The organism is Buttiauxella gaviniae (genome assembly GCF_040786275.1).
GTDB classification, from domain to species: domain Bacteria; phylum Pseudomonadota; class Gammaproteobacteria; order Enterobacterales; family Enterobacteriaceae; genus Buttiauxella; species Buttiauxella gaviniae_A.
Genome location: NZ_JBFMVT010000002.1, coordinates 3,627,369 through 3,742,711 on the forward strand (window position 1 = coordinate 3,627,369; position 115,343 = coordinate 3,742,711).

Genomic DNA, 115,343 nt, shown 5'->3' on the forward strand with positions numbered 1-115,343 from the left:
GGGCAAATTGCTACATGGCTGCATGACTCCTGCCATGAGCCTACCGTCGAGAGATCCGACATTCGATTGTTCTGGAACTGTGGTTCCTGGTAATTGCCTGTGAAGCCTATTACCTCATGCTTTTTCTTATCTTTAATCAATACCGAACCTGGAGCATACTCGAAAACTGCGAGATCAAGATCGCGATCCATCGTCGACCATTCGTATTCTTCCTGAGAGTTTGGACCTTTTGTTTTACGCAATCCCAAATAAAGGTTGCGTACCCGAGTCGGCATTCCATACATCGGCAGTTTGCCGTGCTCGGCCAGGAAACGAGCTAGCCCCATATCTTCTTCAGGAGCATTAACGTTCAATTCAGCGATTTCTTCAATTATTCTTTCCGCGTTTACTGCGGAATAAAGACGTAGTCTTTGCTCTGGATCGAATGTTGCCGCTTCGATAAAGCGATCATGTATATTCTGAGTTGCTTTCAACGCTCCCAGCAATCGTTCAGCCCAATTCGTTTCATCGCTATGATAATAATCATGCGTAGCAACATATTCTCCATGAATATCAGGCGGAACAAGTTTATCGCCAGGGAAAGTTGTTCCGTTTTTATGATCCTCTTCACGTAAAAGATTAAATGCAGCTCTAAGCCATACTTTCCGCATAAGTCTCAATGGAATAGCGTCGTGATCTACCGCCAGAAAAGGAGGTGGTGGTGGATCTCCGGTGATCGCATGAGGATGAGCGAAATAGTAAGCATCATGAGTACGTCCGCGACAAAATGTGATAACGAAAGAAAACGCTTGGCCGCGTCGCCCAGCTCGACCGACGCGCTGCTGGTAGTTAAACCGCTGAGGCGGCATGTTAGCTTGATAAACCGACTGAAGTGATCCGATATCAATTCCGACTTCCATTGTCGTGGTAACGGCAAGCATGTCTATTTCCGCATCAAGCTTTTCAAGTTCACTCATCTTATCGACGAAAATCCCCTTGAACTTACGCAAACGATCGGAGAAATCATCCGTCTGTCCCGTTAATTCTTCGACGTTCAGCCGGAAACGTTTAACTCCATCTCGCTCTCCACGTACAATGCGCTTACCAAGAAAATTTTCCTCCCATAGATCTTCGACAATTCCACTGGGTTCAAGGTCGAGTGCATTCACGCAACGGGTACAATATTTAAACCCTAAATGTAAGTGAATTCGCCCACATTTTCCGCATTGCCAGTAATGATCGCCTGGTTTACTGATTTTGAGGAACAACTTACCGATATTGATTAGTCCTGCCTTATGCTCAAGCAGAGAAAGTTGATTTAAGATACGCGTTAAACCATCTTGATACCCGCTATCACCGAATAAGACTCTGGCGACGCGCTTAACTTTCTCTTTTTCAACATCTTTCCCAACATACCAGTCACGAGTACGGCTTGCATCGAAATATTTATTCTCCTTAACACGATAGGCGCCGGAAAACACCCTTAGCCAAGCATCAATTTCCGGCATGTCATCTTTATCTGAGATGCATGGGTATGCCAGCCCTGTTTCTTCTAGCGCGAAAAAAGTATTGGCGAAAATAACATCATCTATCAATTCAGATTGATCGTAAGATATTTTCGTTTTTATTTTCATTCGTTCATGAGAAGGAAGCCTTTCACTGAATCCAATAGTTCCCCCTTCTTTAATGAAATTTGTATGCCAAACAGCGCTATCATTCTCATCTGAATTAGAACGATATTTATAGGGTGATATCCCCAACCCGACGAGCTCAGATGTGATTCTTCCGATTGAGTCACCTTCAGACTCCAGTAATTTGTCGATTTTTATCCGTCGATATTTACAAAGTTCAGTAATTCCGATTTGGCTTTTTTGAAGGTCATGCAGTCTGATATACTCATCGTAATCTCCAGATTGTTTCGCTTTGGCTTTCCTGTCTTCAATATCCTCGTCTGAAATGTACCCGCTTTCAGCCTCCTTAATCATCGCTCTGGAAGCGGCGACCAATATTTCCCTGCGTAGATCTCGTAAGTGCAGCCGTTCGATTTCCAGCGCCATTGATGCCGCATCCTGTCGACTGTCTGAGAAAACAATACTCTTTGCTTCCGCGCCGATTGCATGCAGTAATTCAAATAGCTCCGTTGCTACCAGTTGGGATGATTTCGTCACACCAGTTCGAAATGCGCGAATGGGCGTTCTGGAACGATTGCTGGCAGGTCGGCTGGAATAGTCAATGCCGCAGTTAGGGCAGCAGAAAGGCTGAGCAGAAGGGTTCTTCGCCGGCTCGCCTTTTTTAGGTTTAACCGGATTCTGGAAATAGAGATACCCGCGAACCGCGTCAGTATTCGTCGTCGATGTTTCCTGCCCAATGGTCACAATGCCTGTAACAGGATTAAGCGCCGCTTTTTCCCAGACATCCCAACCTTTTTCGCAACCTACAGGAGGCCGACCGGCTATATCTACAGGCCAGAAAACCGCAAACTCCTCCAGCGTCATATCATCGTAATATTCAGCGCCGGGACGTTCGGGAAGATTTTCCAGATTGGTCGCCGAGGGTAATAATTCGATTGTTTTACCGTGATTCTGTCCCTTCTGACCGCCGAGCAGTAAATCGCCGCATGCTTCGCAGTATAGCATTTCAAATAAACGACGACCGCGCTCTCCGCCTGGGGCTGAAGGCGCGTGGGATAGGCCTCGTTCCAGACAAAAATCAGCAAATTTTGCCTTTTGTTCTCCCGGTGATACGGAGGCGAAGAAACCCTCAATATTTCTGACGAATGTATGTACGCGAAAAGCTGGTGTAACGTTGGCGGGTTTCTCGCAATCCATCCCGGATTCCGGCAGTGCGCGCACCAGCATTAACCCGCGTAATGCTAATTCCAATTCATCTTGTTTATCCGTATCTTCCTTCAGAAAAATCTTATCAATGATTAGTCCCGGCGGCATCGCTCGCGGCGACTCGCTGCCTTCTTCTATACAAGCGTTGGTAAGCAGGGCAGCTGCTTTTTCCGCTGCTTGTTTAATGCCTTGCATGCCATTTTGCGCTTTCACGCCCAAAGCCTGGAAGACATTAGACAAAGCCTTACTAAGCGCGTCCGTCATGTTCAGATTGCGAACGACATTTCCCTGCCCCTCAAGAGCAACTCGCATTAATGCGGCGAAAGGCCGCACGGTGATTTTTCCTTCTGGCTTCGACGGTATATAAGGTTTTCCTTGGATGACGCAGTTACGCCAGAAATCAGGCTTATCGCTACCGGGATCCAGAGAATCGCAGCAAGTGCCAAAGGGCGCAAAGAGATCCCGGAGGTATTTCCGTGATTGTTCTCCATCCGCGCCATCCATCGGCAGCGATGCGGAAGACGCCAGCAAACGCAGTTTGTAGCGATGTTTCGGGTCGTCAAGCCCGAGTCTGATAATCAGCGACTTAATCAACATCGCGGTTTCGGTTCCAGCGGAACCACGCATTAAATGCAGCTCGTCGAATACCAGATAGAAGTACGCGTCGTTGTTATTCATCAGCCATTCGCGCGTAGCATCAAAAATACTGTCTTCGACTTCGCGCGAAAGCATTGCCCCAAGCATTGAGGCGTTAGTGACGAGAACGTCAGGCGGGGTTGCCTGCATATCCCAGCGAGACATCATTTCCCCACCATCTGTCGAAGGAAATATATATCGGGTCTTTTCCGACGAGTTTTCTTTTTCGTCGAATGCGCGCGCAGCCTGCTGATTGCTATCAATTCGCTTCAGCGCCTTACGTAATTTTTCAAGATTACGGGCACGGCGACTTTTTTCCGATTTGACTCCGGAGAGACGAGGATGGCTAGCATAGCCAGTAATAGGTGTTGTGCTGGTATATTGCCCGAAGAATATTCGATTTCCGGAGAAGCGATTCCCCATCACCTGCCGCGCGTCATCAGAATCCAACGTTTTACGTAAACGCGCCATTTGATCTTCAACTAGAGCGTTCATTGGGTAAAGCACTAGTGCCCTGACTGCCGCCTGACGTTTTTCTCCTTCGCGACGAGGAACCCAGTTTGTTTTTTCGCCATTCCACCATCGATTTTGCAGATAACCATCGCAAGGCGCGGCCCAGCTGACAGCCTCATTCGATAATGCAGCCAGTATAGGCAACATAAAACTTTCCGTTTTTCCCGAACCTGTTCCCGATGTAACAATGCCGGGGCAGCCGGGGCGAATACCGTGCTCCAGCATTTGAATCTGGTGGCTATATGGCGCATGGACCGAACGACGTGGCCAGACTTCGTCACCAGGTTTCGAATCGAACAGACCGGATAACGCTAATTCGACGAACGCCTTCCGGCCTTTGCTAGACAAGCTATTCAGGGGGCCACCGTCCATCTCGGCCAGAGCTTCCAGCGTTTTATCCGAAGATTCATACCGTAAAACAGGTTCAATGTAGGGCTCCGCGGCAAATTCCCCGCTGCTATTCAAAAGATTGCGCCTTGAGGCCGCGACTGAAGGATCGGCAATTCGAAAGCTGGTTTCTATATATGAAATGAAGAAGTCCTGAATACGGCGAAAACCACCAATAGGATCTAACATGATTTCCTTCTCCTATAATTTATTGGGCGTATATCTCGTTATTCTGTAAATCTGCGTATAAATCGACTAACTGCTTCTGATATATCGCTTTGTTTTCATCATCAAGCGGCGTGACTTCATGCGCCGTTCTCATCGCCCGTAGGGTATTTGCCAGATCCAGACGTCCGGCTGACATTTCATCCGCGATAGCGAGTTTGTCAGGGAGAGCCCCTTGCGATGCCGGGCCGGGATCAAGCTCGCGATGATTTTCTAAAGAAAGATGTAAAGGGGACAGCGCAATCGCATTCCGGATGACGACGTTTTCCATCCGCAGCCGAAGGTGTTGTTCCTTTATTTTCTCCGCTTCTTCACAATCTTCGTTTTCAATGGTGCCGCAAATCAGAAAGCGTCGGGGCAAATCGCTGCCGTGTAATCGGTCTTTCAGCGCTGGCAACCAGAAACGTGCGGCGGAACATTCGACACGTTCAATGACGGCGAGGATAGTTCGGGGACAAGAAGCTTCGCTCAACAATAATCCCTGATAAAGGGGCGTCGCGATATTATTTCCCGCACGAACCCAAAGATCTTCGCAGGAAATCATCGTTGGATCGGCGATCTGTCGGATGGAGCGGCCCGAAGAAATCAGCGATTCGGCAACAGTAAGGAAGTCCTGCGTTTCAGGGCCAGATAACAATGGACATTCTCCTGCCAACATTAACGCCAAAAATTGCGTCATGAGTATCTTTCCGTCAGGTGTCAGCAACTTGTTCTCTCTGACGGTATGACCGAATTCTTCGCAGGATACGACTCTCGCTTGCGCTGGGAGGCGTACTTCAGGGATCGCTGAGTAAGCCATGCGGCGCGCTTTTTCAGCAATAGCTATATCCATTTTTTTGAGTTCAATTTGCGCCTGAGCGGTACGTTCTTCAGCATCCATTAAAGACGCCAAAAGTGCTTCACGCTCGCAGGTTAGGGCTGCCAATATTTGACGTTCGTTTTCGTTCTGAGCGCATAAATCAGCGTTGGCGTCTTTCAGACAGCTAATTTCGCTTTCGAGATACGCTTTTTCCTGTTTGAGTGTTTGTTCTATATCCGTTTTCTTTTCTGCAAAAACAGAATGTAATTTTTCTTCTTCGAGCTGCCGTAATTGTGCGACCTCCTCTTCGATCTCGCTTTTCCTTGTCTTCTCAAAAACGGCCATTTCCGCTTCAATAGATTCTCGACGTCGCAGGCGTTCAGCAGAAAACTCTTTATCGAGCGACTTATGCTGTTCGGCGCGCAACGCGACTCGCTCTTCTTCCGCAATGTTTTGTATTTGATGGTCGAGAAGGCGGGCGATATGCTGGTCCTTCAACATCGCTTCGGTAAACTGACGAGTCAGCGAATCTTCTTCCTCCAGTTTCTTAGCTAGCTCTCCTGCCCGGAGCGTTTGAGCGGCAGCCAGAAGAGCATCGACGCCGGAAGTTAATTTCCCGTTTTGCTCATTTATATGCACCCGAAGCCATGAAGCGATCGCGGCTGTCGAATCAGCGCAGGAAAGGAGTTGAATGACGTTTTCGATATACTGCTTATCCGGCGTCCAGTCATGTATCCGGGTCGGTGACGCATCGACATCGGGCATATAAAACGATTTTCCGCTTTCAGATATGCCGGATACGGAAATCACGCCACCCTCATGGAAATCATATTCATAAACGTTCTGGCTTTTGGATAAGATCAGAGAACCTGATTTCGACTCAGCCAAATTCGCAAGAATCAGACCATCCGGCCCAAAACGGATAGCCCATAATCCCGGTTCGCCATATGTCAATATGCCATCGAAATTTAATTGGCGACGCACTTCTAGCAGCGACTGCTCGGAAGATAAATCATAATAAGGATAAATACGGCGAACATGTTTCGCCTGCGCTCTGTTGCGTATTCCGGGCCCAACATGAAAAGCGGCCCATTCACCCTTACGAAGCGGCAAAGCATCAGCCTCGTTAAACTGAACTTCTCCCGTACGAGGGAACAATTTCTTAGGGTTCTCGATCGTACGCCAACCCTCAGACGTTTCCTGCGCGATGGCTTTAAGGAAAGACTGATAATTTCTGCGATCAAATTGACCAAGGTACCAAGGGATTTTGCTCATTTTCATTTTCCTTATAATCCCGGTGTCAGCGTTAGCCGACCGTTTCGCCATATCGGACGTATTTTCCCACCGGAATGGCGACTAGCGGAAACTAAGCGGTTTGTATCGCCCTCGCCGTCTGGAGAGAGGGAACAGAAACACCCCGGAAGCAGTGATTCCAGCCAGCGGAATGAGACGTCATCGACAGGATAGGTGTAGCCGGAATCCGCCGGACCTCCGTTTCTGAGCGCGTGACGCCGTATTCCCGCGGCCAGCGCATCGGGCAGGCCGCAATCATTGATAAGACATAGCAGATGGTTTTTAGCAACTCGTTCAAACAAGGGCTCACGGTTTTTCGTGCCTGCGACGATAATAGCGGCGGTTCGGGAAAGATAATGCGCCGTTTTTCGCCCGGAAACGACCCGGTAGATATCATGATCTCGCCCGCCTGGATGAATATGAAGCGATAGTAATGCCACGTCTTTATCCGTGGAGCTATGCGGCTGGAATCTTTCTGAACGCCAGTTCCAGACTGCCGCGGGCTCGTATAGTTCAGCGGTGCGTTCCGTCGTGACCAGTGAAAGCGGTGCTGTAGCGGATGACGATGGGGCTTCGATAAGCGGCCATCCCAGACGCTGAGATAACGCAACAGGATTAGCTAGTACGGCCCCAAATACAGGGGGCGACCAGAGGCTTACGCCACGACGACGGAAACTTTCCCCACCCAGCCCGGTGACCGCTTTTTGAAAATTATCAATCAGACTGGCGCAGACAGCGCCTTCCACAATAACCAGAGAATTTTCTCCGTTGCAAATATGAAGCAACGAAGGTTTAACCAGCGTCCATGCCCGACCTTTCCAGCCAGGGCGCAAGCGTGGCTGGATCAGACCCGCATGATGTAAACAACGAATCAAATGCCATACGTTGATGCTGCCAGCCACATGCCTGAGAAGCGCGAATAACTCGATTTCTTCCCAGCCGCTGGCTCCGCTGGCGTAAATCGCCTCCAGAAGATGATCGCAACATGCTTCGCTATCTTCCCACTGTAACAGTTCTTCGAAATTAAACATCGGTGCCTTTAGTGAAGTCGTCGACCAGTCGCAAAGAGGTTCAAACCGGTATCTTGCGCCTTCGCCTAAAGTCGGGTGCGGTAAGGCGCGGGTGAAAAAGCGCGCGCGACGCCGCCACGGCGGCGTTTTTTCTCCTACTTCCAGTATCGGTTCGATGAAGAACTCACCACTAAGCGACACAGAAGAAATCAGACGACCATCTATTATAGAAACGTTGATTCCTGCGCCATCATTCCGGGATGAATATATTTTGTAGCGTCGCGTATCTGACTCAACAGAAGGCAAAAACGCTGGTAATCCCAGCCATCCACCAGGTACCCGTATTCCACCGTATAGCTGAGGCCGCGTAACGTCATCATCCTGAATACCTAAAGAGGATCTTAATGAACGAAATATATCCATCGCTGAAACTTGGTTCAGCGGCTGAGCCGTTAAAATCCAATCGTCCTCTGCAATATAACCGTTGAGGCGCTTGCTCATCTGTACGGAATGTTTACTGGATAAGGCGATATGAAACCGTTGCGAGTATACGTCGGGAGACGGTTTCGCTCTCCAGCGCCCGTGCCCGATCTCATAAAAAAATAGTAAACCGGTCTGCGTCGCCTTCCCCAGATTTTCGCTGCTCCCAGCGTCGCGGGCGTTAAGGGCTTTGGATAACGTAGGATGAAAAACGCTTTCGTCTCTCTCGCCTGCACTACTGAAATAACACCGCGAACCGTCGAAGTCGACATACATATCAATGATGGTCTGATGCTTCGTTATACAAGATGATATCCCGACCGCCCGTTGACGCAGGCGCCAGAAAGGCATATCGAACAGCGCGCGGCGCCCCAACAACCATGCGTCTCTGAATTCGGCAAAAGCCTCCTTCAGAGCATGAGAAACGCCTTGTCTTTGAATAACAATATGAAAGTATTCGATTAACTGGCGTGGGTTATCGGCGGCTTGCGGATAGCTTTCGAGGCATTCGCTCATCAGGCGCAGATCGGCTTTATTCGGGAATGCCAGCCGCAAGGTGTGACCGATCTGAACCCAGCCATCCCGCGGAGGCAGGATAAGGCGCCTGTAGGGCTCGCCTTCCTGAATACGTTGGTTAAGCCATTCGGCTAATGCCTCCCACATCGCGTTGACGCCGGATAAGTTCTGAAAGCTATGCCCGGTTTGCAACCAGTTCTGCAGCTTCAGTCGAAACTCATTACGTTCTTCCTGTGCGTCGAATTGACTGCTAATAAGCAAGGTCATGACAAGATAAGTAAAATATCCGGGCGATCGACGAGTCGACTTTTCCATCATGCCGCCTTCAAGGCGCTGCGGCAGATCCCGTATTTTTGACATACAGGTTCGAAATGCTTCTTCAATTTCATCCGCGCTAACGCCGCTGTCGGCGAATGCCGCGGCAAGCGTCTCCGGCGTAACTTCAAACCAGCGAATATCCTGCGCATCGCCGTCGGTGCCGAACCGGAGAAAATAATCGATCAGTTTACTTTCCCAGCCATCGGGCGTAACGGGCGGCGTCCAGTTCATTCGCGAATATCCTCCATCCGATAGGTATTAATTCGGACGGCCATAGCTAGTGGCTCCAGAATACGCTCCGCCAGAAAACGGACGGAAGGAACGGCGAGGCCGTCGCCAATCACTTTAAACGCCGACTGATACGCCGCAGGGAGGATAAAATCATCCGGCAACCCCATTAACGCCGCCGCTTCTTTGACCGACAACAAGCGGGTTTTCACCTGATTGCCTTTGACAACGATAATACGAGGACGAGAAGCCCCGCCTTTTGGCGTTCTCAGACAACCAAGAACGGTCGAGAACGTAATTTCGGTCCGTTGCCGATTGACACCTTTTTCTTTGCGCATGCGTAAATAAAGGCTGCCTGTTATTGTCTCGCCAGATGTCTGCGCTTTCGCCAAACGCGCTAGATTCGCCGGTGCCATCATACTGATAAGCCGTTGTGTTTCATCGAAAGAATGCCATAGCGCGTTTTCGTCTTCAAAATCGATTAAGTCATCTAACTCCTTCGTTCTGGAGTCTGGCATATTGCCAGGCGACCACCAGATCCAGTCATTACGGGCATCCTTCGCCAGCGCATCGCAGGCACGGAGGAGCGAAGGTGAATGCCATTGCGACAAAGGTTCTTCTGAGACCAAACATTCGGGGACTGAAGCATGGCGACTAATCGCCACAAGAAATACGCGGGGCCTAGACTGTGGAAGAAAGTACTTTGCATCAATGATTATTGCGCCATATCGGTAGCCCGTTTTACTCAACTGATGGCATATCGCGGCGAAATGGCTCCCTTGATCCAGCGTCAGCAACCCAAGAACATTTTCAAGAACAAGAATCGGCGGCTTACGGTTTTCCTCGCCGAGCCTGCTGATTAAATCGAGGAACGGCCATATCGCACCGGAACGCGTGGTTTCATCCGCGCAGGAATCTCTTTCGCCAATTCCCAGGCCATTGCCGGCCAGCGATAAATCCTGGCAAGGAAATGAGGCCCAGCTTAAATCAGCATGGAGTGGCAGTTCATCGGAGGCGACTTCGCGTACATCACGCATGTCGAAATGTTCGTCGCCCCAGTTGTCGATGTATGTCGATGCTTTTATCGGGTCCATATCGTTGGCGAACAGGCATTGCCACTGTTTTCCCAGCCCAGCCCTGGCCATACCGCCGCCCGCAAAAAACTCATAGAAACTGAATCGCGCTTCGTGAGGTTCCATTGAATGATTGTCGCTCGTGACGGCTTTAGTGCTCATGACCTGACCATAAAATAGTATTACTGAATCGGCGCATCGATCAATTTCCTGAAAGGGATATTCTTATCTAGATAGTCTATAAAATCATGAAGATAATATCTATATTGATAAATGTGCTGGCTATGTAGCAAAGGTTATTAACTGACTGAATATGAAGATAATTTTTCCTCCAGCAAGTGAAGCTTTAGAAACGATGAAGAAAAAATGCAAATAGTCAGCACTTGCGCTGTAAAATGTTTGTTATTTAGAAAAATTCACTACTGGAACAGATAGCTAAAATGCCGTTTAACATTCACCCCTGGTCTGAGCTAGCACCACGATACGATGGGACTATTTTGTTGGGCAACGGTGCAAGCATTGCCGTTAGTCCTCGTTTTGCGTATGGATCTCTGCTTGAACACGTCACGCAAAGAGAGAGTCTGGAGGAAGATGTACGCAGACTTTTTGACTTTTTTAAGACTAAAGATTTCGAACTTATTCTGCGTATTGTCTGGCAGGCATCTAACGTCAATAAATCTTTAGAGATTGAGGATGCTCGTACCCATGAGGCCTACCTACGAATCCGTGAATGCCTTATTCAGGCTGTACGAGATGTGCATCCTGAGCATGATGAAGTTGATGAACAACTGCCATATATCTACGCGTTTCTGAAAAGATTCAAAACGGTTATTTCGCTTAACTATGACCTGATTGTTTACTGGACAATGACATATGGTCTGGATATCAACGATCAGCACCGATTTAAGGACTGTTTTCTTGCCAGAGGTCTTTTTGAGCAGGATTGGCAACGGTTAAGAGGAATGCTTGGAAATGAACAATCTAATACGCTTGTTTTTTATCCACATGGCAGCCTTATACTATGCCGAAACCGTGTTGAACAGGAACATAAAATCCATATCCGAGGATCTGGCTTACTTGAATCAATTCTTGAACGTTGGCAAAGCGAGGAAGTTGTTCCGTTATTTGTCAGCGAAGGAACGTATGAGCAGAAGGTTAGCTCTATTCAGAGTAGTTATTATCTTTCAACAGTTTACCGTGAAGTTCTCACCGAACCGCGTGAAAGTCTGGTGATTTTAGGTTGGGGGATGGGTGAACATGACGTACATCTGCTAAAACGCATGGCGAGAACAAGAATACAACGCGTCGCCGTATCTGTTTTTCGGGGTGATCAGGCTTATTGCACCAGAGTTAACCAATTAATCAGAGATAATCTGGGACCACATGTCCTCATCGAGTTTTTCGACAGCGAAAGTCCGAGCTGCTGGAATCAGCTACCAGAAAATCTGATGCAGGGGAGCTAACTGGTAATGGGGGATGGTTGAGGCGGCATGTTACCAGAGCTCAGCGCCGAACAGCTATGCTTCTACAACGGAACTGTGATCAATCGAATCTGGCAGTCAACTCTGCGGCAGATGCGGACATTGCCATACTGTGTTCAGTAATATATTTATTAAATTTTTTATGTTGATACATTGATTTCTCGTTACGAAAATCCCAACGCCGCATGGGAAATAATTTCACCTTTGCTTTCCTCTGAACGATCGCAAAAAGTCGGTCACCATTATATTCAGCATCGTAAGGTCATTAACGGGATGTTTTAGGTACTTGGGTCATGGAAAACTGTTTACATCCTATTCAACCGGTGCCGTAATCGGGAATTATTAAACTTAATTTCAACAAAACGGAATCGTGGATAACCTCCACTTATGAATATCTGAGCAAAATGAACATTTAAGGGGCACTATCTCCCTTTAACAACATTACTGATCGCTATCAGCTATATTCCAACTCAAGTTCAAACCCTTTCACCGCTGCGGTCTAAGGGGCGCTACGCCCGCATATACAGAGGCAGTTTTTTCTCCCGACTGATTTCCGTTCCCATATCTGCTTCCGGTTAATCGTTTCCCAACACAACCCGTCCCGCAAGGATAAATGGCACGCATGCTGCGCCCTTGCAGGGCAGAACGATGCCGGGAAAGCGAACCGTCAGGCGATACGAAGACGAAAATCACACACTGACGGAGAAAAAATCATGGCTATTTCCCTGCATACCACCCGGACAAGCGCCCCTAACACCGCAGCGGCGACCAGCGTATCCCCGCTGGACCCGTCAGGCTCCTCAAAAACGAAATTTTCAAAAAACAGAAAGGATATTTATCAGACCGTTACCGACAACATCATTGCAGCGCTGGAAGCCGATGTTAAACCCTGGTCCTGCCCGTGGCAGCGTGTATCCGGCATGTCTGGATTGCCATCTAATTACGCCACCGGTGTAGCCTACAGTGGCATGAATATCATGCTGTTATGGTGCAGCGCATCAAAACAGGGGTTCAGCGATTCACGCTGGATGACTTACAAACAGTCACAGGCAGCAGGTGGACAGGTTCGCAAGGGCGAACATGGCACAACAGCCATTTTCTATACGACCCTGGAAAAGGAAAACGACGCCGGAGAAGTTGAACATATCCCGATGCTGAAAACCTTCACCGTGTTTAACGTTCAGCAAATCGACGGTCTGGCCCTGACAACGGAAACAGTCAGCCCGGAAGCAACATTTGACCCGTTGCCGCAGGCTGAGAACCTGTTACGGAAGAGTGGCGCAAACATCATCGAGAAAGGACAAAACGCCTTTTTTATCCCGTCAACCGATGAAATTCGCTTACCGGAACGATATCTTTTTGCCGATGCGCCCAATTTTTACGCCACCGGTCTGCATGAGCTGGTTCACTGGAGCGGAGCCAAGAGTCGGCTGAATCGTGAAATGAAAGGGAAGTTTGGCAGTGAGGGTTATGCGTTTGAGGAATTGATCGCCGAGTTGGGAAGCGTGTTCCTGATGGCGGACTTGGGGATTGTCGGAGAGGTTCAGCATGAAAGTTATATTACTTCCTGGCTGAAAGCACTGAAAAACGACAAGCGATATATTTTCAAAGCGGCCAGTGCCGCCTCTAAAGCGCATCGTTACCTGATGGATAAACTCTGAGACCGGAACCATGTAACCGCAAGGGAATGCGGTTACATGGTTTTTAACCGGCAACGCTGCAAGGCGCAGACTGAGGCGGAACGCAGCACAGCGAGTACCGAACAGTCTGTGTCTGGCAGTGGGATAAAAAAATGCCCGGTCTGGCGAGTATCGCCGCCAGGCCGGTGAGGCCATCATGATGGCCTGAGTAAAAGCTTACGTACAACTGCCTAGTGACAGGTATTTCAGTTCATCAAAGGTATAAATGCAAAATACCCGGCGGTGGCGTTCTTCCAGCGGGACGTGCTGATGGTTGATGATGACATGCCTAATGCTGTCAAATAGCAGTTCAAGCGCACGCTTCTTCTGTGGATCGGGCACAATATAAAAAACGTAAATCCACTGCCTGCGGGTACGGGCCAGTAAGTGACTTGCCATAATTGACTGATAACGGGCTCGGGTTTTCAGGCGGCGCTCGGTTTCAATGGCAATAACGTTACCGTCAGGCAGGGTCAGTAACCCGTCCGGGCGATGTTTCACCTGATACTGGCTGAGAAAGGTGGCCCGGTCGCCGTTAATCCATCCCGAAGCGCCTTTCTTCTCCAGAATAAGTCTGGCGGCCTGATTATCAAGATGATGCTCCAGCGTCCAGCCGGTGATTTTTGATGGTTCAAACCGCGCAGGAAAGATTTTATCATCCAGGGTTAACACCACCGCCAGCCCTTCGCTGGTGATCCCCCATAATGAAATCTTCATTGTCCGTGATTCAAGCACATGCTTCTGGATTAATCCCATTCGCTCCGTTTTTGCCAGCAGCGAATAAAGCGGCTTATGATCCCGGAAATCAAATAACAGCATCAGCGTTTTAAAATCGGTATAAGTTTCCTCTTTCAGAAAATTCAGCAATTGTTTTATTTTCTCTCTGTTGCGCGTCTGGCGCTCATGAAAGGACGAAATCAGCATAGCCGCTCCTTAAAAATCCAGCGGGGACAGGTGTTCTTCATCATCAGGTTTCGGCTTTACCGGTTTTACTTCGATTTCGTCGAAGAAAAGAGCCGGGTGCGTTGTCATCACATCCGGCATGGCTGGTTTATCATCTTCGCCAAAATCCAGCATGGTCTTCACCGGTGCTGCCGCTGCGGCAATATCAGGGGAAACCGAAAAGATTTTTAGCTGACACTTTCTGACCTTTATCGGCGAGATCAGTGAAGCAGAAGGTAGCGTTTTTGTCGTAAAGATAAAGCTGACAAAATCGGGCAGGTTCAGGATCATATTGCTGTCAATAAAGAAACGTTCGGCCTGGCGGATTGTGCGCTCACTGTCGATGGTTTCCGTCAGCATATTATCCGTCTTGGCCTTACGGAGTTCATCATCCACCAGAATCGTGCCTGACATTCTCGCCACCCATTCCGCCGTATCCGGGTCCATAACCCGGTAAACCAGTTTGAATTTAGCATTTTCAACGACCGCACCGACAACGGCGTCACCTTTTAAATCTGCCGGGCAGTCTTTTAAATCGGCAATGGACTGGTGATCCATAATAATATGCACGCCTTTATCCCGCGCCGCGCCTAAACCTTCCAGCGCTGGCCTGGATAAATGGTATTTCAGTTCGGAAAGATAAATAGCAATGGGGCGGGGGACGTCTGTTACACGGTCGCGTCTTTCTGCTAACTGGTACAGGCGAACCAGTAACATGCGTTGGGCGGTAATAATTTTGCTGTTGCGCATGGAGCCGATAACATAACAACAGCCGCCTTCATCAAACATTTGTTTAAGTGAAAAGCCTTCCGGTGAATTAATGGCATTTAATAATGCCAGCTCTTCAATCTTACCGAAAAACGCTTTGATTTTTTCGGCAATGCTCTGAGCGTAGTCACCGTTATAAACATCACGGAGAGTTGCCGATGGGTTATCACTGACAAATTGCGCGGCCATACGCGCGGCTTTTCGGTCATCAATACGATAGAAGTCCGATTCCTGTCCTTTTTCCGCCAGACTGAACCCTGCAACAAACAGTTCTTCCAGTTCATCTGGCGTGATGCCTTCAATCAGATTTAACTGGTATTGTTGTTTCCGCAGGTCAATCACGGCAAAAGGTTTTCCTGCATCCTCACAGGCCTTGCGGTAAAGGTGGGGTGCCCATTCATCATCCTTGGGGTCCATCACAAATACGCCTTCACCAGCCAGAATACTTTGATAAAGTAATATCCCGGTGGCAACCCCTTTACCGGCCCCGGTGGTGCCGATAATATCCGCGTGTTGTTTTTGCCAGTCTTTTAACGGCAGATACATCGGCTGAACATCGCGGTCCATGCCGATAAATAACCCTTTGTTCAGGTCGATATAATCCAACGGGTCATAATGCAGTGTTTCCGGCAGCAGTGATTTCACCGTGCGGACATCGGTGCGTAATTCCCGTTCAAGCGTTGTTTTTCTGACGAGGCGTTTCTTTATTTTGTCTACTTCAGGGGTTAATACCCTTCGCAGCAGAATATGCAAAATAAAACCCGCTACCGTAAAGGTAATCAGCACCGGCCATGCCAGAACGGGAACGCTGGCGACTACCCGCCCTTGATAAAGCCACTGGAAAATCCAGATAACAACCGGGGCCATCGTACCAGAAAGAAAACACAGCAGGGAAAAAGCCATAATCAGCTTTTGCCACAACGGGGATTTTTGCCGTTCATCGCTTTTCATCGACATGAAAAACGGCATCGTCAGCCCCGATAACAGCGTCAGCATCAACTGATGATGTTGCATAAAAGCAATGAAGCTCAGCGCGCCATTCACTATCGGCGACAGTGAAACGGCCAGCTTATTCAAAATCACGATGCCTCCTTCGTCAGCAGTTCGCCCCATGACATCGCCCCATCAATTCGCCCCACGGTGTTGGGCGAAAAGGCGGGGCGAACGTCAGGGACGAAGAAGGTGGCCGCTATGCGGCCATGTGCAGGAAAGCATGCTTTCCTGCACCAAACGGCGTGCGCCAGTACATGCGGGCTGGACGCCCTTATGATATGTCACATGGGGGTAATGTCGTGGCTGGACGCCGCGCCAAAACCCCCAACGTCAACGGCGGCACACCGTCGCCCGCTACGCGCGACCCCCCCCTTTAAGACGGTCGCTTTCGCCTTTTTCTTCCCTTTGCTCGTTCCTCGCAGCGGGAATAAAAGGGAAGCTGACCTTTAAAGAGGGGGGTCGCGCCACGCTACCGGCTTTTGGCCGGAGACTTAGCCGCGACGGTGTGCGGGGCGATGCCCCCCAAATAAAGCGCTGTCGTGGGCGACAGCTTTTCGCTCGCTGGGGCGGCGAAATTTATTCGGCTCCCCCCGGCCGGCAAAATCCGCGTAGGCTCGGCTGTTTGCCGGTGAGGCGCGGTGCCTGAACTATTTTCGCTCCCTAACCCGCGAAAATAATTCTGTCCGCTGCCTCATTTTTACGGCCCGGCACATTTCTTCGCTCCTTAATTCGCGAAAAATGTGCCGGGCCGTAAAAACCTGAAAACCGCCACGCCTTAAGCCTGATTCGGCTGAAATTTTTTGGCGCTATAGGAGACCTGCGAATAAAATTAAGGCAGGGAGGTTAATATTGATTCTCGCGGATTTCCCTGGTGATGTCGGAATAACACTGACGACTTTCTTTAATGCTGGTTTCATCGAGAGTAAAGCCACGCCGGTTAGCTTCCTCTGTCAGCGTTATTCTGTCAGTGGCGTTCAGCGTTTGCAGTAATTGCAATAACCGGCAGATAACCCGGTGGTGATAAATTTCATAATAAAGGCCGCATCCGCGCATCGCCTCATTTTCAATGTGCTCGATAACACAGGCTGCGCGCATGGAATCCCCACGCTGATGTGTCCAGGGATGCTGAATAAAACCCGGTTTGGTCATAAAGATAACCTCCGTTAATTAACCACGCATGCGGCCAAATTTACTGATTATCTGGCTGATAATTGCCGGGTCTGCCGCATCACACTCAAGTAAGAACGATTTTCTGGCATCGGCAGTATGGTCCGGCAGAAAACCGTGCTTGTTCTTTTTGACGATATTAAAGAATGCACGTTCAGCCGAATGACATTCATTGCCGCCGCCGTTACCGGTGGCTTTACCGTACATGCATAACACCACTTCACAGGCGTCAGCGGCCATGACGGAAGTTGAATATGACGCCATAGCGCTGAGTAATAATGCGGAGGGTATAACTTTTTTCATTTCGGTCACCTTTGTATTTAAATGAGGATAGCGTATTTGGATATGTTATTTACTGGAGTCCTTTACTGAATACATACCTCATTTCATTGAGATGAAGCGGTTTAAAATAAACATCACTCATCCGGCGTATGTCACCGTGAATATCAATGCTGACGATCACATCAATGCTCTTAAGCACCTTTCGTAACAGCACGTTGAAAGGCATGTTCCGGCAGTCGGGGTTTTCATAGCAGCGGTCAATTAACCCTTCAATACATTCTTCCGGGCTGCCCGCATGCAGGGAGGTTATCAATCCTTCATGCCCTGAACCGACGATTTTCAGTGCATCCCAGGCTTCTTGTCCGCGAATTTCAGCCAGTAATATCCGGTCAGGGTTCATACGATAATTGGCGCGTATCAGTCTGCCGGGCGTAACAATGGCATTACCCCCGGCGTCCGCCGGATAAAAGAGATGGACATAATTAGTGTGGTGATAAAACCGGATTTCGGGATTATCCTCGATGGTGGTCAGCCTGAGATGCCGGGGAATAGAGTGCAGCAGCGTTTTCATATAGGTAGTTTTACCGGAGCCGGTTTCACCGACGATAAAAATCGTCTTGCCGTATTCCACCGCTTTTTCCATAAAGCGGGGCATATCCTCACTCTGATAATAGCGGGTCAGTTCAACATCTTTGCCTTCCGTACGCTCCTGACCGGTCACCCGGTTATAAAATCCCGCATCAATCCATGACTGATGCGTTTTCTGCCCGAATGAGGGCTTGCGCAGCGTAATAGACACGGTATTACGCTCACAGGCCGGGGGAATAATGGCCTGAATGCGCTCGCCTGATTCAAGCGTGGCGGAAAGGATCGGCGAGGTGTCGTCGATATTATCGTCCTGCCAGGACGCCAGCGCTCTGGCAAAGGCGTAACACTGGCGCAGCGTAATCGGGGCTTCATGTCTTCGCCATTTCCCCCGGATTTTGGTATGCAGTTCACCCGGCCGGTTAACGGCAATTTCCGTCAGGCCGTCCTGCGCAATAAAATCACCAAACAGCTGGTTTTTCATAAAATCCAGCGACAGGTTTTCAGTGTTCATACCACCTCTTTTTCAGTCGTAGCTGCCAGACGGATGAGAAATCAATGTCGGTGCCGGTCATGATGCCGATGACATCACCCTGATTCAGGTAGAGGGTGGGCGGGATATTGATGCTGTTGTCCAGCGTCGTTTTCGCCATTTCCGCCGTGGCGGCGCGGGTGTTTTCGGTGTAGTCGGTATTGCGGTCTTTCCCCGGGGCAGCATCTGAAGCCGCCGCTGCCACGTCCTGCACCGTACTGAGCATCAGGGCATTGCCGAAGCGCTCCCAGAAGTGATTGTCTATCCAGCCGGCGATCCCCGCCTCGCCGAGCGGGCCGCTGGCCTGCGTATCAGTTAGCGGGATTTGCAGGCTGCCGGGCTCAGGCGTGCGCAGCTCTGTCCACAGCACAAACATCCGGCTGCGTCCGTGTTGCAGCGCCCCGGTGCGGTAGATGCCACGGGCGACCGTTCCCGCCGGGATCAGCGTCACATGGTTGCTGGCGCTGTAAACATCTTCACTGATCAGGCAGGAAATATGCCCCCCGACATCGGACACGAAGCGCCACATCATCGAACACGGGATATAGCGGTCCACCGGGATATAGAGATCAGGATCGAGACCCAGTCGCCTGACGCCGGTGACACGGGCGACGCCCGGATTGTCGTTGTTACCCGTTTCTGGCGCGCCAGTATCCGGGCAGCGCAGGCCGCCATCCTTCCCCCTGCTCAGGACTGATGAACAGGATGTGTACGTCGTGGATGATGACGGACTGTCGGACGTATCTGCGTTGCTGCGAAGTTGGCCCGGGGACGTGCGTGTATTATCGCCCGGCATTGTTCGGGCGTTGTTCAGCCCGTCAGCCAGCGCGGCTGCCTTGTTCAGGGCGGGTGGGGCTGGTGGCAGGGTGGGTGCGGAGGAGACGGTCTGGCTGACAGGGTCTGTTCCGTCCTGTGTGTGCGGCCCGAACAGGCAAAACGGGTTATTGTCCATCCCCAGATTTTGACGCTCATGCAGCGTCTTCCCGGCGGAGGGCGGCGGCGCGGTGTTGGCTTCTTTCTCATTACCCCCTTTCAATGCACTGAAAAGACGATCGCCGCCGGATGCCAGGGCGATCACCAGAGTCAGACTCAGCAGGCTGACGATCAGCGTGCGGCGACCGGATACCTTACGAAAACGGGTCACTTCCGGCTGGCCGGGGGATGTTCTCTGCTCCGGCTCCTGATACGCCATTGCCGCACGGGCGCGTTCGCGGGCTTCCGCTTCCCGCTCTGCGGTGGTTTTTTCCGGTTCATCCGGGACAGGTTTATCGGTCATTTCGCCTCCAGCGTAACGGACGGTGAGACAGTGTCGCTGCGGGTTATCGGGATGCGCCCGAATCCGTCGTTTTCGATCCCCACCACCGAAGTGCCGTAACGCAACACCAGTTGTGGCGCTGCCGGCACCACCATCACGATGTAATTACCCTGCTTCACTGTCCGGGGCGTGACTGCCTGCTCCTGTCCGTTAACCACCCGGAAAACGGAAGGCAGGGTTCTGATGGGGGAAAAACCGATATAGGCAAAACGACCATCGTCCCAGGCAAAATCCGGTGCGATGGAGGCCGAACCGGCGGCGACCCGTTTGGTGTAACGCCAGTTGCGTGGCGTGCTGGCCTCTCCGAATGCTGCCGCTATCTGTTGCTGCTCCTGTCTTTCCCGCTGCTGCGTCTGACGCGCGGCGCTGGCGGCTGCGGATTGCTGGCGAACCTCTGCCGGATAGTGGTAACGGATAACAAACGCCTGCGCGGGGGAATCGTGGTCCAGCACGTTCAGCTCCAGGCTGTAATCACGCTTTGAGGTCACCACGAAGAGGTTGGTCTTCCAGTCCTTTGCCGTGGGCAGGAACACCTGGCTGACGTTGTTGCCGCTGGCGTCCGTCACCGGCTGGGTGATGGGGTTCGGGCTGACGCCTACCCGGTTATCACTTTTCGTGACCGTCCAGCCTTTCGGAAAACCCGCTTGCGCATCAATCACAGCTTCATCGTCGTCAAACAGCAGCGTGGTGACATAGCCAGGGCGGGTATTGACGACCGTGGCGTTCTGGCTGTTATACGATACGTTCTGCATCCGGCTGTCATAGGCGCTGCCGCGTGGGGTGGCGGCGCTCCATGTCGCGCATGACGCGAGTAAGCCTGTCAGGAGCAGGATGTTTTTCAGCATCATTCGCTCCTCAGTTCTTTATCGTGCTGGTAGCTGGTGACGATAAAGCCCAGCGGGTTCACTTCACGCTGACTGTCCGTCAGTTGTTGATGCGGGACATAACGATAAGTGAGGCGGATATTCCAGAAGTCCGTTTTCACTGAGTTATCAGAAATACGGCGGAGGGTACGTTTAATACGCAGTGTTGCCAGGTTATCCGGCCCGGTGGCAGGCGCATGGACATTAGAAATAATGTCGATATAGACGACATATTCGGCTTTATTAAAAATAACGTCCGGAGCCTGGTCGCCATTAAAACCGTCCAGATAATCCCGGCTCACGCTGTCGCTGTTAAATAACTGTACATCATCATAATCACGCTGGAGGGAGAAATAATTATATCCCTCACGGAGCCTGACATAGTGTGCCGCCAGTGAGTGCGCCAGCGCTTTTTCAGACGCAATATCCCGCTCTTTAATGCGGGTCATATACTCATAACGACCGGTCTGTTTGTCTACCGACCACAATTCAATGTCAGTGGTTTTCAGCGGCAGCAGAATAATCATGGCCGTAATTGCCAGTGCAGCCAGAATCAGCCCGGCAGCAGCCACCCGCCAGGCGGTTTTGCGGGAACGCTCCTCCTTTTCCAGCAGGATGGATTCAAAAGAGCGCGAGACATTAATGATGCGCTGAATATCAGACATGGTGAGTCAGCTCCTGGATTATGGCGGGGGAATTAACCGGCTGGGGATTGCCGGACACCGGCGGGAGGTCGCCGTGATGCTGCGCGCAGCCCGTAAGCGCGCACAGCACCAGAAGCAAGATGCTGAATTTCATGGAAGCCTCTTATCGGATAAATGCAGGAAAGCCGCACGGCTGGCAGAGGCCACGGCGTGACGGGGGGATGAGATTAGCGGTAGGGAGGATTAACGGTGACGCTGCTGATTCTGGCGTTTCATGCTTTCGATGGCGGTGGCACGTTTCTGCCAGGCGCTCACGGCTTTACCCGCCCCAGCGGCAATGAACCTGCCGGTGGTCGCGGCTGCGGCCATGCCACCTTTGGCGGTAAGTCGGCCCCCGGTCTTTATGCCGGGTCCGGCGACGTCTACAGATTTGCTCGCCAGTCCGCTCAGTCCGCTCATGGCTGCACCCTGTAACACGGCCTGTACGGCGGCACCGCTCAGCGCAGTGGCTATTTTCGCTGAAAAATACACCACGACGCCTGCGGCAATCCCGGCCAGCAAACATTGCGCTGCCAGGGTCACCATATTGCTTTCAGCAGACGTTGCTGTGGCGGCATCCAGTATTTTATTCAGGTAGTTGATGGCGATCCGGACAGACAGGGCAGAGAACATGATCGTTAAGATTGCGGTAAATAGTGTTTTCAGCCAGTTATCAAACATGGGTTTAAGAAAACCGTACAGCAGGCAGAAAATAAAGAGTGGGGCGGTGGTGGTCATTAACACAATGGTGATTTCGGCGAGCAGGTTGACAAAGGTTGCAGCCAGTAACAGAACGATTGCTCCGCCCCAGACCAGGACCTCGGCAAAACCGCCATTCACTTTAACGTAGGTGGAGGTATCGAGATTAAACAGCGTTTGCCCCAGCGCTTGTGCCTTTTCCCACACCGTATCGAGCAGCGCCCAGACATTATCATCGCCACTGATGCCGTCCTTAAGCCCTTCAATGGCCGTAATGATGGCATCCAGCCAGCCGTCGCGGTTGAAAACAAAGGTGGTGATCAGCAACATGCGGCCCACATCCCAGACAACATCCTCAACCGGCGTCTGGAGTTTGCCGCCAAGCGTCTGATACCCGCGATACGTAATAAACAGGGTGAAGGAACTGACGATAATCACACTGATTAGGGTGCCGTAGGTAGAAGACTGACCTTCTAACACGGCATTGAGTCCATCCATGATGTTTTTGTCCATACCAACAAAAATACCACCGGACATGGTGCCTCTCATTAGTCAGGAACAGACAGGGGATAAAAACAGGGAGCGATTCCTGTTTTTGTTGGCGGGGATATTACTGAGTGACGGATTTTCTTTTTTGGGCTTCCTGCTGAAACAGTGTCTCGAATTTCTCCCTGATGCCGGGTTTCCCTGTCTGGGCAAACATTAATGCGGCCCGGTGTGCAAACTCGCAGTTGTCGCTTGCCTCGCCATCCTTGAGGCATTGCGTATAGACCTTATAGGTTTCATCGGGATGTTCTTTATACCAGGCTTCTGATTTCGTCTCTTTACAACCGGATAAGACGAGAATGCCTGACATGATGCATAAGGTTAATACGGGTTTTAACATGTTAACCTCCCTATAGAGAGTTCAGATCGGCAACGGGCGCAGTTAATTGCTGTTGCTCAAAGGCTTTCTGTTTTTGCTGTTCCAGCAGCGTTGTTCGCTGTTCAGCCTGTTTGACTGACATCTCCCACTGGCTGGTCAGCGCATTTAATTGTACGCTTTTGGCCGCGATGGCGTTAGCCAGGTCCTGTGACTCTTTCGAATCCTGCGCATTAGCAATGCGGTCTGATAAATCCGATATATCGTCGAGCGTGCCCGTGATCTTGTTTTCAACCTCGGACGTATTTTCTATCGCTACGGCCTGATTCAGGATCATCTGTTTGCAGCTGTCCAGATAGCGTTGTGAAGCGCTGGAAGGGTTACAGGTATCGAACGTTTTATATTTGTTATACAAGCTATTAAGTTCAGACGAATATGACCCGCTTTGGTTGCTCAGCAGGTCATCCAGTGAAATACCGTGCTGACGAAGATTATCAATATCGGTTTTCAGACTTTTGGCCTCGCGGAGAAATGCCTGAACGTCACGCACGCCCGTTGCCGTGGCTAATTGCTGCTTGTAGGCATCAAGTTCACTTCTGTAATGGGTAACGGTTTCCTGCCACTGCTGGAGTTTCTGGATCCACTGATTCATGGATTCGGTATTCTGTACGGCGTCGAATACCGGTATTCCGGCACTTAACGCTCGGGTGGAAATAAACAACGATAATGCCAGTATGAGTTTTCTGAGCCGCATTTTCATTACCTCCGTCATGATTATTACAGGGCTTGTTCAAGGAAGGCGGCTTTCCAGTCATCAGGCTGCATTCCTTCTTGATACAGGGTGTCGAACAGTTTCAGGTTATCTTCGCTCCCGCTCAGCATTTTGGTAAGTTTTCCGAGGCCCGATAAATCCATTTTCGCCATCGCCACAAAAGGCCGGGTTTCACCCGCGCGTAACGGCGTTTTCAGGACCACCATAGATCGCTCACCCGGATCGAGGTTTCTGACGATGTCGTACACGCTTTCCGGCACTTTCATCTTTTCCACGTAATCCGCCCGGCTGGCCTTCGGGTTGGCGAGAAATATCTGCGTGCTGCACTGCTCGATAATCGCCGGGGCAATCGGGTGCTTGACGATTTCGTCAGGCGACTGGGTGGCGGGGACGAAGATGCCGTTCAGTTTGCGGATCACTTTCAGCATATTGAGCGAGAAGCGGGAGAATTCGACATCGGCCAGCCATTTCCAGAACTCGTCCATGAACATCACCAGCCGGCGACCGTCCAGCAGGCTGGTGACGCGGTAAAGCAGATAAAACGTGACGGGGCCGCGAATATCGTCATCATCGAGAAATTCCGTACCGTCGATACCTACGTTATCAATGTTGCTAATGTTGAAGGTGTCCTCCTCATTGTCGAATACCCAGCCGAACTCGCCGCCCTGCGCCCACTGTTTAAGGCGAATACGTAGCCCGTGGATGCGGGCGTCGGGGGGTGGCGGCTCCGGCAGGACTTCCAGCAGCCGGGTGATACCGAACTTGCGGTATTCCGGCGGGTAGTCGAGCATAATGGTATCTACGGCGGCACTGATCCGCTCCTCGTCGCGCGGATCGAGCGGCTTGCCGTTGCGGCGGCATAGCATGCGTACCAGTCGTTTGATAAAGCTGATATTCCGCCGGGTTGGGTCAAGCGAAAACGGGTTAAACCCGGTAGGCGTGCCGGTACGGATACGGAAGTAGCGTCCACCCATCTGGCGTATCGCCATCTCCGCCGCCCGGTCCTTATCAAAATACACCGTGGTGAACCGCTGGATTGTGGCTGAGTCGGAGAACGTCGCCGGATTTCGGTACTTCTGCATCAGTTGCTGCATCATGGTCATCAGCATCGTTTTCCCGGAGCCGGTTTTACCGATAATCGCCGTATTACCCGGCATTTTTTCGTTGAAGTCATCCCGCCCGCTCTGGCTGTCGTGCAGGTTCAGGCAATACCCGCCGCCGCCAGGGGATTTGAGTATCACGATGGCGTCACCCCAGGGATTGCCGCTCCGCTTGTGGGGATGAAAACTGTGCAGGCTCGCCAGGTCGGCAAAGTTCTGGCTGCTGACGGCCACCAGACGGGGACGCAGCGTATACACCCCCGGCAGTTGCGCCAGGTACGCGGCGGGCAGCGACAGCGTGGACAGCGTTGTCATGATGCCGAGGTCGGCGAAAGGCTGCGCCAGCGCGTTGGTATCCTTCACCACCTGCTCTGGGCTGTCTGAAGATACCAGCAGGGAGAAGTGGTATTTCCCGCAGGACACATGCCCGGACTGGAGCAGGTCACGCAGGACAATCAGCTCTTCCCGCTGTGAAATCGCGTCGTCGTCCGCCGAATTCAGGCGCTTTTCCGCCAGACGGATATGCTTCTGCGCCTCGTCGCGGGCCATGCAGGTGAAGGACTGCGTCAGCACATACTCACTTTCGGCATACAGCAGCGCGTCCAGCAGGCCGGTCGCGGTTTCAGGGGAGTAATCTTTGATTTCCAGACTGCGAAAAAAACGTGAGCCGCCGACCGTCTGGCACTCGGCAGTGTCGGCGGTAAAAAAGACATCCGGCGTGCTTAACGTTTCATAAAACGGTGCAGGCGTGACCGCGACCTTTTGCCACTGGCCGGTGAGCAGGCGGTGATAAAAGGACAGCTGGGCGGAATACACCCGCCCGTTGCCTTCATACATCCCCAGTGGCGTCGCCGTATAGCGGGACAGCGCCGAAGCCAGCGCATCCCGGTGTTCCAGCATTACTTTCAGGGCATCATCCAGCACCGCTTTGCGTTTACCGGACGGCTGCGCCTTCATGGCCTTTTTCTCCAGCGGAGAGAAGGGCGCATAGCAGACGGTGAAAAACAGCCGGTGCCGCCAGAACGATTTTTCGCTGATCGGCTGGTAATACCGCCGGGTCACTTCATCAGAAAAGGGAATACCTGAATTTGCATCAAAGGCAGCGTGGTATTTTTCCCGGATACGGTGAAGATAGAAAGTGACCGGCAGGCCTTCATATGCACGAATCACGTTATTGAGATGCGTCGCCATTAACGTCAGGTGATGTTCGTCCTCGCATTCAAAAACGGTGCCCTCCAGCTCCCAGCTGGCAACCAAATCACCCTGGCGGTTTCTTATTACCTGGGGATGGATATGGGAGGAGTAGGGAATATGCTTATCCAGCGTAACGCGCTCGTTTAACTTCATCTTTTCAATAAACTCCGAAACGTCGACAGCGTCATAGCGGTTTGCCAGCAGGGCATTAGCACCAAAATGTTTATTGGTGCCAAACCGGCCACGGGTTTTAAAGGCCAGCCAGAGCAGCCCGAAATAGTGAATATCGGTTCTGGCCTTTGCCTTCATCTCCAGCCAGGCGGGAATAAGCAGTAATATCAGGTAATAGCTGACATAGACCGCCAGCAGGACGATGGCCCCGCTGACCATCACGAACGGCACGAGGGGAATACCGGCTATGGCGGCAGGTCGCGTCAGCGCTTTGTTCAGCGTAGCCATCGTTGCCTCCCTTATGACGCCCAGTAGGCACCGAAACCTGACGCACCGACGATGAGGATGGCGCCAATGATGACGTTGCGCATGTCATGCAGGCTCTTGCCGTCAAACAAGACTTTGTATCCCACCCACATGGTGGCCAGCGTGATGGTGACGGCGGCCAGTCCGAGCAGGCCGGTAGAGGTGTTGCTCAGCGTCTCATTGGCTTTATTAAACCCGCTGTCTGCTGCCAGCACCGGGCTTGCCATTAACAGGCAAGTGAGGACGGGCCAGTCAGTCTGTTTTCGTTTCATCATTCTTCCTCCTGGGGGCCGGGAATGGGTAACGCGCCGCGTATCACGGCATTGGGGTAGCGCAGGGATGCCAGTACTGGCGTGGCGTTATCGGTAAGCTCGCCACGCATGACGGCGGTGGGGTAATGGATTTCCGGCATGAGCTTTTCGGCGGGAGGTCGCTGCCGGTCTTCCTGCGTTGACGGCACGGCGTAGCCGATGCGCTGGATGTAGCTGGTCTGGTTAAATGTGGATTCCGGCTGTTGGCCGGTCGTGAAATTTCCCGAGTAGTAGCAACTGAGCGCACGCTTCAGGGAACCGCCGCGGTGGTAGCAGTCGGTGAGGATCTGCTCAAACACGGACAGGTTGGTACAGGGGTCAAGAAGGTCACGGGCGGTCACGCCGTAATGACGGAAATTGGTGCTGGTGATTTGCATCAGCCCGACCGAATAACGTCGGCCCTGTGCCGCCAGCCGTCCGGTGAGACTGACGGCCTCATCCTTGCTTGTGGGGAAATGTGAAGTCACGCCTTTGCCACCGGGCAGAATTTCAGCGATGGCATACGGATTCAAACCGGATTCGACCCGTGCCACATCGAGTGCCGTAGACGGGTGAACGCTGGCGGCGCACTGCATCGACAGCGTAAGAAAGGCTGTGGTGGATAGCATGGTGGCCTCTTAACAGTCAGCCCGGCGGGTGTATACCAAGCCCATGCCGGAGGAAGGTCAAAAGCGGATTAAGCAGAGGCGGTATCCTGCGAAATGCCGCTATCTTCTCTGGGTTCAAGCAGCACCAGCTTGCCGGAGACAGCAATACCGGGTGTCAGCATGATATTCAGGCCAGACTTACCGTTATGAGCAAACGCCACGCCAACCCTGGTCCAATACGTGTTTATTTCGCCCTGTGCATCGGGTTGACTTTCCTGGGTGACAAATACTTGATAAATGGGTTTTCGCATGAGGCCTCCTCTACTAAAAACAACGATGAGTTAAATAAATGTCACATCCCAATTCTGCATTCCGGTTTTAACGGGTCAGCGAGAACATTCAGCGGCACCCTGAATTGTGGTTTCATGACAGCCCGAACCTTATTTTTAAAGAGCAACGCCTGATTCAGGCGAATTAACGTCAATACGGGTAACTATTATGTAATGACGCTTTCAGGATCAGATATCCGGGGCGGTATATAAACGATAAATTCAAAGTTAAAATGAGAGAGATAAATTAGCGGTGGAAGGGGGACTCTGCGAGATAAAAGGAAGTGAAATAGTTAATAAAGACGACTGTGTGTTTATAGATAATGAAAGAGACATGCAGGGGAAATATTCCTGCATGTCTCTGTGACCATTATTAACGTCTTCGACGTTCAAGTTTTTCCTGGCATTCCGTGCAGGTGGTTATGCCCGGCAGTGCCTGCCGCCGCTTTTCAGGAATGGGCTTACTGCATACACGACAATGGAATAATGATGGTGTAGACCCTGGCTTAAAACGACTCTGTTCAATCATCTCTTCCAGTCGTAGCTCATTAAATTCCTGATCACGGTCGATCTCATCTGGCATGGGCGGCCCTCCGGTCTGACGCCTCCTGTTCGCAAAGTGCGATACGCTTCCAGACGATGGTCAGTGACAACCCTTCGACTTTCGGCAGCAGGGTTTGCGTTACCTGCATCATGGCGGCCAGCGCATCGGTCGATTCCAGGTTGGCCACACGGCATTGTTGCCATTGCCGCCAGATGGCCGCATCCGTCTCTTCGTCCGGCTCTGGCGTCCGGCCATAAGGCACACGGACGCCCAGTAACCGGCGGCGAAGGCAAACTTCGTTAGAGGTGAGGCCAAAATACTTGTTGAGTAGCGCAATTGACCCCCCAAGCCGGATGGCATGATTGATACGCTGTTGCTGCAGAACCTCCTCACGGGATTTAGCCAGAAGCAGGCGTAATGCGTCGTGATGAACCGTCACAGCCAAAAACTGTGCAGACTCTCGACTGATGATAAACAGCTCGTCTAGTGATAATTGGTTGAGGGCATTCATTTCATCGAAAGTGAATCCTAGCGATTCGCAGTGACGAATGTTGCCCTCCTTCAATGCATGTAGGGCATCGGTTAATACGGCGTAATTCAGTGACGGGATAATCATGGTATTTTCTCCCTTCAGCCTATTGAACGGCGGACTAATTTAATATTGATCCATTCATCAATTTCCGATTCGAGCCAGGCGACACTGGCTGGGCCAATCTTGATTGAGCGAGGGAAGGTGCCGTCTTTCATATACAGATAGATTTGAGAGCGCTTCAGGCCCGTTTTTTCTTCAACCTGTTTCAGACGTAATAACTGATGAGATGTCACGGTATTCTCCTGTGGCAGATGTTGCGCTAGCCGGGAGATAACACGACAACACAAAGTCGTGGTACGGAGAAAGTTGATGAACCCGTATTACGGAAAATCCAATCCTTAATACGGGTTTTCATAGCGAAGGGCATCATCTTACTTTTGTGTTGGTAGGGAAGGGGGCGAGCCGCGCTCAAGCGCAGTTTTGAGCGTGTCGCCACTGAATCGATCGGTAATGCCTTCCTCAGATGCCCATTGCTCAAAAATGGATAGCAACTTGTAAGGCTTTCCTATCAACGGGCTGATAGTTTCATTATTTCTACAGGCAAGCCAAAATAGTCTTGATAGAGGGGATGATATGCGTGTGGAAGAATCCGAGGGTGATTTTTTTTCCAGCCAGCCAGTTGAATAGTTTATTTAACTCAGTTTGCCTGATAACAAAACATGCATCCTTCGGTAAGTTATAAATAGGTAAATAGGCATCATTAAAGCTTAAATCTATGCTGTTTAATGAGATTCCATTGCGTAATGAAATTCTATTGTGAACTAGAAAGGTTTCCCCTGATAAGGAAACAGTGATGCCATAGTTATTGTTCCCTCTAAGTACAGGCGATGGTATTTTTAGATTGTGAGCAAGTATGCATTGTATGAGGAAATATTCATATCCAAAAAGACTTGTATCAATGATGCCATGAGCAGTATGAAAATATTTACCTTCAGTGCTGAAGGTTAAGTTACTCTCGCTAAAAAAATCGATTTCATCCAATGTAATTTTGTCGTCCGGTAAGTTATTATCTTTAGGTTTTAGCTTTAATTTATGGTTATAGGATTTTATTTTCCTCAAGGTAATTGGAGACTGAAAGTATATCGAAAGGAGGATTTTTCCCTGCAGAGCATATCGATAGATATCACTTTCTTGTATTTTCCTAATGCCGTTTTTCTTTGATGCTTTAACTGCTTCTTTGATAGTTAACCAGTCTGAGTTTACATTTTTATTCTTAAAAAAAGCGAGTCTGTCTGACATAACATATCTCCTTTTACATATCCGTGCTGATAAATGTAATGCCCTCTCATAAGATGAATAAAGAATGACGGTTGATGAAAGGTTAGATGGTTTTTTAAGTAACACCCGTTCAGATTTATTTGTAATATAAAAATGCCGCAAAGACAACGCGGCATTTTGGTTTCTTACAAATTTGGATTAACATCGGGGTTTTCAAAGTCTGGAACAAAAGAAAGGTATTTCCCACCAATCTTAATAGCCCGTCTGTTTGCTTCGGCATCATGAATATGTAGTGGTGGTATAACGCCCTGTTTTGCTACGATTCCTGTTTCCCTAAAGAACCCTTCGAATCCAGCAGGAGAGAACATCAGTAATATCTTAATAGGTTTAATACTGTTATTTCTAAATTGATGATAAATCCCCTTGGGAACATAAACAAAATCGCCTGGATTGGCATGGAAAATAATTTCTCCGGCTCTTACTGTTAATTGTCCATCTAGTACATAAAAAATCTCATCAGCGTCTTCATGAAGATGCCAAATCGGCCCCCCACCTGGACCCACAAATCCCTGGATAATAGAAATGTTTCCCCCGGTGTTTTCTTTATCCAGCTTTATAGTATAAGTGTCGTTATTTAACCAAAGCGGAACACCTTCATTGTCTCTAATAATAAATGGCTGCATGATCTATACCTCAGAAATAATAATTTAAAGAGAATGGCCACCATCGATAACTATTCGTGAACCCACTAAGTAGTCAGACTGGCCTGAGCAGGACCAAATAATGGCTTCAGCGATCTCTTTAACATCACCAATACGCCCAATGGGGATCAAATCGCGCCATCTTTTGTCACGGTCTGCCGCCGATTCGCCTGGAAGTTGGGTCATTTCGGTGGCCAATGGGCCAGGGTTTATTGAGAAAACCCGCACGCCGTGCGTGATAGCCTCTTTTGCCGAGACGCGGGTCAATGCATCGACGGCAGCCTTTGAAGCGGTGTAGGCCGCCGTGCCCGGAATATTCAGCCCGATAGACATATTTGATGAAATATTAACGATAGTCCCGTCCCGGTTTTCTTTCATCGACTGAAGTTCGCGCTTCAGACTTTCAAACAAACCAATGACATTAGTAGTGAATACGTGATTAAAGTCTTCACTGGAGGTTTCATCGACAAAACCAAAAGAAAATACTCCGGCGTTATTAACGGCAATATCAAGAGTGCCGACTTTATTTTTTATTTCATCAAACAGGTTATCTATTGATTGATTATTATTTACGTCGAAAGGAATAACCCATGATTTGCCAGGAGTCTCGGAGATCGCTTGTGCCGTTTCTTCGAGTTTCTGCGTATTTCGACCTGCAAGAATAACGGTTCCGCCAAGTCGTGAAAATGCCAAGGCTATTTCTCTGCCAAGTCCACTGCCTGCGCCGGTTACAAGAATTTTCTTTTGCGAAAAAATACTACTCATCGGTTCTCTTCCTTATATAAAGTAATCTTCGACTTTGCCACCAAGGAGAATATCGCCGCACACCTGCAGGACTTTTTCCTGCGCGACAGCGTGCTGGCAAATGGTGTTGATATCACGTAATGCGCGGTCAAAAGGTGTTTCATGGGTGTAGATAGAACCCCCACCCTGAAGGTCATACAAGCTTGAAACGATGGTTCGTGCGGTTTGAAAGGCATTTCTTCGACTCAAAGCTGACTGCACGCGCCAATGAGTAATATCGTCATGAGCGGCATCGGCTTCGAGCGCCTGCCATAATGTACTTACGCTGGTGAGCACCGCGTTTCTGGTGATAAATAACTGATTCTCTGCGTTAGCCACCGCCGTCTGTACGCGCTTTGAGTTTCGCCATTTCACATCATTGATTCTGTCTGTGCGGTCGTCGGCGACGTCGTAGATATAGTCCAGACAGGCTCTCGCAAGCCCCAGCGGGATACCGGCCATTTTGCGTAAAATTGCATCCGGCGTTTTGTGCAGTGGCCCTTGACGTTTTGGTGCCGAGAAATTGAACGCGTGTTGTTCGGGAATGAACAATTCTTGCGTGGAGTAGTCCTGACTGCCGCTTCCCCGCAGGCCGGTGGTGAACCAGGTATCGGAAAAAAGGTAGTCGGCAGGACGCGCCAACATGACTCGCCAAAGGGGCTTGCCGTTATCATCCAGTATAAGATTGCCGTTACGGTAGAGGAAGCAACCTGCCGAGATGACATCGCCATGAGGCGATCCGCTGGCAAAACGCCATTTGCCAGTGACGATGTAGCCGCCATCAACTATCTCGGCTTTTCCCTGCGGGTGTATCCAACCCGCCACGGCCAGATTGGCGTGTGGAAAGATCTCTTTGGCGCTTTTTTCTTCCAAGAAACCTGAATAAATACCTGAGTCACAACCGATCATGGCGCACCAGGCGGTAGCCGTATCGCCCCGGGCGAGTTCTTCCAGCACAAGGATTTGCTCAATCGACGTCAGTCCGGCACCGCCCCATGATTGCGGGAAACACATTCCAAATATCCCAATGCCACGCAGCCTTTCAATAATATTGAGTGGTATCCTGCGATGCTCTTCTATTTCACGAGCGGAGTTACGTAATTCGCCGCGTAAATCTCTTAAATTAACTAATATATTGCTAAATGAATTTGCTTCATGAGTTATCATGGACATGCCTCAATAAATGAACCTATATAATTAAATCTTAAAATTACATATTGGTTATTATTAATAACTATATCGCCCGGATGCGAAAATTCCCTTTGGATCTAAAGTTTTTTGCAAACTTCTGATGATTTCACCTTCACGAAGCGTTCTGGCATTACGACTATTGGCGAGAGGATGTTCGACGTCCAAACGATAAGGGTAAAAACCTGAAGCACTAAATTTATCATGAAGAAGTTTAAGAGTCTGATGAGCTTTACTTATTTCCTCTTCCACGCGTTCAAAACGAATGGATACGACGAGATCAATAATTTGATCACTCAGCGTATTAATTGTGGCGCCGCAGCGCACGCCAGTAGACTCGAAGATATCGTCAAAATGTAGATAAGCCTGTTTAATAGCCTGACCGCTAAAAGGAAGCAGAGGCAAGAAAAATATCCAGCCTTTGCCTTCGGCATCTATTTCAGTCGGTGTAGTACCGAGCGTCTTCTCCAGAAGGATATCATGATATTTAGTATCCCCTTGATAGGCAGCGGCTACTAAGTTGGCGACGATATCATCCTGATAAGGATTCGTAGAGCTGTCGCTCCAGACCAAAGAGATGAATTTCTCACCAGCTTATACAAACTCGGTTTCTAGCGCGATGGAAAGTGCCGAAACCACTGAGGCTGCTCCAGAAATGGGCAGGTGAACGAGAAATTCGCCCTTATTTGCCCCATACGTCAGTGTTGAGGTTTCATCATAAATCTTAAGTACTCCGTGAATTAACCCTTGTGCTGACCAGTGCTGGAAAGTATTGATAGCGTACTCTAAGTTTTCGGGGGAAAAGGAAATATAGGCGACGCGAGATTTTTCTGGTCGATTAAGTAGTCGTACAACGCCACCGGTTATAATTCCGAGATTCGATTGGGTGAAAAATTGTACCAGTGAAGGGCCAATCCCATGGGAGTATAGTGCACTTTGTTTTCCCTGTTCCGGCCACCAACCCACTCGGTGTAATGTTCCGTTGGCGAGAACAATCTCTAGGCCGAGAAGGTCTTCTGTACGTTGGTGCCTCAACCCGACGCCCCGGTCAAGAGCATTACCTAAAAAACTCGTTTCTGCAGATGAGGCTGTGACATTAATAAAACGATTAGTATTAAGTAATTTTCGCGATAATGTTCCCTGCGTCACGCCTGGCTCAATGACAGCGTAACCCTCTGCGATATTAATCTCGCGAATTTTATTTAGTCCGTTGAGCTTTAACTGCACGGTGTTATCTGATGGAGGTTTTGTTGAACCTAACCCCCAATTGAATCCAGTTGAGTAGGGATAAAGCGCTGTTTCTCCATCATATTGATCTGCCAGCTGAACAATGCGAATTACTTGTTCAATACTGGAAACATCCACCCGGCCAGAAACAGATGGGGAAGTATATTCGCCAACATCATTCGGTGTATTTACATAGGCGACGACGTTTCTATTATCTAAATGCTTTTCAAGAAATGAGATAAAACTTTCGCTCATTTTTCAATCCCCTATTTTGCGATAGCTAACGTTCGGGTTAAGAAAGAAATAGTGCATTTCATTACTGTATGAACCATCGTGGTTTTTTAATCTCCCCGGACGCACACCCTCAAATTTAAACCCTCCCTTTTGCGCGACTCTTTCTGACGCGATATTGCCTTCTTTGACACCAAGTTCTAAACGGACATAGCCAGCTTCGTTAAAGGCCCATTTTTTCAGAAGATTCAGAGCCCTTACGGCATAGCCCAAACCACGATATTCCGGCAATATCCCGTAACCAACATCACCTACATGAGGTGGTACAACATTGCGGATAACAATTTTTCCTACAGCATTACCAGTTGAGCATTCTATAATAGTTAGTAATATATTAGGGCCTACGGCTGAATTAAGCCCGCAACGCCTAATTTTTTGTTTTATTTCATCAAGTGATGCTGTTTCGAATAAACCCCACTTCGATGATTCAGGATTTGATTGCTCTAACCATATACAAAATGTGTCTTTTGGTTCAGCTAAACGTAGTGCAATTTTTTCATCGCGATAAATATTACTATCCACTGCAGGAAATAATAGGCTTTTTTCCGTATTAGTTTGATTCTTCAATAATGAAAATACTGCAAATTCCTCTAGCTCTGAATTTGAATTAAATTTTTGTGAAATACCTTCAAAAGTGTACCCGCTCAATATAAGGCTATTAATTATTTTATGATGATCAATCAAAATGTGAGTCTCAATTCTCAGTGTCTTATATTTTTCAAATAAAAGAATTGAAAGTTTACGGAATAGTCCGGTTTTTATTTTTTCTCCTAAGGGCGTATGAATGTTAATGTTTAGAATTATGCTGCTATCATCATTTTCTGATGGCCGCAGGAAAATGTCTCCTATATGCTCCGGCTTGCATTTTCGTATAACAAATATTTTATGTGTGAATGATTTTTTATTGGGCGTGTCATCTGATAACCTTGCCTCGCAGCTTTGATCGATAATTTTATCACTCTCGCTGTGGTAAATGATTGGGATCCCATGCTTGTATTTGTTTTCGGGAAATAAATGCGATTCCGGAATAGTTTGAATGTTATTTTCATAGCCTAATGAATTAATTTCACTGTTCATGGTCTATTCCTATTGGTACAGTCAGATATTTGTCTGAGGATTAACAGCAGGCGTATCGTAACGGTTGTTTCTCAAAACAGGGAGTAGGGTGACAATTGCCAATCCAGCTAAAAAAATACCGATGAGAGTTGGTGCACGGTAGCCATAACCTTGGTCGATTGCATAGCCACCGGCCCATGAACCAATAACTACTCCAAGACAAATAACGGAGGTATGCATAGTGTTAATTAATGAAGTATTAGGTGCTGCTTTAAACACGCGTGAGGACATGGCAGGAGTGAGGGTAATACCAGTAAGTCCTAAAATCATTACAGATATCAGCACTAATATTTTATTATCGTAGAAGGTATAAAGCCCACAAAGTGCAAGTACCAGCACGACACTACCGGTGAAAACAACTTTAATCGGAGATTTATCTGCTAGCCTACCCACCAGAAAGTTACCAACTACCGTGAATGCTCCGTAAGCAAAAAGAATAGCTGGGATATATGGAGTATCGAAGCCGACTGTGTTTTCAAAATAGGGAACGAAGTAACTGAATGTAGCGAATGTTGCAGCAATAATAAAGAAGCTTGTAATAAATGCCCCCCATATTGAACTGTTTACAATAGAGCTGAATTCAGCTTTAATGCTGCCCTTAACCTCCGCCTGAAATTTAGGAACTATCAGTATAATACCTATTCCCGCTAAGGCTGTAAGAACAATAATTAATGCGAAGGAAACTCTCCAGCCATAATACTGGTCAAGTAGTGCCGATAATGGTAGCCCCGCCACCGTCGCAATCATCATCCCGCCCAATACGATAGAGGCTGCAATGCCAAAGCGTTCCGGTGGAACCATTTTTGCCGCTGTTAACAGAGCAAAGCCAAAGAAGGCTGCCGAAGATAATCCGGTCGCAAACCTCGCTACTGCTAAAAGATCATAAGTTGCAGAAACGGTTGCGACGACTTGGGCGACAAGAAATATGCCAGTAATAGTCAATAATGCTGCTTTATTGCTGAGTTTAACTAAAAATGTAGCAAGCAAGGGACCACCGAAAACCATACCTAATGAATAAATGGTAATTAAATATCCAACTTTAGGAATGGAAACACCTAAATCAGATGACATGGATGTGATTAATCCTGCGACCATGTATTCAGATGTTGTCATGGCAAATAGAGTAAAACCTAAAATATATATTGCCGCTGGAAGTGGTTTGTTCATAAAAATTTACTCGATGTGATTAACAGTACTGAAATTAATACCCTCGATTATCAGCTTTTGTAAACAGAATATGAATCATAATTGTTATGACATTTATCACCAATATAATCGGGTGGTTTATCGAGTTGTCGTGTTAGGTTAGGAGGTTAAGATATCGAATTATGGTAATTAAATTGTCATCTGCTTATCTTAAAAATAGATAAAGTTATTTATTTAAATGTTATTTAATTGATTTTTCTGAATGTGTAAATATCGAAAAGGAAAATAACAATGAGTGAATACGTGCAAGCAATTGTGAAATCAGATACTGGTGGTTTTAGATTTACCGATGTACAGCGGCCAGTCAGAAGGACGGAAAGTGATATTTTAATCCGAGTTTCCAATATATCACTTAATCGGGGAGAATTAGACTTTCCCTGGGAATCGGATAAGCCTGCCGGATGGGATGCATCTGGTATTGTGATTGAGACCAGCACCGACGGTCAGGGACCAAAAATTGGGGAGCGGGTATTAACATGGAGTTTTTCGGGTGCCTGGAGCCAATATCGCGTTGTCGATCATGCCAATGTCGCTATCGTGCCAGAGAGTGTATCAGCAGCGGTTGCAGCAGCGTTGCCGGTGGCAGGATTAACGGCGCTGCGTTCTCTGCGATCCCTTCATTTGCTGCCGGGCCAGTCTCTGGCCGTTACCGGCGCAACGGGCGGAGTCGGGCATTTGTTGGTTCAGTTGGCAATGCATGCCGGTATTAAAGTTTCGGCGGTGGCGCACAGTCAGCGTGGATTCGATTGGCTGCAAGCCAGCGACGTTAAACCCAACGAGGTACTATTGGCTAAAGAATATCCTTTTGAGGGAACCTTTGATGCACTGGTCGATACCGTCGGTGGCGATTTACTGGCTCATCTATTAGACAATGTTGTCCCTAATGGCACAGTTCTCATTCTGGGCGTTGCCTCGGGACAGGTGGCGAGCATAGACACCACAATTTTGGTATCACGAGGAATCGATCTGATTTCTTATAAGGATTATTCCCCGGCCGGAGAAGATTTAAACACCTTGCTCACTCTCGTTGACGAGAAGATCATTAAAGTATACGCGAATAATATTGGTAGTTGGGATAAAGTCATTAAACAGAATTTCATGCATCTTCTCGCTCCAGGCAAAGTCACGCTCAACGTACCTCAGGACTAAGCTCAATTCGTACATAGTCCTCTATGATGTCGCCACGCAAGGATATTGCAATAATTGTGGCGACATAGCGTTATCTTTTAACTAATAACACATTGATATTTAACTTCTGTCAGGTTTTTTGTATCTTGATACCTCCACGAGGCATAGATGTTCGTGTAAGAGATGTAAGAGAAGACTTATGGATTTAAACGCGCTTAAAATCTTTATCAAGGTAGGGGAAACGCAGAGTTTTACCAAAGCTGCGCAGGCATTGGGCCTCACCCAATCAGGGGTCTCACGTGCAATTACCAGACTTGAGCTCGACCTTCGTGTTACCTTGCTTAACCGCAATACCCACTCTGTAAGTCTGACTACCGATGGCGTTTTTTTATATGAATCCTCAAGAAGCCTGATTCATGAAATGGATGAGGTAGGGCATTCGATTATCGGCAGAACGGCCTTCCCTGAAGGCGAACTAAAAATAACGACACCTTCTGCCTATGGCCGATTGGTAATTATTCCTATGCTCAAAGAGATTCTGGACAGATATCCGGCATTAACTATTGACGCGGTTATGACTGACCGATTGGTTGATTTGGTGGAAGAAGGCTTTGACGCGGCGATTAGAATTGGCAGCGTACAGGACTCACGGCTTATCGCAAGAACCATCAAGCATTTACGTTTTGTCACCGTTGCGTCACCGGAATATTTAAACAGCCACGGAATTCCTAAAGAGCCAGCGGAACTAGTACAGCATAACTGTCTGGCTGTTAAAGCACAGAAAACTGGGCGTAGCACAAAGTGGTTTTATTATATAGCAGGAGAACAGCAGGCGTTTGATATTAAAGGTAATCTGGTCGTCGATACTGCGGATGTACTGTTAGAGGCAGCACTCAGCGGGATGGGAGTTGTTCAAATAATGGACTTTGCGGTCGATAAATATCTGGAAAACGGTAAACTGGTCGAGCTACTACAAGAATACTCCGAGGCGTCGATTCCGCTTTCATTAATTTATGCAAAATCGCGCCATCGTTCGCCTAAAATCAGTACATTGCTGGCGGCGTTAGGAATAAATACTTGACCCCCAACACAGATGCAATTGCGCTTGATTTGTGAGGGACCAAATTCAATATTCTGCTCCATTCTGTGACTAAAAACCAAACTCTGTATCAAGTTGACGGTATTTTAACTCTATATGCGAAGTAATTAGTCTTAAACGGGGCCCATTAGCTGAGCCCTTTTTCAAGCTTATCAATCGGTATATACCGAAGTTCAGACTTTGGACTGCTGATGGCCCCAAATATAGGATGGCACGAATTCCTCTCTGCATCTGTCCAGATAATCTGACCACCACTGCATCATCGCCTTGCGGGCTTCCAGATGCTCCGCCTTGTGGATGTATGCTGCCCGAACGCTATTGCGCTCCTGATGGCTCATCTGACGCTCAACCGCATCCAGTGACCAGAGACCTGATTCAACCAGGGCACTACAGGCCATTGCTCGAAACCCGTGGCCGCATACATCCTCTTTAGTATTATATTCCATCAGCCGCAGCGCCTTATTAACCGTATTTTCACTCATTGGTCTGGATGAATTCCGGATGCTGGGGAACAGCAACTCCTGATCACCGGAGATTTCTCTTATCTGCTTCAGTATGTCGATGGTCTGATGTGACAGCGGCACAATATGTGGCGTACGCATTTTCGTCCCCCTGTCGGAATAGCGAACTCCGGGGATCGGCTCTCGTGTGGCGGGGATAGTCCAGATTTTGTTTCTGAAACTTATTTCCGTCCAGCGGGCAAACCGCAGTTCACTGGAGCGAATAAAGACATGTAGGGTGAGAGAAACAGCCAGCCGGGTTAATTCCCGTCCCTGATGATAACCATCAATTCGGCTCAACAGTTCGGGTAGTCGTTCAAGGGGAAGGGCGGGATAGTGTCGTTTAACCGGTGCTGCGATGGTACCTTCGAGATTCGACGCCGGATTGCTCTCAATCATCCCCTGATGCACGGCATGCCGCATGATGTTGTACATATGTTGCCTAGTACGTGCTGCGACTTCCAGCAGACCTTTTTGCTCAATGCCTTTCAGCAGATCGATAAAGTGACGAGGTTTCAGTTCAGCTACTGGCAAGTGTCCAATCACAGGAAATATATGATTGTTCATGCTGGCAAGAAGACGGGAGGCGTGGTTCTCTGACCATGTTCTGTTGCTTTTATGCCAGCTCAATGCAACGTGCTTAAATGTTTTTTCCGGAGAGCGGGCAGCTTTCTCTGCGATACGTTGCTGTGATGGATTGATATTCTGCGTCAGCAGCTTGCGTATGCCATCACGTTGCTGACGAGCGTAAGCCAGAGAAACATCGGGATAGGCACCTAGGCCGAGGCGGGATTCTTTACCATTGACTCGATATTTCAGATACCAGAGACGTGAACCGCCTGGATTGACTAAAAGGTACAGGCCATGAGAATCGGAAACTTTGAAAGGTTTAGCGGATGGTTTTAAGCTGCGAATTTTTGTGTCGTTAAGAGACATTTGGGGGTCACTCCGTCATCGAACCAACTTGACCCCAAATCTGACCACCAAATTCTCCCGATGCAGAGGGAAAACTAAAAATGCATCGGGAAGATTTTTCACGCTAACTTATTGAATCTAAATCACATAAAGATTCGCAAAGAGGCATGAAAACAAGAATTTGGCTCCTCTGACTGGACTCGAACCAGTGACATACGGATTAACAGTCCGCCGTTCTACCGACTGAACTACAGAGGAATTGTGCAACGGGGCGCATATTAGCGATAAGCGCCGGGCATGTCAAAGGGTTCGCGAAAAAGTTTTTCGCTTGCTCTATTAATGTTCAACTTGTTGAGTATTAAGGCGAATTATTCTGTTTTTTTAGCCAGCCTGAATCACGACCTCTCCGAACCCTTCAACGATCGTTAACCCTTTTTTATATGCGGACTATTTTGGTGCGAATGAGCGCAAAGAGTGACCGCCGCGTAACTTGTGATGTTTATTGTTAACCAGATGTGATCCCCGCTGTAATTTCAGCGTGTTGTGCCAGGCCCTCTACCACCGCGCTCTATACTGACATATGTCGAAATATCGGCACGCGCTTAGTCACGTTGGCAACTATTTTGCTTAATGTTTTAGGCTGCGAAAACGTAGGGAAACCCCGCCACAAGAATTTGTCAGGATGTCATTCGTTTAGTGCATTTTGTTCGCGTTTTTGCTTTTGAAATGGCTCTTAAACCGTTGTGCATAAACCTCTTTGCTTCTTTGCTAAGGAACATAAAAATGTCGCTGAAATTTATCAGAAGTCCTCTTTCTCTGGTGTTGGCAGGTTGTCTGGTGACGGCGTTTTCCGCCCAGGCTGATATTGTAATTGGTGTCGCCGGGCCGTTTACCGGGCCGAATGCGACCTATGGCGATCAGTACTGGCATGGCGCTACGCAAGCGGCTGAAGATATTAATGCCGCAGGCGGTATCAACGGCGAGAAAATCAAACTGGTGCAGGGGGATGATGCCTGCGAACCAAAACAGGCGGTTTCGGTTGCTAACCGTCTGGTTGATCAAGATAAAGTTAAAGCCGTGGTCGGCCATTTCTGTTCGTCTTCCACTATGCCTGCCTCAGAGGTTTATAACGATGCGGGCGTTCTGGCTATTACGCCGGGGTCAACTAACCCGCAGATCACCGAGCGCGGCATGAGCGATATGTTCCGCATGTGCGGGCGTGACGACCAGCAAGGGCAGGTGGCGAGCGATTTCATTATTGATAAGCTGAAAGCCAAACGCGTGGTGATCATTCATGACAAAGACACCTACGGGCAGGGGCTGGCGGATGCTACTAAAGCGGCGCTGGCGAAACGTGGCGTGAATGATGTGATGTACGAAGGTTTGTCGCGCGGTGAAAAAGACTTTAACGCCCTTGTCACCAAAATCAGCGCGCAAAAACCGGATGTGGTGTTCTTCGGCGGCTGTCATCCGGAAGCCGGGCCGCTGGTGCGCCAGATGCGTGAGCAGGGCGTGCAGGCCAAATTCTTCTCCGGCGACTGTATCGTGAACGAAGAGATGGTGACCGCCGCGGGCGGCCCGCAATACACCAACGGCATCTATATGACCTTCGGTAAAGATCCGCGTTTGATCCCAGACGGTAAGGCCGTTATCGACAAATTCCGCGCCAGCAAATTTGAACCAGAAGGCTACACCCTTTACTCCTACGCCTCTATTCAGGCCATCGCCGCCGCCTTCAAAGCGACCGGCGGCTCAGATTCCGCTAAAGCGAGCGCCTGGCTGAAAGCCAACCCGGTAGATACCGTGATGGGCAAAAAATCCTGGGACGATAAAGGCGACCTGAAAGTGTCGGATTATGTGGTTTATCAGTGGGATGACAAAGGTAAGTACACCGAAGTCCAGTAAGATTCTCAGGACAATAATACGTCATCGGGTTTTGTAGGGGGCATAAGCGGCAGCGTCATCCACCATTTACACCGGCTATTGCAGGTGAAAGTGTCGGGTGACGCTTCGCTTACCCGACTTACAAAAGAAGTTTGTCAGCCGCGATAAAAGAGACCGCCTGTCTATGGACGCATTCTTCCTGCAACAGTTGATAAACGGCCTAACGCTGGGTTCCGTTTACGGCCTGATAGCCATCGGCTACACCATGGTTTACGGCATTATTGGCATGATTAACTTTGCTCATGGCGAAGTGTATATGATCTCCGCCTATCTCTGCGCCATAGGGCTTGCGCTGCTGTCGTTCTTTGGTTTGCACTCGTTTCCTTTGCTGATCCTCGGCACGCTGGTGTTTACCATTGTGGTGACGGGCGTGTATGGCTGGACTATCGAGCGCATCGCCTACAAACCGCTGCGTAACTCCACGCGTTTAGCCCCGCTGATCTCTGCCATCGGCATGTCGCTAATCCTGCAAAACTACGCGCAAATCAGCCAGGGGCCGCGTCAGCAGGGGATTCCTACCATGCTCGATGGCGTGTTTCGCTTTCATATTGGTGAAGGCTTTGTGCAAATCACCTACACCAAAGTGTTTATTTTGATTGCCTCGTTTGCCGGGATGCTGCTGCTCACCTGGATTATCGGCAATACCAAACTGGGGCGCATGTGCCGGGGGGTGCAGCAGGACCGCAAAATGGCCTCGATTCTGGGGATTAATACCGACCGGATTATCTCGCTGGTGTTTGTGATTGGCGCGTCGATGGCGGGGCTGGCGGGGGTGTTAATCACCATGAACTACGGCACGTTTGATTTCTACGCCGGTTTTATTATCGGCATTAAAGCCTTTACGGCGGCGGTGCTCGGCGGGATTGGTTCGTTACCCGGTGCGATGCTGGGCGGCCTGATCCTTGGCATTGCCGAGGCGCAATTCTCCGGCATGGTAAATTCCGATTACAAAGATGTGTTCTCGTTTGGATTACTGGTGGTGATCCTCATTTTCCGTCCTCAGGGTCTGCTTGGCCGACCGATCGTCGCCAAAGTGTGAGGGAGCAAAAGATGACATCAGAAACGGTTTTGCATGAAGGCTTTTCCCTCAAGCGCTGCCTGCTGGATGCGGTATTTGCGGGGCTGGTAGCGCTAATCATTTTTGGCCCGATAGTCGGCGTGGTGCTGGATGGTTACAGCTTCAATTTCGATGGGCAGCGGCTGGTGGCGATTATTGCGGCGGTGATGGTCGGGCGTTTTCTGCTGAGTGCTTTTTTAACCACATCCACTGGAGCGCGATTTTTAAGCCGCTTTGAAACGGACAATTCGGGCGTTTATGTGCGCCCGCCCAATTACAAAAGCCGCATGCGCTGGATCATTCCGCTTGTGATTGCCCTGGCGGTTTGCTTTCCCTTTGTAGCAACAAAATACGTCTTGACGGTGGCGATCCTTGGGCTGATTTATGTTCTGCTTGGCCTCGGCCTGAATATTGTGGTGGGGCTCGCTGGTCTGCTGGATTTGGGATACGTCGCCTTTTATGCGATTGGCGCATACGGCCTGGCGTTAGGGTACCAGTATCTCGGGCTGGGATTCTGGTCCATGCTGCCACTGTCGGCATTGATGGCGGCAGCGGCGGGGGCGCTGCTTGGCTTCCCGGTGCTGCGAATGCACGGAGATTATCTGGCGATTGTGACGCTGGGTTTCGGGGAAATTATTCGCCTGGTGCTCAACAACTGGCTGACGTTCACCGGCGGCCCGAATGGCATTTCAGCCCCGCCGCCGACGCTGTTTGGCCTTGAATTTGGCCGCCGTGCCAAAGAAGAGGGGGGCGTGCCGTTCCACGAATTCTTCCATCTCACCTATAACCCGAACCTGAAATTCATTTTCATCTATGCCGTTCTGGTGCTGGTGGTGTTACTGGTTTTGTACATCAAACATCGCCTGACCCACATGCCGATTGGCCGGGCCTGGGAAGCGCTGCGTGAAGATGAAATCGCCTGCCGCTCGATGGGGCTCAACCATGTGCTGGTTAAACTCTCGGCCTTTACGCTCGGCGCTTCTACGGCGGGAATTGCCGGGGTGTTTTTCGCCACTTACCAGGGCTTTGTTAACCCGACTTCGTTTACCTTTTTTGAGTCGGCACTGATCCTCGCGATTGTGGTGTTAGGCGGGATGGGGTCGACGATTGGTGTCGTGCTGGCGGCGTTTGTATTGACGGTGACGCCAGAGCTCTTGCGCAGTTTCGCTGAATATCGCGTTCTGTTGTTTGGCATGCTGATGGTGGTGATGATGATTTGGCGGCCACGCGGCCTGATTCGCATTAACCGCAGCGGCTATGTGGTGCGCAAAGGAGTCGCGCCATGAGCGACATGATCCTAAACGTCGAGCATCTGATGATGCATTTTGGCGGTATTAAAGCGCTTAACGATGTCAATCTTGAGGTGCGGCGCGGCTCGATTACCGCGCTGATAGGCCCCAACGGTGCGGGGAAAACCACGGTGTTTAACTGCCTGACGGGGTTCTATAAAGCTTCCGGCGGCAATATCTTGTTTAACACAAGTGAAAAAACCACCAATGTGATTCAGATTCTCGGGCAGAAATTCCAGCCGGGTGATTGGGTAAACCCGGCGCAGCTTAGCTCCCGCCTGTTCTATAAAATGTTTGGCGGCACGCATCTGGTGAACCGCGCAGGCCTTGCGCGAACGTTTCAAAATATCCGTTTGTTCCGGGATATGTCGGTGGTGGAAAATCTGCTGGTGGCACAGCACATGCAGGTAAACCGCAATTTGTTGGCCGGTGTGCTGAACACGCCTGCCTATCGGCGAGCGGAAAGCCGTGCGCTGGACCGGGCATTTTACTGGCTTGAAGTGGTGGAGCTGGTGGATTGCGCTAATCGCCTGGCGGGTGAGATGTCCTACGGTCAGCAGCGCCGCCTGGAAATTGCCCGCGCCATGTGTACCGCACCGGAGATGATCTGCCTTGATGAACCGGCGGCGGGGCTCAACCCGGTTGAGACGCGCACGCTCAGCAAGATAATCCGCTTCCTGCGTGACCATCACAACATTACCGTTTTGCTGATTGAACATGATATGGGAATGGTGATGGAGATTTCCGACCATATTATTGTGCTCGACCACGGGGATGTGATTGCCCAGGGCAATCCTGAGCAAATTCAGCATGATGAAAAGGTGATTGCCGCCTATCTGGGCACCGACGAAGACGAGGTCCATCTATGAGTGAAGCGATGCTCGAATTTCGTAATGTGGATGTTTTTTATGGTGCGATTCAGGCGTTAAAACAGGTTTCTTTGCAGGTGAACGAAGGGGAAACGGTGGCGCTGATTGGGGCCAACGGCGCAGGGAAATCAACGCTTTTAATGTCGATTTTCGGCCAGCCGCGCATTCGTGGCGGGCAGATTCTGTTTCGTGGGGATGATATCAGCCATAAATCTACGCATTTCGTTGCCGCGAGTGGCATCGCGCAGGCGCCGGAAGGGCGGCGCATTTTCCCGGATATGACCGTCGAAGAAAACCTGCTGATGGGCACGATCCCCATCGGTAACCACTATGCCGCACAAGATTTGCAGACCATGTTCGATTTGTTCCCACGACTAAAAGAGAGGCGTAAACAGCGTGCGATGACCATGTCCGGCGGGGAGCAGCAGATGTTGGCGATAGCCCGGGCGTTGATGAGCCGCCCAAAACTCCTGTTGCTTGATGAGCCGAGCCTCGGGCTCGCGCCGATTGTGGTGAAGCAAATCTTCCAGACGCTGCGCGAGCTGGCGAGAAACGGCATGACGATTTTTCTGGTGGAGCAGAACGCGCACCATGCTCTGAAACTTTCTGACCGTGGTTATGTGATGGCAAACGGGCAAATTCGCCTGAGCGGCAGCGGCGAGGAGTTGTTGGGGAATCAGGAGGTACGCAAAGCGTATTTAGGCGGGGATTATACCCGTCATACTTGAAGCTGCATCTGCGTTGGCTGCACTCACTCACCCCAGTCACTTACTTTAGTAAGCTCCTGGGGATTCCTGAGTTTGCCGCCTTGATGCAACTCCAATTATTTAGGGTATAGCATTTAGAATGCTGTCTTATACCCGTCATACTTGAAGCTGCATCTGCGTTGGCTGCACTCACTCACCCCAGCCACTTACTTTAGTAAGCTCTTGGGGATTCCTGAGTTTGCCGCCTTGATGCAACTCCAATTATTTAGGGTATAGCATTTAGAATGCTGTCTTATACCCGTCATACTTGAAGTTGCATCTGCGTTGGCTGCACTCACTCACCCCAGATTCGTAGGTCGGGTAAGGCGTAAGCCGCCACCCGACGCTATCTTCAATTGTGCTTTATACAAAAAACTCTTTGCAGGATAACGATTTGTAAATCATTATTTGAAATGTGGTTTCACTTTCCCCCCAAGGTCAATCTTGAACTTAAAAGCAGCACTTCATCAGCGCGTGGCAAAAACTCGCTGGTATACCAGACGGAAAAGCGATCGAGTCCTGTTCTGGCGCGAAATTACACCCCTTGCGGTGCCTATCTTTCTGGAAAATACCTGCGTCCTGTTGATGGGCGTTCTGAGCACCTTCCTGGTGAGTTGGCTGGGAAAAGAGGCGATGGCGGGCGTTGGGCTGGCCGATAGTTTCAACATGGTGATCATGGCATTTTTTGCGGCGGTGGATCTCGGGACCACCGTTGTGGTGGCCTTCAGCCTCGGCAAGCGTGACCCAAAACGGGCGCGTGATGCGGCGCGCCAGTCGCTGATCCTGATGACAATTATCGCCATTGGGCTGGCAGCGGGTATTCACCTGGCGGGTGAGCACGTGATTAACGTGATTGCCGGTGCCGCAACGCCGGAAGTTAAAACCCTGGCGCTCTCGTATTTACAAACCACGGTCTGGAGTTACCCAGCGGCGGCGATTGCACTTATCAGCAGCGGCGCGCTTCGCGGGGCAGGGAACACCAAAATCCCGTTACTGATTAACGGCGGGATGAACATCCTCAACATTATTATCAGTAGCTTACTGATTTACGGGGCGCTGGGCTGGAACGGCCTGGGCTTTGTGGGGGCCGGGTTAGGCCTGACGATTTCTCGCTATATTGGCGCTCTCGGTTTTATTTATGTGCTGGTGGTGGGGTTTGCCCCGTCGCTGCGTATTTCACTAAAAAGTTATTTCCGCCCGCTCAAAATCGGCATTTTATGGGAAGTGCTGGGGATTGGTATTCCGGCGAGTATTGAGTCGGTGCTGTTTAATGCCGGGAAATTGCTTACGCAGATGTTTGTCGCCGGAATGGGCACCAACGTGATTGCCGGTAACTTCATTGCATTTTCGATTGCGGCATTGATTAACTTGCCCGGCAACGCCCTCGGTTCGGCCTCCACTATTATCGTGGGTAAGCGTCTGGGCAAAGGGCAAATTGGCCAGGCTGAACGGCAACTGCGCCATGTGTTTTGGCTCTCAACGATTGTGTTGACGCTGATTGCCTGGGGAACCGCGCCTTTTGCCGGATTAATGGCGTCGTTCTATACCCATGAAGATGATGTAAAAGAGGTGGTTAAGGTACTCCTTTGGTTGAATGCGGCATTTATGCCAATTTGGGCTGCATCATGGGTTTTACCCGCCGGTCTGAAAGGCGCTCGCGATGCACGTTTTGCCATGTGGGTTTCGATGATCAGTATGTGGGGCTGCCGCGTGGTAGCGGGCTATGTACTGGGAATTGTGCTGGGGATGGGCGTGATTGGCGTATGGTTCGGCATGTTCTTTGACTGGACGCTGCGCGGGGCGCTGTTCTACTGGCGCTTGGTCAGCGGGCGCTGGCTTAAAAAGTACCCACGCCTCAAAAAAGAACCCATTACGCGCACAGAATAGTGCTGTTTTCGGAACTTATAGGTGTTTTTCAACAATTCCCGGCCTGTTAATGACGCTCGCCGGGAATTTTTTTATTTAAAACCTTGATATTTATCACCCTGCTATGTCTCGTTTTTAATAGTAACGTAAAGTTACTAGCTGTTAATTATTCTAAAATGTTATTAATTGCCACGAGCAATGAGTTTAATGAATGTAACAGTGAGCAGAGGTAGTGATGAGTACAACGACAAGGAACACGGAAGGTCGTCTGATGACAGGGTTTCTCAACGCGGTTGAGAAAGCAGGGAATAAGTTGCCCGAACCCGCTTTGATCTTCTTCTATTTTTTATTAGTGGTAATGGCGCTCTCCGCGGTGCTCTCTTCCGTCGATTTTGATGTGGTCAACCCGGTCACCAATGAAGCGGTAAGAATTAATAACCTGCTGTCACCAGAGGCGCTGACCGTCACGCTTTCTTCGATGGTTACCACCTTCACCGGTTTTGCGCCGTTGGGTATTGTGCTGGTTGCGATGCTGGGTGTGGGCGTGGCGGAAAGCTCTGGCTTTATTAATACCGGCCTGAAGAAAATGCTGCGCGTAACGCCGAAAAAACTGTTAACCCCAATGATTATCTTCGTCGCGATGTTTAGCCACGTGGCGGCAGATGCGGGTTACGTTCTGGTGATTCCATTGGGCGCGATTATCTTTATGTCCGCCGGGCGTCACCCGCTGGCGGGGATTGCGGCGGCGTTTGCCGGGGTATCCGGCGGTTTTGCGGCCAACATGGTGCCAACCGGGAACGACGCGTTATTGCAAGGCTTCACGCAGGCTGCAGCGCAGTTGCTGGATAACACCTATACCGTGAACACACTGTGTAACCTGTTCTTCGGTATCGGTTCAACGGTGATGATTACCCTGGTAGGTTGGTGGGTGACCGAGCGTATTGTTGAGCCGCGCGTGTCGAAGCTGGAAATCGACGGCGATTATCAGCATAACGAGGACATGAGCAGCTACAGCGCTCAGGAAAGCCGTGGTTTTAAAGTCGCGGGCCTGGTGATGATGTTAGGCCTGGCGGGGCTTGCAGCGCTGGCATGGCCGGAAACTTCGTTGCTGCGTAGTGCAACGGATGGCTCTCTGACGAGCTATGGCGCGCCTATCATGAAATCCATCGTGCCGTTGATTTTCCTGATCTTTATTATCCCTGGGATTGTTTACGGTTTTGTCGCGGGCACCTTTAAAAGCGGGAAAGATGTCATCACTGCAATGAATGAATCTATGAGCAAGATGGGTTCCTACATGGTGATGGCCTTCTTCTGCGCCATGTTTATCAAAGCGTTTGGTGATTCCAATATTGGGACGTTGATTGCGCTGGCCGGTGCCGACGTGCTGAAAACCATGGAGCTGCCGGGTGAAGCGACGATCATCGGTATGATTATGCTGACGGCGGTAGTAAACCTGCTGATTGGTTCTGCTTCTGCAAAATGGGCGCTGTTATCGCCAATCATGGTGCCAATGCTGATGGCGGTGGGGATCTCCCCGGAGCTTACCCAGGCGGCTTTCCGTATCGGTGACTCCACCACCAATATTATTACTCCGCTGATGGTGTTCTTCCCGCTGGTGGTGGTGTATTGCCAGCGCTATGTGAAATCAACCGGTGTGGGTACGTTAGTGTCGATGATGATGCCTTACTCGGTGATCTTCTTTATTTGCTGGAGTATCTTCCTGCTGGTGTGGTGGGCGCTGGGGCTGCCGTTGGGGGTTAACGCACCTTATACCTATCCAATTCAGTAAGATACGGTGGATGACGCTGCGCTTATCCACCCTACGATCACGTAGGTCGGGCAAGTGTAAGCGCCACCCGACATAACGAACACTAATTATTCTGGCATCAGGCGCTGTAGAGCATCACAGCGCTGTTTTACCGCCTGATGCAACAGCCGCACCCTGGCTGAAAGCTGTTTGCGATGCGGGCAAATCATATTTAACGGGACGCTGTCGCCTTGGTACTGAGGCAGAAGAATCTTCAGGCGGCCCTCGCTCACATCTTCGCTAACATCCAACCAGGATTTATAGGCAATCCCTTCGCCTGCAACGGCCAGACGGCGAATAACTTCGGCATCGTCACTCATCATCGCGCTTTTAACGGCGACATGGTGCGTGTCGCCCTCCAGGTTTAACGTCCATTTGTCATACACTCGCCCGCGAATCGCATAGGTGAGTGCATCATGCTGCACGAGTTCACTGATGTTTTTCGGTTCTCCGCAGCGTTCAAGGTACGATGGGGCCGCTACGATAACCCGATGATTATGCGGCGCCAGCGGCAGCGCGACATAGGAGGCGTCGTCATTGTTGCCGTAACGAAAAGCCACATCGACCGGATCTTTAAACACATCGGTCACCTGGTCAGAAAAGAGGATTTTCAGATGCAGCGCCGGATGTTCACGGCGAAAGGCCTGAAACACCCCCAGCAACATATTACGCCCGAGGTCGGAAGGCACAGCGATTTGCAGCACGCCTCGCACTTCGTCCGTTGCGGGCTGGATTTGCTCAAAGCCGGTTTGCAAAGATTGCAGGGCGCTGATGGCATACGGCAACCAGGTTTCACCTTCTGGTGTCAATCTCAGGCTGCGAGTGGAGCGGGCAAATAATCGGATATTCAGGGTTTGCTCAAGGCGCTTAATAGCGGTGCTAACCTGCGCGGGCTGCAAGCCTGCCTCACGCGCGGTATCACTAAAACTGTTTAACGCCGCTGCCCTGACAAACAAAGTGAGGTCTTCCAACCTGAGCATTTTAACTCTCCGAGTATAAGTGTTGTTTTCTGTGGCCTGGTTTTCGCCACCATTATTCCTTGTACCATGTGTTTAGTCACTCGATGAACCCTTTACTGTCTGGAGCACCCATGAAAGCTATCGCGATTACTCAAGCCGCTCAGAATGGCACCAACCTGGAATTTCTCAGCGAGATTACCTTACCGACGCCTGTCGCATCAGGCCACGATTTGCTGGTGGAAGTGAAAGCCATTTCTGTTAACCCGGTGGATACCAAAGTCCGCGCCGGTTTTAGCGCCGAGCAGCCGCGCATTTTAGGTTGGGATGCGGTGGGCGTGGTTGTAGCAACCGGCGAAGCCGTCACCCTGTTTAAGCCGGGCGATGAAGTCTGGTACGCCGGTTCGCTGACCCGTCCTGGCAGTAATAGCGAATTTCAACTGGTTGATGAGCGCATTGCCGCGCTGAAACCAAAATCTATCGATAACGCATCTGCCGCAGCGTTGCCTTTGACGGCGATTACCGCCTGGGAAATGCTGTTTGACCGCCTGGGTGTGGAAGAGAATGGCAGTGAAAACGATGTGCTGTTGATTGTGGGTGCGGCGGGTGGCGTGGGTTCTATTCTTACGCAACTGGCACGCAAGCTGACCAACATTACCGTTATCGGTACGGCATCTCGCCCGCAAAGCCAGAAATGGGTGTCCGAATTGGGGGCGCATCACGTTATCGATCACAGCAAACCGCTGGCAGAAGAGCTGGCGCGTGTTGGCGTGAAAAATGTCACGCATGTCGCAAGCCTGAATCATACCGAACAGCACTACAAACAGTTGATTGACGTTCTGGTGCCGCAGGGGAAACTGGCGCTGATTGACGATCCTGACACGCTTGATGCCCGCCCTTTGAAGGTGAAAAGTATCTCGTTGCACTGGGAGTTTATGTTCACGCGTTCGATGTTTGAAACCCGCGATATGATCGAGCAACACCGTTTGTTAACCCGCGTGGCGGATTTGATTGACCAGAATGTGCTTAAAACCACGCTGGGTGAACATTTTGGCACCATTAACGCGGCAAACTTGCGTCGGGCTCATGAATTAATTGAAACCAACCGTGCGGTGGGTAAAATCGTGCTCGAAGGCTTCTAATTCTATAAAAATCATAATGAAATCAGTGAGAGACACCATGGATATTATTCAATCAGCCGCATCACGCTATTCAACGAAAGCGTTTGATCCGAGCAAAAAAATCAGCGAAGAAAACGTTCAAAAAGTGAAGGATTTGCTGCGTCTTAGCCCGTCCAGCACCAACTCGCAGCCGTGGCATTTTATTGTCGCCAGCAGCGATGAAGCGAAGGCGCGTATTGCGAAAGCGACCTCCGGTTTTTATGTGTTCAACGAGCGCAAAGTGCTGGATGCTTCCCATGTTGTGGTGTTCTGCGCGAAAACCGCAATTGATGAAACGCATCTTTCTAAACTGCTGAGCCAGGAAAACAGCGATGGCCGTTTTGCCAGCCACCAGGCGATGGAAGGGCAGCACAAAGGCCGCTCTTATTTCGTGAATATGCACCGCTTTGATTTAAAAGACGCGCAGCACTGGATGGAAAAGCAAGTTTACCTTAACGTCGGGAACTTCCTGCTGGGCGTCTCCACACTCGGTATCGATGCGGTACCCATTGAAGGTTTCGACGCGCGTATTCTGGATGAAGAGTTCGGCCTGCGTGAAAAAGGCTTCACTAGCCTGGTTATCGTGCCTGTTGGCTACCGTAGCGCGGAAGACTTCAACGCGGGTCTGCCAAAGTCGCGCCTTGAGTTCAGCGAAATTCTGACGGAGTGCTAAAAATGTCTGACAATACGCTGTCGATTATCGCGGTGCTGAAAGCTAAAGAAGGCAAACGCGAAGCGCTGAAATCTGCTCTACAGGCGTTGATTTTACCGACTCGCCAGGAAGAGGGATGCCTGGATTACGCCCTGTTCCAGCTTCAGGATTCACAGGATGTGTTTTACATGCGCGAGTCCTGGAAAGGGCAGGAAGCGCTAGATGCACACATCGCGCTGCCACATTTTCAGGCGTTTGTGCAGCAGATGGATGATTTACTGGCAGAACCTTTGCAACTGGTTCGTTTGAATGCGGTAGAACCATAACGGGCTGGCTTTGAGACTGATAACAAACCTCATTGCTGCATGATTCCGTAGGTCGGGTTAGCGTCGCGACACCCGACAACACCGCATTAATTGGTGGATGACACTATCGCTTATCCACCCTACAAACTGCGTCGTACTTTCTGGCGCTGAAAAGCAAAAAAGCCTGCTTAGTTTCCTAAGCAGGCTTTCGAATTTGGCTCCTCTGACTGGACTCGAACCAGTGACATACGGATTAACAGTCCGCCGTTCTACCGACTGAACTACAGAGGAATCGTTTGAACGAGGCAAATAGTAACGTTACGTTCAAAAAGAGTCAATGACAAAAATAACATGTTGATTCAAATGATTAAATTAAAATCAACTTGTTGAATTAATGCACCGTATTTCCCCCGGATGCCGTTATGTTTTCACTCTCGCGCAGGCGTAACAACGGGTCCTGACCATAAAACAGGCAAAAACGTTGATAAAGTGAAGGGAAGCGCGGGGCGAAAAGCTCGGGCGCACTGAAAAAATATTCTGATAACACCGCGAAGCATTCGGCGGGTTCCGTGGCAGCGTAAGCATCAATGCTGGCGGCATTTTCGCCCACCATATCAATTTCTTCCTGAATGTTGCTCATGGCGGCGTGAAGATCGTGCTCCCAGCCCGCGACATCGCGCAAGGCTATCAGCGGAATACCGCTGGCCCGGTCGCCGTTACGCATATCCAGTTTATGAGCCACTTCATGGAAGACGAGATTAAACCCCGACGCATCAAATGAATCCTGCACGTCGAGCCAGTTGAGAATAATCGGGCCTTGCTGCCAGCTTTGACCGGATTGCACCACGCGTTGGTTATGCACCAGGCCAATATCGTCTTCCCATTCGTCGTCGACCACAAAGGGAGCGGGGTAGATAAGGACTTCGTGGAAGCCATCCAGCCACTCAATGCCCAATTCCAGCACCGGCAGGCAGAACAGTAATGCGATACGCGCACTTTTCAGGTCATCAAGTTCGAAACCCTGCAAAGGGACCAGGCGCTTTTGCTGTAAAAAACGATCGGCAAGCCGCACCAGTTTTTCTTGCTCGGCGGGGGTGAGCGTTGCCAGTACCGGAATGGCTAAAGCCTGTTCCCACGGCAATGCCGTGACAGCAGATGAATCACTTGATTTCCAGGGCCACTTAATCATGTTACTCGCTCGCAAAGTCATCTCTTGAACGGAAAACTACTATACCCGAAATAATTCGGGCTGCATCAAAGTGGCGGGTGATTACATCCAGAACGTGAAGCGTGACGGGTAACGAGGGGATTTTAGTGCGATGAAAGCAACAAAGCCCGCAGATGCGGGCTTTAAGATAAGGCATAACAGAGGGGAAAACTTAGAACTGGTAGATCATACCAACGCCAACTACGTCATCGGTAGAGATACCCATGCTTTCATAGAATTCGTCGTCTCCATCCAACAGGTTGATTTTGTAATCAACATAAGTGGAGAAGTTTTTGTTCAGATAGTAGTTCGCGCCAATGGAAACGTATTTAACCAGGTCTTTGTCATTCCAGTCGCTGTTAGGTGCGAAGTCTTGAGTGAGGTCTTTACCTTTAGATTGCAGGTAAGAGATTTCTGGACGCAGACCGAAGTCGAACTGGTATTGGGCGGTTACTTCAAAGTTTTGGGTTTTGTTGGCTACACATGAGCCACAGTTATCGTCACTGCCAACTGAAGTCATGTTGCGTGTTTCTGAATACATGGTTGCCAGATAGATATCGTTAGCATCATATTTCAGACCCACAGTCCAGACATCAGCTTTCTCACCTTTAGCACTACTGCGGGTCTGTTGTTCGTTGGTACGATCAGAAGATGCGTAGGCAGCACCGGCACTAAAGCCCATACCGAAATCGTAAGTTGTAGATGCACCCCAACCGTCGCCATTGTCTTCACGCAAATTGTTGAGTTCGCGATTACCCGTGCCTTCTTGGTCAAACAAACCATTTGAACCTTCGTTAGCACCTTGATACTGGATAGCGAAGTTCAGACCGTCAACCATACCGAAGAAGTTAGTATTACGGTAAGTGGCAACGCCGTTAGCACGGCCAGTCATAAAGTTGTCGGCGCGGGTGTAGGAGTCGCCACCGAACACTGGCAGCATATCCGTCCATGCTTCTACGTCATACACTACGCCATAGTTACGACCGTAATCGAATGAGCCGTAGTCACCGAATTTCATACCCGCGAAGCCCAGACGGGTGGAGCTCTGGTTGCCACTGGTTTCTGTGTCGTCTGCCTGAATGTTGTATTCCCACTGACCAAAACCAGTCAGTTCGGAGTTGATCTGCGTTTCGCCTTTAAAGCCAACACGAACATAAGTCTGATCGCCATCGTCACCTGCGTTATCAGAGAATTGATGACGCGCATCAACTTTACCGTACAGATCCAATTTATTGCCGTCTTTATTATAAATCTCTGCCGCGTGTGCAGAACCCATAGCTAATAAGGCAGGGATTACTAATGCCAATGCTGTTCTTTTCATTTATACATTCCTTGAAATCATAATCATTATGAATAATAAGTTGCATTAAGTCCTCGACAACCGCAGCAATCTTATTACAGGTAGTTCAATTTATTTATCACTAAACGTGTAACTGAATTATTTGAAATAAGACAAATTGTTTCACAGTAAATACCGCTCATCTATTTGATTTTATTGGATTTAATAAAGGTAGGTGCGGATCTTTAATATATTTTATATATGTATATTATTTTTTAGATATAAAAAAATAATCATATTTTGAATATATAAAAGTTGTTATAAGAAAATATCTCCCATCAAAAGTTGCTTGCTGGTTCATGTTTAATTGCTGCTGTATTTAATATTAAAAACTACTTTGTTAATCCAAATCTCGGGCGGCGAATAAATAACCTAATGTAATGGCAATGTTATTATGATGAAAAGACAATAGGGTAGGTAAGTGGTATTAAGAAAATTCCTAACGAAAACGTGGCATTAGGGCTGTTAAGGAAGAGCAAAAATATGATAAAAATCACATTCGCAGATGGATGACCCATCGGAATACACAAGCTAATCGATTGAGAGAGTTATGTCAGACGTTATGGATGCGAAACCGACCCGAACTCCGGGTGGCAAATTGGCGCTGTGGTTGTTCTATGGATTTTGCCTGTACACGGTTTGGGCCGTAGCGCGCTATTTTTGGGTGGTTAGCGATGTCACCGAAGGTGATATGGGAACACTCGGGGGCAAACTGCTCGGCGCCTTAATGGGGCTGCTGGTTCTGGGTTCCGTGGCGGCTTTGTTAGGCTGGCTTGCCTGGTACACGCGTGCCAGGTAAATAAAATCGTGCCAATGTGGGTTATTGCCGGGGGTAAACTTGCTAATTTTGTGATCCTGTACTCATATTAAGTACCGGGTCCAGCTACGAAGTAAGGAGTACGTATGCCGATAGCCCACTGGCAAGCGCGTTTTGAAGAGTATCTGCACCGTCACTGGTTGCAGGACGATAAAGCCCATGATGTGGCGCATTTTCGCCGCGTATGGAAAACATCACAGCAAATCATGGAAACCACGGAGGCTGACCGCCTGGTGGTGCTAACTGCCTGTTATTTCCACGATATTGTCAATTTGCCGAAGAATCACCCCGAGCGCCATCTCGCTTCCACCCAGGCCGCACAAGAGACGCTGCGTATTCTGGATGCACATTTTCCCGATTTCCCACACCCGCTGTACGATGCAGTAGCTCATGCGGTACGTGCCCACAGCTTCAGTGCTGGAATTGCGCCGCAGACCCTTGAGGCGAAAATTGTCCAGGACGCTGACCGGCTGGAATCGTTAGGAGCCATTGGCCTGGCGCGAGTGTTTTACACCTCCGGCGCATTGGGTCGCCCGCTATTTGATAGCGAAGATCCCCTGGCTTCCGGGCGTGAACTGGACGACGCAACCTATGCGCTTGACCATTTCCAGAAAAAATTACTTAAACTCCCTGATACTATGCAAACCGAGGCAGGGCGCGCCCTTGCTCGCCATAATGCCGATTTTTTAGTGAATTACATGGCCAAACTTTGTGCCGAACTAAAAGGCAATTACTGCGATATTGACCATAATGTCGTTCAGCAATTTGCTCCGCAAATACATTCCGCCTGATAATTTCTTTAAAAACAAAAGGGATGCCCGCAACGCTTGCGGGCTGTTCTGATTCTCTCTGGGTCAAATCAGTGATAGAGTCGCACTCTCTTTTCCCCTGAAATGGTTCATGATGAACGACCTCGACGCAATTGCCGAACAACTCTCCCAGCAAGCAATCCTTCAGCAACAACAGCAACTGGAAGATGATTACGCGTTAGTGAAGCGCATTCTGGAAATCTACGACCAGAAAACTGTGGCACATCATCTACGTCAGGTTAGCGGTGACTGGACTCGCGAATCACTTAATCGCTGGTATAACCGTAAATCTTCGCCACGTATTTTGACGGCTGCGGAAAGCAAAATGCTGCAAAATATGCTGCCGCCATTACCCGCGCACCATGGAAAATATGCTTTTAAATTCGTTGATTTATTTGCCGGTATTGGCGGGATCCGCAGCGGGTTTGAAGCAATTGGTGGGCAATGCGTATTTACCAGCGAGTGGAATAAACACGCGGTGCGTACCTATAAAGCCAACTGGTATTGCGGCGCTGAGAGCCATCAGTTCAATCAGGATATTCGCGATGTTACCCTCAGCAACCGCGATGATGTCAGCGATGAGCAGGCCACCGCGCATATTCAGGCTATGTTGCCGGATCACGACGTACTGCTCGCGGGCTTCCCTTGCCAGCCGTTCTCCCTGGCTGGCGTGTCGAAGAAAAATGCGTTAGGCCGCGCGCATGGCTTTGCCTGCGAGACACAGGGCACGCTGTTTTTCGACGTGGCTCGAATTATCGATGCGAAACGCCCGGCAATTTTTGTGCTGGAAAACGTTAAGAATTTAAAAAGCCATGATAAAGGCAATACGTTCCGCATCATTATGGAAACGCTCGACAGCCTGGGGTATGAAGTGGCTGACGCGGCAATAATGGGGGCGGGGGATCCTAAAATTGTTGACGGTAAAAATTTCCTGCCGCAACACCGCGAACGCATTGTGCTGGTGGGTTTCCGTCGCGATCTCAATCTTCATAAAGATTTCACCCTGCGCAAGCTCAGCGAGTTATATCCGCCGCGCCGCCCTTCCTTTGGGGAGTTACTGGAGCCGACGGTGGATGCCAAATATATCCTGACGCCGACGCTGTGGAAGTACCTTTATTACTACGCCAAAAAGCACCAGGCGAAGGGCAACGGTTTTGGTTATGGTCTGGTCTCGCCTGAAGATCCAGCCAGCGTGGCTCGCACGCTGTCTGCGCGTTATTACAAGGATGGCGCTGAAATTCTTGTTGATCGCGGGTGGGATAAATCGCTCGGGGAAGAAGATTTTGATAATGCTGAAAACCAACTGCGTCGTCCGCGTCGTTTAACGCCGCGTGAGTGTGCGCGTTTAATGGGGTTTGAAGCGGTGCAGGGGAATGCGTTCCGTATTCCGGTTTCGGATACGCAGGCTTATCGGCAGTTTGGAAATTCAGTCATCGTGCCGGTTTTTGCCGCCGTGGCGCGTTTACTGGAATCAAGAATTGCTCAGGCAGTTGAAATAAGAAAATCTAAAAAATAAACCACGCGAATTGATATAAAAAAAATCCCCTCCTGAAATACATCAGAAGGGGATGGATAACTTACTTAACGCTTATCAGAACTTCACTTTCAGATTCAGGTTCAGGCCTTTGTCAGACGCGCCGTCTTCTTTCCAGTTGTAGGCATCCATCGCCAGAGACGTATTGCCCTGGCTGTAGCTGACGCCGACCTGAGACAGGCTGTTCACGCCGCCGCCTTTCTGGCCGTCATCCACACTGAAGCGCTGGCCGGCTGCACCCTGCAGGGAGGCAGACCGTGCGCTCTTGCTGTAGGAGAGGTTAGGGCCACCTTCCACGCTGGCCGTCGCTGCCCAGCCGTTCTTACCGGCATAGGTCAGTTCCATTCCGGCGATGGCATCAACCGCGGTTTCGCTGCCTGCATCCATTTTCAGGTTGTAGTCGTTCGCACCGGTTTCGTTCACGCTGCCGTCACGGGTGTGACGCACTTTAGCGCCGACGGACGGTTTGAAGTTCAGCGTGTCGCTCAGGGCAAAGCCTTTGCTGAACTGGCTCTTCAGCTCCATATACTGCTGGGTATTTTTGGAGTCCGCCACTTCGTTCACGCTGCCGTACTGGATAGAGCGGCTGCTGTCGAGCTGATGGTTGTCATAACGCAGGGCGTTATTCCAGCTCATCTCGTCGCCGAGGTCCATGTGATGCTCCAGACCGAAGAACTGGCTGTAGCCGCCGGTCAGGCCGTTGTCGCCTGCGGATTTCACATCGCCGTTACCGTCCAGACGGGCAATACCGTACTGCAGTTTCAGGGTCTGGCTGTCAGTCAGGCTCAGCTTCTGGCTCAGGGCCATCATGTCGTACTGGGTGTTGTTGCCCAGTTCGGCACGTTTGTCGCCTTTCGCCACCACGTTAAAGCCGAGGCCGCTTGAGGTTTCAATGGCGCTGTCAGCCAGCATGGTGAAGCGGTTGCTCAGGACTTTCGCCTCGTTAAACGCGGAGGTCGCCTTGCTGCCGGAAAGCTGCTTCATGGCGTTGGTGACGTCTTTTGCCGTTTTCAGGTTCAGGCTCTGGTAGAGGGCGTTATTGGTGTAACCCGCTTCCAGTGCGCCCGCCACGCTGTTCACGCCAGCGTCGGTGACCACGTCGGTGTAGGCCTTTTTGGTCATGGTGACGTCCACGTTGCCGCTGGCGTCAGTTTTGCCTTCTGCGCTCCAGACCACAGAGTCAGCCTGGATGTTTTCCGCACCCTGGATATCGGTCCCCTGGAAGACGTTATCGAAGGTTTCGGTTTTCGCAGCGCTGCCTTCAGTGAAGCCGGTATCGACGGTGACGCCGGAGACATCTACGTTGCTGCCATAGAATTTACCCGCAGAGCCATCAGCATTGGTACCCACGCTGTAGCCTTTAAGAAGCGCTGGCGCACCCGTCACCTGCGACTGCGGCGTGCTGCCCATATGGACATTACTGTTATCAATGGCGCTGCCCATATAGTTGACGGTGCCTTTGTTAACAATCTGGCTGCCGGATTTGCCGTCGGTATAGAATGCGCGGCCAATATCCGTGTTGATATTAATCACACCGGAGGTGTCGTTGATGGCTTTACCACCATTCATGGCTCCCAAACCAACCAGTTGCGCCTTTGAGCCATCGCTGACGGTAGCCGCATCGGCTGTCAGGGTAATCGTGCCCTGGTTAGTGGCCGTGCCGCCGCTAAGGGCAAGCATACCGAAGCCGGAGTTATTGACGGTAATATTTCCTTTGTTAGTAGCGCTAACATTTGTACTACTACCTGAACGAGTTGAGCCAGCGACCATTCCCGCCCCACGATTGAACGAAATATTATCAGCTACCGTGTAAACAGTTTTATTTATAGCATTTCCATTAACATCTTCTCCAGGGCCGAATCCATCAAGATTAATTGATCCATTATTTAGTGCCTGAGTAGTTGTTTGACTTGCACCAAGTCCATATAACCCCGCGCCTTGCATGACGATGGTTCCGTCATTATTAACACTGGAATTTGAACTAGTAGCGAGAACGCCATACATAGTATTACCGTACGAGCCAACTGGGAACTGATCATCGGCGCCGATAGACTTAGGATTTACATAGTTTTTGAGTTCAATGGTACCCGTGTTAGATGCGGTTGAGTTATTTGTTGCATTAATTTGTGCTCCTTGGGTTGCAATGCCTGTTCCATTACTTGTCCATTTGATGGTGCCGCTGTTTACCACGGAGGCACCGTCAATTGACTGCATTATCATTCCACCGTTAGACGTGCTGGTGAGAAGGCCCGCGTTTTCTATTTTTGTACCAACGCCAGTTGCTTTAATTGCTGACGCCCTTTGATACGCATCACCATCTTGTGTTTCGAATGAAATATCTGTTTTTGAATCTGAAGTAAATAAGACATTCGCTCCTTTTTTGGCATCAACTAAAATACCAAATTGTATCCAGTCGCTATTGTTTATAAGAGACGACTTTCCACTGATCGAGACAGAGTTAGCACCGTCAACGATAAGACCACGTACAGTGGGGGTGTAACCGTTATCTGTTCCCAAGTCATCCACTTCAGCATTGATACCCCCCGTAACATTAACTTCATTTCCCGCCCCGGTTACAGTAAGGCCTGTGAAGGCGCCCGTGCCATAAGCGTTACCAATATTACCAATGGAGCTTACGCCGATAGAACCGCCAACATCAACATTGTTATTAGAGCCGGTGATGGAAACGCCATACGCACTACCATTACGTTGAGCAGTTTTTTCAGTCGAGAAGGCGAGTTCTTCATTCGCCAGAGTAACGTTCCCTTGCAGGTGGACGTTACTATTACTACCGTTGACAAGCACACCATTGCCAAGCTGAAGTTGTCCGCTGCTATTTTTTACAAATGTGACATTCACATTGCCATCAAGGGTAACATCTGCTTTATCACCGCCAATAACTGCGCCGGTGGCATTATTGGTCACATTAATGTCACCGGTGTTTTTAAAGGTGGTTTTCTCATCCGCGCCATCATTGATCGCGGTAATATTAATCCCGATGGAATTTAAATCCTGAACAAAGATTTTCGCTGCTGTATTTACCGTGGCGTTATCACCCGCAACATCCACACCGTGAGCAGCATTTTTGACATAAATATCGCCCGCGATGGTCGCCGTGGCGTTATCGCCGGTAATGGTTGCCAGGGCAGAGCCTGTGCCGTCCACATTTGCGGTTGCGTCTTCAATGGTGATTTTGGCGTCGTTGCCGTTAACGACCACGCCTTTACCGCCGCCGGTCACGTCGATTTTGGCTGGTTCTGTGCCGTCGCCTTTGATGGTGACGGCGGCATTGTTGCCGTCCACTTTGGTGCCCGTTGCGCCATCGGCAACGGTGGTGTCACCCTGGGTATTTACCTGCGCGTTATCGCCGGTGATCACGGTGCCCGCTGAACCTGTCCCGGTTGCGGTGGTGTCGCCCTGGTTATCGACTTTGGCGTCTTTACCATCAATTTTGGTACCGGTGCCGCCGTCGGTCACTTCTGTGTTACCGGTGTTATTGATTACCGCGCTGTCGCCGGTGATGTCGATGACAACGGAGTCTGCGCCTTTAGCGGTGCTGTCGCCTTTGTTGTCAATTTTCGCGTCGTTACCGTCAACTTTCGTGCCGGTGCCGCCGTCGGCCACATCGGTTTTACCGGTGTTGTCGATAACTGCGCCATCACCTGTGATCACGGTACCCGTTGAGCCGCTGCCGCTGGCAGAGGTGTCGCCGGTGTTGATGACGTCAGCACCGTTACCGTCGATCTTAGTGCCGGTACCGCCTTCGGTGATGTCGGTTTTGCCGTTGTTGTTGATGACAGCGTCGTCACCTTTAATTTCTGTGCCAGTGGAGCCACCGCCGGAGATGGTGCTGTCGCCTTTGTTATCGACCTGGGCGTCTTTACCGTCAATTTTGGTGCCGGTACCGCCGTCGGTAATATCTTTTTTACCGGTATTATCCACAACAGCGCCGTCACCGGTGATGTCGGTTACCGTTGAACCGCTGCCGCTGGCAGAGGTGTCGCCGGTGTTGATCACGTCCGCACCGTTACCGTCGATCTTAGTGCCAGTACCGCCTTCGGTGATGTCGGTTTTACCGCCGTTGTTGATGACGGCGTCGTCGCCTTTGATCTCTGTGCCGGTGGAGCCTTCGCCGGAGATGGTGCTGTCGCCTTTGTTATCGACCTGAGCGTCTTTACCGTCAATTTTTGTGCCGGTGCCGCCGTCGGTCACGTCGGTTTTGCCAGTGTTGTCCACGGCTGCGCCGTCGCCGGTGATGTCGGTGCCCGTAGAGCCGCTGCCGCTGGCAGAGGTGTCGCCGGTGTTAATGACGTCTGCGCCGTTACCGTCGATCTTAGTGCCGGTACCGCCTTCGGTAATGTCGGTTTTACCGCCGTTGTTGATGACGGCGTCGTCGCCTTTGATCTCAGTCCCGGTGGAGCCTTCGCCGGAGATAGTGGCGTCGCCCTTGTTATCGACCTGGGCGTCTTTACCGTCAATTTTGGTGCCGGTGCCGCCGTCGGTGACGTCGGTTTTACCGGTGTTGTCCACGGTTGCGCCGTCACCGGTGATGTCGGTGCCCGTTGAGCCGCTGCCGCTGGCAGAGGTGTCGCCGGTGTTGATCACATCCGCGCCGTTACCGTCGATCTTAGTGCCGGTACCGCCTTCGGTGATGTCGGTTTTACCGTCGTTATTGATTTTGGCGTCGTCGCCTTTGATCTCTGTGCCGGTGGAGCCGTCGCCGGAGATGGTGCTGTCGCCCTTGTTATCGACTTGGGCGTCTTTACCGTCAATTTTGGTGCCGGTGCCGCCGTCGGCGATGTCGGTTTTGCCGGTGTTGTCCACGGCTGCGCCGTCGCCGGTGATGTCGGTTACTGTAGAGCCTTCGCCGCTGGCAGAGGTGTCGCCGGTGTTGATCACGTCTGCGCCGTCGCCGTCCACTTTGGTGCCGGTGCCGCCTTCGGTAATGTCGGTTTTACCGTCGTTGTTGATGACGGCGTCGTCGCCTTTGATGTCGGTCCCGGTGGAGCCTTCGCCGGAGATGGTGCTGTCGCCTTTGTTATCGACCTGGGCGTCTTTACCGTCAATTTTGGTGCCGGTGCCGCCGTCGGTGATGGCGCTGTCGCCGCCGTTGATGACTTTGCCGCCGTCGCCGGTGATGTCAGTCCCGGTGGAGCCTTCGCCGCTGGCAGAGGTGTCGCCTTTGTTATCCACGACGGCGTCGTTACCGTCCACTTTGGTGCCGGTGCCGCCGTCGGTCACGTCGGTTTTACCGGTGTTGTCCACGACTGCGCCGTCGCCGGTGATGTCGGTTACTGTAGAGCCTTCGCCGCTGGCAGAGGTGTCGCCGGTGTTGATCACATCCGCGCCGTCGCCGTCCACTTTGGTGCCGGTACCGCCTTCGGTGATGTCGGTTTTACCGTCGTTATTAATGACGGCGTCGTCGCCTTTGATGTCGGTGCCGGTGGAGCCGTCGCCGGAGATGGTGCTGTCGCCTTTGTTATCGACCTGGGCATCTTTACCGTCAATTTTGGTGCCGGTGCCGCCGTCGGTGATGGTGTTGTCCCCGCCGTTGATGACTTTGCCGCCGTCGCCGGTAATTTCGGTGCCGGTGGAGCCTTCGCCGCTGGCGGTGGTGTCACCTGTGTTATCCACGACGGCGTCGTTACCGTCGACTTTGGTGCCGGTGCCGCCGTCTGTTGCGCTGGTGCCGCCGCTGATTTCGGTGGTCGTGCCGTCGCCGTCAACGATTGTGCCTGCGCTGCCCTGGCCGGATGCGCTGGTGCCGGTGTCAATTTTGGTGTTTGTGCCGTCGCCTTCCACCACTTTGGTGTTGGCGTCCGCATGGATAAATTTACCCGCAGCATCGTAGGACCAGTAGAGGCCCGCTGCATCTTTGCCTTTAATCAGTAGATCGTTATTCGCGTCCACAGACCAGTTGGCACTGTTGGTGTACAGCACGGAACCGTCTGGTGCGGTCAGGGCATAGCGATCGCCGTCCAGGGCATAGCCGTAGGTGACGCCGCCGATCTGCAGAGTTTTGGCGGTTTTGTCCAGCAATGCGCCATTGGCATAGGAGACGGTTTCATGCGCCGGGTCCGGAACGGGATCTGGAATTGGGTCTGGATCTGGAACGGGGTCTGGAGCTGGGTCTGGAACCGGATCTGGGTCTGGCGTCGGGTCTGGAGTCGGGTCCGGATGATGGCTGGAGTCATCACCGCCGCCACCGCCGCCACCGCCGCTGGCAATGGCTACAATACCTGCTACCGCGGCGGCTGCGCCACCGGCGATCCATTCCCAGGTTGTCTCTTCTTCAACGGGAAGACATTTCTTAGGCAGTTTTGCTTTCTGCTCTTTCGTTAAAACAGTGCCTTTTGCGGGACAGGTTTTGTCTTCGATTTTTGCTTTATGTTCTACTTCCGGTGCGGCGAAGGCATTATTGCCAAGCGCAAGGGCAATACATAATGAAAGAACTTTCTTTTGCATATTCATGATAATTTCCGTTTTTGCTGAAAAGTCATCGTCTTAAACGGCCTGTTATGAAAGACGGCATTGCCCGACCGGAAAAGGTAAAAGTCGGGAGGGGTGTCATAGGCATAATTAACGCAATTAAATATTAATTAATTACGTTACGAGTATGTCTGGCTTTCATTAAGAGCGATTGCTGTGAGAAGGATTAAATCTCGGGAAGGAGAATATCACGGGGGAAAAAATAAGATTTGCCTTAATCTGTAAGGAGGCTGAATTGATTCTTTAAGTAATTCTAATGCCAATTGTCTTAATTAGTCATTTAGTGAAACTTAATGATGGTGATGCAGACTTAAAGGTTTTATTAATTTACTATTGTTCAGGTAAGCGTATTTTAACTCCCCACCCATATTCATTTAATCAGGTTATTTATGTAATCACTAAATGGATAATTATGTAGCCCAGGAAACAATGAACATTAAATTACTGAAGTTAAGCTCGTATGCTTTGATCCTGGGTGTCTTATCCAGCGGGGGCGTTTCAGCCTCGTCCGTTATGGCCAGCAGCTTCCATTATCTGGACGACCCCTCTTCACATTTAGCAGGGCAACCTGCATCGGATAGCCTGCCCGAAATGGGGACTTCTGCGGGCAGCACGCTGAGTGTGGATCAAGAAATTAAAATGGGCGATTTTTACGTGCGGCAACTGCGGGGCGCGACACCCATTATTGATGACCCGTTGCTGGTTGAATATCTTAATGCTTTAGGGCAAAAGTTAGTTAGCAATGCTAAATCGGTAAAGACGCTATTTCATTTTTATCTTGTGAATAATACCGAGCTTAACGCCTACGCTTTTTTTGGCGGGAATGTTGTTCTGCATTCTGGATTATTTGCCTCGACCGATGATGAATCGCAGCTTGCCTCAGTCATGGCCCACGAAATATCCCACGTTACCCAGCGGCACCTGGCGCGTGCCATGGAAGACCAGAAGAAGAATTCCCCTATGACATGGGCCGGGGCATTCGGTGCAATATTGCTGGCAACCGCCAGCCCGCAGGCCGGCATGGCGGCGCTAACCTCCACGCTTGCCGGTTCCCAGCAGGGGATGATCAGTTTTACCCAGGCTAACGAGCAGGAAGCAGACCGGATGGGTATTCAAGTTCTTCAACATGCAGGCTTTAACCCCCAGGCAATGCCGCTGTTCTTGCAAAAGCTGGCGGATAAATCATCTTTTTCCAGTAAGCCGCCTGAAATGCTGTTAACGCACCCGCTTCCTGAGAGCCGCCTTGCGGATATGCGCAACCGTGCGAACCAAATGCCCACTGTTTCACGTGCTTCTTCTTTAGATTTTATGCTGGCTAAAGCCCGCGTACTGACAATGTACAGCGAAAACCCAACGGCGGCCGACGAGTATTTACGCACCCTGAGTACCGGCAGCGCGAACGAGAAGCTGGCGGCAGACTACGGTTATGCAGTCCAGTACTACCAGGCAAAAAACTATCATGATGCAGAGGCGCTGATTCAGAAACTGTTAGCCGCCGCGCCTCAGAACCCCTGGTTCCTTGACCTCGCCACGGATACAGATATTGCCCAGCAAAAAGCCGAGCGGGCGGTCGAACGTTTAGAAGCCGTTAAGGCTGCCACTAAAAATAACCCGGTACTGATTTTGAATCTTGCCAACGCAGAAATTGAGTCTGGCATGTATATGAAAGCCGGTCCTCTTTTAGATAACTACACCTTCGCGCATCCTGCCGAACCTAACGGCTGGGAAATGCTCAGGAAGGTTGAAGCAATGGAGGGTAACAGAAGCAAAGAACTGGCCGCCTGGGCCGAGAGCCGTGCGCTGAGAGGCGATTTGGACGAAGCGATTAAATTGCTGACTCAGGCCAGCGCTATGGTCACTAAGGGCAGCCTGGAGCAGGAACGATATTCCGCCAGAATGGATCAGTTTAAAGATTTGCAGAAGACATTTAAAAACTACAAATAGAAACTACAAATAGAAACTCATTGATTACGGAAGGTCATAGTGATTCATCTTAAATTAAGTAAGGCAGAGATCGGTAGGATTCGCATTTTCAACACGGTGATGAAAACAAAAAGCATGAGCCAGACCGCGCATGCTTTGAATATTTCTCACTCCAGCGTCTATATGGCAATAAAAAAGCTACGGCTTTTATATAACGACGCGCTGTTCATTCGCGATAAAAAAGAGCTAATACCGACAGAGTTTGCAAGGCGTCTGCATACTGAAACGCTTGGGCTGCTGAAGTCTCAGTCAGAGGCACCGTCTGTCATTGATGAAACCGATCGTCCTCGCTTCATCTTTTCCTGTGCACCGCATATCGCGGCTACCGTTATTCCTTTGACCTATTTGCTGATGGAGGAGTCAGTTCCGTTTCCATTAGAGCATACGGCTCTGCCTGCATCACCTGAGGGCAGGGCAGAATTGTTGTTAAATAATAAGGCAGATGTCATTTTTGATTACGCGCCTATTGAGCATGACGATATTTTCTTTAAACGGTTATTTAAGGAAGATTACGCGATTGTCTGCCGAAAAGATCACCCCCGTCTTTCCGATTCCATTTCACTGAAGGAGTTTTGCCAGGAGCAACAGGCGGCGCTCGGGTCTTCATCCAGGTTTGATAATCTCGTCGAAGAGGAAAATACCGATAATGTGTTTTTCTGTAGCCACTATTATCTCGACCTGCTGGCCATGGTAGAGGTGAGCGAGGTAATTTGCGTCATTCCTATTAACATCTATTTGAAACTGCATGCGTCATTTAATATTAAGTCATTAAATTATAATTTCAGGCTGAACGTTAAAAAGACAAATCTGTATATCAACTATTTGAAAGATCCCACCCGGCGCAAAGACAAGGACCTTTTGCTGAAGAAAATAGAAAAGATGCGTTAATTTTGAAGACAAAGGTAGAGTTTATCAGGCGGAGAACGGAAATAGCCTTTTAAGGCATTCAGGCTATTCTCCTTCCCGTCGCGTGGTTTTAGATCTCTTTATATTTATTGAGTATTTCTAAAAGATCCTGGAAATGAGGGCTTTTTAAAGAGGCTTTATTGTAGGTGATGTACATCGTGACGGGTTCCGGGCAGAAGTTACAGTCCAGAACTTTGATGTTAAAGCTGGAAGCAAACTTTTCAGCAAACCACACCGGCACGAAACTGACTACATCGGAGTTTTCAACTATTGCAGCATTCACAATAATGGAGCTGCTGCTAAAGAAGAAGTTACGTTCACCTAAGAAGTCCATGATACCCGTCTGAGTGCGTTTGATGTTTTCGGAACCTGCATTTAATAAGGTAGAGGTTTCAAGCGCCATCTCTTCAAACGTCAGCGTCGTGTCTAATCGTGGATGATCTTTGCGGCAAATGGGAACGGTGCGCTCAACAAGATAAGGTTCCACTACGGTTGAAAAGTTGTAGTAAGGTTTGGTATCAAAAACGATATCTGCTTTTCGGTAGGTCAGGGCATCTTCGATAGTATCTAATAGCGCATCAGTGCTGATGTGGCTGATTTCGCAGTTAAGTTTTTCATTGAGAATCTCGGCGCTCACTTTTGGCAGAATACGCAGGGCCGCATAGGGCGTGGAATGAATAACAAATTTATTTTTCGTGGCCGTGTCTTTGAAGTAGTCCAGGCTATTAAGTAACTGCCCAAAGCCCGCCCGTAACTGAGTATGCAGATTTTCTGCCACGGTTGTTGCCACTAGCCCTCGACCTTCGCGAACAAATAACGGGTCGGAGAAAAAACTGCGTAACTTAGTCAGCGACTGGCTGACGGCTGAAGGGCTTACGCAAAGCAGTTCCGCTGCCTTAGAAACGCTTTTGTGGACATAAATAGCTTCAAAGTTTAATAGAAGGTTTAAATCAAACCCTCTGACTCTACTGATATTTGCAATAAGCGAGTTTTCTGTCATTTCATTTCCCTGATGAGTGATGTTTAAATCATTGGCTTCACTGCGTAACGCGTTCCAATAATAATAGCATAGGGCATAGCGGAATTATGCCTGTTCCGGATTTTTATTCAGCATTATAAGTTAAAAGTTGTTTATGGTGTTGATTTATCTCTCTGGTTTTTATAAGAAATTTTTTGGCGTAAGTTTGGCTTCACTAGTCATTAAGCCCATTTCACTTTGCTGATAAGAGTAGGGAATATAGTATCCATGGCTTCAGGGCCAATATTATTTAAAAATTGGTTTGTTATTTTTTCTCTCACAAATGTTGGTTATATGAAAAAATTAAACACATGTTTACTGACCATTCTTTGTCTCGCCCCGCTGGCGTCATTCGCGGCTGACGGTGATATTACCTTTTCCGGTAAAGTTACTGCCTCCGCCTGCTCACTGAAGGGTTTTAACGGTGGGGCTTCGACGAGTGCGCTGATGAGTTTACCCAGCGTCACGCCGGAATCGTTTAACGGTGCCGGTGGTTACGCGGGGATGACGGACTTCACCATTAATTTACAGGATTGTTCTACATCTACAATGAAAAACGCTCGCGTGGCATTCAGCGGCACGCCGGATCCTGTCGATAATGAAATCCTGAAAAACACTAACGCCACCACACCAGCCACGGGGGTAGGTATTGCCATTCTGGAAAACGATGGTACGACGTTGGTTGATATCAATGGTGGTTTGGCTTCTAAATCACAGGCTTTAAGTGAAGGTGATACTGAATTGAAATTCAAAGTTGCCTATAAATCTAATACCCCTACGCCTGCCGTGAGTGCGGGTAACGTTACCGGGAAAACGTTTGTCGATATTACTTATAACTAATCAAATAACGCGTTTTTGATTTTAGTTAATTATTTGTAATAACCGGGCAGGCCTATTTTGAAAAAATATCATTATGTTTACGCAATGACAGTTTTCATTTTAGCGTCTGCCTCTTTTTGTTGCCAGGCCGCAGCGCCTGACAGCGCTTTTGATGCTGATTTCCTGCGTAAGGATTCACAGGATATTCCAGAGCAGTTCTATCACCCGGATCAGGTCGAAGCAGGGACGAAAACAGCGGAAATTGTTCTGAACGGCCATCTGCTTTTTAAGACCAAAATTGAGTTTATTACCCTGAAAGAGGGTGAAACCGCCGTGCCTTGCCTGACGCAGGCTTTGCTGCATCAGATGAGGCTGGATAACGATCTGAAAGCGCTGAGTAAAGTAGGGGACGAGGTTTGCTACGACTTCCTGGCTAAATGGCCGGACGCCTCTATTAAGTACGACGACTCGATGCAGCAACTGGTGATGACTACGCCCCAGGCGGCGACGAGTGTTGCCGGGCAGAGTGAAATGATTGACCCGTCCCTGTGGGATAGCGGCGTTAACGCGCTGCGTTTGAGCTATTCGGGCTACGTCTATCACACGGAAAATCATAGTAATAATTCAAGTACAGACAGCAGCGATACGGCGTATATGAGCCTTAATTCCGGAGTGAATCTGGGTAGCTGGCGTTTTTACAGCTTCGATACTTTTAACAAATCGGAGCTGGGTTGGGAGCAGAACCATGACCGCGCCTATGCGGAACGCGACATTGCTGCTCTGGTGTCACGATTTACCGCCGGGGATGTTTACGCCAGCACTTCAAGCGATGTGCTGGGGATTTTACCCCTGCGCGGGGTGACCCTGGAAACCAACGCCCAGATGCTGCCGTCGGATACGTTTAGCTATTCGCCGGTGATCCGCGGCGTGGCCCGCAGCAACGCCCGGGTCGTTATCCGCCAGCGCGGGAACATTATCTACAGTGAAACTGTTTCACCCGGCAGCTTCGCGATTAGCGATCTTAATAACGGGCAGATAGGGGCGGATTTAGACGTCACTGTGGAAGAGAGTGACGGCAGCAAACAGCAGTTTACCGTGCCTTATACCTCGCTCCCCAACATGCTGCGCCCGGGGAGCTGGCGCTACAGCCTGAGTGCGGGCCGCTATAGAGATGACGGCCTCTCTTATCAGCCGATGGTGGCTCAGGGGAGTTTGCAGTACGGCTGGGACAAAATAACCCTTGGCGACCTGGTCGTCGCCGGTGAAGGTTATCAGTCAATGGCGTTAAATGGTGCGCTTAACCTCGGGTTTTTAGGCAGCGTGTCGCTGGACTGGGCGCTTGAACGGCATCAGTCTGACACGGACGAAAATGACAGTGAGAGCGAAAGTATGAGTAATAGCGGTCGCGCTTTACGCCTGCTCTACGCTCGCCGTTTCGACGATACCGATACCTCGCTGCAGGTGATGGGCTTCCGTTATCAGAGCCGGGACTTTCTCGACTTCCCCGAGTACGCGGACTGGCGCTGGGGCGAGGATAACACCCGCAATCATCGCAAAAATGAGTATCAGGCAACCATTAACCAGGGGCTTGGCGATTACGGTAACGGGTATCTGACCCTGCAACGAGATAACTATTACGACTCGGACACAACAGATACGTCACTGACGCTGGGCTACAGCTTTATGGTGAAGTCCGTGAATGTCAGCATGAACTACAGCTATCAGGCAAATAGCGAGGACGAAGGCAATGGCCCCGACCGCCAGTTGTCGCTGAACTTTTCCGTCCCGCTCGATAGCGGCGACAGAAGCAGCCGCAACCTGTCGTTCAGCACCACCAACAGTAACCATTCTGGCAGTTCGCAGATGGCAACGGTAAGCGGGACGGAGCTTGACAACGCGTTGAATTATTCGCTGTCTGCGCAACATGACAGCAGCGGTTATTCGCCATCCGCCTCGGTGGCCTATCGAAACAGCATGGCTAATCTCAACGCCAGTGCGAGTACAAGCCAGGGGAACCGTCAGTACTCTGCGGGGATTTCCGGTGGCGTAGTGGCCTATCGCCACGGCGTGGTGCTTTCGCAGCAGTTGGGCGATACCATCGCAATTATTGAAACGCCGGGCGCTGCGGGAATCAGCGTGGAAGGGCAGCCGGGAGTCTCGACCAATCGTTTTGGCCGGGCGGTCGTCCCTTCCGTCTCGGCCTATCGTGACAATGCGCTGTCTTTGGACACGCGTCACGCAGCGGATGACGTAGAGCTTGTCGATGGCGGGCAAAATGTCATTCCCACCCACGGTGCCGTCGTCGTGCGCCGTTTTCAAACCAAAGTAGGACGCCGCGCTATAGTTATCTTAACGCTGCCAGACGGCAAGCCAGCACCTTTTGGTGCCAGCGCGTGGCAAGAGAAGGAGCAGGTCGGCATGGTCGCCGATAACGGACTGTTGTACCTCAACGGCATTCTGGCCGACGGAAGTGCAACGCTGCATGTGGACCTGGGTAATAACACTCAGTGCCAGTTTACCTTACCGGACGCCAAAGACCCTTCTGAGCCCTGGTACCAACAAGTTAATGCGGTTTGCCGCTAAGCAGAGAACGTTATGAAATTGACTAAAATGGCCTTTCCCGTCGTGATGAGTTTACTGTTACTGAGCACTGCTGCTTCGGCGGCGGTACGTCCGGCACTGACCCGCGTGATCGCCCTGGAAAGTGATAAAGAAACCTCAATCAAATTACTCAATGACGACACCTCGCAAGACTATCTTGTTCAGTCGTGGGTGGAGGACCAACAGGGTAATGATAAAAATTTGCCGCTGCTCCTCACGCCGCCGCTATTTAAAATTGGCGCAGGGCGAGAAGGGAAGCTGCGCATGGTGATCCTGCCTGGGAAATTGCCTCAGGATCGGGAGTCCGTGTACTGGCTGTGGATTCAGGAAGTCCCGCCTGTCAGTAAAGCTAAAGGCAATCAGCTTCAGGTTGCGGTACGCACGCGTATGAAAATCTTCCTGCGCCCGTCGTCGCTTGCGGAAAAACCTGCTGACACAGTGAGCAAATTGCAGTGGCAGGTCAGCCATGAAGGCGGTAAAGCCTGGTTAATCGCCAAAAATCCGACGCCGTATTACGCTAGCTTCTCAGAGCTTTCTGTCACTGCGGGCGGTCAGGCGCAGCCTCTGGCTGATAAAAACACAATGGTGCCTGCCAAAGGTGAAATGCGTTATGCGCTGCCGGCTGGCGTAAGTGGTAAAAGCGGGGCGCTGAACTACTCGGTTATCAATGATTTTGGCGGCGAGTCTGCGGTGCAACATCAGTCGCTGACATTCTAAGGGACAATTCCTGATGAAAATTTGGTGCGCTCTGCTGCTGTGTTGTTTGCCCGTTCTGAGCTGGGCAGGACCGCTGCGCTGCGAGATCGATACGGGCGGAGCGTTGCCGTTCGCGCCATTTACCCGTGAGAATCCTATTGCGGTGGATGAAAACACGCCTGATTACTCCGTAGTGCTCGCGCTGGATTATGCCCAGTTCTTGCCCAACATGCGGCTGAGCTGCACCTCGGACGGGCAGGAATTTGATCCTCCAGCAAACTTCGATGGCACTATCAGCCTGAGTTTAAGCGCCGTAAATGACAACGCGCTGGACTGGGCGGGCGAGGCGCAAACCACCAATAACGGCATCAAAATGAAGATGTACATCAAAGCGGTGTCGCTTAGCGAGGAGACGCCGCCAAGCAGCTACCCTTCGGCAAAAATGGCCATCGGTAAACGACTAGGGGTTGAATACCCGATCATAAACGGAAAGGACGATTCCACGCTGGTGCAGTTTGGCGCGCAATATAACGCGGGAAAAACGCTGTATAAATACGACAATAAATATAATTTTGCCATCGAGTCTATGCGTGTGGAGTTGATTAAATTTGGCTGGGTAGATTATCGCTCAGAGGCGGTGATCCCGCCGGGCGCGCATTTGACATTCTCAGTTGACGGAATGGCAGGCACCGCCACGGTTGATGTCCCCCTGGGTTCAGGTGTGTTCATGGCAGCCCCTTCGTGCTCGCTGGATAATAAACATCAAACGGTGGATTTAGGCGGAATTAATAAAAGCAGCAGCGGAACATTTCCAAAAGAGGGGCCGCTTACCCGTTTTGGCATGGATTTCACCTGCAGCAGTTATACCAATAACGTTGAATTTACCTTCTCGGATCCCTCCTCTGTGATATCCGGGCGAGATACATTACCTGCCGTAAGCGAACAGAACGGGCAGAAACTTAAAGGGCTTGAGGTTGGGATTTATGACAACGAAGGCAAGACGGTGAGAATGGGTGTAAAGCAGAATATTGGTATTGGCCAGAAGGGTAAAAATACCGCCTTTTTCCAGGCGGCCATCGTGCAGACGGCACCAGAAATAACGGATATGGATGATAAGATATTTACCGGGAATTTCACTGCGAAAGCCAATGTGACGATCACTTATTATTAAGATATGGGGTGATTTTCTTTTCAGCACGAATGTCACTATTTTATTTGGCAATAATATTGAGTGTTAATCCTCAGTTGCTTATAAAAATTTTATGGGCAAGTTTTTGTAAACAAGGATTGTTAAGAAATGAAATCAATAAAAAATGAGTATGGTTATTTTCATTCTATGCCGGCTAAGCCGCACGATGTCATGAACAAAATAATGGGAGTATTCAGCGAATTTTCCCAACCACTACTGAGCCGTTATGGTGATGATGAAATTACATTAATGGATGATGAGGCTGGATTGCGGGTTGTTTTTATTCGTGAGGGGTGTATTGATATCTGGCGAAATCACGATCAGTTGCTGGTCGCAACGGCTGTTGGGCCTGCTATTCTTGGCCTTCAGGGATCGGTGTTTCGCTATCAGACACACACGTTTAAACGGCAGAAAAATGTTGATATTCATTTTTTACCGCTTACCACAGCACTGGAAATCATTAAAGAACATGGGCTTGTGGAGGATGTGATGCTCTACCAGTCCTATATAAATGATCAGCAGGCGTACCGTGATTTTCTTATGATAAACAATAGTGCGTACAGCATTATTTGTATGTTATTAACGGAAATTGCAACTTGCCCCTATCATAAAGACGTTAGCGTGGCGCAGTATATTTCGATGCGTACCCGGCTTGCTCGAAGCGGTATAATGAAGATTCTTTCTGATTTGCGCTTTGGGGGGTTTATTGAAATGGAAAAAGGTAAGCTTATCCGTTTGTGTAATCCATTCCCTTTGAAATATTAAAGGCAAGTCCAGTTCTGGAAAAATAATCGTCCTATTTTGGACGGTGTTTTTCGTTAATGGCATATTTACTGGGTAAAATCTAGAGTGCATACTTTAGCCGATTTTATCAAGATGGTTATTTTATTTCTGTTTGATTTTTCCACACAGTGAATAATTTGCAAATATTATATTCTAGCCTAAAAGGAAATTATTATGGCTTTTCGTAACACATTGGCAGGTCTGGCTTTAGTTGTATCCGGTATGAGTTCTTTCGCAATGGCTGCTGACGGTACCGTTCAATTTAATGGTGAGATTGTTGACACCCCTTGCGTCGTTTCCACCGAAAGTGCTAATCAGACCGTTAATATGGGCAAGGTAAAGGCTTCCACATTTGTTGCTGCTAAAGATGTTTCTGCAGACCAGGGCTTCAACATCAAACTTGAAGAGTGTGATGCTTCAGCGAAAAAAAACGCGAACGTTACCTTCTCCGGGACCCAGGACGGCGCTGATAACACTCTGCTTGCTATCGATAGCGTTGCTGGTGCTGCGACCGGCGTTGGGATTGAAATCGTTAGCAACGCCGGTACGGTTATTCCGATGGGTACTGCTAGCGCAGACACCTTATTGGTAAACGGTGAAAATACCCTCGCTTTTAAAGCGCGTTATAAATCCACAGTTACAACAGTAACGCCTGGGCTTGCGAACTCCCATGCTGACTTCCAGGTTAGCTATAAATAATCATCCCGGTGTGGCTGCTGAAACAGCGGCCACACTGTTTATATGACATACAGGCAAACATGAAATTAAAACCGATAATTTCGGCGCTGGCATTGCTATGCGTCTCACATGGCGTTTTCGCTGCTAATGGCATTGCGCTGGGGGCGACGCGCGTTATTTATAATGAGAGTAATAAAGAGGCATCGCTGACAGTAGATAACCACAGCAGCAAACAATATTTTCTGGTGCAGTCCTGGGTTGATGATAAAGACGGTAATAAAAATGTGCCGTTTAGTATTACTCCCCCTTTATTTCGCCTGAACGCCAATAAAGAAAATATGCTCAGAATTATCAAAACCGGTACGGCGTTACCGAACGATCGTGAGTCGGTATTCTGGGTTAACGTTAAAGCTATTCCACCTGCGCCTGAATCTGGCAGCCAGAACGTGCTTCAGCTTGCGATTAAAACGCGGATTAAAATGTTCTACCGCCCGGCAGACCTGCCCGGCACTGCAATGGATTCCCCTCAAGCGCTTGAGTGGTCCGTGCAAGGGAACGAACTGGTTGCTAAAAACCCAACCGCTTATTCCGTCACACTCGATAGCGTAAAACTGAACGGTACAGAAATCAAAGAAGTTAACCTGGTGATGCCGAAAGGTGAAAGCCATTATAAATTACCGGCCGGAACGCACGGTGGGCAGCTTGTTTTTACAACTATCAATGATTATGGCGGAATTACGGCGGCAATTACCCGGCCCGTTAATTAATATAACAATGAAATAATCTTCCCAAATTATTCGCACTTGAGATGATGCCTTACGCCATGGAAAAAAATAACAATAAGGGAACTGCTACGCATATTATTTTTGGCAGTCGCGTTACGCATCGTCATTTTGCTATAAGTACTATCGCTTTACTGATGTATTCAGCTTTAAGTTTCGCGGAAACTGGCGCGGAGCCAGGCTTTAACCCGGCCTTTATTGAACAAAATGGAAAGGACAGTAGCGTTGCCGATCTCTCTGCTTTTAGCAAAAACGCAGGCACCCAGTTACCCGGCAAATATGTGGTTGATATCAGCATCAATGACAACCTCGTCGATCATCAGGAAATAGATTTTTATGCTGATGAAAGCGGTGCAGATAAAAGTGCTACGGGTCTTTTACCTTGCCTCTCACTTGAACAGTTAAAAAAATATGGCATTAAAACCGACGCTGTTCCAGACCTTGCAAAGCAGGAGGCAGCCGACAGCAACGCCTGCGTGAAGTTTTTGCAGATTATTCCATCCTCAACCGTCAATTTTGATTTTAACCAGCAGCGTCTCGAGTTGAGTTTCCCCCAGGCGGTGCTTTCCAATTCCGTGCGTGGATACGTAGATCCCGCGCTTTGGGATAACGGTATTCCTGCACTGTTACTGGATTACAACTTTACCGGCGCGAATACTCAAAATGAATATAGCGGCAGTAACAGCCGGGACGACAGCTATTATTTGAGCCTGCACAACGGTTTTAATCTCGGGGCGTGGCGTTTACGTAACTACGCCACCTGGAATGACAACAATGGTGAAAAAAAGTGGCAAAACGTTAACACCTACCTGCAGCGCAGCCTTATTTCCCTGAAATCTCAGCTTACGCTGGGGGACGGTTATTCCAGCGGCGATGTTTTTGAAAGCGTGCAATATCGCGGCGCGCAGATGGCCTCTGATGACTCCATGCTACCGGACAGTCTACAGGGTTTTGCGCCAGTAGTACGCGGTATCGCTAAATCAAATGCCCAGGTCACCATTTCGCAAAATGGCTACACCATCTATCAGAGCTATGTCTCACCCGGCGCCTTCGAAATTACCGATCTCTACCCGAGTTCCGGTAGCGGTGATTTAACCGTTGAGGTTAAAGAAGAGGACGGCAGCCTCCAGAAATTTGTTCAGCCTTACTCCTCCGTCCCCATTTTGCAGCGAGAAGGGCGCACGAAATACAGCGTGACGGCGGGGCAGTTCCGTAGCGGCTACGGTGGCGATAACCCTGATTTCGGCCAGGTCACGCTGATCCACGGTTTTAATAGCGGTATGACACTCTACGGCGGTTTGCAGGGCAGCGATAAGTACCACTCTTTTGCCATCGGCGTCGGGAAAAATATCGGTGACTGGGGGGCTATCTCTGTAGATGTCACCCAGGCTAAAACGCAGTTGCCTGATGAGAGCGACTCTGGTCAGTCTTACCGTTTTCTCTATGCCAAGTCCTTTGCAGGTTCCGGAACGGATTTCCGCCTGTTGGGTTACCGCTATTCAACCAGCGGATTTTATACCCTGCAGGAGTCGGTGGATTTAAATAGCGCCGATAGCGACGTTGACGATTTTGACTTTAACAGCCACAAACGCAGCCAGATTGAAGGCTCTATCAATCAGTCTTTGCCGGAAGGATGGGGATCGTTTTACTTCTCCGCCAGCGTGCAGGATTACTGGCAGGATTCAGGTAAACAACAGACGCTGCAATGGGGCTATAACAACAACTGGTTGGGCGCCACTTATAGCATCACCTACAGCAATAACTACACGCCCGACGAACCCTCTGACCAGCAGGTGGCTTTCAATATCTCGATCCCTCTGGACCGCTGGGTTAAAGGCGCATGGGCAACCTACAGTGTGAACCACGGCAGCGACGGTCACGTGAGCCAGCAGGCTGGCGTCAACGGCACGCTGGATGACAACAAACTGAACTATAGCGTAAGCCAGGGCAAGGATAACCAGGGCGGCGGCAACAGCGGGAATGCCAACCTGGATTACACGGGCAGCCATGGCAACAGCAATCTGGGCTACAGCTATAGCAAAGATTCGCGCCGTGTGAATTACGGCATTAATGGCGGAATGGTACTTCACAGCGACGGTTTAACGTTGTCGCAGCCGTTAGGGGAAACCATTGTCCTGGTCGCGGCACCCGGTGCCGGGGGAGTCGGCGTGGTTAACACCACGGGTTTAAATACGGATTCAAGTGGTTATGCCGTGGTGCCTTATACCAGCGCATACCGCCGCAACCGCATCGGCCTGGATACCACTACACTCGGCCCAAATGTGGAGATAGAAGAAAGTGCTAAAGATGTGATTCCTACTCGCGGGGCGGTGGTACGCGCGGGGTTTAATACGCACGTAGGCTATCGGGTGATGATGACCTTAACTCGTCAGGATGGTAGCGCCGTTCCGTTTGGCGCCACGGCAAGCCTGAGCGGGAAAGACAACGCGGCACCCGATGCGGGGATCGTTGGCGAAATGGGCGCAACCTATCTGAGCGGCCTGCCAGAAGAAGGGCAACTGGCCGTCCGCTGGGGCAAAGCGCCGGACCAGCAGTGCCACGTCCATTACCACCTCTCTACGCAGGATATGAACGCTAACCTGCCAGTTATTATCGGTAGCTGTTTAGCTATTAAAGGGTAAATTATGTTTCATCGTATTGTGAATTTGAAAAAAATAGCGCTGATATTACTGCTGATGGGGGCGAGTATTGCTGCTTTCCCGACTATGGCCGCTGTGGCTTCACAGAAAATAGTCATCAATGGGACTGTCAATATTAATAAAGATCCCAGTGAGTCCGGTGTGCTTCCTCCTGTCCGTTATCTTTTTGCCGGCACACCAGAGTACTCGAATGGTGAGAGTGCTAATTTAACTTTACATCCGACCGTGCCACCTATTTTAATCAATAATAATTTTCGCACAGCATTTAGTATAGGTAATGGATTTTATATTTCACTGGGCTTTAGGGATGAGCGAGGCGATGCCTGGCCTGAAGTTGATTCCAACGAATATAAAATACATTCCCCAAGCAAAATCATCGCAACGGTATATACGGATGGTGATGGAACCGATTTTACCGGAGCATTTTCAACCGGTAATGTTGAATATGCAGATATTGTCGATTACACCGGTAAGCTAGGATGCAAAAACTCTCTCTGTGCAAAAATATTTGTCAATTTAAACATCAATGTTGCCAACTCTAGCTGCCAGATTATCACCCAGCATAATCTGGCCTATTTCTGGACAAGTATCAGCCCCAGTGAAATCGCAAATGGTTCGGTGCCTTCAAAACTGGCGGAAATCACCATGAGCTGTAGTAACGGTGGGGGCGCAAGCCCGGTAGCAGTTACGTTTACTTCTACTCACGGGAGTTACGATGCGGAAAATGGAATTATAAAAACCGATCACGCAGATCTCGGTATGCAATTGGTGTGGGGGAAAAACGGCCAGCCCATTCCAATGGATAAAGTGATTGAGTTTCCCGCAATTGCCAGCTCGACTGAAGATTTTAGCGTGAGTGCGAAACCGGTGAAGCTAAGGGAGGCTGGCGCTATTGCCGGCGGAGAATTTTCAACCATGGTTACGATGACCATTGAATATCGTTAGGGAATCAGGATGAAAAGGATTACCGCACTCTGGCTTGGCAGCATTTTCCTTTGCCCGCTCTTTGCCCAAGCGACAAGCGACCAAGTGTTTTTAAGCTACAGTGGCACCGTGGTTACTCCACCCTGTCTTATTTCTACGCCGTCGTTAACGGTGGATTTTGGCGATATTCCTGCGGGTGATTTAGCCACGACGGACTCGACAACGGACTGGAAAAATACCCTCGTAGAGCTGTCACAATGTACGAATGTTGCCTCTGTCACCATGACGGTGAATGCCGCTCCTTCAGACGCCAATCCCAAATATATTCGCTCAACGGGAACGGCGGAACACGTCGCGGTTGAGGCCAGGGAAGGGCTTGTGAGCTTCAACGATCTCTATAACGGCGCAACGATAGGCTTCGATACGTTAGGTAATCCAACCAACAGAGTCGATTTACGTTTTCGTATTCGCAATGATGGAACCGGGGCGGCAACGGGCGGAACGGTAATTTCGACAATGACTTTAACGTATAGTTTTAAATAGTATTTAACGGATTATATGATGAACAGAAAATTTTTATTATCAGGAATGATTTTACTGAATCTGGTGATGGCCCCGACGTTTTCCATGGCGGCAGACACCACGGTGATTAATATAAAAGCCAATATTGTGGCATCGTCGTGTGCGGTTGAAACAGATACCCTGAATATTGATTTGGGAGACATTGATGTCAGGGGGTTGTCCAGCGGAGGGGCAACCTCTCCGTGGTCAGATATACAAAATATTAAAATTACTGACTGCCCGGCTGGGGTTAGCACGGTAAAAGCCACTTTTAGTGGAACACCCGGTAACAATTCAGGCAGTTATAAAAATATGGGCACCGCAAAAAATGTGGCCGTTCTACTTGGAGATGATAAATCGGAATATAATGCTATGTGGAACGGTTCGGCCTTAATATTATCTGTCGCGAGTGGAGGCGTCAGTCTTCCAGTTCGTGCACGGCTTTACTCTGAATCGCTGGCAACGGTGGGAACCGTCGAAGCCACCGTAAATGTTGCGTTTGAATATAAATAAAAGGTTGCTCACTATGGCCTGTCACCTCAACGCGGTAAAAAAAGGAAGCCTGCCGGTAATTATCTTTATTACTTTTGCATGGGTGGGGTTTAGCTATGCGGACGAGAGTCACGTCAATATAAACGCAAATATCGTTGCCGCTACCTGCAAAATTGCGGCAACGTCTGTCAACCAAACGGTCGATCTGGGAAAAGGGCGTATTGCTGATTTAACCGAGAAAAATGCGGCTACCCAGTGGCAGGATTTTTCCGTCGAATTGACCGATTGCCCCGCTTCGGTAACAGAGGTTACGGCCACAATATCGGGTACGCCAGATACTTTGGCGGCGGAATATTATCGCAATACCGGCAGCGCTGGCGGAGTTGCCATTGATGTGATGGATATTTTGGGTAACGAGCATCTCAGCAATGGCAAGACGCTAACTACGCCGGTTGATACCAACCAAAATGCGCTCTTGAAAATGAAAGGCAGGATGATTAGCCCTGAGGGGCATACGACTTCAGGCAGCGTTGCGGCGGCAATAGAACTCAATTTTGATTTTCATTAATCGATAAGCGGGTCAGATTATAGCCAAAATGAACTGTGCTTTTAGTTTTAATAGGTATAGATAAACGGTTTAATAACCCTGGTCGTTCGCATGCAATGGCGGTGAAAATTGAGTCAGGAATGATGATGTTCTTTGACCCTAATAAAGGTGAATTTTGTGTTCCTTTTATAAAACAATCGTTCAGGCGGCGACGGTTTCCTGACGGATTTTATTACTCAATACTACACTCGCGTTGAAAGTATTAGTATGGGGACGTTTAGAAAAGGAACCCTTCTCTAATCTATTGCATCCTGGTGAATATGATAGGTAATAGCATTTCGGAATCTTATTAGAAAAAGCCAGAGTGATAACCACTCTGGCTTTTTTTATTTTTTGAACGATAACTGAATCAATCGGCTATTCAGTGCCTCCAGATGCCGGGAGATCACTTCAATCTCAGCCGCGCTGATGGGCTGCTTGTTATCGCGCTTATTTTGCAGATCATCAAGCTGCGCCAATACAGGCTCACCGCCTTGCTGGAGTGTTTGACGCATCTGATAAACCTCGGTTTTTAGTTCCGAAATTGTCATATAGGGTTTACGTTTCTGCTCTGCGGCCAACAGGCGCTGTTCGAGGTTATTTAGCTGGTTATTGACTTGAGCCCAACTGTTGATCGTTGGCAGCCCGGCAGTTTGTTCCGCGAGATGACTTTTCCAGCGTGCGGATAAGGCATTGCCTGGCCAGATTTTGTCTAAATAGCTCGCAGTTGTTGGTCGTTCCAGCCACGTTATCCCGCCCACAGCACATAACGTGAGAGCGATACCGCTCACGCCTCCAGTGAACCATGCCTTCCAGGGGCGTGAAGAGGGCGCCAATGATTGCGTTGAAAAAGGGGGAAGTGCAGTTGCCTCGACGGGGACCGATGGATATTCAGGTATTACAGCCGGTTTTTCCCTTACTGTGCGGTTCTGCAATGATTGCCTGCTCGACTGAAGATAATCAAGCAGGTTACGCAGCGGCGCCTGGCTTTTCGATTGCAGACTCAGCGCATGTTCGAGCAGCAGCGATACTGCACTTTCGAGTTTCGAGAGCGTCTCAACTTCTGCACTGGTCAATGGAAGCCCATATACGCAGGTCGCCGCGTGGGTAGAGTACCATTCGATAATTTGTTGGCGTAGATCGGTGGCAGCAAGGGGAGGCCAGCACTGGCGCTGTTTCTTGCCAAACCCTTCAGCCAGCAGCAATGTGGCATTCGCCATCCCCGACCAGCCGTGGCGCTGACAGCTAATCAGGCAAAACCAGACGCCACTTTGCAGGTCATAACCGTGCCGTTCAAACATTTCCAGACACTGGTTTTCCTGCGTCAGCCACCACGAACGGTCATGTACATGGCCTTTCCAGGTATTAACGCTATTGCTGAGTAGCAAGAATTCCTGATGATGGCGAGGATCATGACAACTGATTTTCACTTCGCCCGGTTTCACGGAAGGGTTAATCTTTGTCATGTGTTTTCCATGTCACGAGCTTGTCTTTGCTAATGCCAATCTTCAGGTTACCTGTGATGGTACTTTTTTCCTGCAACAAGTTGTCTGCTAACAGTGGCAGAATATGCTGGTTCAGTACCTGATCGATATCGCGGGCACCGCTCTGATTTACCTCACACAGCTTCGCGACCCACGCTACTACGCTCTCGCTGTAGCTTAATTGTGCTTCGTCGTTGCTGACGGAATGGTAGCGTTGGCAGATGCGATCCAATTTGAGCCTGATAATTTGCGCGAGCGTTTTCGCTTGCAAAGGCAGGTAAGGGATTAGCTTCACACGACCCATAAATGCCGGGCGAAAAACATGGTCGAACTCAGGACGAATCAGATCGCAGAGCGCCTCAGGTGAAACTTCTCCTTCCATGCAGGCTGAGGTGATCCTGGCGCTAGCCAGATTAGACGTCATGATAATGAGCGTGTTACGAAAGTTAATTAACTGGCCTTCTGCATCTTCAATGATGCCTTTGTCAAAGATCTGATAAAACAGCTCCATCACATCTGGATGCGCTTTTTCCACTTCATCAAGCAGAACGACACTATATGGGTTACGTTTCACCGCTTCGGTCAACACTCCGCCTTGGCCGTAACCAACATAGCCTGGAGGGGAGCCTTTCAGGCCGGATACACTATGCGCCTCCTGATATTCCGACATGTTAATGGTTATCAGACTCTGTTCGCCGCCGTAGAGCAAATCTGCCAGCACCAGCGCCGTTTCGGTTTTTCCGATGCCGGAGGGGCCTGCCAGCATATACACTCCGACAGGTTTCAGGGGATCGTTGAGTTTGGCGCTGCTGATGCGTATTTGGGTAGCAATGGCAGAAAGCGCGTGGCGCTGGCCAATAACGCGCATTTCCAGGCGATGGAGTAGTTCGCTTAACTGCTGATTCTCCTTTTCAACCATGCGTCCGAGAGGAATACCCGTCCAGTTGGATACCACATCAGCGACACAAGTGGCGTCTACGCATTCAAATACCAACGCGTGAGTTTCATGTAATTGCGAGAGTTCGCTACGCCATTGACCGATCGCGCGTTCATCCGTGCTTTCTTGCAACTGTTGTACCAATGCTTTTTGTTGCTCCCACAATGGCTGGAGATGAGCGAGGGAAGCTCTAAGTTCACTTTCACGCAGCGCTAACATGGCCAGACGCTTTTCATGCTGGCCTTCTTTTTGCAATGCGTCGCGCTCAGTATGCAGATTGCACAGTAGCGCATTAATATCCTCAATCTCTTTCGGATGATGCGACTGGGAAACCGCTACGCGGGCGCAGGCTGTATCAAGCAAACTGACTGATTTGTCGGGTAATTGTCTTCCGGCGATGTAGCGACTCGAAAGCGTTACAGCGGCATGAATCGCGTTTTCGAGGATCTGCACCCCATGGTGGCGTGACATGGCAGGGGCGATGGCGCGCAGCATGGCGGTAGCGCTTTCTATACTGGGTTCGGCGACCTGTACTAACTGGAAGCGACGGGTGAGTGCGGCATCTTTTTCGAAGTACTTTTTATATTCTGCCCACGTCGTTGCCGCAACGATACGTATCTCTCCCCGTGCGAGAGCGGGTTTCAGCAGGTTTGCCGCGTCGTTTTGCCCGGCTTGGCCGCCCGCACCAATCAGCGTGTGTGCTTCGTCGATAAACAAGATAATAGGTTGTGGAGCACAGGCGATCTCTTTGAGCAGCGCCTGAAGACGGTTCTCAAATTCACCTTTTACACTTGCCCCCGCCTGAAGGAGCCCAAGATCCAGCGTTAATACTTCCATTGTTTTCAAAACGTCCGGAACGTTCCCGGCGGTAATACGCAGAGCCAGCCCTTCTACCAGCGCAGTTTTTCCCACACCCGGTTCTCCGGTAAGAATGGGGTTGTTCTGACGGCGACGTAGCAGGATGTCGATCATCTGACGAATTTCTGGTTCGCGTCCCAGCACCGGATCCAACTCGCCATTACGGGCTTGCGAACTCAGGTTACGGGTATATTTACCCAGTGCGGTTTGGTTGAGATCTACCGAGGAGACGGTTGCATTTTTACTGCTCTGAAAGGCGGTACAGAGAATTTCCTCAGCGATATCTTGCTTACAGCTCAAGGCGTTACGCACACTATTCGACAACTGCGGCGTGGCATTTTCATCAAGCAAACATGCCAGTAGTGCCGCAGGGGTAAGCTGTGTCTGCTCCCAACTGGCGCTGGCGTGCAGCCAGGCTTTTTCCAGCCACAAGATAAGTCCGGGTGAAAACACTGGAGGGCGGCTGTTACCCGTACGCAATGTGCTGAGCATTTGTTGCGTGACGCTGAGTAGAGTATCAGAAGGCAGCCCTGCTTTGAGTGTAAGCTTTTCCATTAGCGAGCTGTGGCGAATAATAACGGTCAGCAAAAGATGCTCAACTTCAACTTCATGGTGAGTGCGTGAAATCGCCTGACTGACAGCCGCGTCGAGACAACCCCGGCTTTCAGGGGTTAATTTTTCAACGATGCGTTTCAAGTAGCTGCTCATAAATATCCCTTTAAGTAAATTACCGGCAGTCAGCCGCATTTTCCGGAAGCCCAGAGAGCCGTCCGCGCAGGGCGGTTGAGGGTTCCATCTCGGACAATTTCCCTTCCAGCGCCTGCTTCTGTTCTTTAAGAGTGGTGAGTTGTTCATTAAGCGTTAACCAGCTCATCCATGCATTTTGCAGTACCGTTTGGTCGGAAATCTTAAAGCGCAACAGCACATGTTTAATGTTTAACGCCGTCAACATCTCGGTGTTGTCCTCGAAATCCCGTGCGTTAAGCAGGGCTTCACCACGAATAAACTGCTGGAGGAAATCAGGCCACGCACTGTCGCCTGTATAGCTGTAGGTGGCTGTGAAGTCAGGAAATTTCACCTCCACCTTCACGCTCTGGCACTGCCCCGGGCTCCAGTTAAACTGTGCCTGTTCGGCAAAGTTCATGCTGTCGAGCACGTTGACTCCATTCTGGCATTCCAGCGTCAGGCGGGAGCCCGTGGGGATCAGACGGGCACCTTCCGGCACCGTAGCCGGACGGCTGACGATAGTGACGCGGTAAGGTTTCGTCTCCAGCGCTTTTTGCTGTTGGGTCAGTTGTGTGATGCGATCGTTTAGTATCGCCAGTTGGTCTGCGTTTTGAGTATTTTGGCGCAGTGGCACGTCAAGTACGTCTTCAGGATTAAGCAGATGACGGGTGAGGCTCACAAACTCGTCTGTGAGAGGTAACGACTGACCGCGGAATTTGCCAGGCTGCGGCCCCTGGTCATTAACCACTAACAATCCCCTGGCAGGTCCACGGACAAAATCAGCGAGATATTGCCAGGTTAACGCCTGTAAAGCCTCGTAATCCTGTCCATTGGCATTTTTGCGCATTGGCCATAGTACTTTGCTTTGCCACTGTTCATTGATCCAGCAGCCGGAACGAGCCAGCGCATGTGAAAGCAGCATGCTGACATCGCTTTGATAGAGTGCCCAGACCGCCTCCACACCGGGTTCCTGACTGTGCGGTTCCAACGTTTTTCGTAGGTGATCGGTACTGGCGAAGAGCGTGACCAATGGGTTGATGTTTTTGCCCTGTGCTTGCGGCGCGAAAAGCCCATCGGTGAGATCCGGGCTTAATGCTGCCTGATTCAGAGCCAGAGCGGCGGCCGCGTTTAGCGCCTTTTGCCATTGCTGCCATGCCGTGGTCTGCGCAATGCTGTCAGGAGCCGTTGCTGAGAATGTCCCACCCTGCAACCATTTGTTCATCCCGCCTCGCAGTGTTGCGTCAACATGTTTTACTTTTTGGAAGGTTGGATTTTCTCCAGCCTGCATCGAAAGCTTCTGTAACTTTTTCAGCTCGAGCAGCCATGGCTGGGCACTTTGTGTGGGAATACCGTCAAGTTCGAAAGCGATACGCTGAGCGAGTTTCATCCCTGGGCTCTGGCCCTGGCTAAGTGCGATAAGCTGGTTTGGCGACAGGGAGCGAGGCTGCGGATTTTGCAGCCACGGGATGACGGTGAGCAGAAACTCACGCCATGCATTTTGTCGCAGGACCGGTAGAGTCTGCACAAACGGCTGCAGTTCAGTTTTGTTTCCTGCCTGAGCAATCAGATCGACCCATTCAGTGAGCTTCGCCTGGCCTTGCTGTGTCCAGATACCTGACAACGTGGCTGAGGCCGGGAATTGTGGCCAGAAATCGCTGGCCTGAACCGCAGGCAAGGTGTCATCCGGCGCGATGAGCCACGCTAGCGTCCGATCAGCGTTGATCAATCTGGATAATAGCTGACGAGATGCCTGCAGTTGGCTGGCACCGGCGGGTTGCTGCATTGCCTGGCGTTCCAGCGCCAGCCGTGCAACCGGGGATGCTGAGGGATCGATGGTGTTGAGGTGTAGTTCAACCGGGATGACCGGTCGCAGGCTGAGCGCTTGCAGGGTGGCCCCCTCGCGCATGCTTTGCCGGGTAATAATCGTTTGGGCGAGACTGAGCACCATCTGACGCTGAGTCTGGGCAGGGGCGAGCATAAATTGTTGCTGGTAGGTTGCCAACATCAGCTCGAAATTGTGAGACTGCGTGGGCAGCTTCGCCTGGAGACGTTGTTCAATCAACTGATGTTGATGGTTCAGAACCAGCGAAAATGGCAGGTACAGTAACGGCGAATTACGATGAGTTTCGTTTTTCATCAGTAAATCTGCCAGCTCTGTTGATGACATTCTGGCCGTATTATGTTCCATCAAATCAGCACTTCTCAGAGCGCTATATCCCAGGGCACAGACACAACTCAGCAGCAGCACGCGGCTTGCCACGGCACGGAATCTTTTATTGTGCAGCCAGAGAATGTCACGGGTACGGCTGAATTCCTGAAGGTGGTGCCCCAGTAAATCGTGGACAAAATAGGTTGCGCGGCGGCTTTTGTTTTTATCCTGCAGCTCGCTGGCTGTAAACCACACCCCCCCTAATGCGGTGCGAGTGAAATAGGCATTAGGTTCGCAAAGCGATGCCAGGAAAACCAACAGCGGCCTCTCCAGTTGCGCGAAAGACTCCGGAAATGAGAGCAGCTCGGTACGAACCTCTGGCGAAAGGGATTCGCCCCCCATACTGATTCGGGTGAGATCAAACCCATTTTTCAGCGTCGAAAAAAGCGGGAGCAGTGTCGAAGGGTCTTTGCCATCGATGTCCGGTGGCGTCTGCCAGTAATATCCTAAAGCCTGCTGTTGCTGAGCGGGGGAGAGTTGTTTAGTCCAGAGGCTGAAGGCCGGGAACTTGTCACACTGAGTGATAGTAATGTACAGCGGCAACTGGCGCTGAAGCTTGCGCCCCAGGGGTTCGATTTGAGCACGTATTTTGCGCGCTTTATCATGCAGCACGCTAATATCGTCGTTCATTAAGTCGGTCACCGACAAGCCGATCATTATGCCTGCAGGCGCAGGTTCACGGGCTATCCAGTTGACCAGTTTTCCCCATGCCCGCTGGAAAGTGGGGGTACCGTTGAGGAAATTCGCCGAAAGATCGAGCACACAGACGTTGCGGAAAAACCACCAGCGCAGCGTATGGGTTGGCGCCACGGCATTGTCCTGAACATCGTTAGAGAACATCGGCAGGTTTGATCCAGCCAGTAACGATGTTTTTCCGCATCGGTCTCCGAGCAGCAGATACCACGGGATAGGCGGTCGTTTGCGTTGAATGCGCTTGATCACCGCAGCACCGGTTTTCCAGTGCTCAAACAGCACGTATTCCCGACGTGATAAGCGGAATTTTTGAAGAAAACGGTGAGTTTTTTTCTGTTTAAGAGACTGCGTCAGCCAGAGCAGTGCACTCCACGACACCACGCCCGTAATCAGAACGCTCAGCCAGACCAGTAAAATGGTCACAGTGCTCCATTCACGCCAAAAGCCGATGGTGCAGCAGAAAAGAAATACCAGGCATAACAAAAGCAGCCATCCAGTAAAAACGAATAATTTTTTCAGCATACGTTCTTATGAAAAATAGAGAGTCTGAAGAAGTACCAAACTGGCGTAAATCAACCCCAGCCCCAGTACCGAAAATGCAAAGGTGAATTTTGATGACGAGAGCGAACGCTTTCTGTTGTTGACAGGCGTGATCTCCGCATCGTTGGGCCATGATTGCCACTCTGGTGACAGGCATAGCTGGCGCTGCTGTTCGATGAGCGAAGCGAGTGAAGAACGATCTTCCTCCGCGCTGTATTTCCCGTTAAATCCGCTTTGCAAACAAAATAGAAACACACGCCGCGCCTGCTGATGTTCTTCTCTTAGACGGCTTAACTTTACGAAGAACATCTCTCCGCCGATGGATGTCTGGAAATATTTGCGTTGAAGTAAATCTGTGCGCCAGCTTTGTGCAAAGCTTTGCGCTGAGCAAAGCACGGTTTCATCAAGCCAGACGACCACGGCGAAGAACGCCTGATCCCGTTCAAAATCGGAAATTTCATGATGCTCCGCAACCTGTACCGCCTGTTCGAGTTGGGTGATACAAAGTGCGCGAAAAGCGGTGTAGTCCGCATAACGTTCAGGTTGTTGCGTGAATTGTGCAGCCAACGTGAAAACGGGGAGATAGCAATCGAGTAGTTTCATTGCGATGGCACCATGAACACCAGTTGCACCTGCAAATCATCAGGTGCATCGGCCCAGTAGAACGCGACGTTTTTCTGCTGTTCGATGCGCTTCCAGGCATCGTCATGCCGATCAAGCACAAAATACCAGGCGTCTTTGCGGGCAGGAACGCCGCGCGGGGAGGGATTGGCCCAGGTTGCGGTGATGCCTGGCAATGCATGTTGGATCAGGGCGTTGATAGCATCCTGCGGCGCAATTTTAAACTCGCCAGCCACCACAGAGCTGGCAAGCCATGACGTCATTTTTTCTGAGCGCAGTAACAGCAGTACCTGGTTTGCAGAGGGTTGGTTTCCGGGTAATAGCTCGCCGCGGTAAATTTTCTGACCGTCAGATTTCAGCGTGATATAGGTATTGTCTTCCAGCGCCAGCCCATTGAGCAGGGCGAGCAGCGTTTTTCTCACACTATTAAAACAGCCGATCAACTGATAGTGATCGTAAGGTAACAGCGGCGCGTTACCATCAAGCCATTCACCGGTAAAAGAACACATGTCGTTGAAGGATGATATTTCACCCACCAGTTGCACCAGCAGGCCATAAACCTGCCACGGGTGAATCGTTGGGGCTCGGCAGTAATGTTCAAGTAGCGGTAGTGTGCGGTTGAGTGAACGCATTGCCAGCAGTTGCGTGATATCCCCTGCGCTTTTAGCGCTATTGTTAAGCTGATCCGGTCGCTTATATTCTTCAAGTTTGTGTGCTCGGCTGCTGAGTTCGGCGAGCAGGCCTTCCAACAAATTTTTGAGTGCAGGCGATCCTGCCAGCGTCACGGCGGGTGGGCTAAATCGCGGATCGAAAATCACGCGATCGTTGTCATAGCGCAGTTGAAGCAACGGCAGGCATTCACAATCGATAGCGGTGTCTTTTTCTTCTTCGCTCAGGATACGCACGTTGTAGGCGATGCGCGGCACGGCACTTTCGGGACCATTGTGATAAACGTCCTTCATTACCCCGTCATCTGCATGGTTGACCCAGCGGCTGCTGGTACTTGCATTTGTGCTGACGTTTGGGTGGCTGGGGTCGAAGCGGCGCAGTGCGAGCCACAATGTGAAAGGCTTTTCGCGTTGCTTCCAGGCATCGCGAAACTGGCGCGTTTCTATCAGGCAGTTGCCCGGATATTCCAGATAATAGCCAGAAGGAAGTATCAGACGCAGGTGGTCGATTTTTAAAGAAAAATCCACCAGTGTTTCATGGTTGATCTCGCACTGAATAATACCGACGTTCCAGGGCTGCGCAAGCTGACGCTGTTGTGCCAGCATGTAGCTGTGGTGGAGATCCACCGACTGAAAATGTTGAGGTTGCAGATATAAACCGGAATACCAGTAAATCTGCTGCTGTTCAGGATACATACTATTTTTCTCCCTGCGCGAATGCGTCATCAGGCGAGTGTTGAACTGCCCGAGGTTCCGTTGGTGTCTGAACATCTGGTGAAAATGAATTCTTTTTCAACTGCGTAATACTCTGGCTACCGAGCGTAATCGCGATGTTTAGCGGGGCGAGTTCCGCAGACCATTTTTTTGTCCACCAACCGCTACTGGTTACGGTAACGGGGATGCTTACTATCGCCATATGCTGTTTTTTCGGAAACGGGTAATAGCCCGCGACGATGGCGACGACCCGGGTATTTTCACTGCGATCGATATGCAGGGTCGTTTGCTGACCGGGCATTGCGGCGTAGCGGTCGACCTTTAGAATGTCGTCTTCGGTGCCGGCTCCGCTAAACAACACTTTCAACTGCGCCGGGCTGGAGAGGATCTTATTTAGCACGCTGGATTTTTGTGCCTGAATCAGAAGCACAACGCAGCTATTGGCTATCTCATTCCATGCGTTCATGTCGGGTTCGGCTGTGATACTGGCGGTAATCGCCCCTTGAGCAAACGGCGCAATCACCCGATCTATCGCCTGTTGTTCCGTTTCCGCCGTCGTGGTTTGTTCGCTCGAACACCCCGTTAATAGTGCGCTGGTGGCTAAAAGTAATAGCGCGATACGGTGGGATTTCACTCTGGTTGCCCTTTTAGCACGTTATTGATTTCACGAAGGCTTCCGCTGTCGGTCAGCATCTCTTCCAGCCATTCGGTGAGAGACATATTTGCCCAACGTGCGGCCCGTTCCATCAAAAAGGGTACCGGGCTTGATGGCTCGGTCTGCCGGAAAAAGTGGGCGATCGATAACATCTGGCTGATGGCCAGATCACGTGAAAGAGGCTGGTTTCGGATCGGCACGTGATACGGGGCTGCCGTACTAAACCCGGTGGGCTCTCCCATTACATCAGTTAAATTCAGGTTCATCGTTTCAGCCCCACATGGGATTGCACGCTGGGCCAGACGCTGCAGAAAATCAGCAATATCGGTTAGAGTCTGGCGGCTTTGGGCAAACAGGGCATGTGGCTCTTCCTGGCTTAACGAAAAATAGCAGGCCTCGAGTCTATCGAGCTGTTTTTGCAAGCGCTCAAGGTTGTCCGCTATCTGACTGATTTCGATGGAGGAGAATGCAGCGGCACACGCATCGAAAGCCTCCATGGTCAGATCGCCCTCTTTAGCAATCAGTTCGTCACGGGAGTCAGGCCATGTGCAAATTTTGTGCTCAAAGGCTAAGACCTTGTGCCAGTGAGCCAATGTAGACTCTGATTGTCGAAGCAGTGGGCGGGTATAAAGCGCCTGGCTAATATCGCGATCGAGACGGCTGAGCTTACTGTAGCGAAATGTGGCATCGTCACCATCAAGTTTGGGCCAGCACTGAAACCAGAAATGGGTAATAAATTCACTCAGGAAATGGAACCCTGTTTCCGTGCCTTCAATACCATGCAAATGGGTCAGTGCTTCTACAAACCAACAGCCGATCTGTAGATCTTTGCTTTTCTGAGAGAGTGCGGTAACGCTCAGCGATCGCACTTTATGCCAGTCGGCGCGGCGTGGTTCAGCAATCGTCCATTCATCCTGTGGGAGATAGTCCGGATCGCTCTCGCGCGCTTTACGAATATCATCATAAATTTGCTCATATTCAAGATTGATACCGGCCGGATTTTCCGGGCTAACAGGCATCAACAGAGCGGCTATTTCTGGTTGCATCGATGACATGTATTTTATCCAATGAGAACTTTAGGGCAGCCCATGACGATAGTGCCGCCGTGGGCGCAGCTATCACCCATACGGGCGGCCGGTTTTTTGCCGATTAACACCTTGACACTCCCCATGACAATGCTGTCCGGTGGGCCATTGCAGACGGCTATCGAGCCGACAGTGGCGGCAGGCATTCCGCCAATTAAGACCGTGGGTACACCCGGCGGCAGTATGGGGCCGCCTACGTGGGGTATCGGCGGTAAGCCGGGTGTGACCATTGGACAGACGTGCATATCTGAAACTCGGGCTGCGGGTTGCGCCATTACGCTTTCTCCTGATTAAGCCATTGTGTGAGCAAGCGCTGGGTACCCTCTGCTGGGTTGTCAGCATTACGCGTTGCCAGCATCAGCACGACGCACCGGCGCATCTCAGTGCTCAGATGTGGCTCGGGATACACAGGTTCTAACCCTTCCGGACTCATGCTGCCCTGCGACCAAAAAAGCGATAGGGCGAGCGCGCCCGCAGGAGTATCAAAACCCAGAGTTTCAGCGCGGCGGAAGATCTGCCAGCGCAGTTTTTCATCGGGTTGTTCATACCAGCGTTGCATTTCGTCAAGCAGATGCACGTCGTTGTGTTGCCCCATTGCACGTAGATTCCTGAGCAACCAAAGGCTTAATGAACGGGCGTCAGCGTGTTGCACCCATGAGGTAATAACCTCTTCCCACTGACCCTCGATAATTTGCCGCTGCTCATCATTTGGCCTGTTTATCGCCGCGTCGCGCTGGGGATAGCTGTAATCAGACATACTGTTTCCTTAACCAATATTGATGATGCCGCCTTTAATCTGCGTCATACCGCTTCCTTGCACCGTGGTCATCGCGCCTTTAAGCTCGGCAGTACCGGAGCCTTCGATTTTGATCATCGTGCCGCTGATGGTGATACCGCTGGGCGAAATCGCGATTTTGTTGGAGCCGACTTTCAGCTCAATGGACTGCGTGGATTCGATCACACAGGTTTTGTCGGTTTTGATCTTGCCGCTACCACCGGTGGCGACAAGGGAGTAATTACCGTTCTGCAGGCTGGTGGTCACATTGCCGGTAACTTTTTGCTCCATATCTCCTTTTTCGAGAGTGATATGCAGCGAGCCTTTTTTCAGGACTAGCTTGTCGTTACCTTTGGTTATTTCCGTGTCGCGATTTGCGCCAATTTTGCTTTTAACTTCGTGCGTGACATCGCTGGTAACATCGTTCTTCACCGTCAGTAACAGATCTTTTTGCGCGATAATCGTTAACTTCTCTTCGTCTTTCTTGTCGTTAAAACTCAAGCGATGACCGTCTTCCATTCCTCCATTACTGGAGCTGCGCGTTACGAAGCCTGACTCGGTTTTCTCATCCGGTAAGGCGAAAGGCAGTTTGTTCTGGCCGTTGTAAACAGAGCCTGTTACCAGTGGAAAATCCGGGTTGCCTTGAACAAAACTCACTAATACTTCGCTGCCGATGCGGGGAATAAACTGAAAGCCGAATTTACTGCCGGTCCAGGGTTGTGAGATGCGCACCCAGCACGAACTGGTATCGTCATTTTTGCCATCCATGTCCCATGGAAACTGGATTTTGATACGCCCGTATTCGTCGGTGTGAATCTCTTCGGAAGAAGGGCCAACGACTTTGGCAATCAGCACACCGGCAATCTCTGGCGGTGTACGGGTGCAGATCGGACGCCACCTGACATTGTTTTGCAGCGACTGAATTTCACAGTGATAGCCACCCGCGCCGCTTTCGAAATTATTGGTAGCCTCAAAGTTGAGGGCCTGAATGCGGTAGCTGCCACTGTCTGTGGGGTGATCTATCAGGTTGAAAACTTCGCCGCAGCTTAGCCAGTGTGCGTTGACGGTTGCGTCGTACATAGTGGCGTTGGTTTCAAAAGCCTCCATTGTATTTTGGGCTTTGCTGGTGAGCTGTGAGCGTTCGTTGAGTGGGGTAATATCCGTAAACTTCAACGCGTCGATTTTTTGCGTATTAGCGGTTGATGTGATGTGGTCTTCCACGGCAGCCGCTTTTTGCATGTTGTAGCCGGAAAATTCAACTTTAGAAGGGACCAGCAATGAGCTGGAGGACCAACTGTCAATATTGCCGGGCGTCAGGATTTTTCCCTGATGGTGCCAGGGCAGAGAGGGAGCTTTCGCCATCGGGTGCCCGGTTGGCTGATCCGCTAGCACCAGGGTGTGCTGGTTTTCCTGATGCTTGAAGAAGTAATAGATACCTTCTTCTTCCAGCAGACGGCTGATGAAATCGAAGTCAGACTCGCGGTACTGAACGCAGTATTCCCGTTTCTGATAGCTATTACGCAACTGGTAATCCACCTGATTGATATGGTGTTCACCGAGAAGTTTGCCAACCACATCAGGGACGGTGATATTTTGCCAGACACGCATTGAGCGTCCCATGCGGAGCAGCGCTAAAGTGGGCTCCAGTCTGAGAAGGCATATCGTCTGGTTATCAGCATCCCGCCCGCGTTGAATGTGGGTCACTGTGCCATGAAGGTAACGTTGTGGCAGGTTGTGTAAACCGTCACCAATCTGACAGGAAACACTCTGGCCATGTAAAGCCGCAATTCCTTTTTCATTAAGTGCAGTCAGGGAACGTAATTCATAGCAAAAAGGGGAGGAAATCGCCTCATTGCCCTTTACTGAAAGCAGTAATAAGTCGGAGGCGATTGGACCGTTCCAGTGCAGAAAGTGATTTTTCTGCGTCTCTTTTAGCTGTGCTGTTAATAACATTCTCATCTTCCTTTTGAGGCAATCAGTAATTCCATCGTTGTTGCAAAAGCAAGCACTCTACTTATTTATACGGGCAACGGCAGACAGACATTAATCAATGCAGCAGGGTCGGGGTGACCGATACAAATATCCAGCCCCAACCGACCCACCCCTAATGGAACAGGCGAGCTATTGCCACTGCTAATAGTGATGTGGATTGAGAAACCTAGCCCCGGCCCAACGTATTCCCGAATGCGCGTCCAGATCTCTTGATAAAACTTGCCCTGGGGAGTGAAATGCTGCGACCGTTCTTGCTCCATCGGCCCGAAAGTGACATCAAAATGCGACTGAATATCCCAACGTACACGGCCTAGCATGGGGGCCGTTTCCAGACGCTGCGCGGAATTTCCCAGTTGGGAATGTTCAGTTTCATCCACCGTTGCCCAACCTCCGGTGAAAGGGGTGATATGCACTGGAATGCCATAATAGTGGCTGAACCACACTTCCAGATTCACCAAAGACCGCACCGGTGACGAAAACAAATGGGCATAGTTTTCCCCGCAAGAGACCGACGGAGATGCCAATAAACCGGTTAACGCCATCGTCGCCTGCTGCAAGGGCAGTTGGGTTTCAGACTCGGCAAGAGCATAAAGATGGTTTTTTTGCCATGCGAGGTAATCCAGGCAGTAAAGCCGGTGACCAAACATATCCAGAAAGGCTTTCGCGCTGTGGTCACCATAACGACACTGGCGTTCGATCATCCATTCGGTATAAGCCGTGGGAAGTGCGCCTTGGGCACCCGTCAGCCCGTTCTGCCATAACGTGATACGCAATGGATCGTCCGGAGTAGCCTGATCGATACTGGCGATCTGGCCTGCAGGTGTATCAAGGGAAAGGGTGGAAACAAGCTGAAAATGGTTATCCAGCCAGTCTGCCGTGCCGGTTTTGCCGCGACGCAGTTTGTGCATTAACGTGCGAATCTGTTGATAGAAATTAAAGCGGCTGGTGATACGGGTTAAATCCATGACAGTTTTCCTGCCCGCACAGGCCAGATACGGCGGGTATGTTCTTCATTTTCAATCAGCGTTGTCACGCGGGTAAAGCTGTTGACCGGCGCATACAACCCGAGAAAATGATCAAGAAAACAACACAGCAAAAAATATTCAGGTTCGTTCAGCGCGTCGTGAGTAAAAGTCAGCGTCAGGGCCATACCGCGCGCAAGCGTCTGTGGGTCGTTGGCTACTAACCGTGCGGTAATTGGTTTTACCTCAAGATGCAGGATCATATTAATGATACGCGTGATAGCCGGACGATCATGGAAGTTGTATAGCATCAGCGTTTCACGCAGCACCTGCACACCCTGGCTACCGCTTAGCAGCATATGGTTGAGGGACAACTGAGAGATAAGACGCCAGCGTACGGCACTTTTATCCGGCGGTAATATCGTACGCGTAGGGCGGTTAAGCGCACTGATCTTCAGGTTGGCTAACGGTAGATCAGAATCAAAATCGCCATCAGGGTGGCCATTCTTAATCTGACTCGGTATATCCCCATTCGTGCAGGTTAAGCTCAGGGTAACCATGTCGGTTTTCGGTGAAACGGGCTGGCTGTTAAGGTTGGCAAAGGCGATGAACATTTTACGTTCAGCCCCTGTAACGGTCACTGTTTCGCGTAGAAAACTCTGCCAGTAGATACCTGTATCGCCATCAATGCGTGAGTGGTCGATACCAAATAGCGGCTGGACGGGAATTATCGGCCGTTCCACTTCATCTTTCCCCTGAATAAAAACATGGTTGATGGCCCAGACATCAATCTGCTTCTGCCGACGTATATCAGGGATTACCGGGTACTCTGCGATGTTCTCTGTCAGGACGATGGGTTCGGCGCGCTGAGCAAACAGGTTGATAGCAGGGGTACAATTGAGTCTGAAAAAAGAGGCATCAATAACCTTTGCCAGTTTCTCCAACTGGTGATTCAGATGTGTGCGGTTAAATATGATTTCAAAACTGAATTCAGAACTTGCATTCGCATGGAAATTGTCAGGTAACTGAATATCCAGAAAATAGAACTTTTGAGGGAAGAAAAAATAATCCTGTATCAGTGCATGAATGGGGGCCACGCGGGGATCCTGTGCAATAAGCCCCTCTTCATGTTTAAACCCAGCCGGGCTTATTGCCGTGCTGTTTAATGGGTAAAAAGCGTGATCTTGATAAACGCTTAGCTGCTTGATCTCAGAGCATAGCAGTGTGTAAAGGATATTTACCGCATTACTGGGGCCATGCAAAAACAGACGTAGAGTTTCGCCAGCCACCACAGCACCAGACCAAACCTGAAAACTTAAATGCAGATGCCAATTAAAGCTCTGTTCATCAAAACTTAATCGAGCCTGGCCCAGCGACAAGGGTAAAAGGACAACAGGATAGACAGTCTGGAACTGACAGATTGCTTCATCTATATGCCGTGAAAATAGCGAGGCGCCTGCAGCAATACTATTCCTGTCAGTAATACCACTGGTTTGGCGATTTGGCTCAATAGACACAATGCATGTCGATGGCATCACCCGTAAAAACTGTGGGGCGATAGTGGTTAGCAACGCTTCGGTGAGCTCAGGCATATCGTCGTCTAAACGTTGATGTATGCGCGAAGTTAATAATGCAAAAGACTCAATAATTCTTTCAACATGTGGGTCTTCTGACTCCCCCTCGATCATACCCAAACGGCGGGCAATCTTTGGGAAGCGGCTGGCAAATACCTTGCCATGCTGCTTTAAAAAGGCCAGTTCTTTCTGGTAATACGACAGGAGCCTATTCATTGAAATAAAACTTACCCGTGCAGTCATCCCATACCAGCGCAAAATTCACGGGCAATGTTTTATGCAAAGCATTTATTTCAAATATGATGTTAGAAGATTCATTCATTTTAGTGATAATTACAACGTCGGTTAAACGCGGTTCGAAACGCAGCAAGGTGTTTTTTATCCGTTCTTCAATTACAGTTTTCCGTCGGTCTGTATCATGAATTTGTGAAACCGATTCATTGATCCCATAATTTAATACCGAGGCATTTACCAGCGGTAAATTTTCAATCCATGCAAAACGAGCACGTGAAGAAAAAAGCATCTTGAGCTCGTTAAGGAGCCAGGTGCTTTTTTCTTCACTCTGATAATGTTCGTTTTCATCCTGGGGAAAGTTATCACTCAGGCGTAGTAATAACGAAGGCATGTTGAAACCTCATATTAAATAAAGCAGTGCTCGCACACTGCTTCGAAATAAATAGCTTATTTAAGCGCTTTCTCTGGAATGTCGTATTTAATTGGTCCGATTTTATCCAGTCCAGTTTCCAGTGCATTCGGCACATTGAATGTCACTTCAACCATTCCTTCATAAGTGAAAGAAAGGTTCATAAATAATTTTTCACGCATTTCAAAGTTCAGGCTATTGAATTTGCAATCGTTATAAACAGAACGCTGAATTTCATAGTCCTGGTCGAACTGGTCGGAACCACGATGAACAATAGTGATGGAGATTTTTTTATAACCGCGCTTCAAATATTGCTCGTATAAAGTGCTGGTCTCTTTCGTGACCAGAATAGAAGCATCGCAGGATTCAAAATAGGTCCCATCGCGACCGGCATAGGTAGACAGGCCAGCAGGAGAATACCCCTCCATCCAGCCCTTATATTTTTTTTCTTCAGAAGAACCGGCAACATCTTTACCGTCGATAGTGATCTGAATGAACTGACAATCTTTCAACTTTGCCATTATTTATTTCCTTTCTATAAATGACAGTTAAGCACTGGCCGCCGCAGGCAAATCTGCGACCAAACGCAGTGACATACTTAAACCTTCCAATTGGAAGTGAGGTTTTAAATAGGCAATCGCACGAAAAGTACCAGGGAAGCCAGGTACTTCTACAACTTCAACGCTTGCTTCACGCAGCGGATAACGGGCTTTGGTTTCCGGCCCGGCGTTATCTGACGCGACGACATATTGCATGATCCATTTCTGCAAATACTCTTCGCATTCGCTTCGGGACATGAAACTACCGACTTTGTCGCGGACAATTGACTTCAGGTAATGAGCAAACCGTGATGTTGCCAGAATGTACTGTAACTGGCTTGAAAGCCGCGCGTTGGCATTAGCTTGATCGGAATTATAAAGCCGTGGTTTGTTAACCGATTGCACCGCGAAGAACGCGGCGTAATCGGTCCCTTTGCAATGAACCAAAGGAATAAAGCCAAGGTCGGACAACTCTTTTTCACGGCGATCGGAAATTGCTACCTGCGTTGGGCATTGCATGACACGCTCACCGCTGGCAGACACGTAATTATAGGCTGGCAGGGCATTTACCAGACCGCCACCTTCCACACCACGAATTGATGCGCACCAGCCATATTGCTCGAAAGAGTCGATAACGCGGCCTGCCAGTTCGTAGGCAGAGTTAATCCACAAATAGTCGGAGCCAACCTCATTTTCCCGGATGTGCTCTTCAAAACCGAAGGTCTCGACAGCAATGGTTTTTGCTCCATACGGCATACGGCCAAGTACGGCGGGCAGCGTCAGGCCAATATAACGGCTGTCGTCCGTTTGGCGGAAGGAACGCCACCGGGCGTAATCGGTGGTGTCGAACATTTTCGCCAGATCGCGCGGGCGCGGCATGTCAGAGAAGTCGTTCATTGAGAGCATGCCCGGAGCAATCGCGCTCAGGAATGGGGCATGAGCCGCAGCAGCCACGTGCGAGATTTGCTCCAGAAGTTCAATATCCTGAGGGGTATTATCAAACTGGAAATCGCCGACAAAGGCTGAGAACGGGACGCCACCGAATGTGCCATACTCGCTTTCATAGACAGATTTAAACAGTATCGATTGGTCGAAATCGGATGCCGATTTAAAATCTTTGATCAAATCTTGTTTGGTACATTGCAGCACGCGAACCTGAGTATTTTCGGTGACGCTGGATGAGACCAGTTTGTGCAAGCCACGCCAGGATGATTCCTTTTTCTGAAATTCTGGCGCATGCATAATCAGGCTGATCTGGTTGGAAAGTAACTCGTCAATGGCGGTAATACGAGCTTCAATGCTACCGATTAGATCGCTCGATACTACTACTGCGCCTGAAACAACTTCCGCAAGAAAGTTATTCAATTGTGATTTCATGCGATCACGGTCAGATTCACGACGGATTGCCTGAGAGTTATCGATCATTTTATCCAGATAATCTTCACTCAGCGTTGGCGCATCGGCCACATTCAGTATGTGCTCAGCACTCATTCTTCGTCTCCTTGAGTATTATCCAGGCAGGAAGATGCGAAGGTCTGGTTGTTCAATAACTGAGAAAGCTGCTCTTTCAGGCGTTCATTACTGGCCGCACGATTACGCAGATCGCAAAGTTGTTCACGTAATTCGATCAGTTTGCGCAATGGCTCAACCTGGCGGGCAATATTGTCCGGAGAAAAATCATCAATACTATTAAATACTAGCGAAACAGCCAGATTACCCGGCTGAGAAGGGAGTGCGCTTTCTACTACAAACTCAGCCTCCGGCTTCATTGATGACATGATTCCGCTAAAATTGTCTTTATCAATATTGAGGAATTTTCGTTCACGAAGAGAATCGTGGCTTTTTGTAAAATCACCCATCACGCCAATCACAAGCGGTAATTCTTTAACCGTTTGTGCATTCCCAATATCCACGTCATAGGTGATTTGTACACGGGGTGGCCTTGCTTTATCTAATTTATGCTGTGTATTACTCATATTTTTTACCCAGGATCATTTGACTGATTAATATCCAACTCAAGAATTGTTAAATCCATTTCCAAAACTAATATCATGATTTTATTTAAAGCCACTGACTATCAACGAGAGAATGTCCAGTAATGATTTCTGCAAGTTCATAAAAAATTTTATTACGCATCAGCATTCATTTTCTCTATCGGTGAAGCAATAACATGGGATTAATCACCACGTTTGCAATCGATACGCTCTCCATCACAATAACTCCAGAAGTTTCTTGAAGGTTTCAAAAGATTCCCAATTAATTTATGGAAAGTAATATAGATTTTTTCTGTATAAGTCTGCAATAGGATTTTAATGTATTCTAACATCAATTGATTGGTCCAAATATGGACTGATAAATTCGTTGACATATAAATGACGGCCAAATCATACTGCTATTTTATAGGGTGGTGACCTGAAAGTGTTTTTATTATTGAAAATTTAAATGATTTCATAAAAATAATTATCTGTTTATTCTGGTTTGCGAGGGTGAGTGCCTGGGTATATCAGGGTTTAAATAGACCCTGAATTACATTTATTTTGCGATTTTTATTTTTCATAGCCTGTAAAATCATAAGGGTCTTTATGCCAAATAAATTCGGTTCGAAAAGTAATGGGAAATCAGTTTTTTATTCTCCTTCACCGTCATCTGTTACTCCCATACCCGTTACATCGACATCATTACAAGCTCCAGCAACACAAAATCAATTGTTTATTCTGGGGAGGAATTCACCTGTGGATTATTTTCTGATTCAAGTGAGTTCCACCCCTAAATTCAGGCCCACTGTTCATGGCCGCTTTTTATTTGCTATCCTGGAAAAGGAACCTGAAAATATTTATTGTGGCCAACCCTATGATCTTCTCAATAGACTAATGGAAGGTAAACAACGAAATATTAGCAGGTATAACAGTGAAACCTTAACGCAGTCCTATCAAAGCCAACGCCGAGGAAGCGATCCCGGGCTTGGAACAAATGGTCATAGTAGCCATCCATTCCATGCATTTTTATGTAACAATCGTGTTGAAATTGAAGGTCATACCTCCATCACAAAATGGAAACCTGTACTTTTTGCAGGAGATATGACTTTTAACAATGGAGTACTGACGTCCTGGACGAATAATAGCGGCCATTACCGGCCCTCTGCGCAATTACGTCGCTGCAACTTATCTGCAAAGATTAGGAAGATGCTTCCAGATCATCTCTTTCAGGAATGTATTTTTAGCGATTCGACAGCCAATGGTTTGTCTGGTTCATTTCTTTCACGTCATCTTTCTGATTTTTCTAGTTGAATGACGTTGATAAAATATTTACCTATACGTACCGATAATTAAAGAGAAATAAATGTACAATATTATTATTGAGAACGATATTAAAGTTCTTTATCGTGCTGACAGCCGTAGTCCTAATGAAATAAAAGCTGTTGGTGGGTTCTCTATGTCACGCTCAATTGATGATGCGGGTACTCTGGGGAAATACAACAACGGACGTGTTCTTGAACCCATTATTTATACGGCATCCACCTATAGAGGAATGAGACATTTTGGGGAGCAATCGCGCACAGAAAAATTCTATTATGAAATAGACAGTACTGGATATTCAGTTGCCCGCTATAAAACAAACACTGAGAAGCCAGCAGCCAGACGCAACCTTACTTTGCATTTAAGGCAACAAGCAGCCTTTATGGAAAAGGTCATTGGTGCTGGGTGGCAAGACAAAAGCGATAGAGAACTTGCGCAATTATTATTGGTTGGATGTGTGCCAGAACCCTCATGGTTCGATAAGACGTTAGATGTAGAGGAGTGTCATATCATTGGTGCTCCACACCAACTTCATGCTCCGCAACTTTTCCATACCAACGGACCGTTCCCAATCATTGTTCCTCTTACTCGAATAAAGTTTGTTGGGACGAATCAACCTCTTAGGTTGGCAATGCCAGAACCTTTGAGCCGATAAGAAGAGTCTCTTCTATTTCTATGTATCCACGGTTCGCCACCGATAGTGGCGTATCGCAGGGCTATCCTGTCTGTGAAATAGAATGCATCTTCCATGCCTGGTCCAAGTGAATCGTATCAACTTTGTTTATTTCTCATTTAGTTATGTATAAACCCGGAAGAAAAAATGCCTATTTTCGAAAAAAACAATTTCCGTTTTAGACAATATGAAGTCCAGTCCAGAGGTGGATTATGCTGTGGTATTAGTCTTGCTTTACTTGCTGATCTTGCTGAGTGCCATCAAGATAAAAACCTTAAATTATCTGCAACCCGGTCTTTTCATCGTTCAAGAGATTTTTCCCTGATGCTTAAAACATCAAGGAATATCCTTATGAATTATACCCTTCCTGGGTTTACCGCATTCAGGCAAAGAATACTCAATTTGCAAACGCGTAATGGGGCTAAAAAATTTAATGAAATTGACGAGAAAGGTATTTCTGGGGCAGTTCTTTTGAAGCTTTCTGTGGGCGCTGTCGATGATCGAAAAAACGCAGGGAGTGCATACAGAACCCGAAGCTGGGACTATGTTCAGAATCATATGGGATTAGCCGTATTTGAAGGGAATGGAGACGTTTTTATTTTTGATCCTAATTGTGGTGGTGCGCTTGTTCATTGGCAGGCTGACTCTTATTTACCGACACCCGCTAAATTAGTTGATTCAGTTTTATTGCGAATGTATCGCTTATATGACAGGGAGAATGGGAAAAGAACTGCCAGCCTTAAACGGTTTGAATGTTTGCCTTACGATGAATTGCCCTTTGGTGAAGCTGATAATTTATTAGACATAAAATCTCCCGCTATGTAAGCAGAGAACGCTATTATTAATACCTAAGCTGAGTCATTTTCAGGTAACAGACAAATCATTGCGGGGCGATACAACCCCGCATTTTTGTGCTCAATTAAATGCCACCAGCTAACCTATTCTTCTCAAGACTCATGCCATATTTGGCCGTCATAATGCCGGTCTGGAATTGCATCGTTTTTGTTTGCTCGTACGCATCCTCCCCGTCTTTTATATCCATATCCCGCAGTTGATCGCTCAGTGATTTCACTAAAAGCTCACCATAACCTTTATGCTCATAATCAGCACCTTCGAGGCAGGAAAGGGTGGCCAGGCGGTCGAATAACTGTAGATCCTCTGACAGGAAGGCGTTCTGAGTCATTCTGGTGCCGGTTTTGTGTTCCCACTGAAGGATTATTTCATTGCGAAACTGCTTCGGCGCCTCATTCTGGCAGTTCTTCACAATTTCCGGGGCAAGAGCTGCGGTGCGTAGTATCGATGTGCTTTGCCCGTTCATGACTTCATTCCAGTTAGTCACATAATCGCTGGCGATAATATTTTCTGTTTCGCCTGCAAAGGTGTTGAATACGCCACTTAATAGCAATGCCGGGATGAAAAATACTGTATTTAGCTTCATGTTATTGTCTTAAAACCGCATGGTATAAATAAAGTTAATATCTGGATTTGAAAAAATGAAGGTTTTTTACATGTTAACCAAATTAATGCGACAAATATTAACAAACGAAATTTATGGGCTGTGAAAAATAAAAACCGCAAATACAGGTTGCCATTTTAAATCCGCGAATCAAAGGTGAAATTATTTTAGTTGCGGTTAATTAATGACCAGCATTTGATGGTTTTTTAATTGATACAGAGCGTTAGGTAAATACCGCTTATTAATTAATGTCCAAAAATGTACACAATTAAATCTGCTGGCGTTTATTATTATTGAGAGGGTATATACGCATAACAGGAGGGACGATGGTTGATGTTCACAGCAAGGCCGTTCGCAGCAAAAACATGCGTGCCATTGGAACGCGGGATACTGCCATCGAAAAACGCCTGGCAGGTTTACTGAGCGAGTGTGGATTCACGTTCCGCGTACAGGATGCATCCCTTGCCGGGCGCCCGGACTTTGTCATTGATGAGCACCGCTGCGTGCTCTTCGCTCACGGCTGCTTCTGGCACCATCACGACTGCTATCTCTTCAAAGTTCCGGCAACGCGAACTGAGTTCTGGCTTGAAAAAATCGGTAAAAATGTCGCGCGCGATAAACGGGATATCACACGTTTGATTGGCGAAGGGTGGCGAGTCCTGCTGGTCTGGGAGTGTGCTCTGCGCGGGCGTAAAAAGCTGAGTGACAGCGCATTGTGCGAGCGGCTGGAAGAGTGGATTTGCAGCGGGGGTAAATACGCGCAGATAGATACTCAGGGAATTAGTGCGTTTGATGATAACGGGTGGCAGATGCCACCCGAGAATTGATTACTTCTCTATTTCACACACGGTCACCACCGGCTTTGGGGGCAGCAGATATTTCCCCAACGTGACCAGCACCACGGCAAAAATAATCACCCCCAGCGCCAGCCACTCCACCGGTGATAAACTTTCTCCGGCAAAACCTGTGCCCAATAATACGGCTACGACCGGGTTAACGTAGGCATAGCTAGTTGCCACCGCAGGCGCGACATTGCGAATAAGATACATATACGCGCTGATGGCAATAATCGACCCAAATAACGAGAGATACGCCACGGCCATAAAGCCTGCGGGCGTCGGCATGGCGGTAAGACGCTCACCGGTTAGCGCAGAAGCGGCAAGCAGCACAATGCCCGCGGCGAGCATTTCAACGGTTCCGGCCATCAAACCGGTGGGTAACTCAATCCGGGAACCGTAAACCGAACCAAACGCCCAGCTCAGGGAGCCAATCAAGATTAACAGCGCGCCCCACGGATTGCCGCTCAGGTTTCCGCCGCTGTTAAGCAGCACGATACCCGCAAGGCCAATGGCGATGCCGAGCCATTCCAGTTTACGGGTTTGAATCCCGAACAGTCGGCTAAAACAGAGCGTAAAGAGCGGAACGGTCGCTACCATCACGGCAGCAATGCCGGAAGGAACATGCTGATGTTCAGCCACGGTCACAAAGCCGTTGCCTACCGCCAGTAACAATACGCCAATTAATGCGGCGTTAAGCATCGGGCGCAGGGCAGGCAATTTATGGCCGCGCAACAATAAAACGCTCATCAACAGCACACCTGCAACCATAAAGCGCACTCCAGCCATCATAAACGGCGGCCAACTTTTCACCCCAATGGCAATGGCAAAATAGGTGGAACCCCAGATGATATACAACGCAAAGAGTGCAGCAACCAGCGGCAATAATTGACCCGAACGAACGCGCATGTCTTCTCTCAATTCATTAGCAATAGTGCTAATAGTTAACGTCAAAACTATCTTTCTGGCGAGTATTTTACTTACCGGCGTAATGTTAATTTTTATTGACATACTTGTTTCATTTTCACCGGCTGGCTTTTGTTCCATACTGGTGAATAGACAAACAAAAAAAGGATGCTCATTTTGGCGGGAAGTAGCTTATTAACATTGCTCGATGATATTGCCACCTTATTGGACGATATCTCAATGATGGGAAAACTGGCGGCGAAGAAAACCGCCGGGGTACTGGGCGATGATTTATCGCTTAATGCACAACAAGTTTCCGGTGTGCGGGCCAATCGAGAAATACCGGTGGTGTGGCGGGTCGCGAAAGGGTCTTTTCTCAACAAATTGATTCTCGTGCCTCTGGCGCTGGTGATCAGCGCTTTCGCGCCGTGGGCCATCACGCCGTTATTAATGATTGGCGGTGCGTTTCTTTGTTACGAAGGCGTGGAGAAGGTAATGCATACGCTTCATGCCCGCAAACACAAAGAGACGCCCGAAGAGCGGCAAAAACGCCTCGATGAGATAGCCGCTCAGGACCCGTTAGTTTATGAAAGCGACAAAGTAAAAGGGGCGATTCGCACCGACTTTATTCTGTCGGCGGAAATCATCGCCATCACGTTAGGCATCGTAGCGGATGCGCCGCTACTCAATCAGGTGCTGGTGCTGTCCGGGATCGCCATCGTCGTTACCATTGGCGTTTATGGCCTGGTGGGGATTATCGTCAAGCTCGACGACCTGGGTTTTTGGCTGGTGGAAAAAACCTCGGCAGTTGCACGCGGTATCGGGAAAGGTTTGTTGGTTCTGGCTCCGTGGCTGATGAAGTTCTTGTCGGTCGTCGGCACCCTGGCGATGTTTTTGGTGGGCGGTGGGATTCTGGTGCACGGTATTCCGGTTCTGCATCACGCCATCGAAAACGGGGCACAAAAGTTCGGTGGTTTCGTGCACTTATTTGCGCCTACGCTCGCCAATCTGGTGATCGGTTTTATTATCGGGGCAATTGTCCTGGCGGTGGTTAACGGCATAAACCGCCTGCGAGGGAAGGCTGCGCACTGATCATTTGCACAAATTTTCATTGTAAACCAGGCAAAACGCTAACTCATTGACTATAACTTTAGAAGTTTTCACCCCTGATACAGGAGGCAGTTATGGTCTATGTGGTCAGCGATGAAGTCCAGCCTAAAAATGGTGGCCCAAGGATGATTGTTACCGGGTTTTCCAGCGGTATGGTGGAGTGTCGTTGGTATGATGGTTATGGTGTAAAGCGCGAAGCCTTCCGTGAGGATGACTTAGCCCCGCTGGCGACAGGGGGAAGCGCACAAGGATAAGCTGAAAAAACCCGGTGAAACTGACCGGGTTTTTTTATAAATATACTTCCCCTGAATATATTTACCCTTAGTAATCATCGTGGCGAATAATGTATGATTCTCTGTATAAGAATCGGCCCACGCCTTGCGATAATCCTGGATACGGCAGATATAAATGGCTTTAGAAAATTGCGGTATCAGGGAGAGTGTCAGTGTTTGGCAATGCAATTCAACGCGTAATAAGCCGTTTTAAAAGCCCGCAAAAAGTCGTTAACATCTGTTTTATCGTGGTATTTTTGTTCTCGACGGTGCTGACCTGGCGTGAAGCGATGGTGCTTGAAGGTGCCTACGTTGCTAACCAGCGTAACAGCCTTGATAGCGTCGCCACCTTGCTCGACAGGCAACTGCAGCACAACATCGATAACCTGCTGTTTTATCGCAATGCCATGCAATATGCGCTGCAATCCCCGATCTCAACCGACAGAACCCGCAAATCGCTGGCGGATTTTGACCTTTTACGCACCCAGCCTTTCTGGCAATTACGCCTGGATATGAACCGCAGCCTGCCGATGAGCGGGGTGTCTGATGAATTTGTGAATAGCAGCCCGTTGCTCGACCGTGACGAAAAGACGCTTCACTCGGAACTCAGCTCGGCGCTGGAATTAAGTTATATCATGCGTTTATCCGACAGATCGCGACCGTTACAGCAACGGATGTTTTATGCTTCACGCAGCGGATTTTTCCTCACCAGCACGCCGCCGGCCAATGACCCGAAGATCATCGCACTCTATTACCGCCTGATTGCGCAGCCCTATTTTTCGTCCCAGTCCCCGCAAAATAACCCGTCGCGAACCCTGAAATGGACGCATACCTTTGCCCCTGTTTTTGCCTCCGGGCAAATCCTTACTGCGACGGTCCCGCTGGACTATAACGGGCGTTGGTATGGCGTTCTGGCGTTGGATTACCCCATCGAGTCGCTGCACAGTTTTTTACAGCAAGCCAAATATGACGACCATGAAGGCACGGTGCTGCTGTATGACAACGAATTCAATCCTATAGCAACTTCTGCTGAAAACTTGCCGAAGCATCCGTTATTTACCGAGCCCCAACTGGCACAAATTGCCGGTGTCGTGACGGCGGCAAAGCAGGGCGATCAGGGTGAATTACGCATGGACAGCCGTTTTATCACCTGGGCGAAGCTCAACAATTTTGATGGCCTGCTGGTAAAAGTTCACACCCTGCAAGAAGGGGTACAAGGTGAGTTTGGCCGGATCAGTATCGTCCTGAGCGTTCTGTGGGTGCTGTTTACGCTGATGCTGTTTGTCTCCTGGATTGTGATTCGCAATCTGGTAAATAACATGTATAGCCTGCAACAGACGCTCTCCTGGCGTGCCAACTACGACACATTAACCCGCTTGTATAACCGGGGGGCTTTCTTTGATATTGCGCGGGCGTTATCGAAGCAATGCCAGCAACAAAAGGTGCCGTTCTCTGTCATTCAGATGGATCTCGATCTCTTCAAAAGCATCAACGACAGGTTTGGGCACAGCAGCGGAGACAAAGTCCTCGCCCACGCGGCAGCGATGCTCAGCGATGCGTTTCGTCATGGCGACGTGGCAGGGCGCGTGGGGGGCGAAGAGTTTTGTATTGTTCTGCCTGGCACCACGCTTGAAGAGGCCGTGAAAGTGGCCGAGCGCATCCGCGTGCGCATTAATAGCAGGGAGCTGCTGTTAAAGCAGGGGAATACGGTCAGGATCAGCGCCTCGTTTGGCGTGAGCAGCGCATTCGAATTTAACGATTACGATTTTGAGCGGCTGCAAACCTATGCGGACCATCGCCTATATAAAGCGAAGCAAAATGGCCGCAATCAGGTTTGTAGTGCGGATTAAATGAGAAGTTATTTAAGAGGGATAAAGTGATCAAGACCCTCTTTCCAGCCTTCAGGGCCATAGGCCTGCGTGCGATAGACCCGCTGGGCGTTATCATTTTGTAGCGTCACCGCCTGGCGGCTATAGCCTTTGACGATCACAGCATAATCAACGCTTTCGAGCAGCGGTGCATCGGCTGGACTGTCGCCAAGCCCAAGGGTGATATGGGGTTTCCCTTCGCGATGCTGAAACTGCTCTTGTAGCCAGTGAAGCGCTTTATCTTTGCCCGCCTGCATGTCCAGAACATGCCAGAATCGCCCGCCCTGCAACATCATCAAACCCAGCGCCGCGAGCTGGTCATTAAATGCTGCCAACTGTTCGTCGGTATCCCGCCAGATTAAGGTTTCCGAGGCTTCGCTGAGTTTGGCAAGACTTGCCTGGTTGCGGGTAAGCCCCGTCAATTCGCACAGGGTACTTTCGTCGACATCGGCGAAGCAGGTGAATTTAAAACCAAACTTTTGGCGCAGCTTATCAAGCAGGGAGAACAGTTCTTCATGGCGAATGCCGGTTAACAGGCGAGGGTAGTCTTTATGGTCGCTCCAGCGCGCATCAAGTTGAATCACCGCCCCGTTCTCTGCGATAAACGCCTGCCCGGTTAAGGCCAGGGCATTTTGCCAGTCAATAATTTCCGCCGCGCTTTTCGCGCTACACAAAATTAAGGGGATATTGTGGTCGCGTAATACCTCAATCCACGGACGTGCGGCTTCCCAATTGTAGGAATGATGTTCCAGTAGCGTGCCATCAAGATCGGAAACAATTAATAACGGTTCGTGCAACTGCGGCATGGCGCTTCTCCTAAAATTCAAAAACAGTGATCCTGATAGATAGGAAAACTCTCAATTAAAATTTTATCTAATCATAAATAAGTAGACGCACTGACGCGTCCAGGCCGCGACGCATAAGGATTTACGGCGTTTTTTGCCGTGTCCATTGTCACTTTTCAGCTATCCATACTATGAATATTTCATTGTTTTGAAATAAATTTACGGTAATGTGAGCACACATCAGATTTCCTGATGTAACGAATTTTTCAAGTGCTTCTTGCGTACGCAAGTTTCATCCCGGCTTTCTTGCCGGGATTCTTTTATCAGCGGTTCACTTCGTTAACGCTAAAATCATGGATATCCAGCTCAAAAGCCTCCGCAAGTTCGGAATAGGTGTGCCATGTGCGGCCATCGATACTTACCCGATGCGGATCGTCATTGGCACGCGTCACCTCGCTTTCGCTTATCTCATTGATGGCCGCTAACAGCGCATCAACATCAATGCCTGCGGTTTCATTGAGCTCTTTCGCGGTCTTCATGCTGTCGCCCTCCAGATGTACCCGAGTGTAAGTATAGACGGTTAACTAAATGCTCACGGCGGCTTACCATCCGATGCGAATGAGTCGTTTTTGATCTACACTGGCACAAAGAAACCGGAGGACTTTTGTTATGAATATCAACGATCGCGTCACAGTCAAAACCGATGGCGGCCCGCGTCGGCCAGGCGTTGTGTTAGCAGTCGAGCAATTTAGTGAAGGGACGATGTATCTGGTGTCGCTCGAGGAGTACCCGCTGGGCATCTGGTTCTTTAACGAGTTAGGCCACCCGGACGGTATTTTTGTGGAGCGCTCTGAATAATCTATTTTCGGTGGATGACGCTTGCGCTTATCCACCCTACAAATTTCGGTTTGTAGGCCGGGTAAGCGCAGCGCCACCCGTCATCAACGTAAATTAACAAAAATCCCGTTGGTAACATTATCGGTCAAACGCACCACGTGATAAATCACCTGCTTATTGTGCGTCTTTATCTTGCGTTTAATATTGCCTTTGTGAGAGGAGACCGTTTTCGCTTTGATATTCATCTGGTCGGATATTTGAATCGTGCCTTGTCCGGACATCCACATTTTAAGCATACTGGACTCGGTACGGCTTAATGATAACGTGGGTAAATTAATATGCCCGATGCAGTGCGCATTCTTTGCTAAATATTCTGAAAGGATTTCGTCCAGTGATTCTGGTTTTATAGATTTTGAACTGATCAGTAGATTGCTGCGGACCAAAAGATATTCATCAAAATGAATATTGGCTATCGCCATAAACACCAGAAATAAAGTATTGGGATGCTGATTAATGATCTGCTTAATTCGCTCGCTACTTTGCGCATCATGAATAAAACAGTCTTCATTAATAAACACCACATTCGGCGTCTGAGTTTCACAGGCGAGCGAGAGTTCCTCTATCGTCTCGACGTTGGTCATCTGTCGTTTTCGGATACCACGGCTGGTCAAATATCCTGTTAATCCCAACCGGGTATAGCTGCATAGGTCCATAATGATCGTTGACATAATCCCCCACCCGTAATCGTAATGTTGTATTTTAGGCGTAATTACTATCTAGTAAAGTTATGTATAATTTGTTAAGAATGCTCTCAAAGTAAAGTGAATGTTGCGTTATGTGAGATAGCTAAAAGCATATAAGCCACGCCGGATATATCCTGGTGGATGTTATTCATGAATGCTTTTAGGAATATCCTCAGGAAGGCATTGCAAACGATGTGGGATTAATTGGCGGGGATCTCACTGACAATATCGGCGAGTAAATTAAATACTTCACTAAATAAATGCTCGGTGAACGGAGCCATTAAAGGAATTAATGCCGTCATCACTAATATGCCAACCGCAAGCGTGAGCGGAAAACCAATCACAAACACCGAAAGCTGGGGTGACATACGGTTAAGCAAACCGAGGGCAATGTTCAGCGTCAGCAGCAGTGTAATCAGCGGCAGCGCGAGCATTAACCCATTGAGGAAGATCAGCCCGCCTGCACGCGTCAGCGCCATAAAAGCGTTACTGTTAATCGGATTCCCGCCGATGGGCAGAGTATGAAATGTGTCGACCAGCATCGAAATCAGCCACAGATGGCCGTTAAACACCAGAAAAAGCAGCATCGCCAGCATGTCCATAAAGCGGGCAAGCACCGGCATATTTAAACGGCTTCCAGGGTCAAAGAAGGTGGCGAATGAGAGCCCCATCTGCAGGCCGATGATCTCCCCGGCGGTGCGCACGGCGGCAAAAGCAAACTGCATCGTAAAGCCCAGCGCGATGCCAATCAGAATTTGCTGCGCGGCGAGCCAAAACCCTGCCGCGGAGAAAATCGTCACGCTGCTTGAGGGAATCGTGGGTGCGATTATCCAGGTAATCATCAGCGCCAGGCCAACTTTTACCTTTTTGGAAATGGCACGTTCACTCAGAATCGGGGCGGTAGAAATCAGAGCCAAAACGCGTAGAAATGGCCAGAATCCCATACTCAATAACGTGAGCCACTGCCCGCTATCAATGTGAATCATCCAATATTCATCGGAATATTCGTCAGCAGCGTGCGCATATAATCCAGCAGCAGATTAAGCATCCACGGCCCGGCAACGATAATGGTGACAAACACGGCAAGGATTTTGGGAATAAACGAAAGCGTCATTTCGTTTATCTGGGTAGCGGCCTGCAACATACTGATCACCAGACCCGTCACCAGGGCGACCATCAACAACGGGGCGGCGAGCGCCAAAGCCACTTTCATCGCTTCGGTGCCCATCATCATGACTGACTCAGGCGTCATCTTCTTCCCCTTTAACTGTAGAAACTTTGCGCAAGCGAGCCCACCAGCAACTGCCAGCCATCCACCAATACAAAAAGCATTAATTTGAAGGGCAGGGCAATGGTTGCCGGGGGCACCATCATCATCCCCAGCGCCATCAGGACGCTGGCGATCACCAGGTCGATAATCAAAAACGGAATAAAGACCGTAAAGCCAATCTGGAAGGCGGTTTTCAGCTCGCTGGTGACGTAAGCCGGTAGCAGGATGCGCATCGGCACCACGTCCGGACCTTCGAGCGGTGGGGTATTCGCCAGACGCGCAAACAGCGCGAGATCCGCTTCACGCGTTTGTCGCAACATGAACTCGCGCAGCGGCTTTGACCCTTTTTCCAGGGCTTCATCCATCTGGATTTTGTTTTCGCTAAACGGCTGATAGGCATCGGTATAAATTTTATCGAACACCGGCGCCATAATGAAAAACGTCAGGAATAGCGCCAGGCCAAGCAAGACCTGGTTAGGCGGTGCAGACGGGGTGCCTAACGCGCTGCGTAACAGGCCAAAAACAATAATGATGCGTGTGAAGCTGGTCATCATTAGCAAAATGGCCGGTAAAAACGTCAGTGAGGTAATAAAGACCAGCGTTTGTACCGGCAGCGACCAACTCTGACCGCCGTTTGCCATCGGCTGGCTGACAAACCCCGGCAGTTGAGCGAAGGCAGTAGGCATTACCAACAGCAGGCCGAGCAACGAGAAGGGGAGCCAACGTTTCATCAATCTTTCCCGTTACGTTTAAGCAGGGTTTTCATCAGACTCTGGAAATCCGCAGGCGGCGCTGGCGAGACAATTTCGCTCACCGGTGCGGCTGGCAGCGTGTGCAAATGGGTGATTTGCCCGGCGGTGACGCCGAGCACCAGGCGCGCGTCCTGCACATCCACAATCACCACGCGTTCACGCGGGCCAACGCTGCAACTGGCGCTGACTTTCATCTCTTTGCTCGAACCCGTTTTGGGCGCAAAGCCAAAGCGTTTGGCGACCCAGGCGGCAAGCAGAATGAAAATAATAATCGCCGTTAACGCGCCGCTCACCTGCACCAGCGTTGAACCGGCGCTGGTGGTGGCAGGTTGTTGTACCGTAGCCTGGGTTTTCATGGCTTAGCGGCTCAGGCGACGCATACGTTCAGACGGGGTAATGATGTCCGTGATACGTACACCGTATTTATCCGCCACCACGACCACTTCGCCCTGGGCAATCAAATAGCCGTTAATCAGAATATCGAGCGGTTCGCCCGCTAAACCATCCAGCGCAACAACGGAACCCTGCGATAAACGCAGCAGCTCTTTAATCGTCATGCGCGTGCGACCCAGCTCCACCGTCAGTTTGACGGGAATATCCATAATCAGGTCGATGTCCTGCATCGCCCCGGCCACGTCATTCCCTTCCAGCGCGCGGAACACGCTGTCGGCGGTACTTTTGGTGGAGACTTTCTGTTCGTTTAGCGCATCAGCCCACAGATCGTCCACGGAGCCTGCATTGTCGTCGGACGGTTGATTAATATCACTCATTTGGGCTGTTCCTCGTTCAGCGAATTCAGTATCGGGTTGATCAAATGTTCGACGCGCAAAGCGTACTGGCCGTTAAGCGTGCCGTACTGACTGGTCAGGACCGGAACACCGTCAACGTGTGCCAGGATCCGGTCCGGTTTATCAATC

The 115,343-nt window shown here is 49.7% G+C and carries 103 protein-coding genes and 2 tRNA genes (2 of these 105 cut by a window edge); 40 read left to right on the top strand and 65 right to left on the bottom strand.

The window, feature by feature from the left end:
- The 4 genes in view from AB1E22_RS17320 to AB1E22_RS17335 are tightly spaced (at most 19 nt apart) and all read right to left on the bottom strand, a layout consistent with a single transcriptional unit that may run on beyond the window.
- Nucleotides 1-4,541: the 5' portion of a DEAD/DEAH box helicase gene (locus AB1E22_RS17320; RefSeq protein ID WP_367596469.1), read on the bottom strand. 1,306 nt of this gene lie to the left of the window's left edge; the window shows 4,541 of its 5,847 coding nt (coding positions 1-4,541); it begins with the start codon at nt 4,539-4,541; its stop codon lies off the left edge, out of view.
- Between the two features lie 19 nt (nt 4,542-4,560).
- Nucleotides 4,561-6,651, bottom strand: coding sequence for a hypothetical protein (locus AB1E22_RS17325; protein ID WP_367596470.1), 2,091 nt, complete (start codon nt 6,649-6,651; stop codon nt 4,561-4,563).
- 11 nt (nt 6,652-6,662) lie between these two features.
- Complete coding sequence (locus AB1E22_RS17330; protein ID WP_367596471.1) at nt 6,663-9,224, bottom strand: hypothetical protein; 2,562 nt, start codon at nt 9,222-9,224, stop codon at nt 6,663-6,665.
- Entirely contained in the window at nt 9,221-10,456 is a 1,236-nt protein-coding gene (locus AB1E22_RS17335) for a DNA cytosine methyltransferase (protein ID WP_367596472.1), read from the bottom strand. The genes AB1E22_RS17330 and AB1E22_RS17335 overlap by 4 nt, the downstream gene beginning before the upstream one ends.
- Nucleotides 10,457-10,734: 278 nt before the next feature.
- Here AB1E22_RS17335 and AB1E22_RS17340 point away from each other — a divergent pair, with 278 nt between their 5' ends.
- Both AB1E22_RS17340 and AB1E22_RS17345 read left to right on the top strand, forming a co-directional pair.
- A complete protein-coding gene (locus AB1E22_RS17340; protein WP_367596473.1) occupies nt 10,735-11,757 on the top strand; it encodes a DUF4917 family protein in 1,023 nt (340 codons plus the stop codon).
- 731 nt (nt 11,758-12,488) lie between these two features.
- A complete protein-coding gene (locus tag AB1E22_RS17345) occupies nt 12,489-13,436 on the top strand; it encodes an ArdC family protein (RefSeq protein WP_367596474.1) in 948 nt (315 codons plus the stop codon).
- Between the two features lie 195 nt (nt 13,437-13,631).
- Here AB1E22_RS17345 and mobC read toward each other — a convergent pair whose 3' ends face one another.
- The 26 genes from mobC to AB1E22_RS17475 form a co-directional block, all read right to left on the bottom strand.
- Nucleotides 13,632-14,378 (bottom strand): MobC family replication-relaxation protein, encoded by a 747-nt coding sequence (gene mobC / locus AB1E22_RS17350; protein ID WP_367596475.1) that lies wholly within the window; start codon nt 14,376-14,378, stop codon nt 13,632-13,634.
- Between the two features lie 9 nt (nt 14,379-14,387).
- Nucleotides 14,388-16,247 carry a type IV secretory system conjugative DNA transfer family protein gene (locus AB1E22_RS17355; protein WP_367596476.1) on the bottom strand — a complete coding sequence of 620 codons (1,860 nt, stop codon included), beginning with the start codon at nt 16,245-16,247 and terminating at the stop codon, nt 14,388-14,390.
- A gap of 753 nt (nt 16,248-17,000) precedes the next feature.
- A complete protein-coding gene (locus AB1E22_RS17360) occupies nt 17,001-17,306 on the bottom strand; it encodes a hypothetical protein (protein WP_367596477.1) in 306 nt (101 codons plus the stop codon).
- 18 nt (nt 17,307-17,324) lie between these two features.
- Nucleotides 17,325-17,627, bottom strand: a complete 303-nt coding sequence (locus tag AB1E22_RS17365) for a TrbM/KikA/MpfK family conjugal transfer protein (RefSeq protein ID WP_367596478.1) — start codon at nt 17,625-17,627, stop codon at nt 17,325-17,327.
- A gap of 49 nt (nt 17,628-17,676) precedes the next feature.
- Nucleotides 17,677-18,705, bottom strand: a complete 1,029-nt coding sequence (gene virB11, locus AB1E22_RS17370; protein ID WP_367596479.1) for a P-type DNA transfer ATPase VirB11 — start codon at nt 18,703-18,705, stop codon at nt 17,677-17,679.
- Nucleotides 18,695-19,999 carry a VirB10/TraB/TrbI family type IV secretion system protein gene (gene virB10, locus AB1E22_RS17375; protein WP_367596480.1) on the bottom strand — a complete coding sequence of 435 codons (1,305 nt, stop codon included), beginning with the start codon at nt 19,997-19,999 and terminating at the stop codon, nt 18,695-18,697. The genes virB11 and virB10 overlap by 11 nt, the downstream gene beginning before the upstream one ends.
- On the bottom strand, nt 19,996-20,883 hold the full coding sequence (virB9, locus tag AB1E22_RS17380; protein ID WP_367596482.1) for a P-type conjugative transfer protein VirB9: 888 nt from the start codon (nt 20,881-20,883) through the stop codon (nt 19,996-19,998). The genes virB10 and virB9 overlap by 4 nt, the downstream gene beginning before the upstream one ends.
- A complete protein-coding gene (locus AB1E22_RS17385; protein ID WP_367596483.1) occupies nt 20,883-21,566 on the bottom strand; it encodes a virB8 family protein in 684 nt (227 codons plus the stop codon). The genes virB9 and AB1E22_RS17385 overlap by 1 nt, the downstream gene beginning before the upstream one ends.
- A 222-nt stretch (nt 21,567-21,788) precedes the next feature.
- Nucleotides 21,789-22,820: a type IV secretion system protein gene (locus AB1E22_RS17390; RefSeq protein WP_367596484.1), complete on the bottom strand. Its 1,032-nt coding sequence runs from the start codon at nt 22,818-22,820 to the stop codon at nt 21,789-21,791.
- A 73-nt stretch (nt 22,821-22,893) separates the two neighbouring features.
- Nucleotides 22,894-23,169 carry an EexN family lipoprotein gene (locus tag AB1E22_RS17395; protein ID WP_367596485.1) on the bottom strand — a complete coding sequence of 92 codons (276 nt, stop codon included), beginning with the start codon at nt 23,167-23,169 and terminating at the stop codon, nt 22,894-22,896.
- Nucleotides 23,170-23,179: 10 nt separating this feature from the next.
- Nucleotides 23,180-23,899: a type IV secretion system protein gene (locus tag AB1E22_RS17400; protein WP_367597398.1), complete on the bottom strand. Its 720-nt coding sequence runs from the start codon at nt 23,897-23,899 to the stop codon at nt 23,180-23,182.
- Between the two features lie 23 nt (nt 23,900-23,922).
- Nucleotides 23,923-26,670: a VirB3 family type IV secretion system protein gene (locus AB1E22_RS17405; RefSeq protein ID WP_367596486.1), complete on the bottom strand. Its 2,748-nt coding sequence runs from the start codon at nt 26,668-26,670 to the stop codon at nt 23,923-23,925.
- 11 nt (nt 26,671-26,681) lie between these two features.
- The gene (locus AB1E22_RS17410) at nt 26,682-26,960 is read right to left on the bottom strand and encodes a TrbC/VirB2 family protein (protein ID WP_047611357.1); all 279 of its coding nucleotides are present in this window, start codon (nt 26,958-26,960) and stop codon (nt 26,682-26,684) included.
- Nucleotides 26,960-27,607 carry a lytic transglycosylase domain-containing protein gene (locus tag AB1E22_RS17415; RefSeq protein ID WP_367596487.1) on the bottom strand — a complete coding sequence of 216 codons (648 nt, stop codon included), beginning with the start codon at nt 27,605-27,607 and terminating at the stop codon, nt 26,960-26,962. Before AB1E22_RS17415 ends, AB1E22_RS17410 begins: the two co-directional genes overlap by 1 nt.
- A 68-nt stretch (nt 27,608-27,675) precedes the next feature.
- Nucleotides 27,676-27,897 carry a hypothetical protein gene (locus tag AB1E22_RS17420; RefSeq protein WP_353501670.1) on the bottom strand — a complete coding sequence of 74 codons (222 nt, stop codon included), beginning with the start codon at nt 27,895-27,897 and terminating at the stop codon, nt 27,676-27,678.
- A 391-nt stretch (nt 27,898-28,288) separates the two neighbouring features.
- Nucleotides 28,289-28,498, bottom strand: coding sequence for a TraR/DksA family transcriptional regulator (locus AB1E22_RS17425; protein WP_367596488.1), 210 nt, complete (start codon nt 28,496-28,498; stop codon nt 28,289-28,291).
- Nucleotides 28,488-29,075 (bottom strand): DUF2857 domain-containing protein, encoded by a 588-nt coding sequence (locus tag AB1E22_RS17430; protein WP_367596489.1) that lies wholly within the window; start codon nt 29,073-29,075, stop codon nt 28,488-28,490. The genes AB1E22_RS17425 and AB1E22_RS17430 overlap by 11 nt, the downstream gene beginning before the upstream one ends.
- A 14-nt stretch (nt 29,076-29,089) precedes the next feature.
- Nucleotides 29,090-29,284, bottom strand: coding sequence for an AlpA family transcriptional regulator (locus tag AB1E22_RS17435; RefSeq protein WP_009635172.1), 195 nt, complete (start codon nt 29,282-29,284; stop codon nt 29,090-29,092).
- A 301-nt stretch (nt 29,285-29,585) separates the two neighbouring features.
- Nucleotides 29,586-30,290, bottom strand: a complete 705-nt coding sequence (locus AB1E22_RS17440) for a hypothetical protein (RefSeq protein ID WP_367596490.1) — start codon at nt 30,288-30,290, stop codon at nt 29,586-29,588.
- Nucleotides 30,291-30,454: 164 nt separating this feature from the next.
- The gene (locus AB1E22_RS17445) at nt 30,455-30,952 is read right to left on the bottom strand and encodes a cupin domain-containing protein (protein WP_117119701.1); all 498 of its coding nucleotides are present in this window, start codon (nt 30,950-30,952) and stop codon (nt 30,455-30,457) included.
- 24 nt (nt 30,953-30,976) lie between these two features.
- Nucleotides 30,977-31,735, bottom strand: a complete 759-nt coding sequence (locus tag AB1E22_RS17450) for an SDR family NAD(P)-dependent oxidoreductase (RefSeq protein WP_367596491.1) — start codon at nt 31,733-31,735, stop codon at nt 30,977-30,979.
- A 12-nt stretch (nt 31,736-31,747) separates the two neighbouring features.
- Nucleotides 31,748-32,920 (bottom strand): acyl-CoA dehydrogenase family protein, encoded by a 1,173-nt coding sequence (locus AB1E22_RS17455; protein ID WP_102118980.1) that lies wholly within the window; start codon nt 32,918-32,920, stop codon nt 31,748-31,750.
- Between the two features lie 60 nt (nt 32,921-32,980).
- A complete protein-coding gene (locus tag AB1E22_RS17460) occupies nt 32,981-33,514 on the bottom strand; it encodes a hypothetical protein (RefSeq protein WP_367596492.1) in 534 nt (177 codons plus the stop codon).
- Between the two features lie 21 nt (nt 33,515-33,535).
- Nucleotides 33,536-34,423, bottom strand: a complete 888-nt coding sequence (locus AB1E22_RS17465) for an FAD-binding oxidoreductase (protein WP_367596493.1) — start codon at nt 34,421-34,423, stop codon at nt 33,536-33,538.
- 3 nt (nt 34,424-34,426) lie between these two features.
- Nucleotides 34,427-35,536, bottom strand: coding sequence for a GNAT family N-acetyltransferase (locus AB1E22_RS17470; protein ID WP_367596494.1), 1,110 nt, complete (start codon nt 35,534-35,536; stop codon nt 34,427-34,429).
- 21 nt (nt 35,537-35,557) lie between these two features.
- Nucleotides 35,558-36,742 carry an MFS transporter gene (locus tag AB1E22_RS17475; RefSeq protein ID WP_367596495.1) on the bottom strand — a complete coding sequence of 395 codons (1,185 nt, stop codon included), beginning with the start codon at nt 36,740-36,742 and terminating at the stop codon, nt 35,558-35,560.
- Nucleotides 36,743-37,012: 270 nt separating this feature from the next.
- Here AB1E22_RS17475 and AB1E22_RS17480 point away from each other — a divergent pair, with 270 nt between their 5' ends.
- On the top strand, nt 37,013-37,930 hold the full coding sequence (locus tag AB1E22_RS17480) for a zinc-binding dehydrogenase (RefSeq protein WP_367596496.1): 918 nt from the start codon (nt 37,013-37,015) through the stop codon (nt 37,928-37,930).
- A 178-nt stretch (nt 37,931-38,108) separates the two neighbouring features.
- Nucleotides 38,109-38,990, top strand: a complete 882-nt coding sequence (locus AB1E22_RS17485) for a LysR family transcriptional regulator (protein ID WP_102118985.1) — start codon at nt 38,109-38,111, stop codon at nt 38,988-38,990.
- A 191-nt stretch (nt 38,991-39,181) separates the two neighbouring features.
- Here the strand turns inward: AB1E22_RS17485 and AB1E22_RS17490 are convergent, their stop codons facing one another.
- Nucleotides 39,182-40,444: a tyrosine-type recombinase/integrase gene (locus AB1E22_RS17490; protein ID WP_367596497.1), complete on the bottom strand. Its 1,263-nt coding sequence runs from the start codon at nt 40,442-40,444 to the stop codon at nt 39,182-39,184.
- A gap of 161 nt (nt 40,445-40,605) precedes the next feature.
- Nucleotides 40,606-40,681 (bottom strand) — tRNA-Asn (locus AB1E22_RS17495).
- Nucleotides 40,682-41,206: 525 nt separating this feature from the next.
- Between AB1E22_RS17495 and AB1E22_RS17500 the strand changes: the two genes are divergently transcribed.
- From AB1E22_RS17500 to AB1E22_RS17530, 7 genes are all read left to right on the top strand, one after another.
- A complete protein-coding gene (locus tag AB1E22_RS17500; RefSeq protein WP_367596498.1) occupies nt 41,207-42,328 on the top strand; it encodes a branched-chain amino acid ABC transporter substrate-binding protein in 1,122 nt (373 codons plus the stop codon).
- A 163-nt stretch (nt 42,329-42,491) separates the two neighbouring features.
- Entirely contained in the window at nt 42,492-43,406 is a 915-nt protein-coding gene (locus AB1E22_RS17505; RefSeq protein WP_367597399.1) for an ABC transporter permease subunit, read from the top strand.
- 11 nt (nt 43,407-43,417) lie between these two features.
- Nucleotides 43,418-44,710 carry a high-affinity branched-chain amino acid ABC transporter permease LivM gene (gene livM / locus AB1E22_RS17510; RefSeq protein ID WP_367596499.1) on the top strand — a complete coding sequence of 431 codons (1,293 nt, stop codon included), beginning with the start codon at nt 43,418-43,420 and terminating at the stop codon, nt 44,708-44,710.
- Entirely contained in the window at nt 44,707-45,582 is an 876-nt protein-coding gene (locus AB1E22_RS17515) for an ABC transporter ATP-binding protein (RefSeq protein ID WP_367596500.1), read from the top strand. The genes livM and AB1E22_RS17515 overlap by 4 nt, the downstream gene beginning before the upstream one ends.
- Nucleotides 45,579-46,310 (top strand): ABC transporter ATP-binding protein, encoded by a 732-nt coding sequence (locus tag AB1E22_RS17520; RefSeq protein WP_367596501.1) that lies wholly within the window; start codon nt 45,579-45,581, stop codon nt 46,308-46,310. Before AB1E22_RS17515 ends, AB1E22_RS17520 begins: the two co-directional genes overlap by 4 nt.
- A gap of 462 nt (nt 46,311-46,772) precedes the next feature.
- Nucleotides 46,773-48,215 (top strand): EmmdR/YeeO family multidrug/toxin efflux MATE transporter, encoded by a 1,443-nt coding sequence (locus tag AB1E22_RS17525; protein WP_367596502.1) that lies wholly within the window; start codon nt 46,773-46,775, stop codon nt 48,213-48,215.
- Nucleotides 48,216-48,465: 250 nt separating this feature from the next.
- On the top strand, nt 48,466-49,983 hold the full coding sequence (locus tag AB1E22_RS17530) for an AbgT family transporter (protein WP_367596503.1): 1,518 nt from the start codon (nt 48,466-48,468) through the stop codon (nt 49,981-49,983).
- An 86-nt stretch (nt 49,984-50,069) separates the two neighbouring features.
- On the opposite strand, the gene AB1E22_RS17535 is transcribed toward AB1E22_RS17530, so the two are convergent.
- A complete protein-coding gene (locus AB1E22_RS17535; RefSeq protein ID WP_367596505.1) occupies nt 50,070-50,981 on the bottom strand; it encodes a LysR family transcriptional regulator in 912 nt (303 codons plus the stop codon).
- A 110-nt stretch (nt 50,982-51,091) separates the two neighbouring features.
- On the opposite strand from AB1E22_RS17535, the gene AB1E22_RS17540 reads away from it, so the two are divergent.
- The 3 genes from AB1E22_RS17540 to AB1E22_RS17550 are packed head-to-tail and all read left to right on the top strand — an operon-like array spanning nt 51,092 to nt 53,095.
- Nucleotides 51,092-52,099, top strand: coding sequence for a zinc-binding alcohol dehydrogenase family protein (locus AB1E22_RS17540; protein WP_367596506.1), 1,008 nt, complete (start codon nt 51,092-51,094; stop codon nt 52,097-52,099).
- A 37-nt stretch (nt 52,100-52,136) separates the two neighbouring features.
- Nucleotides 52,137-52,790, top strand: a complete 654-nt coding sequence (gene nfsB / locus AB1E22_RS17545; RefSeq protein WP_367596507.1) for an oxygen-insensitive NAD(P)H nitroreductase — start codon at nt 52,137-52,139, stop codon at nt 52,788-52,790.
- 2 nt (nt 52,791-52,792) lie between these two features.
- The gene (locus AB1E22_RS17550) at nt 52,793-53,095 is read left to right on the top strand and encodes a putative quinol monooxygenase (protein ID WP_367596508.1); all 303 of its coding nucleotides are present in this window, start codon (nt 52,793-52,795) and stop codon (nt 53,093-53,095) included.
- Nucleotides 53,096-53,289: 194 nt separating this feature from the next.
- On the opposite strand, the gene AB1E22_RS17555 is transcribed toward AB1E22_RS17550, so the two are convergent.
- From AB1E22_RS17555 to ompC, 3 genes are all read right to left on the bottom strand, one after another.
- Nucleotides 53,290-53,365: transfer RNA gene (locus tag AB1E22_RS17555), tRNA-Asn, on the bottom strand.
- A 100-nt stretch (nt 53,366-53,465) separates the two neighbouring features.
- Entirely contained in the window at nt 53,466-54,263 is a 798-nt protein-coding gene (gene mtfA, locus AB1E22_RS17560; protein ID WP_367596509.1) for a DgsA anti-repressor MtfA, read from the bottom strand.
- A 190-nt stretch (nt 54,264-54,453) separates the two neighbouring features.
- Nucleotides 54,454-55,602: a porin OmpC gene (gene ompC / locus AB1E22_RS17565; RefSeq protein WP_367596510.1), complete on the bottom strand. Its 1,149-nt coding sequence runs from the start codon at nt 55,600-55,602 to the stop codon at nt 54,454-54,456.
- Nucleotides 55,603-56,182: 580 nt separating this feature from the next.
- Here ompC and drpB point away from each other — a divergent pair.
- From drpB to AB1E22_RS17580, 3 genes are all read left to right on the top strand, one after another.
- Nucleotides 56,183-56,419 carry a cell division protein DrpB gene (gene drpB / locus AB1E22_RS17570; RefSeq protein ID WP_367597400.1) on the top strand — a complete coding sequence of 79 codons (237 nt, stop codon included), beginning with the start codon at nt 56,183-56,185 and terminating at the stop codon, nt 56,417-56,419.
- 104 nt (nt 56,420-56,523) lie between these two features.
- On the top strand, nt 56,524-57,228 hold the full coding sequence (locus tag AB1E22_RS17575) for a phosphohydrolase (RefSeq protein WP_367596511.1): 705 nt from the start codon (nt 56,524-56,526) through the stop codon (nt 57,226-57,228).
- Between the two features lie 112 nt (nt 57,229-57,340).
- A complete protein-coding gene (locus AB1E22_RS17580; RefSeq protein WP_367597401.1) occupies nt 57,341-58,762 on the top strand; it encodes a DNA cytosine methyltransferase in 1,422 nt (473 codons plus the stop codon).
- A 75-nt stretch (nt 58,763-58,837) separates the two neighbouring features.
- Here AB1E22_RS17580 and AB1E22_RS17585 read toward each other — a convergent pair whose 3' ends face one another.
- Complete coding sequence (locus AB1E22_RS17585) at nt 58,838-65,251, bottom strand: hypothetical protein (RefSeq protein ID WP_367596512.1); 6,414 nt, start codon at nt 65,249-65,251, stop codon at nt 58,838-58,840.
- A gap of 447 nt (nt 65,252-65,698) precedes the next feature.
- On the opposite strand from AB1E22_RS17585, the gene AB1E22_RS17590 reads away from it, so the two are divergent.
- Together AB1E22_RS17590 and AB1E22_RS17595 are read left to right on the top strand one after the other, a co-directional pair.
- Nucleotides 65,699-67,213 (top strand): M48 family metalloprotease, encoded by a 1,515-nt coding sequence (locus tag AB1E22_RS17590; RefSeq protein ID WP_437178392.1) that lies wholly within the window; start codon nt 65,699-65,701, stop codon nt 67,211-67,213.
- Nucleotides 67,214-67,252: 39 nt separating this feature from the next.
- Nucleotides 67,253-68,140 carry a LysR family transcriptional regulator gene (locus tag AB1E22_RS17595; RefSeq protein ID WP_367596513.1) on the top strand — a complete coding sequence of 296 codons (888 nt, stop codon included), beginning with the start codon at nt 67,253-67,255 and terminating at the stop codon, nt 68,138-68,140.
- A gap of 88 nt (nt 68,141-68,228) precedes the next feature.
- On the opposite strand, the gene AB1E22_RS17600 is transcribed toward AB1E22_RS17595, so the two are convergent.
- Complete coding sequence (locus tag AB1E22_RS17600; RefSeq protein WP_367596514.1) at nt 68,229-69,158, bottom strand: LysR family transcriptional regulator; 930 nt, start codon at nt 69,156-69,158, stop codon at nt 68,229-68,231.
- Nucleotides 69,159-69,470: 312 nt separating this feature from the next.
- Here AB1E22_RS17600 and AB1E22_RS17605 point away from each other — a divergent pair, with 312 nt between their 5' ends.
- The 13 genes from AB1E22_RS17605 (at nt 69,471) to AB1E22_RS17665 (ending at nt 82,165) form a co-directional block, all read left to right on the top strand.
- Entirely contained in the window at nt 69,471-70,016 is a 546-nt protein-coding gene (locus AB1E22_RS17605; RefSeq protein WP_367596515.1) for a fimbrial protein, read from the top strand.
- Between the two features lie 84 nt (nt 70,017-70,100).
- Nucleotides 70,101-72,578 (top strand): fimbria/pilus outer membrane usher protein, encoded by a 2,478-nt coding sequence (locus AB1E22_RS17610; protein ID WP_367596516.1) that lies wholly within the window; start codon nt 70,101-70,103, stop codon nt 72,576-72,578.
- A gap of 12 nt (nt 72,579-72,590) precedes the next feature.
- Nucleotides 72,591-73,313, top strand: coding sequence for a fimbrial biogenesis chaperone (locus tag AB1E22_RS17615; RefSeq protein WP_367596517.1), 723 nt, complete (start codon nt 72,591-72,593; stop codon nt 73,311-73,313).
- 13 nt (nt 73,314-73,326) lie between these two features.
- Nucleotides 73,327-74,463, top strand: a complete 1,137-nt coding sequence (locus AB1E22_RS17620) for a fimbrial protein (protein ID WP_367596518.1) — start codon at nt 73,327-73,329, stop codon at nt 74,461-74,463.
- Nucleotides 74,464-74,589: 126 nt separating this feature from the next.
- A complete protein-coding gene (locus AB1E22_RS17625; protein WP_367596519.1) occupies nt 74,590-75,246 on the top strand; it encodes a helix-turn-helix domain-containing protein in 657 nt (218 codons plus the stop codon).
- Nucleotides 75,247-75,438: 192 nt separating this feature from the next.
- Entirely contained in the window at nt 75,439-75,963 is a 525-nt protein-coding gene (locus AB1E22_RS17630; RefSeq protein WP_367596520.1) for a fimbrial protein, read from the top strand.
- Between the two features lie 59 nt (nt 75,964-76,022).
- Complete coding sequence (locus tag AB1E22_RS17635) at nt 76,023-76,709, top strand: fimbrial biogenesis chaperone (protein ID WP_367596521.1); 687 nt, start codon at nt 76,023-76,025, stop codon at nt 76,707-76,709.
- A gap of 152 nt (nt 76,710-76,861) precedes the next feature.
- Nucleotides 76,862-79,366, top strand: a complete 2,505-nt coding sequence (locus AB1E22_RS17640) for a fimbria/pilus outer membrane usher protein (protein WP_437178421.1) — start codon at nt 76,862-76,864, stop codon at nt 79,364-79,366.
- 3 nt (nt 79,367-79,369) lie between these two features.
- Entirely contained in the window at nt 79,370-80,329 is a 960-nt protein-coding gene (locus AB1E22_RS17645; protein WP_367596523.1) for a fimbrial protein, read from the top strand.
- Between the two features lie 9 nt (nt 80,330-80,338).
- The gene (locus AB1E22_RS17650) at nt 80,339-80,851 is read left to right on the top strand and encodes a fimbrial protein (protein ID WP_367596524.1); all 513 of its coding nucleotides are present in this window, start codon (nt 80,339-80,341) and stop codon (nt 80,849-80,851) included.
- 18 nt (nt 80,852-80,869) lie between these two features.
- Nucleotides 80,870-81,382 (top strand): fimbrial protein, encoded by a 513-nt coding sequence (locus AB1E22_RS17655; protein ID WP_367596525.1) that lies wholly within the window; start codon nt 80,870-80,872, stop codon nt 81,380-81,382.
- A gap of 13 nt (nt 81,383-81,395) precedes the next feature.
- Nucleotides 81,396-81,929 carry a fimbrial protein gene (locus AB1E22_RS17660; RefSeq protein ID WP_367596526.1) on the top strand — a complete coding sequence of 178 codons (534 nt, stop codon included), beginning with the start codon at nt 81,396-81,398 and terminating at the stop codon, nt 81,927-81,929.
- 35 nt (nt 81,930-81,964) lie between these two features.
- Nucleotides 81,965-82,165 (top strand): YopT-type cysteine protease domain-containing protein, encoded by a 201-nt coding sequence (locus tag AB1E22_RS17665; protein WP_367596527.1) that lies wholly within the window; start codon nt 81,965-81,967, stop codon nt 82,163-82,165.
- Between the two features lie 129 nt (nt 82,166-82,294).
- Here AB1E22_RS17665 and AB1E22_RS17670 read toward each other — a convergent pair whose 3' ends face one another.
- The 16 genes from AB1E22_RS17670 to tssB form a co-directional block, all read right to left on the bottom strand.
- Nucleotides 82,295-83,413, bottom strand: coding sequence for a VasL domain-containing protein (locus tag AB1E22_RS17670; protein WP_367596528.1), 1,119 nt, complete (start codon nt 83,411-83,413; stop codon nt 82,295-82,297).
- Nucleotides 83,400-85,934, bottom strand: a complete 2,535-nt coding sequence (gene tssH, locus AB1E22_RS17675) for a type VI secretion system ATPase TssH (protein WP_367596529.1) — start codon at nt 85,932-85,934, stop codon at nt 83,400-83,402. The genes AB1E22_RS17670 and tssH overlap by 14 nt, the downstream gene beginning before the upstream one ends.
- 19 nt (nt 85,935-85,953) lie before the next feature.
- The gene (locus AB1E22_RS17680) at nt 85,954-89,277 is read right to left on the bottom strand and encodes a type VI secretion protein IcmF/TssM N-terminal domain-containing protein (RefSeq protein ID WP_367596530.1); all 3,324 of its coding nucleotides are present in this window, start codon (nt 89,275-89,277) and stop codon (nt 85,954-85,956) included.
- A gap of 105 nt (nt 89,278-89,382) precedes the next feature.
- Nucleotides 89,383-89,997 carry a DotU family type IV/VI secretion system protein gene (locus tag AB1E22_RS17685; protein ID WP_367596532.1) on the bottom strand — a complete coding sequence of 205 codons (615 nt, stop codon included), beginning with the start codon at nt 89,995-89,997 and terminating at the stop codon, nt 89,383-89,385.
- Nucleotides 89,994-91,379: a type VI secretion system baseplate subunit TssK gene (gene tssK, locus AB1E22_RS17690; protein ID WP_367596533.1), complete on the bottom strand. Its 1,386-nt coding sequence runs from the start codon at nt 91,377-91,379 to the stop codon at nt 89,994-89,996. The genes AB1E22_RS17685 and tssK overlap by 4 nt, the downstream gene beginning before the upstream one ends.
- A gap of 1 nt (nt 91,380) precedes the next feature.
- Entirely contained in the window at nt 91,381-92,031 is a 651-nt protein-coding gene (gene tssJ, locus AB1E22_RS17695) for a type VI secretion system lipoprotein TssJ (RefSeq protein WP_367596534.1), read from the bottom strand.
- A complete protein-coding gene (gene tssA / locus AB1E22_RS17700) occupies nt 92,028-93,107 on the bottom strand; it encodes a type VI secretion system protein TssA (protein WP_367596535.1) in 1,080 nt (359 codons plus the stop codon). The genes tssJ and tssA overlap by 4 nt, the downstream gene beginning before the upstream one ends.
- Nucleotides 93,108-93,112: 5 nt before the next feature.
- Entirely contained in the window at nt 93,113-93,412 is a 300-nt protein-coding gene (locus tag AB1E22_RS17705) for a PAAR domain-containing protein (protein ID WP_367596536.1), read from the bottom strand.
- The gene (locus AB1E22_RS17710) at nt 93,412-93,894 is read right to left on the bottom strand and encodes a DUF6931 family protein (protein ID WP_367596537.1); all 483 of its coding nucleotides are present in this window, start codon (nt 93,892-93,894) and stop codon (nt 93,412-93,414) included. The genes AB1E22_RS17705 and AB1E22_RS17710 overlap by 1 nt, the downstream gene beginning before the upstream one ends.
- Nucleotides 93,895-93,903: 9 nt before the next feature.
- Nucleotides 93,904-95,865, bottom strand: coding sequence for a type VI secretion system Vgr family protein (locus AB1E22_RS17715; protein ID WP_367596538.1), 1,962 nt, complete (start codon nt 95,863-95,865; stop codon nt 93,904-93,906).
- Nucleotides 95,866-95,930: 65 nt separating this feature from the next.
- Nucleotides 95,931-96,869, bottom strand: a complete 939-nt coding sequence (tssG, locus tag AB1E22_RS17720; protein WP_367596539.1) for a type VI secretion system baseplate subunit TssG — start codon at nt 96,867-96,869, stop codon at nt 95,931-95,933.
- Nucleotides 96,860-98,683, bottom strand: coding sequence for a type VI secretion system baseplate subunit TssF (tssF, locus tag AB1E22_RS17725; protein ID WP_367596540.1), 1,824 nt, complete (start codon nt 98,681-98,683; stop codon nt 96,860-96,862). Before tssF ends, tssG begins: the two co-directional genes overlap by 10 nt.
- The gene (locus tag AB1E22_RS17730) at nt 98,649-99,065 is read right to left on the bottom strand and encodes a type VI secretion system baseplate subunit TssE (RefSeq protein ID WP_367596541.1); all 417 of its coding nucleotides are present in this window, start codon (nt 99,063-99,065) and stop codon (nt 98,649-98,651) included. Before AB1E22_RS17730 ends, tssF begins: the two co-directional genes overlap by 35 nt.
- A 56-nt stretch (nt 99,066-99,121) precedes the next feature.
- Entirely contained in the window at nt 99,122-99,604 is a 483-nt protein-coding gene (locus tag AB1E22_RS17735; protein WP_367596542.1) for a hypothetical protein, read from the bottom strand.
- A 27-nt stretch (nt 99,605-99,631) separates the two neighbouring features.
- Nucleotides 99,632-101,113 carry a type VI secretion system contractile sheath large subunit gene (gene tssC, locus AB1E22_RS17740; protein WP_367596543.1) on the bottom strand — a complete coding sequence of 494 codons (1,482 nt, stop codon included), beginning with the start codon at nt 101,111-101,113 and terminating at the stop codon, nt 99,632-99,634.
- A complete protein-coding gene (tssB, locus tag AB1E22_RS17745) occupies nt 101,110-101,598 on the bottom strand; it encodes a type VI secretion system contractile sheath small subunit (protein ID WP_367596545.1) in 489 nt (162 codons plus the stop codon). The genes tssC and tssB overlap by 4 nt, the downstream gene beginning before the upstream one ends.
- A gap of 606 nt (nt 101,599-102,204) precedes the next feature.
- On the opposite strand from tssB, the gene AB1E22_RS17750 reads away from it, so the two are divergent.
- The 3 genes from AB1E22_RS17750 to AB1E22_RS17760 all read left to right on the top strand — a co-directional run bounded on the left by AB1E22_RS17750 (nt 102,205) and on the right by AB1E22_RS17760 (nt 104,416).
- Nucleotides 102,205-102,909 carry a hypothetical protein gene (locus AB1E22_RS17750; protein ID WP_367596546.1) on the top strand — a complete coding sequence of 235 codons (705 nt, stop codon included), beginning with the start codon at nt 102,205-102,207 and terminating at the stop codon, nt 102,907-102,909.
- Nucleotides 102,910-102,961: 52 nt separating this feature from the next.
- Nucleotides 102,962-103,573, top strand: a complete 612-nt coding sequence (locus tag AB1E22_RS17755) for a hypothetical protein (RefSeq protein ID WP_367596548.1) — start codon at nt 102,962-102,964, stop codon at nt 103,571-103,573.
- Nucleotides 103,574-103,738: 165 nt separating this feature from the next.
- Nucleotides 103,739-104,416, top strand: a complete 678-nt coding sequence (locus AB1E22_RS17760) for a hypothetical protein (RefSeq protein WP_367596549.1) — start codon at nt 103,739-103,741, stop codon at nt 104,414-104,416.
- Nucleotides 104,417-104,510: 94 nt separating this feature from the next.
- Here AB1E22_RS17760 and AB1E22_RS17765 read toward each other — a convergent pair whose 3' ends face one another.
- A complete protein-coding gene (locus AB1E22_RS17765; RefSeq protein ID WP_367596550.1) occupies nt 104,511-105,029 on the bottom strand; it encodes a hypothetical protein in 519 nt (172 codons plus the stop codon).
- A 344-nt stretch (nt 105,030-105,373) separates the two neighbouring features.
- On the opposite strand from AB1E22_RS17765, the gene AB1E22_RS17770 reads away from it, so the two are divergent.
- Entirely contained in the window at nt 105,374-105,874 is a 501-nt protein-coding gene (locus AB1E22_RS17770) for a very short patch repair endonuclease (RefSeq protein ID WP_367596551.1), read from the top strand.
- Here the strand turns inward: AB1E22_RS17770 and yedA are convergent, their stop codons facing one another.
- On the bottom strand, nt 105,875-106,792 hold the full coding sequence (gene yedA / locus AB1E22_RS17775) for a drug/metabolite exporter YedA (RefSeq protein WP_367596552.1): 918 nt from the start codon (nt 106,790-106,792) through the stop codon (nt 105,875-105,877). It lies immediately after the preceding gene.
- A 174-nt stretch (nt 106,793-106,966) separates the two neighbouring features.
- On the opposite strand from yedA, the gene AB1E22_RS17780 reads away from it, so the two are divergent.
- The 3 genes from AB1E22_RS17780 (at nt 106,967) to dgcQ (ending at nt 110,021) form a co-directional block, all read left to right on the top strand.
- Nucleotides 106,967-107,881, top strand: a complete 915-nt coding sequence (locus AB1E22_RS17780) for a DUF808 domain-containing protein (protein WP_367596553.1) — start codon at nt 106,967-106,969, stop codon at nt 107,879-107,881.
- A 92-nt stretch (nt 107,882-107,973) separates the two neighbouring features.
- Nucleotides 107,974-108,153, top strand: a complete 180-nt coding sequence (locus tag AB1E22_RS17785) for a YodC family protein (protein ID WP_367596554.1) — start codon at nt 107,974-107,976, stop codon at nt 108,151-108,153.
- A 191-nt stretch (nt 108,154-108,344) separates the two neighbouring features.
- On the top strand, nt 108,345-110,021 hold the full coding sequence (gene dgcQ, locus AB1E22_RS17790; RefSeq protein ID WP_367596555.1) for a cellulose biosynthesis regulator diguanylate cyclase DgcQ: 1,677 nt from the start codon (nt 108,345-108,347) through the stop codon (nt 110,019-110,021).
- Nucleotides 110,022-110,029: 8 nt separating this feature from the next.
- On the opposite strand, the gene AB1E22_RS17795 is transcribed toward dgcQ, so the two are convergent.
- Together AB1E22_RS17795 and yodD are read right to left on the bottom strand one after the other, a co-directional pair.
- The gene (locus AB1E22_RS17795) at nt 110,030-110,845 is read right to left on the bottom strand and encodes a mannosyl-3-phosphoglycerate phosphatase-related protein (RefSeq protein WP_367596556.1); all 816 of its coding nucleotides are present in this window, start codon (nt 110,843-110,845) and stop codon (nt 110,030-110,032) included.
- Nucleotides 110,846-111,147: 302 nt separating this feature from the next.
- On the bottom strand, nt 111,148-111,363 hold the full coding sequence (yodD, locus tag AB1E22_RS17800; RefSeq protein WP_367596557.1) for a YodD family peroxide/acid resistance protein: 216 nt from the start codon (nt 111,361-111,363) through the stop codon (nt 111,148-111,150).
- 130 nt (nt 111,364-111,493) lie between these two features.
- Between yodD and dsrB the strand changes: the two genes are divergently transcribed.
- On the top strand, nt 111,494-111,682 hold the full coding sequence (gene dsrB, locus AB1E22_RS17805) for a protein DsrB (RefSeq protein ID WP_367596558.1): 189 nt from the start codon (nt 111,494-111,496) through the stop codon (nt 111,680-111,682).
- 83 nt (nt 111,683-111,765) lie between these two features.
- Here the strand turns inward: dsrB and rcsA are convergent, their stop codons facing one another.
- From rcsA to fliM, 7 genes are all read right to left on the bottom strand, one after another.
- Nucleotides 111,766-112,389 carry a transcriptional regulator RcsA gene (gene rcsA, locus AB1E22_RS17810; protein ID WP_367596559.1) on the bottom strand — a complete coding sequence of 208 codons (624 nt, stop codon included), beginning with the start codon at nt 112,387-112,389 and terminating at the stop codon, nt 111,766-111,768.
- A gap of 215 nt (nt 112,390-112,604) precedes the next feature.
- A complete protein-coding gene (gene fliR, locus AB1E22_RS17815; protein ID WP_367596560.1) occupies nt 112,605-113,390 on the bottom strand; it encodes a flagellar biosynthetic protein FliR in 786 nt (261 codons plus the stop codon).
- A complete protein-coding gene (fliQ, locus tag AB1E22_RS17820; RefSeq protein ID WP_034458225.1) occupies nt 113,387-113,656 on the bottom strand; it encodes a flagellar biosynthesis protein FliQ in 270 nt (89 codons plus the stop codon). The genes fliR and fliQ overlap by 4 nt, the downstream gene beginning before the upstream one ends.
- A gap of 11 nt (nt 113,657-113,667) precedes the next feature.
- Nucleotides 113,668-114,405, bottom strand: a complete 738-nt coding sequence (fliP, locus tag AB1E22_RS17825; RefSeq protein WP_367596561.1) for a flagellar type III secretion system pore protein FliP — start codon at nt 114,403-114,405, stop codon at nt 113,668-113,670.
- On the bottom strand, nt 114,405-114,782 hold the full coding sequence (fliO, locus tag AB1E22_RS17830; protein ID WP_367596562.1) for a flagellar biosynthetic protein FliO: 378 nt from the start codon (nt 114,780-114,782) through the stop codon (nt 114,405-114,407). The genes fliP and fliO overlap by 1 nt, the downstream gene beginning before the upstream one ends.
- Before the next feature lie 3 nt (nt 114,783-114,785).
- Entirely contained in the window at nt 114,786-115,196 is a 411-nt protein-coding gene (fliN, locus tag AB1E22_RS17835; protein WP_367596563.1) for a flagellar motor switch protein FliN, read from the bottom strand.
- A protein-coding gene (gene fliM, locus AB1E22_RS17840) for a flagellar motor switch protein FliM (RefSeq protein WP_367596564.1) crosses the window boundary here: on the bottom strand, nt 115,193-115,343 show its 3' end. It continues 854 nt past the right edge of the window; only the last 151 of its 1,005 coding nucleotides appear in the window; the start codon falls outside the window, past its right edge; its stop codon occupies nt 115,193-115,195. Before fliM ends, fliN begins: the two co-directional genes overlap by 4 nt.

What these genes read in the sequence shown, in the direction of transcription:
- AB1E22_RS17610 (WP_367596516.1), top strand. Translation starts at nt 70,101, where the DNA reads ATGACAGTTTTCATTTTAGCGTCTGCCTCTTTTTGTTGCCAGGCCGCA.
- AB1E22_RS17655 (WP_367596525.1), top strand. Translation starts at nt 80,870, where the DNA reads ATGAACAGAAAATTTTTATTATCAGGAATGATTTTACTGAATCTGGTG.
- AB1E22_RS17635 (WP_367596521.1), top strand. Translation starts at nt 76,023, where the DNA reads ATGAAATTAAAACCGATAATTTCGGCGCTGGCATTGCTATGCGTCTCA.
- AB1E22_RS17630 (WP_367596520.1), top strand. Translation starts at nt 75,439, where the DNA reads ATGGCTTTTCGTAACACATTGGCAGGTCTGGCTTTAGTTGTATCCGGT.
- AB1E22_RS17345 (WP_367596474.1), top strand. Translation starts at nt 12,489, where the DNA reads ATGGCTATTTCCCTGCATACCACCCGGACAAGCGCCCCTAACACCGCA.
- tssC (WP_367596543.1), bottom strand. Translation starts at nt 101,113, where the DNA reads ATGAGTGCTGAGCACATACTGAATGTGGCCGATGCGCCAACGCTGAGT.
- AB1E22_RS17765 (WP_367596550.1), bottom strand. Translation starts at nt 105,029, where the DNA reads ATGAAGCTAAATACAGTATTTTTCATCCCGGCATTGCTATTAAGTGGC.
- AB1E22_RS17480 (WP_367596496.1), top strand. Translation starts at nt 37,013, where the DNA reads ATGAGTGAATACGTGCAAGCAATTGTGAAATCAGATACTGGTGGTTTT.
- AB1E22_RS17340 (WP_367596473.1), top strand. Translation starts at nt 10,735, where the DNA reads ATGCCGTTTAACATTCACCCCTGGTCTGAGCTAGCACCACGATACGAT.
- AB1E22_RS17425 (WP_367596488.1), bottom strand. Translation starts at nt 28,498, where the DNA reads ATGCCAGATGAGATCGACCGTGATCAGGAATTTAATGAGCTACGACTG.
- AB1E22_RS17405 (WP_367596486.1), bottom strand. Translation starts at nt 26,670, where the DNA reads ATGGCTACGCTGAACAAAGCGCTGACGCGACCTGCCGCCATAGCCGGT.
- AB1E22_RS17605 (WP_367596515.1), top strand. Translation starts at nt 69,471, where the DNA reads ATGAAAAAATTAAACACATGTTTACTGACCATTCTTTGTCTCGCCCCG.
- AB1E22_RS17465 (WP_367596493.1), bottom strand. Translation starts at nt 34,423, where the DNA reads ATGAGCGAAAGTTTTATCTCATTTCTTGAAAAGCATTTAGATAATAGA.
- fliQ (WP_034458225.1), bottom strand. Translation starts at nt 113,656, where the DNA reads ATGACGCCTGAGTCAGTCATGATGATGGGCACCGAAGCGATGAAAGTG.
- AB1E22_RS17530 (WP_367596503.1), top strand. Translation starts at nt 48,466, where the DNA reads ATGACAGGGTTTCTCAACGCGGTTGAGAAAGCAGGGAATAAGTTGCCC.
- AB1E22_RS17420 (WP_353501670.1), bottom strand. Translation starts at nt 27,897, where the DNA reads ATGCGAAAACCCATTTATCAAGTATTTGTCACCCAGGAAAGTCAACCC.
- fliO (WP_367596562.1), bottom strand. Translation starts at nt 114,782, where the DNA reads ATGAAAACCCAGGCTACGGTACAACAACCTGCCACCACCAGCGCCGGT.
- virB9 (WP_367596482.1), bottom strand. Translation starts at nt 20,883, where the DNA reads ATGCTGAAAAACATCCTGCTCCTGACAGGCTTACTCGCGTCATGCGCG.
- AB1E22_RS17590 (WP_437178392.1), top strand. Translation starts at nt 65,699, where the DNA reads ATGAACATTAAATTACTGAAGTTAAGCTCGTATGCTTTGATCCTGGGT.
- tssH (WP_367596529.1), bottom strand. Translation starts at nt 85,934, where the DNA reads ATGAGCAGCTACTTGAAACGCATCGTTGAAAAATTAACCCCTGAAAGC.
- AB1E22_RS17735 (WP_367596542.1), bottom strand. Translation starts at nt 99,604, where the DNA reads ATGGCAAAGTTGAAAGATTGTCAGTTCATTCAGATCACTATCGACGGT.
- AB1E22_RS17585 (WP_367596512.1), bottom strand. Translation starts at nt 65,251, where the DNA reads ATGAATATGCAAAAGAAAGTTCTTTCATTATGTATTGCCCTTGCGCTT.
- AB1E22_RS17410 (WP_047611357.1), bottom strand. Translation starts at nt 26,960, where the DNA reads ATGAAACGAAAACAGACTGACTGGCCCGTCCTCACTTGCCTGTTAATG.
- AB1E22_RS17600 (WP_367596514.1), bottom strand. Translation starts at nt 69,158, where the DNA reads ATGACAGAAAACTCGCTTATTGCAAATATCAGTAGAGTCAGAGGGTTT.
- AB1E22_RS17475 (WP_367596495.1), bottom strand. Translation starts at nt 36,742, where the DNA reads ATGAACAAACCACTTCCAGCGGCAATATATATTTTAGGTTTTACTCTA.
- AB1E22_RS17455 (WP_102118980.1), bottom strand. Translation starts at nt 32,920, where the DNA reads ATGATAACTCATGAAGCAAATTCATTTAGCAATATATTAGTTAATTTA.
- AB1E22_RS17430 (WP_367596489.1), bottom strand. Translation starts at nt 29,075, where the DNA reads ATGATTATCCCGTCACTGAATTACGCCGTATTAACCGATGCCCTACAT.
- AB1E22_RS17500 (WP_367596498.1), top strand. Translation starts at nt 41,207, where the DNA reads ATGTCGCTGAAATTTATCAGAAGTCCTCTTTCTCTGGTGTTGGCAGGT.
- fliN (WP_367596563.1), bottom strand. Translation starts at nt 115,196, where the DNA reads ATGAGTGATATTAATCAACCGTCCGACGACAATGCAGGCTCCGTGGAC.
- AB1E22_RS17575 (WP_367596511.1), top strand. Translation starts at nt 56,524, where the DNA reads ATGCCGATAGCCCACTGGCAAGCGCGTTTTGAAGAGTATCTGCACCGT.
- AB1E22_RS17645 (WP_367596523.1), top strand. Translation starts at nt 79,370, where the DNA reads ATGTTTCATCGTATTGTGAATTTGAAAAAAATAGCGCTGATATTACTG.
- AB1E22_RS17625 (WP_367596519.1), top strand. Translation starts at nt 74,590, where the DNA reads ATGAAATCAATAAAAAATGAGTATGGTTATTTTCATTCTATGCCGGCT.
- tssG (WP_367596539.1), bottom strand. Translation starts at nt 96,869, where the DNA reads ATGGATTTAACCCGTATCACCAGCCGCTTTAATTTCTATCAACAGATT.
- AB1E22_RS17670 (WP_367596528.1), bottom strand. Translation starts at nt 83,413, where the DNA reads ATGACAAAGATTAACCCTTCCGTGAAACCGGGCGAAGTGAAAATCAGT.
- tssF (WP_367596540.1), bottom strand. Translation starts at nt 98,683, where the DNA reads ATGACTGCACGGGTAAGTTTTATTTCAATGAATAGGCTCCTGTCGTAT.
- AB1E22_RS17325 (WP_367596470.1), bottom strand. Translation starts at nt 6,651, where the DNA reads ATGAGCAAAATCCCTTGGTACCTTGGTCAATTTGATCGCAGAAATTAT.
- nfsB (WP_367596507.1), top strand. Translation starts at nt 52,137, where the DNA reads ATGGATATTATTCAATCAGCCGCATCACGCTATTCAACGAAAGCGTTT.
- AB1E22_RS17730 (WP_367596541.1), bottom strand. Translation starts at nt 99,065, where the DNA reads ATGCCTTCGTTATTACTACGCCTGAGTGATAACTTTCCCCAGGATGAA.
- AB1E22_RS17520 (WP_367596501.1), top strand. Translation starts at nt 45,579, where the DNA reads ATGAGTGAAGCGATGCTCGAATTTCGTAATGTGGATGTTTTTTATGGT.
- AB1E22_RS17615 (WP_367596517.1), top strand. Translation starts at nt 72,591, where the DNA reads ATGAAATTGACTAAAATGGCCTTTCCCGTCGTGATGAGTTTACTGTTA.
- yedA (WP_367596552.1), bottom strand. Translation starts at nt 106,792, where the DNA reads ATGCGCGTTCGTTCGGGTCAATTATTGCCGCTGGTTGCTGCACTCTTT.
- AB1E22_RS17505 (WP_367597399.1), top strand. Translation starts at nt 42,492, where the DNA reads ATGGACGCATTCTTCCTGCAACAGTTGATAAACGGCCTAACGCTGGGT.
- AB1E22_RS17755 (WP_367596548.1), top strand. Translation starts at nt 102,962, where the DNA reads ATGTACAATATTATTATTGAGAACGATATTAAAGTTCTTTATCGTGCT.
- virB11 (WP_367596479.1), bottom strand. Translation starts at nt 18,705, where the DNA reads ATGAACACTGAAAACCTGTCGCTGGATTTTATGAAAAACCAGCTGTTT.
- AB1E22_RS17715 (WP_367596538.1), bottom strand. Translation starts at nt 95,865, where the DNA reads ATGTTATTAACAGCACAGCTAAAAGAGACGCAGAAAAATCACTTTCTG.
- AB1E22_RS17540 (WP_367596506.1), top strand. Translation starts at nt 51,092, where the DNA reads ATGAAAGCTATCGCGATTACTCAAGCCGCTCAGAATGGCACCAACCTG.
- AB1E22_RS17470 (WP_367596494.1), bottom strand. Translation starts at nt 35,536, where the DNA reads ATGAACAGTGAAATTAATTCATTAGGCTATGAAAATAACATTCAAACT.
- AB1E22_RS17795 (WP_367596556.1), bottom strand. Translation starts at nt 110,845, where the DNA reads ATGCCGCAGTTGCACGAACCGTTATTAATTGTTTCCGATCTTGATGGC.
- AB1E22_RS17485 (WP_102118985.1), top strand. Translation starts at nt 38,109, where the DNA reads ATGGATTTAAACGCGCTTAAAATCTTTATCAAGGTAGGGGAAACGCAG.
- rcsA (WP_367596559.1), bottom strand. Translation starts at nt 112,389, where the DNA reads ATGTCAACGATCATTATGGACCTATGCAGCTATACCCGGTTGGGATTA.
- AB1E22_RS17660 (WP_367596526.1), top strand. Translation starts at nt 81,396, where the DNA reads ATGGCCTGTCACCTCAACGCGGTAAAAAAAGGAAGCCTGCCGGTAATT.
- AB1E22_RS17705 (WP_367596536.1), bottom strand. Translation starts at nt 93,412, where the DNA reads ATGGCGCAACCCGCAGCCCGAGTTTCAGATATGCACGTCTGTCCAATG.
- drpB (WP_367597400.1), top strand. Translation starts at nt 56,183, where the DNA reads ATGGATGCGAAACCGACCCGAACTCCGGGTGGCAAATTGGCGCTGTGG.
- AB1E22_RS17515 (WP_367596500.1), top strand. Translation starts at nt 44,707, where the DNA reads ATGAGCGACATGATCCTAAACGTCGAGCATCTGATGATGCATTTTGGC.
- mtfA (WP_367596509.1), bottom strand. Translation starts at nt 54,263, where the DNA reads ATGATTAAGTGGCCCTGGAAATCAAGTGATTCATCTGCTGTCACGGCA.
- fliP (WP_367596561.1), bottom strand. Translation starts at nt 114,405, where the DNA reads ATGAAACGTTGGCTCCCCTTCTCGTTGCTCGGCCTGCTGTTGGTAATG.
- AB1E22_RS17760 (WP_367596549.1), top strand. Translation starts at nt 103,739, where the DNA reads ATGCCTATTTTCGAAAAAAACAATTTCCGTTTTAGACAATATGAAGTC.
- AB1E22_RS17785 (WP_367596554.1), top strand. Translation starts at nt 107,974, where the DNA reads ATGGTCTATGTGGTCAGCGATGAAGTCCAGCCTAAAAATGGTGGCCCA.
- fliR (WP_367596560.1), bottom strand. Translation starts at nt 113,390, where the DNA reads ATGATTCACATTGATAGCGGGCAGTGGCTCACGTTATTGAGTATGGGA.
- tssK (WP_367596533.1), bottom strand. Translation starts at nt 91,379, where the DNA reads ATGTATCCTGAACAGCAGCAGATTTACTGGTATTCCGGTTTATATCTG.
- AB1E22_RS17440 (WP_367596490.1), bottom strand. Translation starts at nt 30,290, where the DNA reads ATGTCAGACAGACTCGCTTTTTTTAAGAATAAAAATGTAAACTCAGAC.
- AB1E22_RS17490 (WP_367596497.1), bottom strand. Translation starts at nt 40,444, where the DNA reads ATGTCTCTTAACGACACAAAAATTCGCAGCTTAAAACCATCCGCTAAA.
- AB1E22_RS17365 (WP_367596478.1), bottom strand. Translation starts at nt 17,627, where the DNA reads ATGAAAAAAGTTATACCCTCCGCATTATTACTCAGCGCTATGGCGTCA.
- AB1E22_RS17750 (WP_367596546.1), top strand. Translation starts at nt 102,205, where the DNA reads ATGCCAAATAAATTCGGTTCGAAAAGTAATGGGAAATCAGTTTTTTAT.
- AB1E22_RS17770 (WP_367596551.1), top strand. Translation starts at nt 105,374, where the DNA reads ATGGTTGATGTTCACAGCAAGGCCGTTCGCAGCAAAAACATGCGTGCC.
- AB1E22_RS17445 (WP_117119701.1), bottom strand. Translation starts at nt 30,952, where the DNA reads ATGCAGCCATTTATTATTAGAGACAATGAAGGTGTTCCGCTTTGGTTA.
- AB1E22_RS17620 (WP_367596518.1), top strand. Translation starts at nt 73,327, where the DNA reads ATGAAAATTTGGTGCGCTCTGCTGCTGTGTTGTTTGCCCGTTCTGAGC.
- dsrB (WP_367596558.1), top strand. Translation starts at nt 111,494, where the DNA reads ATGAATATCAACGATCGCGTCACAGTCAAAACCGATGGCGGCCCGCGT.
- AB1E22_RS17395 (WP_367596485.1), bottom strand. Translation starts at nt 23,169, where the DNA reads ATGTTAAAACCCGTATTAACCTTATGCATCATGTCAGGCATTCTCGTC.
- AB1E22_RS17390 (WP_367596484.1), bottom strand. Translation starts at nt 22,820, where the DNA reads ATGTCCGGTGGTATTTTTGTTGGTATGGACAAAAACATCATGGATGGA.
- AB1E22_RS17330 (WP_367596471.1), bottom strand. Translation starts at nt 9,224, where the DNA reads ATGAACTGGACGCCGCCCGTTACGCCCGATGGCTGGGAAAGTAAACTG.
- AB1E22_RS17550 (WP_367596508.1), top strand. Translation starts at nt 52,793, where the DNA reads ATGTCTGACAATACGCTGTCGATTATCGCGGTGCTGAAAGCTAAAGAA.
- ompC (WP_367596510.1), bottom strand. Translation starts at nt 55,602, where the DNA reads ATGAAAAGAACAGCATTGGCATTAGTAATCCCTGCCTTATTAGCTATG.
- AB1E22_RS17580 (WP_367597401.1), top strand. Translation starts at nt 57,341, where the DNA reads ATGAACGACCTCGACGCAATTGCCGAACAACTCTCCCAGCAAGCAATC.
- mobC (WP_367596475.1), bottom strand. Translation starts at nt 14,378, where the DNA reads ATGCTGATTTCGTCCTTTCATGAGCGCCAGACGCGCAACAGAGAGAAA.
- AB1E22_RS17640 (WP_437178421.1), top strand. Translation starts at nt 76,862, where the DNA reads ATGTATTCAGCTTTAAGTTTCGCGGAAACTGGCGCGGAGCCAGGCTTT.
- AB1E22_RS17385 (WP_367596483.1), bottom strand. Translation starts at nt 21,566, where the DNA reads ATGTCTGATATTCAGCGCATCATTAATGTCTCGCGCTCTTTTGAATCC.
- AB1E22_RS17450 (WP_367596491.1), bottom strand. Translation starts at nt 31,735, where the DNA reads ATGAGTAGTATTTTTTCGCAAAAGAAAATTCTTGTAACCGGCGCAGGC.
- tssA (WP_367596535.1), bottom strand. Translation starts at nt 93,107, where the DNA reads ATGTCATCGATGCAACCAGAAATAGCCGCTCTGTTGATGCCTGTTAGC.
- AB1E22_RS17335 (WP_367596472.1), bottom strand. Translation starts at nt 10,456, where the DNA reads ATGAGCACTAAAGCCGTCACGAGCGACAATCATTCAATGGAACCTCAC.
- AB1E22_RS17710 (WP_367596537.1), bottom strand. Translation starts at nt 93,894, where the DNA reads ATGTCTGATTACAGCTATCCCCAGCGCGACGCGGCGATAAACAGGCCA.
- AB1E22_RS17400 (WP_367597398.1), bottom strand. Translation starts at nt 23,899, where the DNA reads ATGCGGCTCAGAAAACTCATACTGGCATTATCGTTGTTTATTTCCACC.
- AB1E22_RS17360 (WP_367596477.1), bottom strand. Translation starts at nt 17,306, where the DNA reads ATGACCAAACCGGGTTTTATTCAGCATCCCTGGACACATCAGCGTGGG.
- tssB (WP_367596545.1), bottom strand. Translation starts at nt 101,598, where the DNA reads ATGAGTAATACACAGCATAAATTAGATAAAGCAAGGCCACCCCGTGTA.
- AB1E22_RS17535 (WP_367596505.1), bottom strand. Translation starts at nt 50,981, where the DNA reads ATGCTCAGGTTGGAAGACCTCACTTTGTTTGTCAGGGCAGCGGCGTTA.
- AB1E22_RS17415 (WP_367596487.1), bottom strand. Translation starts at nt 27,607, where the DNA reads ATGCTATCCACCACAGCCTTTCTTACGCTGTCGATGCAGTGCGCCGCC.
- yodD (WP_367596557.1), bottom strand. Translation starts at nt 111,363, where the DNA reads ATGAAGACCGCGAAAGAGCTCAATGAAACCGCAGGCATTGATGTTGAT.
- AB1E22_RS17685 (WP_367596532.1), bottom strand. Translation starts at nt 89,997, where the DNA reads ATGAAACTACTCGATTGCTATCTCCCCGTTTTCACGTTGGCTGCACAA.
- virB10 (WP_367596480.1), bottom strand. Translation starts at nt 19,999, where the DNA reads ATGACCGATAAACCTGTCCCGGATGAACCGGAAAAAACCACCGCAGAG.
- AB1E22_RS17650 (WP_367596524.1), top strand. Translation starts at nt 80,339, where the DNA reads ATGAAAAGGATTACCGCACTCTGGCTTGGCAGCATTTTCCTTTGCCCG.
- livM (WP_367596499.1), top strand. Translation starts at nt 43,418, where the DNA reads ATGACATCAGAAACGGTTTTGCATGAAGGCTTTTCCCTCAAGCGCTGC.